The 81,084-nt window shown below is 70.9% G+C and carries 75 protein-coding genes and 1 riboswitch; of the genes, 34 read left to right on the top strand and 41 right to left on the bottom strand.

Features of this window, described 5'->3' with window-relative positions:
- Positions 1–439 precede the first annotated feature (439 nt).
- The 8 genes from murD to mraZ all read right to left on the bottom strand — a co-directional run bounded on the left by murD (position 440) and on the right by mraZ (position 10,109).
- Positions 440–1,870: a UDP-N-acetylmuramoyl-L-alanine--D-glutamate ligase gene (gene murD, locus VHU88_23055; protein ID HEX3614584.1), complete on the bottom strand. Its 1,431-nt coding sequence runs from the start codon at positions 1,868–1,870 to the stop codon at positions 440–442.
- Complete coding sequence (gene mraY, locus VHU88_23050) at positions 1,867–2,940, bottom strand: phospho-N-acetylmuramoyl-pentapeptide-transferase (GenBank protein ID HEX3614583.1); 1,074 nt, start codon at positions 2,938–2,940, stop codon at positions 1,867–1,869. Before mraY ends, murD begins: the two co-directional genes overlap by 4 nt.
- Positions 2,937–4,322 (bottom strand): UDP-N-acetylmuramoyl-tripeptide--D-alanyl-D-alanine ligase, encoded by a 1,386-nt coding sequence (gene murF / locus VHU88_23045; protein HEX3614582.1) that lies wholly within the window; start codon positions 4,320–4,322, stop codon positions 2,937–2,939. The genes mraY and murF overlap by 4 nt, the downstream gene beginning before the upstream one ends.
- Positions 4,319–5,860: a UDP-N-acetylmuramoyl-L-alanyl-D-glutamate--2,6-diaminopimelate ligase gene (locus VHU88_23040; GenBank protein ID HEX3614581.1), complete on the bottom strand. Its 1,542-nt coding sequence runs from the start codon at positions 5,858–5,860 to the stop codon at positions 4,319–4,321. Before VHU88_23040 ends, murF begins: the two co-directional genes overlap by 4 nt.
- A 49-nt stretch (positions 5,861–5,909) precedes the next feature.
- A complete protein-coding gene (locus tag VHU88_23035; GenBank protein HEX3614580.1) occupies positions 5,910–7,748 on the bottom strand; it encodes a penicillin-binding protein 2 in 1,839 nt (612 codons plus the stop codon).
- A 52-nt stretch (positions 7,749–7,800) separates the two neighbouring features.
- A complete protein-coding gene (locus tag VHU88_23030) occupies positions 7,801–8,544 on the bottom strand; it encodes a hypothetical protein (protein HEX3614579.1) in 744 nt (247 codons plus the stop codon).
- Positions 8,541–9,515, bottom strand: a complete 975-nt coding sequence (gene rsmH, locus VHU88_23025; GenBank protein HEX3614578.1) for a 16S rRNA (cytosine(1402)-N(4))-methyltransferase RsmH — start codon at positions 9,513–9,515, stop codon at positions 8,541–8,543. Before rsmH ends, VHU88_23030 begins: the two co-directional genes overlap by 4 nt.
- Before the next feature lie 162 nt (positions 9,516–9,677).
- Positions 9,678–10,109, bottom strand: a complete 432-nt coding sequence (mraZ, locus tag VHU88_23020; protein HEX3614577.1) for a division/cell wall cluster transcriptional repressor MraZ — start codon at positions 10,107–10,109, stop codon at positions 9,678–9,680.
- Between the two features lie 202 nt (positions 10,110–10,311).
- Between mraZ and VHU88_23015 the strand changes: the two genes are divergently transcribed.
- From VHU88_23015 to VHU88_23005, 3 genes are all read left to right on the top strand, one after another.
- Positions 10,312–11,331 (top strand): MoxR family ATPase, encoded by a 1,020-nt coding sequence (locus VHU88_23015; GenBank protein HEX3614576.1) that lies wholly within the window; start codon positions 10,312–10,314, stop codon positions 11,329–11,331.
- 233 nt (positions 11,332–11,564) lie between these two features.
- A complete protein-coding gene (locus VHU88_23010) occupies positions 11,565–12,872 on the top strand; it encodes a DUF58 domain-containing protein (GenBank protein HEX3614575.1) in 1,308 nt (435 codons plus the stop codon).
- Positions 12,869–15,259 carry a DUF3488 and transglutaminase-like domain-containing protein gene (locus VHU88_23005; GenBank protein HEX3614574.1) on the top strand — a complete coding sequence of 797 codons (2,391 nt, stop codon included), beginning with the start codon at positions 12,869–12,871 and terminating at the stop codon, positions 15,257–15,259. Before VHU88_23010 ends, VHU88_23005 begins: the two co-directional genes overlap by 4 nt.
- A gap of 265 nt (positions 15,260–15,524) precedes the next feature.
- On the opposite strand, the gene VHU88_23000 is transcribed toward VHU88_23005, so the two are convergent.
- Positions 15,525–15,917 carry a DUF3040 domain-containing protein gene (locus VHU88_23000; GenBank protein ID HEX3614573.1) on the bottom strand — a complete coding sequence of 131 codons (393 nt, stop codon included), beginning with the start codon at positions 15,915–15,917 and terminating at the stop codon, positions 15,525–15,527.
- 179 nt (positions 15,918–16,096) lie between these two features.
- Positions 16,097–16,861 carry a methyltransferase domain-containing protein gene (locus tag VHU88_22995; GenBank protein HEX3614572.1) on the bottom strand — a complete coding sequence of 255 codons (765 nt, stop codon included), beginning with the start codon at positions 16,859–16,861 and terminating at the stop codon, positions 16,097–16,099.
- A 101-nt stretch (positions 16,862–16,962) separates the two neighbouring features.
- Between VHU88_22995 and glpK the strand changes: the two genes are divergently transcribed.
- Entirely contained in the window at positions 16,963–18,447 is a 1,485-nt protein-coding gene (gene glpK / locus VHU88_22990) for a glycerol kinase GlpK (GenBank protein ID HEX3614571.1), read from the top strand.
- 87 nt (positions 18,448–18,534) lie between these two features.
- Here glpK and VHU88_22985 read toward each other — a convergent pair whose 3' ends face one another.
- Complete coding sequence (locus VHU88_22985) at positions 18,535–19,239, bottom strand: lysophospholipid acyltransferase family protein (protein ID HEX3614570.1); 705 nt, start codon at positions 19,237–19,239, stop codon at positions 18,535–18,537.
- 161 nt (positions 19,240–19,400) lie between these two features.
- On the opposite strand from VHU88_22985, the gene VHU88_22980 reads away from it, so the two are divergent.
- Both VHU88_22980 and VHU88_22975 read left to right on the top strand, forming a co-directional pair.
- Positions 19,401–20,165, top strand: coding sequence for an alpha/beta fold hydrolase (locus VHU88_22980; protein ID HEX3614569.1), 765 nt, complete (start codon positions 19,401–19,403; stop codon positions 20,163–20,165).
- A gap of 126 nt (positions 20,166–20,291) precedes the next feature.
- Complete coding sequence (locus VHU88_22975; GenBank protein ID HEX3614568.1) at positions 20,292–21,023, top strand: hypothetical protein; 732 nt, start codon at positions 20,292–20,294, stop codon at positions 21,021–21,023.
- A gap of 13 nt (positions 21,024–21,036) precedes the next feature.
- Here VHU88_22975 and VHU88_22970 read toward each other — a convergent pair whose 3' ends face one another.
- The 6 genes from VHU88_22970 to VHU88_22945 form a co-directional block, all read right to left on the bottom strand.
- Positions 21,037–21,618 (bottom strand): hypothetical protein, encoded by a 582-nt coding sequence (locus VHU88_22970; protein HEX3614567.1) that lies wholly within the window; start codon positions 21,616–21,618, stop codon positions 21,037–21,039.
- Positions 21,615–22,568 carry an ROK family protein gene (locus tag VHU88_22965; GenBank protein ID HEX3614566.1) on the bottom strand — a complete coding sequence of 318 codons (954 nt, stop codon included), beginning with the start codon at positions 22,566–22,568 and terminating at the stop codon, positions 21,615–21,617. The genes VHU88_22970 and VHU88_22965 overlap by 4 nt, the downstream gene beginning before the upstream one ends.
- A gap of 69 nt (positions 22,569–22,637) precedes the next feature.
- Complete coding sequence (locus VHU88_22960) at positions 22,638–22,991, bottom strand: hypothetical protein (protein HEX3614565.1); 354 nt, start codon at positions 22,989–22,991, stop codon at positions 22,638–22,640.
- Complete coding sequence (locus VHU88_22955; GenBank protein HEX3614564.1) at positions 22,988–24,184, bottom strand: ArsA family ATPase; 1,197 nt, start codon at positions 24,182–24,184, stop codon at positions 22,988–22,990. The genes VHU88_22960 and VHU88_22955 overlap by 4 nt, the downstream gene beginning before the upstream one ends.
- 5 nt (positions 24,185–24,189) lie before the next feature.
- Complete coding sequence (locus VHU88_22950; GenBank protein ID HEX3614563.1) at positions 24,190–24,627, bottom strand: SRPBCC family protein; 438 nt, start codon at positions 24,625–24,627, stop codon at positions 24,190–24,192.
- Positions 24,628–24,722: 95 nt separating this feature from the next.
- Entirely contained in the window at positions 24,723–25,514 is a 792-nt protein-coding gene (locus VHU88_22945; protein ID HEX3614562.1) for a metallophosphoesterase, read from the bottom strand.
- Positions 25,515–25,675: 161 nt separating this feature from the next.
- On the opposite strand from VHU88_22945, the gene VHU88_22940 reads away from it, so the two are divergent.
- The 3 genes from VHU88_22940 (at position 25,676) to VHU88_22930 (ending at position 31,018) form a co-directional block, all read left to right on the top strand.
- Positions 25,676–28,615, top strand: a complete 2,940-nt coding sequence (locus tag VHU88_22940) for a hypothetical protein (protein HEX3614561.1) — start codon at positions 25,676–25,678, stop codon at positions 28,613–28,615.
- Between the two features lie 61 nt (positions 28,616–28,676).
- On the top strand, positions 28,677–30,383 hold the full coding sequence (locus VHU88_22935) for a GAF domain-containing protein (protein HEX3614560.1): 1,707 nt from the start codon (positions 28,677–28,679) through the stop codon (positions 30,381–30,383).
- Positions 30,380–31,018 carry a response regulator transcription factor gene (locus VHU88_22930; GenBank protein ID HEX3614559.1) on the top strand — a complete coding sequence of 213 codons (639 nt, stop codon included), beginning with the start codon at positions 30,380–30,382 and terminating at the stop codon, positions 31,016–31,018. The genes VHU88_22935 and VHU88_22930 overlap by 4 nt, the downstream gene beginning before the upstream one ends.
- Positions 31,019–31,024: 6 nt before the next feature.
- Here the strand turns inward: VHU88_22930 and VHU88_22925 are convergent, their stop codons facing one another.
- From VHU88_22925 to VHU88_22905, 5 genes are all read right to left on the bottom strand, one after another.
- A complete protein-coding gene (locus VHU88_22925) occupies positions 31,025–32,152 on the bottom strand; it encodes a glycosyltransferase family 4 protein (GenBank protein HEX3614558.1) in 1,128 nt (375 codons plus the stop codon).
- A 2-nt stretch (positions 32,153–32,154) separates the two neighbouring features.
- Complete coding sequence (locus VHU88_22920) at positions 32,155–33,516, bottom strand: M48 family metalloprotease (protein ID HEX3614557.1); 1,362 nt, start codon at positions 33,514–33,516, stop codon at positions 32,155–32,157.
- Between the two features lie 40 nt (positions 33,517–33,556).
- Positions 33,557–34,885 (bottom strand): hypothetical protein, encoded by a 1,329-nt coding sequence (locus tag VHU88_22915; GenBank protein HEX3614556.1) that lies wholly within the window; start codon positions 34,883–34,885, stop codon positions 33,557–33,559.
- A 126-nt stretch (positions 34,886–35,011) separates the two neighbouring features.
- Positions 35,012–35,977, bottom strand: a complete 966-nt coding sequence (locus VHU88_22910; GenBank protein ID HEX3614555.1) for an NlpC/P60 family protein — start codon at positions 35,975–35,977, stop codon at positions 35,012–35,014.
- A gap of 61 nt (positions 35,978–36,038) precedes the next feature.
- A riboswitch (cyclic di-AMP (ydaO/yuaA leader) is annotated at positions 36,039–36,207 on the bottom strand.
- A 293-nt stretch (positions 36,208–36,500) separates the two neighbouring features.
- On the bottom strand, positions 36,501–36,707 hold the full coding sequence (locus VHU88_22905; protein ID HEX3614554.1) for a hypothetical protein: 207 nt from the start codon (positions 36,705–36,707) through the stop codon (positions 36,501–36,503).
- Between the two features lie 221 nt (positions 36,708–36,928).
- Between VHU88_22905 and VHU88_22900 the strand changes: the two genes are divergently transcribed.
- Genes VHU88_22900 through VHU88_22890 form a run of 3 tightly spaced genes read left to right on the top strand, consistent with a single transcriptional unit; the run spans position 36,929 to position 39,792 of the window.
- The gene (locus VHU88_22900; GenBank protein ID HEX3614553.1) at positions 36,929–38,695 is read left to right on the top strand and encodes a DEDD exonuclease domain-containing protein; all 1,767 of its coding nucleotides are present in this window, start codon (positions 36,929–36,931) and stop codon (positions 38,693–38,695) included.
- 39 nt (positions 38,696–38,734) lie between these two features.
- Positions 38,735–39,517, top strand: a complete 783-nt coding sequence (locus VHU88_22895) for a rhomboid family intramembrane serine protease (GenBank protein HEX3614552.1) — start codon at positions 38,735–38,737, stop codon at positions 39,515–39,517.
- The gene (locus VHU88_22890; GenBank protein ID HEX3614551.1) at positions 39,514–39,792 is read left to right on the top strand and encodes an Lrp/AsnC ligand binding domain-containing protein; all 279 of its coding nucleotides are present in this window, start codon (positions 39,514–39,516) and stop codon (positions 39,790–39,792) included. Before VHU88_22895 ends, VHU88_22890 begins: the two co-directional genes overlap by 4 nt.
- Before the next feature lie 3 nt (positions 39,793–39,795).
- On the opposite strand, the gene trpD is transcribed toward VHU88_22890, so the two are convergent.
- From trpD to VHU88_22875, 3 genes are read right to left on the bottom strand one after another with little or no spacing between them, the layout of a single operon-like run.
- Positions 39,796–40,836 carry an anthranilate phosphoribosyltransferase gene (gene trpD / locus VHU88_22885; protein ID HEX3614550.1) on the bottom strand — a complete coding sequence of 347 codons (1,041 nt, stop codon included), beginning with the start codon at positions 40,834–40,836 and terminating at the stop codon, positions 39,796–39,798.
- A 31-nt stretch (positions 40,837–40,867) separates the two neighbouring features.
- Positions 40,868–41,299: a hypothetical protein gene (locus tag VHU88_22880; GenBank protein ID HEX3614549.1), complete on the bottom strand. Its 432-nt coding sequence runs from the start codon at positions 41,297–41,299 to the stop codon at positions 40,868–40,870.
- A 50-nt stretch (positions 41,300–41,349) separates the two neighbouring features.
- Positions 41,350–42,306, bottom strand: a complete 957-nt coding sequence (locus VHU88_22875) for a cytochrome c oxidase assembly protein (protein ID HEX3614548.1) — start codon at positions 42,304–42,306, stop codon at positions 41,350–41,352.
- 221 nt (positions 42,307–42,527) lie between these two features.
- Between VHU88_22875 and VHU88_22870 the strand changes: the two genes are divergently transcribed.
- The 4 genes from VHU88_22870 (at position 42,528) to VHU88_22855 (ending at position 46,639) form a co-directional block, all read left to right on the top strand.
- Positions 42,528–43,076: a heme-copper oxidase subunit III gene (locus VHU88_22870; protein ID HEX3614547.1), complete on the top strand. Its 549-nt coding sequence runs from the start codon at positions 42,528–42,530 to the stop codon at positions 43,074–43,076.
- Positions 43,077–43,126: 50 nt separating this feature from the next.
- On the top strand, positions 43,127–43,921 hold the full coding sequence (locus tag VHU88_22865) for a cytochrome c (GenBank protein ID HEX3614546.1): 795 nt from the start codon (positions 43,127–43,129) through the stop codon (positions 43,919–43,921).
- A complete protein-coding gene (locus tag VHU88_22860; GenBank protein ID HEX3614545.1) occupies positions 43,918–44,940 on the top strand; it encodes a Rieske 2Fe-2S domain-containing protein in 1,023 nt (340 codons plus the stop codon). The genes VHU88_22865 and VHU88_22860 overlap by 4 nt, the downstream gene beginning before the upstream one ends.
- An 82-nt stretch (positions 44,941–45,022) precedes the next feature.
- Positions 45,023–46,639 carry a ubiquinol-cytochrome c reductase cytochrome b subunit gene (locus VHU88_22855; GenBank protein ID HEX3614544.1) on the top strand — a complete coding sequence of 539 codons (1,617 nt, stop codon included), beginning with the start codon at positions 45,023–45,025 and terminating at the stop codon, positions 46,637–46,639.
- 198 nt (positions 46,640–46,837) lie between these two features.
- On the opposite strand, the gene VHU88_22850 is transcribed toward VHU88_22855, so the two are convergent.
- The 4 genes from VHU88_22850 to coxB all read right to left on the bottom strand — a co-directional run bounded on the left by VHU88_22850 (position 46,838) and on the right by coxB (position 51,382).
- Positions 46,838–48,244 carry an Ig-like domain-containing protein gene (locus VHU88_22850; GenBank protein HEX3614543.1) on the bottom strand — a complete coding sequence of 469 codons (1,407 nt, stop codon included), beginning with the start codon at positions 48,242–48,244 and terminating at the stop codon, positions 46,838–46,840.
- Between the two features lie 198 nt (positions 48,245–48,442).
- Complete coding sequence (locus VHU88_22845) at positions 48,443–48,838, bottom strand: cytochrome c oxidase subunit 4 (protein ID HEX3614542.1); 396 nt, start codon at positions 48,836–48,838, stop codon at positions 48,443–48,445.
- A gap of 4 nt (positions 48,839–48,842) precedes the next feature.
- On the bottom strand, positions 48,843–50,582 hold the full coding sequence (ctaD, locus tag VHU88_22840; protein ID HEX3614541.1) for a cytochrome c oxidase subunit I: 1,740 nt from the start codon (positions 50,580–50,582) through the stop codon (positions 48,843–48,845).
- Positions 50,579–51,382: a cytochrome c oxidase subunit II gene (gene coxB / locus VHU88_22835; GenBank protein HEX3614540.1), complete on the bottom strand. Its 804-nt coding sequence runs from the start codon at positions 51,380–51,382 to the stop codon at positions 50,579–50,581. The genes ctaD and coxB overlap by 4 nt, the downstream gene beginning before the upstream one ends.
- A gap of 293 nt (positions 51,383–51,675) precedes the next feature.
- On the opposite strand from coxB, the gene VHU88_22830 reads away from it, so the two are divergent.
- From VHU88_22830 to VHU88_22820, 3 genes are read left to right on the top strand one after another with little or no spacing between them, the layout of a single operon-like run.
- The gene (locus VHU88_22830; protein ID HEX3614539.1) at positions 51,676–53,001 is read left to right on the top strand and encodes a serpin family protein; all 1,326 of its coding nucleotides are present in this window, start codon (positions 51,676–51,678) and stop codon (positions 52,999–53,001) included.
- Positions 53,002–53,005: 4 nt separating this feature from the next.
- Positions 53,006–54,151, top strand: a complete 1,146-nt coding sequence (locus tag VHU88_22825) for an aminotransferase class V-fold PLP-dependent enzyme (GenBank protein HEX3614538.1) — start codon at positions 53,006–53,008, stop codon at positions 54,149–54,151.
- A complete protein-coding gene (locus VHU88_22820; protein HEX3614537.1) occupies positions 54,148–54,381 on the top strand; it encodes a sulfurtransferase TusA family protein in 234 nt (77 codons plus the stop codon). The genes VHU88_22825 and VHU88_22820 overlap by 4 nt, the downstream gene beginning before the upstream one ends.
- Before the next feature lie 3 nt (positions 54,382–54,384).
- Here the strand turns inward: VHU88_22820 and VHU88_22815 are convergent, their stop codons facing one another.
- The 3 genes from VHU88_22815 to VHU88_22805 form a co-directional block, all read right to left on the bottom strand.
- Positions 54,385–55,896 (bottom strand): DUF2079 domain-containing protein, encoded by a 1,512-nt coding sequence (locus tag VHU88_22815; GenBank protein ID HEX3614536.1) that lies wholly within the window; start codon positions 55,894–55,896, stop codon positions 54,385–54,387.
- A gap of 102 nt (positions 55,897–55,998) precedes the next feature.
- Positions 55,999–56,679, bottom strand: coding sequence for a leucyl/phenylalanyl-tRNA--protein transferase (gene aat / locus VHU88_22810; protein HEX3614535.1), 681 nt, complete (start codon positions 56,677–56,679; stop codon positions 55,999–56,001).
- Between the two features lie 37 nt (positions 56,680–56,716).
- Positions 56,717–57,661, bottom strand: coding sequence for a carbohydrate kinase family protein (locus VHU88_22805; GenBank protein ID HEX3614534.1), 945 nt, complete (start codon positions 57,659–57,661; stop codon positions 56,717–56,719).
- 256 nt (positions 57,662–57,917) lie between these two features.
- Here VHU88_22805 and VHU88_22800 point away from each other — a divergent pair, with 256 nt between their 5' ends.
- Positions 57,918–58,097, top strand: coding sequence for a hypothetical protein (locus tag VHU88_22800; protein HEX3614533.1), 180 nt, complete (start codon positions 57,918–57,920; stop codon positions 58,095–58,097).
- Positions 58,098–58,191: 94 nt separating this feature from the next.
- Here the strand turns inward: VHU88_22800 and VHU88_22795 are convergent, their stop codons facing one another.
- Both VHU88_22795 and VHU88_22790 read right to left on the bottom strand, forming a co-directional pair.
- Complete coding sequence (locus VHU88_22795) at positions 58,192–58,539, bottom strand: iron-sulfur cluster assembly accessory protein (GenBank protein ID HEX3614532.1); 348 nt, start codon at positions 58,537–58,539, stop codon at positions 58,192–58,194.
- 111 nt (positions 58,540–58,650) lie between these two features.
- Complete coding sequence (locus VHU88_22790) at positions 58,651–59,784, bottom strand: glycerate kinase (GenBank protein HEX3614531.1); 1,134 nt, start codon at positions 59,782–59,784, stop codon at positions 58,651–58,653.
- A gap of 89 nt (positions 59,785–59,873) precedes the next feature.
- Between VHU88_22790 and nadA the strand changes: the two genes are divergently transcribed.
- Complete coding sequence (gene nadA / locus VHU88_22785) at positions 59,874–61,025, top strand: quinolinate synthase NadA (GenBank protein HEX3614530.1); 1,152 nt, start codon at positions 59,874–59,876, stop codon at positions 61,023–61,025.
- 69 nt (positions 61,026–61,094) lie between these two features.
- Here nadA and VHU88_22780 read toward each other — a convergent pair whose 3' ends face one another.
- Positions 61,095–62,129 (bottom strand): SIS domain-containing protein, encoded by a 1,035-nt coding sequence (locus VHU88_22780; protein HEX3614529.1) that lies wholly within the window; start codon positions 62,127–62,129, stop codon positions 61,095–61,097.
- 104 nt (positions 62,130–62,233) lie between these two features.
- On the opposite strand from VHU88_22780, the gene VHU88_22775 reads away from it, so the two are divergent.
- On the top strand, positions 62,234–62,800 hold the full coding sequence (locus VHU88_22775; GenBank protein ID HEX3614528.1) for a DUF3043 domain-containing protein: 567 nt from the start codon (positions 62,234–62,236) through the stop codon (positions 62,798–62,800).
- 6 nt (positions 62,801–62,806) lie between these two features.
- Here VHU88_22775 and VHU88_22770 read toward each other — a convergent pair whose 3' ends face one another.
- Positions 62,807–63,016 (bottom strand): hypothetical protein, encoded by a 210-nt coding sequence (locus VHU88_22770; protein HEX3614527.1) that lies wholly within the window; start codon positions 63,014–63,016, stop codon positions 62,807–62,809.
- A gap of 55 nt (positions 63,017–63,071) precedes the next feature.
- Between VHU88_22770 and VHU88_22765 the strand changes: the two genes are divergently transcribed.
- Together VHU88_22765 and VHU88_22760 are read left to right on the top strand one after the other, a co-directional pair.
- Positions 63,072–63,644 (top strand): bifunctional adenosylcobinamide kinase/adenosylcobinamide-phosphate guanylyltransferase, encoded by a 573-nt coding sequence (locus VHU88_22765; protein HEX3614526.1) that lies wholly within the window; start codon positions 63,072–63,074, stop codon positions 63,642–63,644.
- Complete coding sequence (locus VHU88_22760; GenBank protein ID HEX3614525.1) at positions 63,641–64,480, top strand: adenosylcobinamide-GDP ribazoletransferase; 840 nt, start codon at positions 63,641–63,643, stop codon at positions 64,478–64,480. The genes VHU88_22765 and VHU88_22760 overlap by 4 nt, the downstream gene beginning before the upstream one ends.
- 10 nt (positions 64,481–64,490) lie before the next feature.
- Here the strand turns inward: VHU88_22760 and gcvT are convergent, their stop codons facing one another.
- A complete protein-coding gene (gcvT, locus tag VHU88_22755) occupies positions 64,491–65,594 on the bottom strand; it encodes a glycine cleavage system aminomethyltransferase GcvT (GenBank protein HEX3614524.1) in 1,104 nt (367 codons plus the stop codon).
- A 152-nt stretch (positions 65,595–65,746) separates the two neighbouring features.
- On the opposite strand from gcvT, the gene VHU88_22750 reads away from it, so the two are divergent.
- Positions 65,747–67,258 (top strand): leucyl aminopeptidase, encoded by a 1,512-nt coding sequence (locus VHU88_22750; protein HEX3614523.1) that lies wholly within the window; start codon positions 65,747–65,749, stop codon positions 67,256–67,258.
- 21 nt (positions 67,259–67,279) lie between these two features.
- On the opposite strand, the gene VHU88_22745 is transcribed toward VHU88_22750, so the two are convergent.
- Positions 67,280–67,600, bottom strand: a complete 321-nt coding sequence (locus VHU88_22745) for a hypothetical protein (GenBank protein ID HEX3614522.1) — start codon at positions 67,598–67,600, stop codon at positions 67,280–67,282.
- A 190-nt stretch (positions 67,601–67,790) separates the two neighbouring features.
- On the opposite strand from VHU88_22745, the gene lpdA reads away from it, so the two are divergent.
- The 7 genes from lpdA (at position 67,791) to VHU88_22710 (ending at position 76,677) form a co-directional block, all read left to right on the top strand.
- Positions 67,791–69,173, top strand: a complete 1,383-nt coding sequence (lpdA, locus tag VHU88_22740; GenBank protein HEX3614521.1) for a dihydrolipoyl dehydrogenase — start codon at positions 67,791–67,793, stop codon at positions 69,171–69,173.
- A 70-nt stretch (positions 69,174–69,243) separates the two neighbouring features.
- Positions 69,244–71,031 (top strand): 2-oxoglutarate dehydrogenase, E2 component, dihydrolipoamide succinyltransferase, encoded by a 1,788-nt coding sequence (gene sucB, locus VHU88_22735; GenBank protein ID HEX3614520.1) that lies wholly within the window; start codon positions 69,244–69,246, stop codon positions 71,029–71,031.
- Between the two features lie 7 nt (positions 71,032–71,038).
- Positions 71,039–71,929 carry a TIGR01777 family oxidoreductase gene (locus VHU88_22730; GenBank protein HEX3614519.1) on the top strand — a complete coding sequence of 297 codons (891 nt, stop codon included), beginning with the start codon at positions 71,039–71,041 and terminating at the stop codon, positions 71,927–71,929.
- Positions 71,930–71,939: 10 nt separating this feature from the next.
- Positions 71,940–72,641, top strand: a complete 702-nt coding sequence (gene lipB, locus VHU88_22725) for a lipoyl(octanoyl) transferase LipB (protein ID HEX3614518.1) — start codon at positions 71,940–71,942, stop codon at positions 72,639–72,641.
- Positions 72,638–73,564, top strand: a complete 927-nt coding sequence (gene lipA / locus VHU88_22720; protein HEX3614517.1) for a lipoyl synthase — start codon at positions 72,638–72,640, stop codon at positions 73,562–73,564. The genes lipB and lipA overlap by 4 nt, the downstream gene beginning before the upstream one ends.
- A gap of 113 nt (positions 73,565–73,677) precedes the next feature.
- On the top strand, positions 73,678–74,376 hold the full coding sequence (locus VHU88_22715) for a DUF4191 domain-containing protein (GenBank protein ID HEX3614516.1): 699 nt from the start codon (positions 73,678–73,680) through the stop codon (positions 74,374–74,376).
- Positions 74,377–74,502: 126 nt separating this feature from the next.
- Positions 74,503–76,677, top strand: coding sequence for a glutamine synthetase III (locus tag VHU88_22710; protein ID HEX3614515.1), 2,175 nt, complete (start codon positions 74,503–74,505; stop codon positions 76,675–76,677).
- Positions 76,678–76,708: 31 nt separating this feature from the next.
- Here the strand turns inward: VHU88_22710 and VHU88_22705 are convergent, their stop codons facing one another.
- The gene (locus tag VHU88_22705; protein ID HEX3614514.1) at positions 76,709–77,173 is read right to left on the bottom strand and encodes an RDD family protein; all 465 of its coding nucleotides are present in this window, start codon (positions 77,171–77,173) and stop codon (positions 76,709–76,711) included.
- A 222-nt stretch (positions 77,174–77,395) separates the two neighbouring features.
- Between VHU88_22705 and glnA the strand changes: the two genes are divergently transcribed.
- Positions 77,396–78,820, top strand: coding sequence for a type I glutamate--ammonia ligase (glnA, locus tag VHU88_22700; protein ID HEX3614513.1), 1,425 nt, complete (start codon positions 77,396–77,398; stop codon positions 78,818–78,820).
- Between the two features lie 33 nt (positions 78,821–78,853).
- Here glnA and VHU88_22695 read toward each other — a convergent pair whose 3' ends face one another.
- A complete protein-coding gene (locus tag VHU88_22695) occupies positions 78,854–79,135 on the bottom strand; it encodes a tyrosine-type recombinase/integrase (GenBank protein ID HEX3614512.1) in 282 nt (93 codons plus the stop codon).
- 942 nt (positions 79,136–80,077) lie between these two features.
- Positions 80,078–80,422 carry a helix-turn-helix domain-containing protein gene (locus VHU88_22690; protein HEX3614511.1) on the bottom strand — a complete coding sequence of 115 codons (345 nt, stop codon included), beginning with the start codon at positions 80,420–80,422 and terminating at the stop codon, positions 80,078–80,080.
- A 108-nt stretch (positions 80,423–80,530) separates the two neighbouring features.
- On the opposite strand from VHU88_22690, the gene VHU88_22685 reads away from it, so the two are divergent.
- Positions 80,531–81,084: helix-turn-helix transcriptional regulator (locus tag VHU88_22685; GenBank protein ID HEX3614510.1), on the top strand; the 554-nt coding region annotated here is incomplete at its 3' end.

The raw sequence follows: 81,084 nt of genomic DNA, 5'->3' as shown, positions 1-81,084 counted from the left end.
GACCGACTCGATCTGGGCCCGAACCTGATGCCAGTCCCGCAACAGTTCGACGACCTGCCCACCACTGCAGGACCACAAATCATTCTCGAGGTATTTCCGCGCAACGGTCAGAGCTGTCTCGAATTCCGAGACCGACTCGAGTACCGCGTTATCCATGACCCAATATTAATCCAGGCCACCGACAAAAACCGGCGAACGAACAAATCCGCCGCAAAGAATCAGCAGCCCACCGACCGGCACAATCCCACCGACCCAAAAACCCCTGCCGACCTAACCGGCGCATTGACCTGCACAGAATTTCCTGCCGAAGCCGCGCCTCAACCCGGGCAGATCCGTTGCACCGCCACGCCGTCGCCGACCGCGCCGGCAGTGAGCGTCCCGGGACGATGCCCAACCGACCGCGCATCCTGCGCCGTCTCGAACGACCCGGGGAGTTTAATCAGCTCAGTTTCTTGACGGCGGCGGCGAATCGATCGCCGCGTTCGGCATAACTGGTGAACATGTCCATCGACGCGCAGGCCGGCGCAAGAAGAACGGTGTCTCCATCAGTAGCAAGCCGCGCCGCCTCAGCGACAATTATCTCCATCGCACCCGCGTCAGTCGCCTCGACAACAACAACCGGAAGCCCCGGCGCGTGCCGTTCCAGCGCTTTCGCAATCACGTCCCGGTCCGCACCGATCAGCACAACCGCCCGAATCCGCGGAGCACTGGCAGCCACGAGGTCGTCGAATACCGCCCCCTTGGCCAGCCCGCCGGCGATCCAGACCACCCGGTCATAAGCCCGCAGCGAGGCCGCCGCGGCGTGCGGATTCGTGGCCTTCGAGTCGTCGACATACCGAACCCCGTCCACAACCGCGACCTCGGCGATCCGGTGCGCGTCCGGCCGGAAGGCCCGTAGCCCGTCCCGCACGGCCTGCGCCGTAACCCCGAACGAGCGGGCCAGGGCGGCCGCAGCAAGCGCGTTCTCCACGTTGTGCGGGGCCAACGGAACCACGTCGGCGGTCGTCGCGAGCTCCACCGCGGTGCCGCGGTCGCTGCCGCCGAAGGCCCGGTCGACGAGCAGGTCCTCGACCACGCCGAGTTGGCCCGGGCCCGGGGCGCCAAGAGTGAACCCGACCGCCCGAGCACCTTCGGTGACCGAGGCGTCCCGGACCAGTTGCTCGGTGCGCGGGTCGGCGACGTTGTAGACGCAGGCCCCCGAGACCCCGCGGTAGATGTTCCCCTTCGCCGCGGCGTAGGCGTCCAGATCGCCGTGCCAGTCGACGTGATCCGGCGCGATGTTCAACACGGCGGCCGAGTGCATCGCCAGCGAGCTGGACCAGTGCAGTTGGAAGCTGGAGAGCTCGACGGCCAGCACGTCGTAGCGCGGCTCGGCCATCACGACCTCGAGCAGCGGGGTGCCGACGTTCCCGGCGGCCACGGCGCGCAGCCCGGCCGCGGTGAGGATCGAGGTCAGCATGCGGACCGTCGTGGTCTTGCCGTTGGTCCCGGTGACGGCCAGCCAGGCCGCGGCCCCGCGCGTCGGCCGCAACCGCCAGGCCAGCTCGACCTCGCCCCAGATCGGCACCCCGCCCGCGGCCGCCGCCACGAACAGCGGTGACTGCGGCCGCCAGCCCGGCGACGTGACCACCACGTCCGCGGCGCCCGGCAACGTGTCGCCGTCGCCGAGCCGGACCTGCGCCCCGAGCGCCTCCAGCACCGCGGCCCGTTCGGCCTCGACGACGCCGGACCTGCCGTCGATGACGGTGACCCGCGCACCCAGGCCCAGCAACGCATCGGCCGCCGCGAACCCGGACACCCCGATCCCGGCCACCACCGCGTGCACGCCGGACCAGTCGGAATCCCGACCCAGCTCGGGCAACTCGCTCACGTGCCGGACAGCCACTCGGCGTAGAAGACGCCGATGCCACCGGCGACGAACAGCCCGGCGATGATCCAGAAACGGATCACGATCGTGACCTCGTTCCACCCGGCGAGCTCGAAGTGGTGCTGCAACGGCGCCATCCGGAACACCCGGCGTTTGGTCATCTTGAAGAACCCGACCTGGACGATCACCGACAGCGTGATCAGCACGAACAGCCCGCCGAGCATCAGCAGCAGCAGTTCCGTGCGGGTGGTGATTGCCAACCCGGCCAGCGCGCCGCCCAGGGCCAGCGACCCGGTGTCGCCCATGAAGATCTTGGCCGGCGAGGCGTTCCACCACAGGAAACCGAAGCAGGCGCCCATCAACGCGGCCGCGATGATCCCCAGGTCCAGAGCGTTGGGCACCGAGTAGCACAGGCCGAGGCGCCGGGGCGCGGCCGTCGAGTCGCAGCTGTTGCCGGACTGCCAGATTCCGATGAACACGTATGCGCCGAACACCATCGCCGAGGCGCCGGTGGCCAGGCCGTCGAGGCCGTCGGTCAGGTTCACGCCGTTCGAGGTGGCCGCGATCATGATGTAGGCCCACACGATGAACCCCGCGACGCCGAGCCCGAAGCTGGTGTCGCGGATGAACGAGATGTCGGTGGAGGCCACCGACAGGCCCTTGACGTCCTTGTGGGCGATCGCCAGCCCGGCGAACGAGAGCGCGACCACCGACTGGCCGGCCAGCTTCGCCTTGGCCCGCAGGCCGAGGCTGCGCTGCTTGCTGACCTTGATGTAGTCGTCGAGGAAGCCGACGATGCCCAGCCCCGTCATCAGGTACAGAACCAGCACGCCGGACAACGTGGGTTCGTGGTTGCGCAGCACGAGGTGCGCCGCGGCGTAGCCGGCCAGCACGGCGATGATGATCACCGAGCCGCCCATCGTGGGCGTGCCGCGCTTGGTCTGGTGGGTCGTCGGGCCGTCGTCGCGGATCAACTGACCGTACCCGCGCCGGACCAGCATCCGGATAGCGATCGGCGTCCCCAGCAACGAGAACACCAACGCCACGGCGGACGCGACCAGGACCCCCCTCACGCCGACACCTCGAGCAGTGCTTCGGCGACGCGTTCCAGGCCGGCCGCGCGGGAGGCCTTGACCAGCACGACGTCGGCGGGCGCGAGTTCGGCCCGCAGCAGGTCCACGGCGCCGGCGACGTCGGCGACGAAGGCCGGCGGCGCCGACCACGACCGGCCGTCGAGCGCGCCGGCCAACGTCGGCCGCGCCCCCTCGCCCACGACGACGAGCCGGGAGATGTCCATGTCGGCGACCAGCCTGCCGAGCGCCTCGTGCTCCGCCTGTGACGACTCGCCGAGTTCCCGCATCTCGCCCAGCACCGCCCAGCGGCGCCGCTGCCCGGCGATCGCGACGGTCGCGGCCAGCGCGGCCCGCATGGAGTCGGGGTTGGCGTTGTAGGCGTCGTTGACGACGGTGACCCCGTCGGCCCGGGTGGTCACCTCCATCCGCCAGCGGCTGCGCGGCGCGGCCGCGGCCAGGGCGGCCGCGATCTGGGTCGGGCTGATCCCGAGCTCGTGCCCGACGGCGGCCGCCGCCAGCGCGTTGCCGACGTGGTGCGCACCGTGCAGCGGCAACCCGACCGACGCCGAACCTGCCGGGGTGGTCAGCGTGAAGACCGGCCGGCCGTCGTCCAGTCGGACGTCGGTGGCGCGGACGTCGGCGCTGCCCAGACCGAAGGTCAACACCCGGGCGGCGGTGCGCCCGGCCATCGCCGCCACCAACGGATCGTCGGCGTTCAGCACGGCCACGCCGTCGGCCGGCAACGCCTCGACGAGCTCGCCCTTGGCCGCCGCGATGGCCCCCCGACTGCCGAACTCGCCCACATGGGCCAGGCCGACGTTGAGCACGACCCCGACCCGCGGCGGCGTCAGCTCGCACAGGTAGCGGATGTGGCCCGCGCCGCGCGCGCCCATCTCGAGCACCAAGTGGCGGGTGGACTCCTCGGCCCGGCACGCCGTCAGCGGCAGGCCGATCTCGTTGTTGAATGAGCCGGGCGGCGCGATCGTGGCCCCGCGCGATTCCAGCACGGCCGCGATCAGGTCCTTGGTGCTGGTCTTGCCCTGCGAGCCGGTGATCCCGACGACGACCAGTCCGGACCGATCCGTCAGGTCCGTCACCACTCGACGGGCCAGCAACCCCAGCGCCGCCACGGTGTCCGCGACGAGGACCGCGGGCACGCCCACCGGACGGGTCGCCAGCACCCCGGCGGCTCCGGCGGTAGCGGCCGCCGCGGCGAAGTCGTGCCCGTCGACCCGTTCACCGGCCACCGCGACGAACAGCGCCCCAGGCACCACGGCCCGCGAGTCGACGACCGCAGGCCCGGTGACGATCGCCTCCGGGTCGGCGCGGTCGAGCCGCCCGCCGGTGGCCGCGGCCACCTCGGCCAGGCTCAGCGCGATCACGGGCCGGCTCCGGCGCCCAGCTTGGCCAGGGCGTCGGTGAGCACGGTGACGTCGTCGAACGGACGCACCACGCCGGCCACCTCCTGCCCCTGCTCGTGCCCCTTGCCGGCCACCACCACGGTGTCGCCCTCGCGCGCCATCCCCACCGCGAGCTCGATCGCGGCGGCTCGGTCGTGCTCGACGTACAACGTCGCCGCCGAAGCCATCGCCACCGACTCCGCCCCGGACCGTAGCGCGGCCATGATCGCCTGCGGGTCCTCGGAGCGGGGATTGTCGTCGGTGAGAACGAGTACGTCGCCGACCCGGGACGCGATCTCACCCATGAGGGGCCGCTTGGCCCGGTCGCGGTCGCCACCGGCGCCGAGCACCACGATCAGCCTGCCCTTGGTCACCGGACGCAAGGCCGCCAGCAGCGTCTCGACCGCGTCCGGGGTGTGGGCGTAGTCGACGACGGCCAGGAACGGCTGGCCGATGGCGACCCGCTGCATCCGCCCCGGCACCCCCGGGCAGGCCGCGACGCCGAGCAGGGCGTCGTCCAACGAGATCCCGGCGACCACCAACGAGACGATCGCGCCGAGAGCGTTGGCCACGTTGAACGAACCGGGCAACGAGACCACGGCAGCCCCGCTCGCCCCGCCCGGCCCGGTGACGGTGAACTGCGACCCGTCCGGACCGGCCACGACGTCGGTGGCGCGCCAGGCCGCCGCGGAGTCGCCCGCGGCGGAGTAGGTGTGCAGTGGCAGCTGGGTCATCCGGGCCAGCCGGGCCCCGTAGGGATCGTCAAGGTTGATCACGGCCGCGGCGGCGTGCTCGGGGGTGAACAGCCGGGCCTTCGCGGCGAAGTAGTCCTCCATCGCGAAGTGGTAGTCCAGATGGTCCTGGCTCAGGTTGGTGAACGCGGCCACGTCGAACCGGATGCCGTCGACCCGGCGCATGTCGATCGCGTGCGAGGAGACCTCCATCGCCACCGCCTGCACCCCGCGCTCACGCATGACCGCGAGCAGTGCGTGCAGTTCCGGGGCCTCCGGGGTGGTCCGGATGCTGGGCAGCGCCTCGTCGCCGATCCGGGTCGCCACAGTTCCGAGCAGCCCGGTGTGCAACCCGGCGGCCCGCAGACCGCTCTCCAGCAGGAACGCCGTGGTGGTCTTGCCGTTGGTCCCGGTCACCGCAAGCGTCTTCAGCGCGGCCGCCGGGTCTCCGTAGATCTCCGCGGCCAGTTCTCCGAGCACCGCCCGGGCGTCGGGGACGGTGAGCACCGGCAGGTTGGCGTAGCGGGAGCGGTAGCGGCCCAGTGGGTCGGTCAGGATCGCCACCGCGCCGGCCGCCGCGGCATCCTGGACGAACTGGGAACCGTGAGCCCGTTCGCCCTGCATCGCCGCGTACAGGTCACCCGGGCGGACCTGCCGCGAGTCGAGCGTCAGTCCGGTCACCTCGACGTCGCCCAGCGCCCCCGACGCCTCACCCAACCCGAGCAGTCGCGCGATCTGCTCGAGCGAGCGGGCGCCGCCGGCTTCGGGCCGCGGACTCGTCGGGGTCACGGGGAGACAGGCTAACGGCCGGCCGGCCGACGAAGATCTGCCCTGCCGGTCACCACTGGGTCGGGAGACGGACCGGGGCCACGCCGGTGGGGCGGATGCCCAGGGCCTGCAGCGCGAACGCCATGGTCTGGGCGAACACCGGGCCGCCCAGCGCGCCGCCGAAGTGGCCGTTCACCGGCTGCTGGAGCGTGACCGAGACCACGATCTGCGGGGCATCGGCCGGCGCGAACCCGGCGAACGAGGCCGTGTAGCCGTCGTAGCCGTGGCCCGTGGCGAACTGCGCGGTTCCTGTCTTACCGGCCAGCGCGTAGCCCGGGACCTTGATGTGCTTGCCCGTGCCGTCGTGGCCCATTACCTGCTCCATCATCTGGGTCACCGCACTCGCGGTCTCGGGGCTGACCACCCGCGCGGGGCGACCTGGGGTCGGGACGTGCTTACGCCCGGCGCCATCGGTCCACGACTTGATCAGTTGCGGGGTCAGCCGGACGCCGCCGTTCGCGATCGTCGTGTAGAGGTCGGCGATCTGGATGGAGTTGACGGCGAAGCCCTGGCCGAACGGGATCGTGTACTTCTGCGTGCCCGACCACTTGTTCGGCTTGGTCAGGATGCCGCGGCTCTCGCCCGGGAAGCCCAGCCCGGTGGGTTCGGCGATACCGAAAGCCCGCAGGTACCGGTAGAGCACGTCGTGCGAGAGCCGGTCGGAGGCCAGCACCGTCCCGACGTTGCTGGACTGGGCCAGCACGCCGGCCAGCGTCAGTTTCTCGATGCCGTGCGCGACGTCGTCGTGCAGCGTGTGGCCGGCTCGGTGCAGAGTGCCGGGGACCTCGAGCTGGGTGGCCGGCGTTGCCAGTCCCTGGTCGATCAGCGCGGACATCGTCATGATCTTCGCGATCGACCCGGGCTCGTAGACCTGCGAGAGGGCCCGGTTGCCGCGGTTGAGGTCGTCGCCCTTGCCGGGGTCGTTCGGGTCGAACGTGGGAGCGGTGGCCATCGCCAGGATCTCGCCGGTGCGGACGTCCTCGACCACCACGGTGCCACTGGTCGCCTGGGTCTCCTTGACCTTGGCAGCGATGGCCTGCTGGGCGACCCACTCGATGTCGCGGTCGATGGTCAGCGCCACGTCCTCACCGGCGATCGGGGCGATCTGCCGGTCGGCCGCGGTCGCGATCCGGTCACCGCGGCGGTCCCGTTCGTAGGTCAGCTTGCCGGGCGTGCCGGCCAGCAGGCGGTCGTACTGGCGCTCCACGCCGCCCATGCCCTGCCCAGCGCCGTCGAGGAAGCCGAGCACGTTCGCGGCCAGCTGGTCGGCCGGGTAGACGCGTTTGGTGGAGACCTCGGCGAACACACCCGAGATCGCCTTACCGGTGCCCGGGTCGACGGTGTTCTGCACCTGCCGCCAGACCATCGGGTCGATGTCGCGGGCCAGCACCACGTAGTGCCTCGGCCGGTCGGCCAGGCGCTGGGTCAGCGTCGGCTCGTCGACGCCGAGCAGCGGCGAGAGCAGGTGGGCGTACATCGCCGGGTCCGCGACCAGCGTCGGATCGGCGGTGACCGTCCGCGCCTCGACCGTGCGGGCCAACGTCTGTCCGTTGCGGTCGGTGATCATGCCCCGGTTGGCGGGGATGTCGACGGTGCGCAAGCGCTCGCTCTCGGCAACCATCGCATAGCTGTGGGCCTGGACGCCCTGCACCTGCACCAGCCGAACGGCCATCAACGCCAGGATCAGGCCGAGCACCGCCGCGCCCGCACCGAGCCGCTTGGCCGGTTCGCCCAGTCGGGCCCGCCGCAGCCGCACCACGGGACGCGGCTGCTGCGCCCGGCTGGGTCGACTCGGCCGGCTCGGCCGCACCTGCCGCCGCTGCTGCGGAACCATCGGACGCTTCCTCACCGTTTCTCCGTTCGCTCGTGCTCCTCGCTCGTTCCTCGCTCGTCGCAGTCGCTCAACGAGCCACCCTCTCCGGCGGCGGAGCCACCAGCATCGCGCCGCCGTCACCCTGGTTCTGCTGTGCCAACCGCTGCTGCCAGGCCTGTTGTTCGGCCGCGGCCCGAGCCGCCGCGGCCTGCGCCGCCGCCCGGGCGGCGGCCTCGCGGGCTGCCTGCTCCCGGGCTGCCCGTTCCGCATCGGCCTGTGCCTGCTCCGCCGCGGCCTTCTGTGCGGCCTTGGCGGCCTTCGCGTCGGCCTTTGCCTTCTCTGCCGCGGCTTTTTGCGCCTGTGCTGCCTGCTGCTCCGGTGTGGCCGGGATCGGTTCACCGTCGGCGAACTCGTTCTGGCCGGTGATCGAGGAGTCGGCCAACCGCACGTAGGCAACGCCCGGCGCGGGAACCATGCCCAGCTTCGTGGCGTCGGCGGCCAGCCGGTCCGGCGCGTTGGAGCGGGAGAGCGACTCCTGCAGCGACGCGCTCTGGTCGTTCAGTTCCGAGACTCGCTTCTGCAGCTTCGCCACCGTGAACGAGCTCTGCGCGAGCGCCGTGTTGACCCCCAGCAGCGCGGCCAGGCCGACGCTGAGGATCGCGACGATGACCAGGATGAAGGTGGCCCGCCCGGGACGGGAGGTCGCCGGGGCGGCCACCACCGGTTGCGTGGCCGGGGTCCGCCGGGTCCGCGGCGGCAGCGGTAGCGCGGTGGAGTGCCGGCCTCCGCTCGGTCGGCCGCGCTCGTCCAGCCGCAGGGACTCCGCGGTCATGCCGCCCGCAGCTTCTCGACGGCGCGCAGGCGCGCGGAGGCCGACCGGGGGTTCGCGGCGAGTTCGGCCTCGTCCGGGCCCGCACCGCGCGCCAGCAGCCGCAGGACGGGGGCATGCTCGGGCAGCTCCACCGGAAACCCGGGCGGGGCCGACGAGGTCGCTCCCGCCGCGAAGGCCCGCTTGACCACGCGATCCTCCAGTGAGTGGTACGACAGCACTGCGACGCGCCCGGCCACGGTGATCGCGTCGATCGCCGCCGGTAGGGCTCGTTCCAACGCGGCCAACTCGCCGTTCACGGCGATCCGCAGGGCCTGGAACGTGCGCTTGGCCGGGTTGCCCCCGGTGCGCCGGGCCGGGGCCGGGATCGCGGCGCGGATCAGCTCGACCAGCCGGGCTGAGTTCGTGAACGGCTCGCGCGCCCGTTCGGCGAGCACGGCCTTGGCGATCCGGGATGCGAATCGCTCCTCGCCCCACTCGCGCAGGATCCGGGTGAGCTCGCCGGCCGAGTACGTGTTGAGGATGTCCGCTGCGGTCAACTGCGCGGTCTGGTCCATCCGCATGTCCAGCGCGGTGTCGCGGGCGTAGGAGAAGCCGCGCTCGCCGCGGTCGAGTTGCATCGAGGAGACCCCGAGGTCGAACAAGGCGGCGTCGATCCCGGTCAGGCCGAGCCGGAGCAGCACCTCGGGCAACTCGTCGAACACGACGTGCTCCAGCCGGACGCGTTCACCGAATCGGGCCAACCGGCGGGCGGAGCGCTCCAGCGCCATCGGGTCGCGGTCCAGGCCGACGAGCCGCAACCCGTCGAAGCGGTCGAGCATCGCCTCGCTGTGGCCCCCGAGCCCGACCGTCGCATCGACCACTACCGCGTTCGGCCGCACCAACGCGGGGGCGAGCACCTCGAGGATCCGCTCGCAGAGCACCGGGACGTGCTCCGCAGCGGACTCCTCCTGACCTCGCTCGCGCTCGGTCAACGCCGTGCCTCCCACCGCTGGGTTCTGTTCGGGCAGTTCGAATCGGTGGGCGTCTGCGTGCCTCCAGGTCCCCGCCCGCTCGTCCGGCCGGCTCCGGGGAAGTGAGCCGGCACCACCGAGCGGGCCGAGACCTGACGGCACGTCAGTCCGCGCCTGTCGCGGTCACATGAGTCCGGGCAGCACCTCCTCGGACAGATCGGCGAACGCCTGCTCCTGCGCGGTCAGGTAGGTCTCCCACGCCGACGTGTCCCACAGCTCGACCCGGGAATTGGCTCCGATGACCACGCAGTCCCGGTCCAGCCCGGCGTAGGCGCGCAACGCCGGCGGGACCGTGAACCGGCCCTGCTTGTCCGGCACCTCGTCGGAGGCACCGGCGTAGAGCACCCGCATGAAGTCGCGCGGGCCTTTCTGGGTGACCGGGGCACTGCGCAACGACTCCGCGATCCGGGCGAACTCGGCGACCGGCCAGATGTAGAGGCAACGCTCCTGGCCTTTCGTGATCACGAGACCCTCCGCGAGCTCGTCCCGGAACTTGGCGGGCAGGATCAGCCGCCCTTTTTCGTCCAGGCGGGGGGTGTGGGTGCCGAGGAACATGGCCCCTCCCCCACCGCTTGGACCCAATCTACTCCATTACCCTCCACACTACTCCACTTCACTCCACTCATGATTCAAAGTGTCGCCACTTTCCCCCATTGGGGCACCGGTTCCCGCGCGCGGCGGGACCACTGACGCAGACACCATGCAGGACCGTTGCGACAATGGCTCCTCACACCGCCGGCACCGCCCTGGAGGACCGTTGTCCACCCCCTCGTACGACGGATCCGGCTTCGACTCCTCGTTCCCGCCCACGGCGAGCAGTTACGGGTTCCCGCCGGCCGCCGGGCTCACGGAGACCGCGGGTCGTATCGCGGCGGCGATCGAGCGGGTGGTGATCGGCAAGCGCGAGTCCGTGCGGCTGGCGTTGGTCGTGCTGCTGGCCGAGGGGCACCTGCTGATCGAGGACGTGCCCGGAGTCGGGAAAACCCTGCTGGCCAAGGCATTGGCCCGCTCCATCGACTGTTCGGCGCGCCGCATCCAGTTCACGCCGGACCTGCTGCCCTCGGACATCACCGGCGTCTCGATCTGGAACATGGAGCGACGCGAGTTCGAGTTCAAGCCCGGTGCGGTGTTCTCCAACGTGGTCATCGGCGACGAGATCAACCGGGCTTCGCCGAAGACCCAGTCGGCGCTGCTCGAGTGCATGGAGGAGAACCAGGTCACCGTCGACGGCATCACCTACGAGCTGGCCGCCCCGTTCATGGTGGTGGCCACGCAGAACCCGGTCGAGATGGAAGGCACTTACGCCCTGCCGGAGGCGCAGCGCGACCGGTTCATGGTGCGGGTGTCGATGGGTTACCCGGATCCGTCGGCGGAACTGCTGATGATCGACGGCCACGGCGCCGCGGATCCGCTGGAGTTCCTGGAGCCGGTGGCCGATGCCCGCGCGGTGGTGAAGCTGATCGAGACGGTGCGTGCGGTGCACGTCTCCCCGGCGGTCAAGAAGTACGCCGTCGACATCATCATCGCGACCCGGAACAGCAGCGAACTGCGCCTGGGCGCCTCCCCGCGAGCCACGCTGCACCTGATCCGCGCAGGGCGCGCCGCGGCGGCGCTCGACGGCCGCGACTACGTGCTGCCCGACGACGTCCAGTCACTCGCCGTCCCGGTGCTGGCGCACCGACTGCTCACCACGGCCGAGGCCCAGATCGCGCGCCGGTCGGCCTCGGCGGTGCTGGCCGACATCGTCCGCAAGGTCTCCCTGCCCGCGGGCCGATGAGCGAGCCTGCGAGCGAGTCAATGTCACAGTGGCAACCAGCCCCGACCTGGCACTGGCGGACGAAGGTCCGCCGATGAGCGAGCCTGCGAGCGAGTCAATGTCGCAGTGGCAACCAGCCCCGACCTGGCACGGGCGGACGAAGGTCCGCCGATGAGCGAGCCCTGGTGACGGCTCAGCAACACGGCGCGGCGCCGGGAAGCGGTCGGCCCGTGGGCCGACCGGGTTCGTTCGCCGTGCGTACCAAGTCTGTCCGTGGCCCGTTGACCCTGCGGGGCGTGACGTTCCTGCTCGTCGGGATCGCCGGAGCCGTGGTGCCGATCGTGCAGGCAGGCACCGGCGGGCTGGTCCGGGTGGCGATCCTCGCGCTGTCGCTGCCGCTGGTCTGCGCGGTGGTCGTGCACCTGACCGAGAACAACATCCGCTGCCGCCGCAGCATCGAGCCGACCCGCGTGCAGGTCGGCGAGGAGACCCGGGTGACTTTGCAGCTGGAAAACACTTCCGGGCTGCGCTCCGGGCGACTGCTGGCCCACGACGTGCTCCCCCGCCGCATCTCGGTTGCCCAGCCGCGCTTCGTGATCGAGCGCCTCGACGGCCACGCCACCCGGGAGATCCGGTACGTTCTGCGCCCGGCCGTCCGCGGGCGCTACCAAGTGGGCCCGTTGACCGTGCGCGTCGGCGACCCGTTCGGCATGTCCGAGATCGCCCGGGCGTTCCCGGCTGTCGAGACGCTGATCGTGATCCCGGTCGTCGAACACCTGCCTCAGGTGCTGCTCGGCGGCGAGTGGACCGGCGGCGACGACAGCAGCCCGAGCGCGATCCGGACCGCCGGCGAGGACGACATCGGCATCCGCGAGTACCACCGCGGCGACCCACTGCACCGCATCAACTGGCGCGCCACCGCGCGCCGCGGCGAACTGATGGTCCGTCAGGAGGAGCAACCCCGGCAGAGCCGGGCCACGCTGCTGCTCGACGCCCGCTGGTCGGCGCACCGCGGCGAGGGCGCGACGTCCTCGCTGGAGTGGGCGGTCTCCGCGGTCGCGTCGTTGGCGATCCACCTGCACCGGCGGGGTTTCTCGCTGCGGGTGCTGACCGAGACCGGCGACCCGTTGGTCGGGACGGCGGCGGACCTGCTGGCCCCGGTACCGGACGTCGAGGGCCTGCTGCTGGACGGGCTGGCCGAGTTGGAGTCCAGCCGGGTGCCGTCGTTGCGCGACGCCAGCCTGGCGCTGGGCCGCGCCGGGTCGGACAGCCTGATGATTGCGGTGCTGGGCACGATGAGCGAGCAGGACGCCTCCGACCTCGCCCGGCGCCGGCAGGGCACCAGCACCGCGGTCGCGATCGTCCAGCGGGCCTGGACCTGGGCCGGGCCGGGTTCGGAGCCGGCCGCCGAACGGGAGTACACCCGAAGCGTCGCTCTGCTGCGGGACGCCGGCTGGCGCGTCGTGCAGGTGCGGGCCGGCGATCGGCTGGCCGACTTGTGGCCGCTGGCCGCCCGGGGCGCCGCGGGCACCGGTATCCCGCTGGTCGAGGCCGGCGCATGACCACCACCGCGACACGGCCGCAGACACCGGTAGCCACCGCCGGCGGTCGCCCGGGGGTGGACTCGCCGCTGCGCCGAGGCATCCTCGGCTGGCTGGCGGCGGTGCTCGCGGTCAGCGTGCTGTTCTCCGAACTGCACGGCGGAGGCTGGTACGCCCGGTCGGTCGGTGTGATGACGCTGATCGCCGCGCTCGGCGTCGGCGGCCGGAGCCTCCGGCTCAACCATGACCTCATCGTCGTGTGCCAACTGGTCGCAGGCTTCGAGTTCGTGCTGCTGATGTTCACCCCGGGCGAGCTGGCCGGCGGGACGCTGCCGACCCGTGCCGCGTTCCGCCAGCTCGGTCACCTGACCCGCACGGCGTGGCACCAGCTCTTCGTGCTCACCCCGCCCTTGCACCCCGACGGCGCCTTGACGTTCGCCGTGGTGTGCATGGCGGCGTTGGTCGCCCTCGCGGTGGACCTCGTCGCGGGATCCGCGGGCAAGGTCGCGTTGGCCGGCGTCCCCCTGCTGGCGATGGAGATCTTCCCGGTCGCCTTCGGCCAGGAGTCCGGCGCACTGTTCCTCGCCCCGGCCGTCGCCTTCCTGATGCTGATCGCCGAGAAGCGCGACCGGCTGGCCCCTCGCATCGGCGTGGTCGTGCTGGCGCTGGCGATGGTCGTGCCCTCCGTGACCCCGAAGATCAACGGCCGCTACGAGGCCCACAAGGGATTCGGCCAGACGACAAAGGCGAAGACGATCACCACGCTGAACCCGTTGGTGACCATGCGTGGGGATCTGGTCCAGCCCATCGACACCGACCTGATGAACATCACGACGACCTCCGCCCACCCGGGCGACGTCTACCTGCGGACCGTGACCCTCGACAGCTTCGACGGCACCGAGTGGAAGGCCGGGAAGCGCAAGGTCGACTCGTTCGACCCCCAACTGGCCGACCCGGTCGGTCTGTCGCCTGCGATCGACGTCTCCCCGGTCGACACCACGATCAGCGCCGCCGCCGGGTTCGAGTCCGACTACCTGCCGATGCCGTACCCGACCATCAAGGTGACGGTCCCCGGGCAGTGGCGGCTGGACCCGCTGACCGAGAACATCGTCAGCCACAAAGGCCGAGATCAGATCTCCGGGCTGAACTACTCGGTCACCAGCGACGATCTGAACGCCAAGGCCTCGGACGTCGCGAGCAACATCGCGATCACCTCCTACCTGGAGCCATACCTCCAACTGCCGACGGACATCGCCGCGTCGGTGAAGCAGGCCGCGCAGCGGATCACCGCCGACGCCAAGGGCCCGCTGGAGATCGGGCAGGCGCTGCAGGCCTGGTTCACTGCCCCGGGCAACTTCGTCTACGACCTGAAGACCACCCCCGGGACCGGTGACCAGGCGATCGTCGACTTCCTGCGGTTCCGGCACGGATTCTGCGAGCAGTTCGCGGCGACGATGGCCGTAATGGCGCGGATGCTCGGGATTCCGGCCCGGGTCGACGTCGGGTTCACCTCGGGCCGGCTCGGCGACGCGGGCAACCGGATCATCAGCGCCCACGACGCCCACGCCTGGCCGGAGCTGTGGCTGCCGAACATCGGCTGGGAGCGGTTCGAGCCGACCCCCGGCAGCGCGAGCTCCGACCCGCACGCCCCGAACTGGCTGATCACCAAGCAGCAGCAGAACCAGACGCCGGACACCGGACAGAGCACCGAGTCGACCCCGTCGCCGCAGCCCGGCAGCAGCTCCGCGGGCTCCTCGGCGGGCGCCTCGTCCGCCGACAGCGGCCAGGCCGACTGCTCGGCCACCCCGGACGCACCGCAGTGCCAGAGCCCGAACACCCCGCCGACACCGAATCCGCCGGCGCAGCGCCCGCTGTGGAAGACGTTGCTCTACTTCTGGAGCTGGCTGCCGTTGCTCCTGCTGCTGTCCCCGGCCCTGGTCCGGGTGCTACGGCGCCGGCGACGCTGGGCGGTCATAGCGGCCGCCCGGGCACCGGGGGCCGCTGCCGCGGATGCCGCCGAAGCGGCCTGGAGCGAGCTGCGCGACGAGGCCCTCGACCTGGGTTACCCGTGGCCGGTGGCCCGCACCCCGCGGCAGACCAGCGCCCAGCTGACCGCCGACGGCGGGCTGTCCGCGGTCGGCGCCGGCGCCCTGACCCACGTCAGCGGGACGGTCGAACGCACCCGATACGCCCGTGCGGGCACCGCGGTCGCGGTGCCCGATCAGCTGCGAGCCGCGGCGATCCATGTCGAGGCCGAGCTGCGCCGCAACGCCGGGCCCTGGCGTCGGGTGCTGGCCGTCGCGTTGCCCAAGTCGCTGTGGGTCGGCGCCGTCGCCGTGGTCAACCGCGGGCGAGCAGACGGACGCCCCTGGGCGCGCGCCTTGCTCCCCCGCCGAGCCGGCGACTGAGCCGCGCCGGATCCTTGGGCGCAGCCACCGAAAATGGGGGTGCGGGTGTTCCCGGTTGAAGCGGGCTTCGCCCGGTCCAACCGGTCAACAGGCTTCACTTGGCTCGGGAGCCACGAGCAGGCTCGCAAGCTCGCTTGCTCGCGCTCCGCTCGCCTCAATCGCCTGTGGCGAAGCCCCCGCCGGCGGCGCGAAGCGACGCAATGAACAGCGAGAGGCCGACCCGGTTCGCGCTCTCCGCGAACATGGGTCGGCCCCTTCCGGCCTCTCAGCCCTGGTCTCGACGCTTGCGCCAGCGGTCCTCGAAGCGGTCGGTGACGCTGCGCTTGGCCGGACGCTGCTTGCCCGATTTCTGCGCGGGCCGGGCCGCGGCAGCGTCGCCGCCGGTCACCTTGCGCCAGCTGGAGACCGCGAACAACGCCGAGGCCAGCATCACCACGAAGCCGAGGACACCCACCGCAATCAGCGGGCCCTTGGCGATCACCCCGGTGAGCAGTGCGGCGATGCCCAGGACGAAGCCGGCGGCAGCCTGGGCAGCCCGCCGCCGGTAGTGACTACGAAGGTCGGTCCCGCGCAGCGACGACACGAACTTCGGGTCCTCCGCGTAGAGGGCCCGCTCCATCTGCTCGAGCAGACGCTGTTCGTGCTCAGACAGCGGCACGGATACCTCCTCCTCGGCCGCAATCGCGGTCGCCCGCTCCCGAGAGCTCTCCCCTGAGAAGTCTCACCTGCCAGAATAAGCAGGCAAGGGCGCGCTTGTAACCCGACCTGGACAACAGTTCACCCCCAGCTCCACACCGGAATACCCGGCGTGGACCGTTCGACCCCGATCCGGGTGTGTTACATCACCGCGCCGCGGGTCGCCAGCACGTGCAGCTGGGCGGCCACGACGAGGAACTCGGGCCGGACCGCCAGTTGGGTCTCCAGGTCGAGCAACTCGGCGGAGCGGGCGGGGTCGCCGTCCACCAACCCGGCCGGGACCAGGTCCGAACAGACGCGAATGCCGTGCACCGCGGTGATGCTCAGCCCCGCGGCGGCGAACATCGGCGGCAGGTCCTCAGGTGCGAAGCGACGCGGCAGCGGGTCGCGGTCGCCCCAGCGCCCGGCCGGGTCGACCAACGCCGCGCGGGCCTGGTCGAGATGCCCGGCCACCGCACGGGCCAGAACGGCGGCGTTGCGATTGGCGGCCAGCACGCTGATAGGTCCACCCGTCCGGAGCAGCGTGGCCGCCGCGGCCAGGACCGCGTTGGGCTCCTCGACGTGCTCGAGTACCCCGTGGCACAGCACGACGTCGAAGCTCTCGGGCGGGAACAGCTCGCCGAGCCGGCTCGCGTCGTCCTGGACCGAGCGGATGAGCGTCGCGACATCGGCGTCCGCCGCGCGCCGGTCCAACGCGGCCAGCGCGTCGGGGCTCGGCTCCAGCACCGTGACCCGGTGCCCGAGGGCGGCCACCGGAACGGCGAACCCGCCCGTCCCGCCGCCGACGTCGAGCACCTCGAGGTCGGCCCGGCCGACCTCCGCCGCCCGCCGCGCCAGCGCCTCCTCGAGCGCCTCGCGGATCACCGCGGTTCGGACCCGTTGCCGCAGGTTCGGCCCATCACTCACGGACGCCACGTTATCGGGATCACCGGCTGCGTAAGGTCGCCGGACATGAGCGAGCTTGCGAGTGAATCAATGTCACAGTGCCCGCCGGAAGCGAGCGCGCGGTGAGCATCCTGGCGATCGACGCGGGCACGACCGGGGTGACGGCTCTGGTGGTCACCGAGTCCGGATCCGTCGCGGCGCGTGGGTACCAGGACTTCCCCCAGCACTTCCCCGCCCCGGGGCAGGTCGAGCACGAGCCCGAGGAGATCTGGCAGGCCACGCTGAGTGCCTGTCGGGCGGCGACCGAGGCGGCACAGGCGTCCGGCGGCACGCCGGTCCGGTGCGTAGGCATCACCAATCAGCGCGAGACCGCGGTGCTGTGGGACCGCAAGACGCTGGCCGCGCCGCGGCCGGCGGTGGTGTGGCAGGACCGGCGAACCGCGGCGATCTGCGACCGGCTGCGTGCGGCCGGCCACGAGCCGCGGGTCGCCGAGCTCACCGGGCTGCGGCTGGACCCGTACTTCACCGGCACCAAGTTGACGTGGCTGGCCGAGAACGACCCGGCGTGGGCCGATGTGCGCCGCGGTGCGGTGGCGCTCGGCACGGTCGACTCGTACCTGATCGCTCGCCTGACGGGGGGTCAGATGCACGTGACCGACGCATCGAACGCTTCCCGGACCCTGTTGTACGACATCGGCGCCGGGGCGTGGTCGCCGGAACTGTGCGATCTGCTTGAGGTCCCGGTCGAGGCGCTGCCCACCGTGCTGCCGTCGTGGGGCGAGTTCGGCCGCACCGATCCGGACGCCTTCGGCGGACTGGACGTGCCGATCACCGGGGTGGCCGGCGACCAGCAGGCCGCGTTGTTCGGCCAGGCGTGCTTCCGCCCCGGGCAGTCCAAATGCACCTACGGGACCGGCTCGTTCGTGCTGGTGAACACGGGCGGCAAGGTGGTCCGCTCGGACGCCGGGCTGCTTACCACCGTGGCCTGGCAGGCCCCGGACGGCGCGCTGACCTACGCGCTGGAGGGAGCGGTGTTCGTCACCGGCGCGGCCGTCCAGTGGCTGCGCGACGGGCTCGGGGTGATCGAGACCGCCGCGGCGAGCGAGGAACTCGCGGCCTCAGTACCGGACAGCGGCGGAGTGGTGTTCGTGCCCGCGCTGACCGGGCTGGGCGCCCCGCACTGGGACCCGGCCGCCCGCGGCACGATCCTCGGCCTGACCCGCGGCAGCACTCGCGCCCATCTCGCGCGGGCCACGTTGGAGGCGATCGCGTTCGAGGTTCGCGACGTCGTCGAGGTGATGATGGCGGAGGCTGCGCTCGAGCTTCCCGCGCTCACGGTCGACGGCGGCGCCGCGGCCAACGGACTGCTCTGCCAGATCCAGGCCGACCAACTCGGCGTCCCGGTGCGCCGGCCCACGGTGCTGGAGACGACCGGTCAGGGCGCGGCGTTCCTGGCCGGGCTGGGCGCCGGGATCTGGGCCGACCCGGCCGAACTGGCCGACACCTGGGCCTTGGACCGGCGCTTCGATCCACAGCCCGTCGACGCGGCCGCCTACCGGCGCTGGCAACGGGCCGTCGAGCTCGCCCGAAGCTGGGCCGACGCCTGAACCATCCACTTCTGCTGCCTGTCGCACCTATCAGGGCGCCCTGATAGGTGCGACGGGCAGCAGAAGTGCAGTCCGGGGGACGGCGGGTCAGGCGGCGCGGTCGCGCGGGGTGGTCGAGCGGGGCGTGGACTTGGCGACGCTGGCGTAGATGTCGACGTACTCCTGGCCGGACAACTGCATGAGCTCGTACATCAGCTCGTCGGTGATCGAGCGCAGCACGAAGCGGTCGTCCTCCAGGCCCGCGTACCGGGAGAAGTCCAGGGGGGCGCCGATGCGCACCCCCACCCGGGCGATCTTCGGCACGACCTGGCCGGGCGGCTGCACCTTGTCGGTGTCGACCATCGCGACCGGCAGCACCGGGACCCCGGCCTGCAGCGCCAGCCGGGCCACCCCGGTCCGGCCGCGGTAGAGCCGGCCGTCCGGCGAGCGGGTGCCCTCGGGGTAGATCCCGAACAGGTCCCCGCGCCCCAGCACCGACATGCCCGCGGCGAGCGCACCGTCCGAGGCCGAGCCGCCGGACCGGTTGATCGGGATCTGCCCGACACCACGGAAGAAGCCTGCGCTGAAGCGACCCTTGACACCCGTGCCGGTGAAGTACTCCTCCTTGGCCACGAACGTGATCCGACGCGAGACGACCAGCGGCAGGAAGAACGAGTCGCAGAACGCGAGGTGGTTGCTGGCCAGGATCGCCGGGCCCTTCGCCGGGATGTTCTCCGCTCCCTGCACCCACGGTCGGAACGCGGCGCGCAGGGGCGGGCCCAGGAGGAAGTACTTCATGATCCAGTAGAGCACCGCACATCCCTCCAAACCCCGGCTGCGGGAGCAAGCCTAAGGCCCCGCTTGTTGTTCGCCTGTGCTCCTCGCTCGGCGCAGTCGCAGGCCGGTGGAGGCAGCGCGCGACGACCCCGCCGTGCGACTATTCGTCGAGAGATTCAGAGCTTCAGGGGGCCACGTTGCCAGTTTTGCGGGGCGCCGAGCCTTACCACCACAGCGGCGGCAGCGTCGGGGCTCTGCTGTGCCACGGGTTCACCGGGACCCCGCAGTCGATGCGGCCCTGGGCGCAGTACCTGGCGGCCGCGGGGCTGACCGTCGCACTGCCGCGGCTGCCCGGGCACGGCACCAGTTGGCAGGACGCCAACATGACCAACTGGTCCGACTGGTACTCCTGCGTCGAACGCGAATTCGTCGCGCTGCGCGAACGCTGCGAGCAGGTCTTCGTGATGGGCCTGTCGATGGGCGGGACGCTGGCGCTGCGGCTGGCCCAGTGCAACGGCTCGGCCGTGGCCGGGGTCGTGGTGGTCAACCCGTCCGTGCTCGGCCGCGACCCCCGGCTGCGGCTGCTGCCGGTGCTGCACCGCTTCATCGGCAGCTTCCCGGCGATCGGCGACGACATCCGCAAGCCCGGCGTCCACGAGCTGGCCTACGACCGCAACCCGCTGCGGGCACTGGAGTCGCTGCGCCGCACCTGGCCGACGGTGCAGGCCGACCTGCCCCGGGTCACCCAGCCGGTGCTGCTGATGCGCAGCTACACCGACCACATCGTGGAGTCGGAGAGCTCGGCGATGGTGCTGGCTCGGGTGTCCTCGCGCGACGTAACCGAGATCGTCCTGCACGACAGCTACCACGTGGCGACCCTCGACCACGACGCGCCGCGGATCTTCGACGCCAGCCTGGAGTTCGTCCGTCGGCTGGCGCCGGCCGCGGCGGAGCGCCCATGACCGAGGCCGGGCTCCCGGGCGAGGCCGCTCGCCGTCCAACGGGCTTGCCATGAGCGAGCTCGCGAGCGAATCAATGTCACCGTGCCAGCCACCTCCAGCGGGTTCCTTGCGAACGCGGGTGCGCCGGTGACCACTCCGGGCCGTAGCAACGGCCTGCCCGCGGCCCGGTACACCCCGTTGGTCGACTTGGAACCGCACTTCGCCGATGCCCTGCTGGAGGCGCTGCGCGCGGAGGGAGTCGCCGCCTACGCCGCCCCGGCGCCCGGCCACCGCGGGCCGTACCTGGACATCCAGTTGCCGGACCGGCCGACCGACCGGGTGTGGGTCGATGCCGAGGGCACCGGCCGGGCCCGCGAGGTGCTGCGCGAGCGGATGCCGGAGTTCTCCGAAACCGTGCTCGGCTCCGGCCGCGCGCCCGTGCTGACCCAGGCCGAGTCCGACGCGGCCTGGCAGGCGATCGTGGCCGGTTGGGACAAGACCACCAGCGAGCCGGTGCCGCCTTGGCCGGTCTCCGAGGACGCCTCCGCCGACGAGCCCGCCGGACCGAGCCTGCCTACGGTTTCGGCCTGGGCCGATCTCACACCGCGACCGGTCGCGCCGCCGCCGCCGGACCCGGAGGAGCACTTCGTCCCGCCGCCCCCGCCGCCGCTGCCCCGGCTGGATGCCAAGACCAAGCTGGCCTGGCTCGGCGTGGCGCTGCTCCCGATCGACCTGGTGCTGCGCGGCTGGCTGGGCTGGTACCTGTTCTACGGCGACGAGATGCTCGCGCTCGGCGCGTTCATCGGCGGCGCCGCGGCGTTGATCTACCGGATGCGCGACGCCGACGGTTCCGGGCCCGACGACGGGGCCGTCGTCTGAGCGCTGCCGGTCGTCAGTCGACCGTTCCGAGTAGCAGGTCGGCCACCACCGGACGCTCCCGCTCGGTGGCCGTGGTGGTCGGACCCTCGCCCAACCACCAGTCCAGCACCCGCACCCCGGGCGACACCTGGATCGCGCCGGCCGGGTTGGCCGTCGGCTCCGCGCACAGGATCTGGTGGCGGCCGCCGAACGCCTTGAGCCTGTCGACCAGTTCGCTCGCCCGCGTGGACCGCTCCGGGCTCGCCGTCCCCAGCCGGGTCGCGCACACCACCACCCGCACCCGGGACACCTCGGCCACGGCCAGCGCGACGTCCGACCCGTCAGGCCCGGCGATCGACTGCTGAGACCCGAAGACGTGCATCCGGAAGCTGGCCAGCACCAGATTGCCGCCGCCGGACCGGCCGCCACCGGCGGTCAGCATCTCGGCCTGCCGAGCCACCCCCGCCGAGCGGGAGCGCCAGCGCAACCGGGTCGGTGCCCCTTGCAGGCACGCGAAGTCGGGCCGGACCGCGCGGATCGCCGCGGCGATCTGCGCGGCATCGGCGCGCACCGCCCCGAGGTCCCAGGTCAGCACCCGGATCGGCACCGGATTCACGCTGTGTCCATTGGTTCGCTCGCAAGCTCGGTCCGGGCCAGGTCGGCGGCGCCGATCATCCCGGCGTCGTTGCCCATCCGGGCAGGCAGCACCTCGGCGACGCGGCGACCGGTCGACAACCGCCGAGCCAGGCTCTCCCGAGCCGGCCCGAGGAGATCCTCGCCGGCCTCGACGACCCCGCCGCCGATCACGAAGCACTCCGGGTCCAACAGGGTCGCCAGCGCTGCCAGGCCGACGCCCAGCCAATCGCCCAGGCCGGCCAGCAACGAGCGGGCGCCCGGGTCGCCGGCGGCGGCCAGGTCGGTGATCATCGGTCCGGTCAGGTCGTCGGCCCGGTCGCCGCAGGCCGCGCGCAGGCCGGGCGCCGTCGAGTCACCGGCGGCGATCAGATCGCGGCCGGCGCGGACCAGCGCGGTACCGCTGGCGTACTGCTCCAGGCATCCGCGCTGCCCGCACGGGCACGCCCGCCCGCCCGGGGCGACGACCAGGTGCCCGACCTCGCCGGCCGCTCCGAACCCGCCACGTTGCAACACTCCCCCGGTGACGATGCCGCCTCCGACGCCGGTCCCGACGGTCACCGCGACCACGCTCGCGCGCCCCGCCGCCGCCCCGAAGCGGACTTCGGCCCAGGCCGCGGCATTGGCGTCGTTGTCCACCCGGACCGGCACCCCGAGCCGGTCGGCCAACTCCCGCCCGATCGGCCGGTCGTGCCAGCCCAGGTTGGGCGCCGCGACCACCGTGCTGCCGTCCACGTCGACGAATCCCGCGACACCGACCCCCACCGGCGCCCCCGGGGCATCCAGTTCGGCGACGGCCTGGACCATCGCCGCCAGCGCCTCCTCGGGCTGGTGCGGGGTGGCCACGCGTAGGCGCCGCACCACGTGACCGGACTCGTCGACCAGACCGACGGCGGTCTTGGTGCCGCCCACGTCGAGACCGATCGCCGTCACGTCGACGACCTCCTGTGTCCGCACCAGTTCTGACGCGGCGTCAGTACCCCGACGCCTTCTGACTGCACGTCAGTTTATGACGATGGTCTGGAAACCTTTGTCCGGACCCGCCGGCGACCCGCGCTGCGTACCCATGGCGTCGGCCAACGCGTGCAGGGCCGCCGAGATCGAGCGCAGTGCCTCGTCGGCGTGGCCGGCGACCTCCGGACCGGCAGCCCGGGTCGCCGCGATCAGCCTGCACAACGGACAGATCCGGCACTCGGGCGCGCCGGTGGCGATGTGCTCGGAGCTCCAGCGCACCCAGGAGCCGCCGTTGTCCTCGGAATTCGCCCGCACGGCCAGCCACTCGCCGACCGCGTCCAACAGCCGAGCCGCTTCCTGCGCCGCGTTGCCCAACGACTCGGTAGGCGGACGCTCACTCACGTCGGTTCCCGGGCAAAGCTGATGTCCAGGCGGTCGCCGACCAGGTCGGCCCCGGTGATCTCGCGCCGGGCCAGCAACCCGGGCAGCGCCAACTGGCGGCGGTGGCCGGAGACCGTCAGCACCAGTTCGTCGCCCTTGCGGCGCAGGTCCATCTCGCGCTTGTCGGCCAACGGCAACGCCAACGACATCAGGTACCGGGTCCCCGTGGTGCGGATCGTCATCGGTTCGGACTGCGAAAGCAGGTCGCACGGGTCGGCGGCGGCGCCGTCGGGTCCGGTGGGCAGGTCGCGGTAGAGGTCCTGCGCGAAAGCCGCCAACTCCGTGATGCCGACCGGTTCGGTTGCCCGGTACGGCGAACGCAGCACCGGTAGCGGCGCGAACGAGGCGTCGACCTCGCGCAGCATCCCCGTCTGCGCGGACACCCAGCCGCTGCGCCAGTCGTCGGCCGCCGCGGCCGGGAAGATGCGGTTGGCCACCACCGCGTCGGTGCGGTAGCCGTAGAGCGACAGCGAGGTCAGCATCCGCCGGGCCTCGGCGACGACCACGCTCTCCGGGGTCAGTACGAGGCGCACCGAGGTGCCCGGGTCGGTCAGGACAGTGCGGACCGCGGCCAACTCGGCGTGCAGGCGCTCGACCGCGTCGAAGACTCGGTCGCGCGGCATCGGCACTCCGGCAACCTTGCCCAGCACCGGGCGCAGCGCCTTGACCACCCGACGCTCGACCGGGAACACCCGGTCCATATACCAGTTCAACGCCTCCGGCAGGGCCAGCAGGCGCAGGGTCTCCGCGGTCGGTGCGCAGTCGACGACCACCACGTCCCAACGCCCCGAGCGGGCCTGGTCGCGGACCTCCAGCAGCGCCAGCACTTCCTCGGCGCCGGGCAGCACGGTGAGTTCCTCGGCCTCGATCGGGTCGACCCCGACGGCGTCGAGCACGCTGAGCAGGTAGCTGCGGATCTCGACCCAGGTGCGCTCGAACGTGCGCTGCGCGTCCACCTGCTGGACGAACAGGTTCGGCCCGACCGCGGTCGGCTCCGGGCCGGCCGGGCAGGCGAACGCGTCGGACAGGGAGTGCGCGGCATCCGTCGAGAGCACCAGGGTCTTGTGCCCGCGGGCCGCCGCCAACGCGGCGGTACCGGCCGCCGACGTGGTCTTGCCGACACCGCCCTTGCCGGTGAACAGGAGGACGCGCAAGTCCGCTATCCCTCCACGCGCTTCTTGAGCTCCTTGAGCGCCGTGTCGATGATGACCTTCTCGGCCTTCCGCTTGATCATCCCGAGCAACGGGATCTTCACGTCCAGCGCGAGGTGGTAGGTGACCTCGGTGTGGCCCTGGTCACCCTCGACGAGCTTGTACGAGCCGACAAGTGTCTTGAGCATCTGGCCCTCGACCAGTTCCCACTGCAGCAGGCCGGGCACCGCCGACCAGTCGTAGCGCAGCGTGTACTCGTCCTTGATGGGCCCGGCGTCGAGTTGGTAGTGCACCAATTCGGCGCGCCCGTCGGGGAATCGACCCAGCACCTCGGCCCGCTTCACGGCGCCGGCCCACTGCGGATAGGCCTCGAAATCGGCGATCACGTCCAGCACGGCCTTGGCCTCGGCCCCGATCGTGATGCTCGCGGTCGTCGAATCAGGCATCGCCTGCGGCCTCTCCCGGTGGTGCTGGTGCGCGTCGTCGAGCAGGAAGTGGCCAGGCTATCGCGCCCCGCGAGCGCCTTCGGACCGCCGCCGGCTCACCAGGTCAGGACGTAGGGCTGTTCGACTCCGCGGAAATGCCCGACGTTCACGCACTCGGTACGGCCGACCCGCATCCGGGGCAGCAAGGGCTGATGCACATGGCCGAACAGCGCCAGCGGTGGCTGGTGCTCCCGGATCGCGCGCAGGGTCGCCTCGCTGCCCCGTTCGAATCGCCGGGCCACCACGTCGTAGGTCAGTTCCGGCAGCGCCGGCGGGATGTGCGTGCACAGCACGTCCAGCGGGGTACCGGCCGCGGCAGCCGCGGCGAAGACCGCATCGACCTTGGCCGCGTACTCCTGCTCGGGGACCTCGAACGGGGTGCGGTACGGCGTCGGCAGGCCGCCGCCGACGAAGCCGAACACCCGGCCGCCGATCGTGGCGATCTGCCCGTCGAGCACCGTGTGTCCGGGCCCGATGTACTGCGGCCAGAGCGCGGGCAGGTCGACGTTGCCGTAGGTCAGATAGGTCGGGTCGGGCATCGCCGCGAACAGTGCGGCGTACTGGCCGCGGACGGCCTCGGTGATGACCTCCCACGGGTCGCCGCCGGCCTGGCTCCACAGCTCCCGCAGCAGCGCGCGGGCCTCGTCCCAGCGCCGCTCGGTACGCAGCGCCACCCACTGCGCAGCGCGCTCCGGGCCGAAGACCGATCCGAAGATCCCGCCGGAGGGATCGGCGTAGTCGATGAACAGGACCAGGTCGCCCAGACACACCAGGACGTCGGCGCCGGCGCCGGCCCGGGCGAGCGCGTCGACAGAACCGTGCACGTCGCTGACAACGTGGACCCGCATCGTCGTCCGGCCCCCTCGGTGGCGCCCTGGTCCGGCAGCTTTGCACACCTTCATCACATGCCGAGCCGCCGAGGATTGGTTCGGTTGTGTGACGACGACACGGTCGATGGGGCCGAAGGTCACACCTCATGATCCCGGGGGCCGTATCGTCTGTTGACGGAATGGACTGTGGGGAGGACACGCTGCGCGACGTGCTCGTCATATCCGGCAACGCTGCGCTCAGCGCCGCGTTGGTGGCCCATGACCTGAACGTGATTCCCGTCGACCCGGTGGAGACTCCCGGGTGGGCGGATCGTGTCGCGGCCGCACACCTCTTGATCCTCGACCTCGGCGACGCCGACCGGGCGGTCGACGCCTTGGCGCGACTGCGCAGCCAGGCGGTCGACACCCCCGCGCTGGTGGTGGCCGAGTCGGTGACCGACAGCCCCCGACTGGTGTCGCTGCGACTGGCCGACCAGAACGTCAAGACGTTGTCCTGGCCCCTGACTCCGGAGCGTCTGGTGCGAGCGGTGGAACGTGCGATGTTGAGCAACTCCTCCGACGAACCGGCCTTCGACGAGCCGGCCGCGACCGCTGCACCGACCGACCCGGCCACGGTGACGACCGACCGGGCCGGCGTTCAGTGGCCCACGTTCGACCGGGATTCGTTCGAGCAGTCCGCCAACCTGGACTGGCGCACCGCGTTCACCGACGGACTCGACGCGCCGGCGGTCCAGCGCTATCCGACGCAGGGCGCACCGACACCGCCGGTGACCCCGCGGCCGGCGGCCCCGCCGCCCGCCGCGACCGACCGGCCGTACGCCCCGGCGGCTGCGCCGGAGCCGCAGCGGCCGATCCAGCCCGTGCCGCCGGCCGCCCCGTCGCCCACCGCGTACGTGCCGCCGCCTGCTTCACCAGTTGCCCCGGAGCAGCCGCAGAAGATCATCAGCATCGGCGAGAACTACGACCTGCCGCCGATTCCGGGCGACGAGAACCGCAAGCATCGCCTCGCGCCGTGGGCCCGTCCGCGGCCCGGCGCGACCGGACGCTACGAGCCGACCGGCCCGGTCCAGCCTGCCGCACCCGCCCCGCAGGCACCGCAGCCCGACGTGCCCCAGGCCGCTGCCCCGCCGGCCCCCGCGCGCCGGACTGCGCAGCCGCCGCCGCCGGCTGCCCACCCGGTGCAGCAGTCCTACCCACGGCCCGCCACGGCCCCGCCGTCGGGCCGTCAGGACCGCGCGGCGGCCCGCGCGGCGGAGAAGGCCCGGGCCGCCGCGGAGAAGATGCAGGCCAAGGCTTGGGCGCAGGCCGAGCGCGACGCAGCCAAGGCCCGCATGGCCGCCGAGAAGGCCGCCCAGCAGGTCTACGACGCCCCGCAGGTCTACGAGGCCCCGCAGGTCTACGCCGCCCCGCAGGTCTACGAGGCGCCGGAGAGCTACGAGGCGGTGCAGCCGCAGGTCTACGAATCGGTGCAGCCGATCTTCCCGGTCGAGGTTGCGCGCCCCGACGAGGTCGAGGGCGTCCGACTGCTGCCGCCTGCGGCGATGAGCAAGGCCGAGATCAAGGCCGCCGAACGTGCCGAGCGCGCCGCGCGCGCCGAGGCCGCGGCCGAGGCCAAGGCCGCCGCGGAAGCGCAGCGGGTGGCCCGCGCGCAGGCCGCGGCCGAGGCCAAGGCCGCCGCCGAAGCACAGCGGGTGGCCCGCGTGCAGGCCGCGGAGGAGGCAAAGGCCGCCGCGGACGCACAGCGGGCGGCCCGGGCGCAGGCCGCCGCGGAGGCCAAGGCCGCCGCCGACGCGCAGCGTGCCGTCAAGGCCCAGGCGGATCTCGACGCGAAGGCCGCCGCCGAGGCGCAGCGTGCCGAACGCGCCCGGGCGGCGGCGGAGGCCAAAGCCGTCGAGCGCGCCGCCGCCGAAGCGGCCCGGGCCCACAAGGAACGCCTCGAGGCCGAGGCGAATGCCGCCGCCGAAGCGGCCCGGTTTGCCCAGGCCGATCAGAAGAGCCGTGCCCGGATCGAGGCGGAGGCCGCGAAGGCCGCCGAGCGGGCCGCGGCGATCGCAGCGAAGGCCGCCGCCGAGAAGGCCGCCGCCGACGCCCGCGCCGCCACCGAGGCCGAGAAGGCGATCCAGAAGGCCCGCGTCGAGGCGGCCCGTATCGCCGAGACCCAGGCCCGCGCCCAGGAGAAGGCGTGGAAGCTGCAGTCCGAGGCCGACGCGCGCCTGGCGCAGGAGCAGGCCCGCGCCCAGGGGAAGGCCGCCACGGAGACGGCCCGCGAGGAGGCGCGCCTCCGGGCCATCGCCGAGCGGGAGGCCGCGGCGCAGGCGAAGGTCGACTCCAAGCTCGCCGAGGAGGCCGCGAAAACCGCCCGCGCCCTGGCCGAGGAGGAGGCCGAGGAGGCTGCGGCCCGTGCCAAGGAGCAGGCGGACCGCGCCCGCGAGCAAGCCCGGATCGCCGCCGAGGCCGCCCGTGTCGAGACGATCGCCAAGGTCGAGGTGGTCGCGCAGCACACCAAGATCCGCGCCGAGGCCGACCGGATCGTCGATGAGGCGGTGCGCAAGGCCGAGGAGGACTTCACGGCTCGCGCGATGGCCAATCGGCCGGTCTACTACGGACCCGAGCTCGAGCCGCCGGGCATCGGCTACGTGCACCAGATCATGCAGATGACCGAGAGCCTCGCCTCCCCGGCCCAGATCGCCGAGGAACTGGCGTTCGTGTCCATGGACCACATGGGCTGCGAGGCGGTCGCGGTGATGATCCCGGACGGCGACTGCTGGGTCACCGCCTCCGGCATCGGTGTGGTCCGCGGCGACCTGCGCTACCGCCTGTCCGAGGAGCACTGGTTCATCCGGCACGTCCTCGGCGAGGACGAGATTGTGCTGATCGAGGACACCGAGGCGCTCCGCGACGAGCTTTCCGGGGTCCCGCTCTCGGGTTGGCCTTACCTGGTCGGGCTGCCGCTGACCGACGCGAACTCGATCATCGTCGCCGCTCGCTCGGACGAGCCTTTCGACGGCGACGCGCTCGCCGAGTTCGCCGAGCGGCTGTCCGAGTACATCGCCGACCTCGCGGAGAGCCTGTCCACCCGCGACGTGGCCCGGCAGATCCACGAGCGCGGCAGCGGCTGACCGCTGGTAGGCGCGGGACTCGAATCCGACTCGCGAAGCTCGTGTGTGCGAAGGTGGCCTCGTGTCAGGGCGGATGGCGCGGTTGCTGGTGAGCAACCCAGGACTGCCTGCCGCCGCGCTGCGAGCGCTGCTGCTCGGCGGCTGCACCGTGCTGGCGCTGCTGGGCGACAACGCCTCCGGCGACTTCAGCTGGCTCGCGGCGATGGGTGTGGTCGGCGCGGCGGTGACCGTCCTGGAGAGCACGACGCTGGCCGGGGTGATCGGCCGGACCGGCGAGATCGCCGTCTGGGCCATCGCGGTGCACTCCACCGGGCACGAGGTCAGCCCGCTGCTCCCCTACCTGTTGGCGCCGGTGTTCGCCGGCGGTCTGCTCGCGCAGTCGACCGGCGCGCTGATCGCGGCCGGCACCGCGGCCACGGCGTTGTTGATCGGCATCGCGGTGCCCAACCAGAACGACCTGCACACCAAGGACTACACCGTCGCCGCGGCGCAGTGGACCGTGATCGCGCTGATGGGCGGCCTGGTCGCGGCCTGGGCGCGCCGACTGCAGGACGACGCCACGGAGTCGGCGACCAACTCCTACGCCGAGGCGCACGCGTTGCTGTCCCAGCTCTACACCGTCACGCGGCAGCTGCCGGCCTCGCTCGACCCCGTGACCACCGCCGACTCCCTGATCGAGGACATCAGCCGCATCGCCCGGTTCAGTGCCGTGGCGGTGATCATGCGCGGCGACGGCGAGCGGCTGAGCCCGCTGGCCCATCGCGGTGGGGACCGCCTGGAGTGGGAGCTGGACCTGGGCGGCCAGAGCCCGTTCGCAGACGCCTGGACCCTGCAGGCCTCGCAGGTCACCGACCACAAGTTCGCCCGCGACCGCGCCGTGCTGCCGGACCTGGCCTCCGGCAGCGCGCTGGTGGTGCCGATCCGGATCGGCGATCGGATCACCGGCCTGGTCGGCCTGGAGACCGAGGCGGCGGAGGCCTATCCCCCGACGCTGGTCGCCGAGATCGAGACCCTGTGCGAGGAGATCGCGCTGCGGCTGGAGACCGGTCTGCTGTTCGACCAGATCCGCGAGCTGGCCACCGCCGAGGAGCGGCGCCGGCTGGCCCGGGAGATCCACGACGGCATCGCTCAGGAGCTTGCCTCGCTCGGCTACATCGTCGACGAGATCTCCTCGGTGGCCGGCGACGCCGGGCAGCCGGACATCGTCGACGACCTGGCCGGGCTGCGGCAGGAGATGACCCGGATCGTGCGTGAGCTCCGGTTGTCGATCTTCGACCTGCGCTCCGACGTCGACCGGCACGGTGGGCTCGGTGCCGCGCTGTCGGAGTACCTGCGGATGATAGGGACGACGTCCAGTTTCACCGTCCACCTGACGCTGGACGAGTCCAGCCGTCGGTTGCCTGCCGAGACCGAGGCCGAGCTGCTGCGGATCGCCCAGGAGGCGGTCAACAACGCCCGCAAGCACGCGGCGGCGGACAATCTCTGGGTGACCTGCCGGGTCCACCCGCCGGATGCCGAACTGGTGATCGAGGACGACGGTCGGGGTTTGGGTAAGGGTCGGGAGGACAGCTATGGGCTCGAGGTGATGCGGGAACGCGCCGCCCGGACTCGTGCTGTCCTTGAGATACGCCCGCGCCAGCCCCGTGGTACTTACGTCGCGGTACGTGTCGGTCTTACCGGCGCGGCCCACACCGCTGATCAAGAGGAATACGAAAAGCTGATATCCGTCGGTAAGGGTCGCCGGCGCAACGAGGAGAAGGCGCGATGACGACGAGTGTGCTTCTGGTCGACGATCACGAGCTGATCCGGCACGGCCTACGACGGGCGTTCGAGCGCGACCCGGACTTCGAGGTGGTCGGCGAGGCCAGTTCGGTCGCGGAGGCCCTCGCGGTGATCCGGGCAACCGGTCCCGAGGTCGTGATCATGGACGTCCGGCTGCCCGACGGGAACGGCCTCGACGCGGTCAAGAAGCTCCGCGCGGCCGGCGAGACCATGGGCATCGTCATCCTCACCATGTACGCGGGCGACGACCAGTTGTTCGGCGCGCTGGAAGCCGGCGCGTCCAGCTTCGTGAACAAGGACGCCCCGGCCGAGGAGGTGCTCGCGGCCGCCCGGCACGCGGCCGCCTCGCCTGCGTCGTTCTCCGCCGCCGACCTCGCCGACGCGATGCGGCGCAAGATGACCCCGTCGGGTCCGGCCCTGAGCCCGCGCGAGAAGGAGGTCCTGAAGCTGCTCTACGACGGGCTGGCCGTCTCCGGGATCGCCAAGAAGCTGTTCATCAGCGAGTCGACGACCAAGACGCACATCTCGAAGGTCTACGAGAAGCTCGGCGCCGCGAACCGGGTGCAGGCAGTGCGTGCCGCGCTGGACATGGGCCTGATCAGCTCCGACACCCCGCGCTAGAGGCCCTCAAGCTCCGGCGAGCAGCTCCCCCAACCGAGCGGCCTGGGCCGCCCAGCCCCACTCGGCCAGGACCCAGTCCCGCCCGGCGCTGCCCTGTTCGGCCACCAGCGCAGGGTCGCTGAGCAGCCGCGTCACCGCCGCAGCCACCGCCGGCACCGAGCGACCGTCGACGACGGTGCCGGTGCGGCCCTCGATCACGGCCTCCGGCGCCCCGCCGGAGTCGCCGGCGACCACCGGGAGCCCGCAGGCCGAGGCCTCCAGGAAGACCATGCCGAGGCCCTCGACCTCCAAGCCCCGCCGCCGGGTCCGGCAGGGCATCGCGAACACGTCGCCGGCCCCGTAGTACCCGGGCAGATCGGCGTCCGAGACTCCCCCGGTGAAGCGCACATGCTCGGCCAAGCCGGTCCGGGCCGCCAGTTCGCGCAGGCGCCACTCGTGGGGGCCGCTGCCGACCACCAGCAGGCACGCGTCCGGCACCACCGAGCGCACCGTGGGCAGCGCCCGGATCAGCGTGTCCTGGCCCTTACGGGGCACCAGCCGGGACACGCAGACCACGACCGGGCGGCCGGCCAGGCCGAGCGCGGCACGCCGGGCAGCACCCGGGCCGGGTGCGAACCGCCGCGCGTCCACCCCGGGGTGCAGTCGGACCAGCTTTGCCCGGTCGGCCGGGCGCAGCGCGCGGGCGATCCGGGAGCCGGTGAACGGGCCTAGATAGGTCAGCACGTCCAGGTCGGCCGCGACCCGCCGCAGCACCCGGTTCGCGCCGGGCGCCTGGGCCCAGGCCGCCTCGTGGCCGTGGGTCAGCCCGACGGCCCGGCGCACCCCGGCCTCCCGCAGCCCCGGCGCCAGCAGTCCCAGCGGGACCGCTGCCCCGAACAGCACCGTGGACGCGCCGAACCGGCGGACCAGCTCGGCCGCGTGCCCGGCCACCGTCGGCACCGGCAGCATCAGCGCGCCGCGGTGGCGGACCACCGGGTAGGCCGCGGCGGCGTCGAACTGTGCGGCGCCCGGCCAGGCCGGTGCGTATACGACGATCGTGTCCGGGTCCTGCCGCGCCACCAGGGCGGCGACGAACGACTGGATGCCCCCGGTCCGGGGCGGGAAGTCGTTGGTGACGACCAACGTGCGGGCCATCCTCAGCTCGGGCCGGGCGTGGGGTCGGTCGAGGCGGTGCCGGCGGAACCCGCGCCCGCCGGGGCGGTGTCCGGCACACCGTGCGCCTTGGCCCAGGTCCGCGCGTTCGCGATGCGCTGCGGGCCGGTCGGGTGGTCCCCGTGGAACCAGACCTCGGGCCACGGCGGGTCGAGGTCCGCGTCGTTGTTCACCGAGATCAGCTGCTGAAGCGAGATCAGCGTCGCCGGGTCCCGGGTGAGCTCGAGCGCGTGGATGTCCGCGCGGGCCTCGATGCGTCGGGTCAGGTACAACTCGGCGGGGGTGCTGAGCGCGCCCAACGCGGCCAGCACCGCCAGCACCAACGCCAGCGACCGCGGGTCGCCCGCGTCGGTGATCCCAGCCCGGCGCCGCACCCGTCGGGAGCGCAGCAGCAGGAACAACGCGCACATCGCGGCGCCCGCGCCCAGCGCGGCCTCGGCGGTCCCCCACGCGACGTCGTTGCGCTTGGCGTGCCCGAGTTCATGGGCGACGATCGAGCGCACCTGCGCCGGGGTGAGCAGCCGCAGTGTCGTGTCGTAGACGACGATGCGGCGGCTGGAGCCGATCCCGGCCACGTAGGCGTTGATCGCCGTCGACTTCGTGGACTGGTCGGCGATCTCGACCCCGGACACCGCGACGTGGTCGGACTTCGCCAGCGCCAGCAGCGAGTCGCGCAACGCTCCGGTCGGCATCGGACGGAAGTGGTTGAACGCCGGGGCCACCACGATCGGGTAGGCGAACGAGATCACCGCCACCGCACCGGCCGCCAGAACCGCCCCGAGTGCCCACCACTGCCGGACCCGGCGGGCCAGTGCGTAGAACACGGCCAGGCCGATCAACGTCCCGACAAGTCCGAACGCGTACGAGGTGGCGAAGTCGGTGGCGTAGACCGACCAGCTCTCGATCACGATTCCCTGGCCGCGCATCAGATGCTCGCGCCACATGTCGAACGGCAGCAGCGCCAACTGCCCCGCGGCGGTGATCGCGACCGTGCCCAGCACCAGCTGAGCCCAGCGCCGCCCGCCGAACGGGCGGGCCACGAACTCGGCCACCCGGGCACCGGCGCGGGTGAACCCGAGCAGCAGGGTCACGACCAGGGTCGCGGCCGTGCCGCCCAGCACCGCAGACCAGAGCCACCGGTGATAGGCGACCTCGCGGGAGATCTCGGCCGGGGTGAAGTCGCGATGGATGTCGACCGGGACCGCGCCACCGGGCGCCCGCGGCACCGGGTGCCACGGGGTGATGACGGCCACCAGCACGCCCAGGGCGATCACGAGCACCACGAGCGCCACAGCAGCGGGCCGCCGCGGGACGGTCGTCGGGTCGGAGACGGGTCGGTCGGTCAACACTGGTGGATTGTCTCGATCAGCCGACCCGCGGGCGAACTCAGTCCAGTTCGTTGCGCACGTAGCCGCGCCACTGCGCGGTGAACTGCGCCTGGGTGACCCCGAGGACGTCGGTGAAGACCTTCGAGAGCTCGCTGAGCCCGCCGGAGGCGCCGACAGCCCGGTAGAACGCGACCAGAGAGTCCGGGCCGCCGTAGCGCTCCGCGATCATCCGGCAGGCCAGCCAGGACATCTCGTAGGCCTGGGCCAGCTCCGGGTCGGTGGCCGCGAACGTGCTGTCCTCGGGAAGGCCGTCGGGCAGGACGCCGCGCCGCACGTCGGCGGCCAACTCCTGGGCGATCACGTCGGTGGACAGCCCGCTGTCGCGGTAACCGACGAAGTCGGCCATGCCTTCCGCCAGCCAGCGCGGCGTCCAGCTCTGGGTGCTGGCCCGAGCGGCGACGTGGGTGATCTCGTGGCCCATGATCACCCGGCGGCCGACGTCGGAGAGTTCGCCGTAGGCCTTCGGGTTCACGATGATGCGGTCCGCTGCCGAGGCGCCCTCCTCGGTGCCCAGTTCGCCCCGGGTGACCGCGGCCAGCTGTCGATAGGCCGACGGCGCCCCGCCGAGCAGCGTGGCCATCTCGTCCTCGGTACGGGTGACCTCGATCAGCACCTGGTGCGACCACGGGTGCTTCCACACCGCGTCAACGAGCGGGACCTCGCGGTCGATCTCGGCGGCGTACATCCGCAGCGCGTCGGTGGACACCAGGCCGAGCACCATCCCGTGCGCGGCGGTGAGCACCTGCACCCGGCCGACGTCCCACAGCTCCCGGTGCGGGGTCTGGCCGGTCGGGTCGAACGTGCCGGCGATCAGCCAGCGCCCGTGCTCCGGGACGAAGACCAGGATCTTCTCGTAGCGCTGGGGCGCGTTGTCGTAGCCGGTGATCCGGTAGGAGACCTCGACCGACGACGTGAACGAGCCGGCCGCGAGCTTGTGTACGAGTGCCTTCGCGACCGCCGGGACGGCCCCGGCCGCCGAGTCGGTGAGGGAGAACGTCCAGCTGTCGAACGGGACGGCAGCCTGGTTGTCGAACCAGGCACTCTGCATCCCGCGGAACTGCGGGTCGGTGGCCTCGACGGTGTCGAGGAATCCGGCCCGGTTCTTGCCGACGAGCGCGTCGGCCCGCCGGGTGAGCATCTGCCCGACGGTGTCCTGGCGACCCTCTTCGCGGGTGACGGCGGCCTGGTCGAACGTCGCGTGCGAGCCGGAGGCCAGCGCCCGGCCGGCCGAGTGGCGCGCGACGGCCACGGTCGCGAGCAGGCACACCAGCGCCAGCACGACGCCCAGCGCGACCCGCCGACGCGAGGTCAGGCGCTGCTCAGCCAAGGCGGCCACCGATCCGGGTCACGCGTCGGCCGGACAGGGACAGCGTCCGACTCGTATGCGTTCGCGAGCACATTTCCGAAATCGTACGTTGCGGCGCTGCTGCCCCGGCCGTTTTGGCGCACCCGATCAGGGGCGGGTAGCGCCCGCGAACGGCAGGTAATCGATCGGCTTGACCTCGACCCGACGCCCCGGGTTCGGCGCATGGACCATCATCCCGTTGCCGATGTAGATCCCGACGTGGCTGACCGGACTGTAGAAGAACACCAGGTCGCCGGGCTGCAGGTCGGCCATGGCGACCCTGCGGGTCGAGGCGAACTGCTCGCCGGAGGAGTGCGGCAGAGAGACGCCGCCGGCGCGCCAGGCCATCATCGCCAGCCCGGAGCAGTCCCAGGCGTGCGGCCCGGTTGCCGCCCACACGTAGCGGTCGCCGAGGTGGGCCATCGCGAACGAGACCACCGCGGCGGCCTGGGCGCTGGTGGGCACCGGCAGCGCGCCGAGCAGGACCCGGGGGTCGTCGTCGCGCGAGGCGCGGTTCAGCTTCGCCCGGTCGCCGGCCTTGAGCTGCGAGAGCACACCCTGCGCCTGCTGGAGCTTCTGCTCGATGAGCGCCTTCTGGAGCGCGAGCGTGCGGCGCTGAGCGTCGACGATCGCCAACTGCTGCGCGGCCGCGGCCTGGCTGGCGGACAGCTCCTGGCGGGCCTGGACCACCTGGCGCAGCTCGTCGGCCTCACGGGAGGACAGCGCGTCGAGCGAGGCCATCCGGTCCAGGAACGTCGATGGGTCCTCGGAGAACACGAGCTGCAGAGTCTGGTCCAGGCCACCGTTGCGGTAGGCCGACGCGGCGAACGCGCCGACGGTGCGGCGGAGCTGACTCACGGTGCCCTGCGCCGCGCCGGCGCGGCTCTGGGCCTGGGCCAGGGCGCGCTCGGCGTCCTGCATCGCGTTGCGGGCGACGTCGTAACGCTCGGTGGCCTGCTCAGCCTGCTGGTAGAGGGCGTCGACCTCACGCTGAGCCTGCGTGACGTCGATGGTGTGCGCGGCCTGACTGGTGGAGGGTGCAGCCACCAGCCCCACGGCGAGTGCAACGCTCACCGCGACAGCGCACCGTGATCGGGCGCGTCGCGGAGCTTTGTGGTTAGCCACGGCGGGGCAACTCTCCGTTCCTTGGACCGCCTACCGGGTCAGCTGACGGGTTCGGACGGGAAGACCGCCCTACGGCACGACTCGTCGGACCCGCGGAATCGGGCCGGTTCGTAATCCTGCCGACTCACCCCAAGAGGGTGGGTTCCCGGCTCCGGCACCAGATTCTCCCGTTGATCTGGTGCCACAGCGCATCTGGTGCCACAGCGTTTTCCCGATTCGGGCTCCTGGCCGCACGTGGTGCTTGGTCGCGTGTGTGGCTCAGTTCGCCTGAACTTGGCGGTGACATCCGCGTCCACCCAAGTCGGGTGACGAAGCGCGGAGGCCGACTAAACCATAGCCGGCACTCCGGGGCGCCTCAATTCCAGGCCCCGGCATTTCCCGCGACCTTGACCTCTGCTTGGCCGGACAACGTTTCGCGTCCGCAATCACCCCGGCGTGTCCGATTCATTCCTGACTCACCGTGATGAACACCTCACGCTGAAGCACCAAGAGAACCAGTATCGGCCACGGCGAGTCGCAGCGGCGGAACCAGGCCGCAGCCCGCAAGCACTGCCAGCGCAGCCTTCTCCTCCTCGTCGAAACCGGGAATCGCCGCCCCCGGCGGCCCCAACAAAACTGTGACCACGCAATCCGCGCAGGCCACGTCGCGCATGGTGCAGCGATCGCAATCGATGATCATTCGCAAGCCTCCGTCCGATCCGTTCCGGACCGCGATTTCCGATCCCGCGCCGGACGTTACGACGTCACTCCGACAATTCCGCGAACACCACAAAAATCTCGCCGGCAACACTGGAATCAGTGGCACCAGAACCGGGACAGCCGCCGCGCGTCGCGCCGGTTCTGTCGGTCCCCCGCCCTACTTTCGACAGACATGAGGGATCACCGAGACGGGGCGGGCGAATGAGTCCGGTTGTGGCGCCTGCGCCTGGTGTCGGCATCCAGGGAACCTTCGACGAACTGGGCACGCCGTTGCGCGAGGTCACTTTCGTCGTGGTCGACCTGGAGACGACCGGCAGCAGCGCGCACGACGGCATCACCGAGATCGGCGCGGTCAAGGTGCGCGGCGGGGCCGTGCTCGGCGAGTTCCAGACCCTGGTCAACCCCGGAACCGCGATCCCGGCGTTCATCTCCGTGCTCACCGGCATCACCGACTCGATGGTCGTCGACGCGCCCGGAGTCGAGCCGGCGCTCGCGGCGTTCCTGGAGTTCGCCGCCGGCTCGGTACTGGTGGCCCACAACGCACCGTTCGATGTCGGCTTCCTGTCGCGGGCCTGCGCACGCACCGGGCGCGACTGGCCGGACTTCACCGTGATCGACACCGTCAAACTGGCCCGCCACGCGCTCAGCCGCGACGAGGTGCCCAACTGCAAGCTGCAGACGCTCGCCCGGCTGTTCCGCTCCGCCGCCACCCCGAACCACCGGGCGCTGGCCGACGCACAGGCCACCGTCGACGTACTGCACGGGCTGCTGGAACGGCTCGGCTGCCTCGGTGTCCAGTCGCTGACCGAACTGACCATGTTCTCCGCCCGCACCCGAGCCGCGATGCGTCGCAAGCGCCATCTGGCGGCGGGCCTGCCGTGTGCCCCGGGCGTGTACCGCTTCGAGGACGCCGGCGGCGAGGTGCTCTACGTGGGCACGTCGCGGAACATCCGCGACCGGGTCCGCTCGTATTTCACCGCCTCGGAGTCCCGCCGCCGGATGGGCGAGATGGTCGGCCTGGCCGAGCGGGTTGTGCCGATCGTGTGCGCGACCCGGCTGGAGGCCCAGGTCCGCGAGCTGCGCCTGATCGCCGAGCACAAGCCCAGGTACAACCGGCGGTCGCGCTTCCCGGAACGCGCAGTGTGGCTCAAGCTCACCGACGAACGCTTCCCGCGGCTCTCCGTGGTCCGGGCGGTCCGCGACGACAACGGCGCCTACCTCGGCCCGTTCGGTTCGACCCGGATCGCCGAGCAGGCCATGACCGCCGCACACGAGGCGTTCCGGCTGCGGCAGTGCCGCCAGCCGATGTCGGAGCGCAAGCACGTGCCCGCCTGCGCGCTGGCCGAGATGGGCCGGTGCAACGCGCCGTGCGAGGGCCGGGAGTCCGCGGCGCAGTACGCGACGCACGCCGACGAGGTGCGCGAGGCCATGCATTGCGACTCGCGCGAACTGATCGCCCGGTTGCGGGCCCGGATCGACGCGCTGGCCGCAGCCGGCCGCTACGAGGACGCCGCCCTGCACCGCGACCGGATGTCCGCATTCGCCCGCACAGCTGCCCGCATGCAGCGGCTTGCCGGTCTGACCGGTTGCCCGCAGATCGTCGCCGCGCGCCCGGCCGAGCAGGGCCGGTGGGACATCGCGGTGATCCGGCACGGTCGGCTGGCAGCAGTGGCCGTTGCCGCCGACGTCCGGTCGGTGCTCGGCGAGGTGGAGGCGGCCTGCGCCACCGCGGCGAGCGTGCGGCCGGCCGCGGGTCCGCTTCCCGCGGCCACTGCCGAGGAGACCGAGTGCATCCTGCGCTGGCTGGAGCAATCAGGCACCCGACTGATCCAGGTCGAGGGCGAATGGGCGTCCCCGGTCCACGGCGCCGGCCGGTGGCGCGCGTGGCTGGATGCGGCAGAAACCGGACGCGCCGCCCTGGTACCGGCAGGCGACCGCGCGGCATCCAGTGCCCCCTTCGGAGCATGATCGCCAGACAGATCGCGTGCCGGTCGGCAGGATCTAGCCATGGTCATCCCGATTCACGACCGCAATCCGGTGCGGCGCATACCGGTGGTGACCTATTTCCTCATCCTGCTGAACTTCGCCGTCTACTTCTTCGGGCCCAGCCTGTCCCACGACGGCGTGTCCGCGAACGCGCCGGCCCTTTGCAAGGAGGACGCCTACATCCAGCACTGGGCCGCGATCCCGAAGGAACTGACGACCAACCACTCGTTGCCGCTGAACCCGGTCCAGGTCGACGACGGCGACACGACCGTCACGTGCCAGGCCTACAAGTTCCACAAGAGTCCGCCGCTGTCGGCGTTGACCTCGATGTTCGTCCACGGCGGCCTGTTGCACCTGCTCGGCAACATGCTTTTCCTGTTCATCTTCGGCAACAACGTCGAGGACCGGTTCGGACGGGTCGGTTTCACCGCGTTCTACCTCTTGTGCGGGTACACGTCTGCCTACGCGTTCGCCTTCACCCAACCCCACTCGACCGACCCGCTGATCGGTGCCTCCGGGGCGATCGCGGGGGTGTTGGGTGCCTATTTGTGGCTGTACCCGAAGGCCAAGGTGATCGCGTTGGTGCCGTTCCTGCTGTTCCTGCCATTGCAACTGCCTGCCTGGTTGGTCCTCGGGAGCTGGTTCCTGCTCCAGGCCCTGTACGCGCACGGCAGCGTGGTCTCCAGCGGTGGGGTCGCCTACGTGTCGCACGTGGTGGGATTCGGGATCGGACTGCTGTTGACCATCCTGTACATCGGAAACCAGCGTGAGGTTCCGGAGAGACGAGGGGTGAGGCTGCGGTGATTACCGCGATCGTGCTGATCAAGGCCGACGTCGGCGCGGTGCCGGAGGTCGGCGAGGCCATCGCCCAGCTGCCCGCGGTCAGCGAGGTGTACTCGGTGACCGGGGAGCACGACCTGATCGCGATGGTGCGGGTGCATCAGCACGACGAGCTGGCCGACGTGATCCCCGGCCTGCTCAACCGCACCCCCGGGGTGGTCTCCACCGAGACCCACATCGCGTTCCGGACGTACTCCCGGCACGACCTCGAGGCCGCGTTCGCGATCGGGCTGGAGTAGCCGTCAGCGGCCGGCCCGGCTGCGGGTAGCGGCGATCCAACGCTCCAGCGCGGCCGCGGCCGCCCCGGAGTCGACCGACTCGGCCGCAACCCGCAGCCCGCTCGCCATCCGCTGCACCAGCGGCTCCGGGCCGCGATCCAGCATCGCCAACGCCGCCGCCGCGTTCAGCAGCACGGCGTCGCGCACCGGACCGACCTTCCCGGCCAGCAGGTCGCGGACCGCGGCGGCGTTGAACTTCACGTCGCCGCCGCGCAGCGCGCCGGGATCCGAACGGGGCACCCCGAGCACGGTCGGGTCCAACGATCCGGGCGTGACCGTCCCGGAGCGCACCTCCCAGTAGCTGGAGGTGGCCGCGGTGCTGAGTTCGTCCAGGCCGTCGTCGCCGCGGAACACCAGTGCCTCGACCCCACGCCCGGCCAGCACCCCGGCCATCACCGGGGCCATCCGCCGCTCGGCGACCCCGAGGGCCTGGAAACCGGGCCGAGCCGGGTTTCCCAGCGGCCCGAGGAAGTTGAACATCGTCGGCACGCCCAACTCCCGGCGCGGACCGGCGGCGTGCCGCAGCGCCGGGTGGAACACCGGAGCGAAGCAGAACGTCACCCCGGCCTCGATCGCCACGGCAGCCACCTCCGCGGGCGGCAGGTCCAGCGCAACCCCGAGCTCCTCGAGCACGTCGGCGGTGCCGCACGAGGACGACGCCGCACGGTTGCCGTGCTTGACCACCCGGGCCCCGGTGCCGGCGACCACGATCGTGGCCATCGTCGAGATGTTGACGGTGTGCGCCTGGTCCCCCCCGGTGCCGACGATGTCGACGATGTCCCCCGGGACCTCGATCAGCGTCGCCCGGCCCAGCATCGCCCGGGTCAGGCCTTCGAACTCCGCCACGGTCTCGCCCTTGGCACGCAGCGCAACGGCGAACCCGGCGATCTGCGCCGCGGTGGCGTCGCCGCCCATGATCTGGTCCATCGCCCAGGCGGTGTCCTCGGCCGCCAGGTCCTCGTGGCGCAGCAACGCCCCGAGCACGCTCGACCAGCTGCGGGTCACCGAACCCGCCGACTCACAGAGACACTTTCGCTTACGCTCCTCGAGCCGGGGCCGACAGCCGACGACGCATCAACGACGCCACCGCGTCCGCGACCGCGATCGGGTCCAACGGGTGCGAGGTGACCGCATCGGCCCGCGACCAGGTCGCCAGCCAGGCGTCCTGCGGCCGGCCGATCAGGACCAGCACCGGCGGGCAGCGGTAGATCTCGTCCTTGAGCTGACGGCACACGCCCATGCCGCCGGCGGGCACGGCCTCACCGTCGAGCACGGCCACGTCGATACCGCCGGCGTCCATCGCGGCTATCACGGCAGGCTCGGTCGCGCACTCCAGGATCTCCACCCGCGGCAGTTCCGGGGCCGGACGGCGGCCCAGCGCCATCCGCACGCCGGTCCGCGTGTTCACGTCGTCGCTGTAGACCAGGACCTTCATCGTGGTCTCGACCCGCTCCTGCGCACCCGACACTGCAACGCCCCTACTGTGCTGTTTGTCGACGCGGAATGACCGGCCAGATGCTACCGAGGCCCCTGCTCGGCCGCTTGCGCCAGCCGAGCATTCAGGGCCGCGCGCGCGGCGTCCTCGGCCTCCAGGCGGTCCAGCCGGCGGTCCTCCCGGCGGGCCTCGCGCTGGCTGGCGCGCAACCACTGGTTGAACAGCGCGGCGAACACGACAACGCCGACGAGGTCGCCGCTGCTCCACAGCAGACCGCCCGCGATGTGCTGGTCCGACAGCGGCGACGGCCCCCAGGTGCGGTGCTGCGAGAGGTACCAGTCCCCCGCGATCAGCGTGTTCATCGACATGATCGCAACGCCCATCCAGGCGTGGAACGGCAACGTGAGGAAGGCCGAGATCACCCGCAACGGATAGCTGGGGCGGCGCGGCAAGGGGTCGATGCCCAGCAGCGGGACGTACCAGAGGCAGCCGATCAGCACGAAGTGCAGGTGGCTCAGGTCGTGCAGCCAAGGGTGGCGCAGCGTCTGCTCGTAGAGGCCGCTGAAGTACAGCGCGAACGGGGTGGCGATGAACAACCCACCGGCGAGGACCGGGAATGTGAGAATCGCCACTACTCGGGAGTGCACCACGGTCAGCAGCCAGCGGCGCGGCCGCTTAGGGAGCGTCCGCAGCGCGAGCGTCACCGGGGCGCCCAGCGCGATGAACACGGGCGTGGTCATGGCCAGAATCATGTGCTGGACCATGTGGACGGAGAGCAGGACCTCGTCGTAGGTACCGATCGAGGAGCAGGTCGCGATCAGGGCCGAACCCAACGCCCCGACGACAAAAGCCAGGGTCCGGCCCACCGGCCAGGCGTTCCCGGCACGCTTCAGGCGATACACGCCCCACAGGTAGAGCGCGGCGGCGACCTCGATCGTGATCAGCGGCACGGGCTCGAACGACCAGGCCGTCAGCCACCTTGACCCAGTCAGCGGAGCGGTCGGCAGACCGCCGCCGGCATGAGCCTGGAGCAAAGCCACGAACACACCCAGAGGCTAGCTCTTCAACACGACCGCCCCGGTCACGGGAGAGGACCCGGTCGCACGGTCGCAATCCTTGCGCCGACACCGACACACATTGTCCCGGACACGGGCAACCCGGTCACGAATGACAACCGGCGGGGCGCAATAATGCGGCCGTGGCGACCGCAACCGCATCTCTCGAGACTCCGCCGGCACACGGCGCAGTCAACCGCCCGAACATGGTCAGTGTCGGGACGATCGTCTGGCTCTCCAGCGAACTGATGTTCTTCGCGGCTCTGTTCGCGATGTACTTCACGATCCGCTCCGTCACCGGGACAACGAACTGGCCGCCGGCTGACGTGCACCTGAACCTGCCGTTCGCCTCGGTCAACACATTCGTGCTGGTCTCCAGCTCCTTCACCTGCCAGGCCGGTGTGTTCGCGGCCGAGCGCGGCGACGTCGAGAAGCTGCGGATGTGGTTCGTGATCACGTTCCTGATGGGCGCGTTCTTCGTTGCCGGTCAGGCCACGGAGTACACCCAGCTGACCAACGAGGGCGTGACGATGACCTCGTCGGCCTACGGCTCGATCTTCTACCTGGCCACCGGTTTCCACGGCCTCCACGTGACGATGGGACTGTTCGCCTTCCTGGTCGTGCTCGGTCGAACGTTCGCAGCGCGCCGCTTCACCCACGAACAGGCCACCACGGCGATCGTGGTCTCGTACTACTGGCACTTCGTCGACGTCGTCTGGATCGCCTTGTTCGGCGCGATCTACCTCCTGCAGTAGGCAGTGTTGGTCAGCTGCCCGCCCCGCTCATTCGCCAGATCGGAACGAACTTGAAAGTCATCGGTCGGCTCTCCACCCGGCGCCGCCACCCGTTGGCCGCATTCGTCGTGGTGCTGCTCGCCCTGGGAATGGTCGGTGCGCTGTACGCCACCTTCGCGCCGTCCGGTTCGGCCGAAGCAGCGTCCGGTCCCAAGTCCTTGGCGATCCAAGAAGGCAAGGGCCTGTTCATCACCAGCTGCTCGACCTGCCACGGTCTCAACGCCGAGGGCAGCAGCGACGGCCCGCCGTTGATCGGTGTCGGCGCCGCTGCCGTCGACTTCCAGGTGGGCACGGGCCGGATGCCCGCGCAGTCGAAGGAAGCGCAGGAGCCGCGCAAGCAGGTGTTCTTCAACTCCGACGAGGCCTCGGCGCTGGCCGCCTACGTCGGGTCGCTGGCCCCGGGACCGGCGATCCCCACCTCCGACCAGTACGCCACCGACGGCGACCTGCAGGAGGGCGGGCAGATCTTCCGCACCAACTGCGCCTCCTGCCACAACTTCGCCGGTGACGGCGGGGCACTGACCTACGGCAAGTACGCCGTCGGCCTGCAGGCGACCACGCCGAAACACATGTACGAGGCCATGCTCACCGGCCCGCAGGCGATGCCGATCTTCAACGACGGCGCGCTGACCCCGGCTCAGAAGAAAGACGTCGTCACCTACCTGGCCCGGATGCAGAAGCAGCCGGACCCGGGCGGCAACGCGCTCGGTCGACTCGGTCCGGTGACCGAAGGTCTGCTGCTGTGGACCATCGTGCTCGGGGCGCTGATCGGCGTGGCGGTGTGGTTGGGAGCCAAGGCCAAATGAACGAGCACACCGACGACGGCCACGGCGCCGAGTTGGCACACCTGGTCGACGACCCGTTCGCCGACCCGGGCCTGCACCACGGCGAGCCGCGCCGCACCGATGTCGACGAGCGCGCCGCCAAGCGCGCGGAGCGACAGGTCGCCGCGCTCTTCGGACTGAGCACGGTGGCCACCGTCGCCTTCGTCGTCTGCTTCGTCGCGATCGACCCGCACACGGTGCTGCGCGTGCTGGGACTCGGCAAGGTCAGCGCGATGAACTTCGCGCTGGGCATCACGCTGGCGATCTCCATGCTGGGCATCGGTTTCGGGCAGATCCACTGGGCCCGCAAGCTGATGAACTCCGAGGAGATGGTCCAGGAGCGGCACCCGATGAAGTCCTCGGCGGCCGACACCGCCGAGGTGTTGGAAATGGCCAAGGCCGGTGCCGCGGACTCCGCACTGCCCCGCCGCAAGCTCATCTGGATGTCGTTGGCCGGCGCGATGGCCGCCTTCCCGGTGACCCTGATCATTCCGCTGCGCGACCTCGGTCCGCTGCCCAAGAAGACGCTGCTCTCCACGGTCTGGGCCGACCCGAAGCGGCGTCAGCTCGTCCAGGCCAACAGCGGTGCCCGCGTCCGGCCGGAGGACATGGAAGCCGGATCGTTGATGTCGATCCACCCCGGCGGCGGTGAGATCACCCAGGAGGAACTCGCCAAGGCCGCCGTGATGATCATCCGGATGCGGCCCGAGGAGGTCCTCAACCAGGCCGAGGCCAACAAGGGCTACCAGGGCATCATGGCCTTCTCCAAGATCTGTAGCCACGCCGGTTGCCCGCTGGGCCTCTACGAGCACAGCACGCACCACATGCTCTGCCCGTGCCACCAGTCCACCTTCGACCTCGCCAAGGGCGGGAAGGTGATCTTCGGGCCTGCCGCGCGCAACCTGCCGCAGTTGGCCATCACGGTCGACAAGGACGGCTACCTGGTCGCCGAGCGCGACTTCGACGAGCCCGTCGGCCCGAGCTTCTGGGAGCGGTCATGAGGGAGCGCAGCGAGCGAACCAATAAGCACAGCGTCCTCGTGCCTCATCGGTCGAGCGAGCGAGGAACGAGCGAGGTCGACCGATGAGTAGTCCGGCGGCGAAGATCGGTGGCGGGGTCGCCACCTACCTCGACGAGCGCATCGGGTCCAACGCCGGTGCCAAGAGGAACCTGCGCAAGGTGTTCCCCGAGCACTGGTCGTTCATGCTCGGCGAGATCGCGCTCTACAGCTTCATCATCTGCCTGCTGTCCGGCACGTACCTGACGCTGTTCTTCCAGCCCAGCATGAACGAGGTCGCCTACCACGGCTCCTACGTGCCGTTGCAGGGCATCTCGATGTCCCAGGCCTACGAGTCGACAATTCGCATCTCGTTCGACGTCCGCGGTGGCCTGCTGATGCGGCAGATCCACCACTGGGCCGCACTGATCTTCGTCGCGGCGATCGTGGTGCACCTGTTCCGGATCTTCTTCACCGGCGCGTTCCGCAAGCCGCGGGAACTCAACTGGTTGATCGGCAACGGCCTTCTTACCCTCGCCCTGCTGGAAGGATTCGCCGGCTACTCACTGCCCGACGACCTGCTCTCCGGCACGGGTCTGCGGATCTTCATGGCCGTGATCGCCTCGGTCCCCGTGGTCGGCACCTACCTGAGCTTCTTCATGCTCGGCGGCGAGTTCCCCGGGCAGGACGTCATTCCACGCCTGTTCGTCGCCCACGTCCTCCTCGTCCCCGGCATCATCCTGCTGCTGATCACGATGCACCTGATGCTGGTCGTCGTGCAGAAGCACACCCAGTTCCCCGGACCGGGCCGCACCAACGAGAACGTCGTCGGGTTCCCGCTCATGCCGGTCTACATGGCCAAGGCGGGCGGCTTCTTCTTCGTCGTGTTCGGCCTCTGCGCCCTGCTCGGCGGCATCGCCCAGATCAACCCGATCTGGTTGTACGGCCCCTACTATCCGGACCAGATATCCGCCGGCTCACAACCGGACTGGTACATCGGGTTCCTCGAGGGCTCGCTACGTGCGATGCCGAACCTGGAGACCCACCTCTGGGGCCACACGGTCATGTGGAACATCTTGGTCCCGGCAGTGATCCTGCCCGGGATCATGATGACCCTGTTGGCGGTCTATCCGTTCATCGAGGCGTTCGTCACCAGTGACAAGCGGGAGCATCACCTGCTCGACCGGCCCCGCGACAACCCGGTCCGCACGGCGCTGGGCGCGATGTCGATCGCGTTCTACGGCTTGCTGTGGATGAACGGCGGCAACGACCTCATCGCCTACGCCTTCCACACCGAGATCAGCTACGTCACCAGGTTCACGCAGGTCGCGTTGATCGTCGTGCCACCGATTGTGTTCAAGGTGACCAAACGCGCTTGCCTGGGCCTGCAGCGCAAGGATCTCGCCCGGGTCCTGCACGGCCGGGAGACGGGCATCATCAAGCGCCTGCCCAACGGCGAGTTCATCGAGATCCACGAGCCGATCAGCGCCGAGCAGCGGTTCAAGCTGATGGCCCGGCTCGACCACCCGGCGATCGATGCCGGCCCGGCCACCGACGCCGACGGCATCCCGGCCCCGGCCGCGGGCGTCAACAAGGTCCGCGCCCGGCTCTCGCGCTTCTGGTACGCCGACCGGCTGCCGAAGCCGAGCGCCGAGGAGTACGCGGAGCTCACCAGCGGCCACGGGGACCACGGCCACCACTGAGCCAGACCCGAAGAAGGGGCGGCGTCCACCTGGACGCCGCCCCTTCTCGCAAGTTGTGCTGGGTCCGGGGGCTTCGCCGGGCGCCTCCGGAGCCCCACCGTTTGACGTCGTCGACGTTTACAGCAGCGTGTCGGCCGTTATTTCGGCTGACAAGCTGCCGTAACGGTCGACGACGTTTCCGGGTGGAGGCCTCGTGCCTCAGCGGGACAGCGAGGTCTTGCGGGCCGGCTCGGGCGTGGCCGTCGGTGTCGGGGTGTCCGTGGCTGCCGGTTGCGGCGCCGACGAGGGCCCGCCGACGCTGCTCGGGGCAACCGGCGCGTCCGGCGACTGCGGGGACGTGAGACTGCCGGGATCGCCGCCGGTGGGGCTGTCCGGACCCGCAGCCTCGTGCGGCAGGGCGCTGCCGGAGAGCCAGTCGCTCCAGGACAGGTTCCAGTCGCCGTAGCCGTTGCGCAGCTCCATCTTGCGCGGCGAGCCGTTCACCTTGATGATGTCGCCGACCATCGAGTGCTCGTAGTACCACTTCGCGTCGGACGTGCTCATTCCCACGCAGCCGTGGCTGACGTTGGCGCGGCCGTGGTTGTTGCCCTGCCACGGCGCGGCGTGCAGGAACTCGCCGCTCCAGGTCATTCGCACGGCGTACTTCACCTTCAGGTCGAAGTAGTCCGGCGAGGTCTTCGGGATGCCGATCGAGGTGCCGACCATGTGCTTCTCGCGCTCCATGCCGAGCACGACCTTGATGCCGCCGCGGGTCAGGTAGTGCTTCTTGCCGGTGCTGACCTTGACCGTGCGGATCAGCTTGCCGTCGCGGATGACCTGCAGCTGGTGGGTCTTCACGTCGACCACGGTGATCTGGGAGCGGCCGACGGTGAAGGCGATCGTGCGGTTTGCGTCGCCGTAGCGGCCGCCGCCGACGGCGAGATCCTTCAGGTCGGTGTGCAGCACGACCTTGGTGTTGGCCGGCCAGTACTGCTCGGGTCGGTAGTGAATGACGTCGTCGCTGATCCAGTGCCAGGCGCCGACCACCGGTTTGGAGGTATCCACCCGCAGGTGGCTCTCGACCGCTGCCCGGTCGACGATCGGGTGGGAGAACTGGACGGCGATCGGCTGGCCGACGCCCACCGTCATCCCGGCCAGCGGACTGACCCAGGCCTGGACGACGTTGTTGTCCTTGATCGTGGCGAACGAGGACTTGTTGACGAACGGGTGGCCGCGGTCGTCGGCGCCGCTCACCTCGAACGTGTACTGCTTGCCGGCGGTCAGCGGCCCGGTGGCGTGCCAGGAGACGCCGTCGGCGGCGAGCGTGCCGGGCACCTCGCGACCGGTCAGGTCGTGCAGCGCGGCGCTGACGATCTTCCCGCGGGCCACGGACAGCGCTGGGGTGAAGTCGGTCGGCACGGTGGCGGTGCCGGCGGCCGGGGTGGTCGTCAGGACCGCGGAGACCGGCTTGGGGGACGCTTCACCGGCAATGACGCCGGAGGCCTGCGGGGCGGTCGAGGTCGTCGCCCCGCAGGCGCTCAGCGCGACAACCGCACAGCTTCCCAGGACAGCACCTCGCAGGACCCGCCGCGGGCGCTGATGACGCCCCCCGCCGCTCGCCTGCATATCTCACCCTGACCAGTCCGGGCGCTTTGAGGACGCCGATCGCACACGCCACGCATTCGGTGGCCCTTCGGTGCCGCACCGCAAATACGTGCGCAGCCGTTCGGGCCAAAGCTTACGTTCCGAATTCGGATCGGGGGGCGGGTCGGATTTGTTACCAACCCCACCGATTGCGCTGTCTCTGGCGTGTCTTGACCGAAATCAGTGAGCGTGCTCGCCGCGGTAGTACTCGAAGCAGAATCCGAAGGCGGACAGCGCGAAGGCGGGCACCGCCAGGATGAACATCCACCAGCCGATGACGATGCCCAGGAAGCCCATCGCACCGCTCGCGGCCAGCGCCAACGGCCACCAGCTGTACGGGCTGTAGAAGCCCTGCTCGCCGGCGCCGTCCTCGATCAGGGCGTTGCGGTCGTCCTCGGGGCGCGCGTCGATGCGGCGAGCGGTGAACAGGAGGTAGAAGGCGACCAGCGAGCACAGGCCGAAGGTCATGACCAGTGCTGCCGTGCCCGTCGGGTCCTGCGAGTAGTGCCAGTAGATCGGGATGACCGGAGCGACGAAGATGCCCATCCCGGCGAAGACGTTTCCTTCGACCTTCACTTTGTTAGTGCCTCTCGCCCTCGGGCCCGGAGACGTCCGGCTCGCCGTAGATCTCCTCCAGCAGCGTGGCGCCCTGGCCACTGTGGTGTGTGTGCGAGCCGACCAGCTCGGGGTGGTGCAGGTCGAACGCCGGGCTTTCGGAGCGGATGCGCGGCATCGACAGGAAGTTGTGCCGCGGCGCCGGGCAGCTCGTCGCCCACTCCAGGGAACGGCCCCAGCCCCACGGGTCGTCCACGGTGACCCGCGGAGCCCGCCTGGTGGTGATGACTACGTTGAGCAGGAACGGGATCGTGGACAGGCCGAGAACGAAGGCCCCGATCGACGAGATCGTGTTCAGCGTCGTGTAGCCGTCGCTGGCCAGGTAGTCCGCATACCGGCGGGCCATGCCCTCGGCGCCGAGCCAGTGCTGCACCAGGAACGTGGTGTGGAAGCCGAAGAACAGCATCCAGAAGTGGATCTTGCCCAAACGCTCGTCGAGCATCTTGCCGGTCATCTTCGGCCACCAGAAGTAGAACCCGGCGAACATCGCGAAAACGACCGTCCCGAACACCACGTAGTGGAAGTGCGCCACCACGAAGTACGAGTCGGACAGCGGGAAGTCCAGCGGCGGCGCGGCCAGGATGATCCCGGTCAGGCCGCCGAACAGGAACGTGACGAGGAAGCCGATGGCCCAAAGCATCGGGGTGTCGAACGTGAGCGCCCCGCGCCAGATCGTGCCGACCCAGTTGAAGAACTTCACCCCCGTGGGCACCGCGATCAGGAATGTCATGAACGCGAAGAAGGGCAGCAACACTCCGCCTGTCACGTACATGTGGTGCGCCCAGACGCTCACCGAAAGCGCCGCGATCGACAGCGTCGCGAAAACCAGACCCTTGTAGCCGAAGATCGGCTTGCGGCTGAACACCGGCAGGATCTCGGTGATGATGCCGAAGAACGGCAGGGCGATGATGTAGACCTCGGGATGCCCGAAGAACCAGAACAGGTGTTGCCAGAGCAAGGCGCCGCCGTTCGACGCATCGAAGACGTGGGTCCCGATCTTGCGATCGGCCTCGAGCACCAGCAGCGCACCGGCCAGGACCGGGAAGGCGATCAGCACCAGGATCGAGGTCACCAGCACGTTCCAGGTGAAGATCGGCATCCGGAACATGGTCATGCCCGGCGCCCGCATGCACACGATCGTGGTGACGAAGTTGACGCCACCGAGGATCGTCCCGAAGCCAGCCAATGCCAGGCCCATGATCCACAGATCCGCGCCGACGTTCGGCGAGTGCACCGCGTCGGTCAGCGGGGTGTAGGCGAACCACCCGAAGTCGGCCGGGCCGCCCGGGGTGATGAAGCCCAGCATCAGGATCGTCCCGCCGAACAGGAACAGCCAGTAGCTGAACATGTTCAGCCGCGGGAAAGCCACGTCCGGTGAGCCGATCTGCAGCGGCATGATCACGTTCGTGAAGCCGACGAACAGGGGCGTCGCGAACAGCAGCAGCATGATCGTGCCGTGCATCGTGAACAGCTGGTTGAACTGGTCCTCCGTCACGAACTGCAGGCCCGGCCGGGCCAGCTCCGCCCGCATGATCATGGCCATCAGGCCGGCGATCATGAAGAACACGAACGAGGTGACCAGGTACAGGTAACCGATCTTCTTGTGATCGGTGGTGGTCACCCACTCGATGATTGCCGCGCCCAACGTGCGCTTGCGCTCACGTGGGATAGCCGCAACCCGCAGGGTTTGGTCCGCGGTGGTCACTTGGTTCTCTCCTCCGGCGGCGGGGGGATCGACGGGTCCCCGAGGGTGTAGGCGCGCTCGCGGTCCGCGGCACTGTTGACCACGCCCTGCCACAGGTTGCCAGTCTGCCCGGCGGCTCGCAGTGCGGCCTCGTGCGCCTGGTAGTCAGCCTGCGAGACGACGTGGACCGAGAACAGCATCCGGGAGTGGTAGGTCCCGCACAGCTCGGCGCACTTGCCCTCGTAGACGCCGATCTTGTTCGGCGTCAGCTGGAAGGTGTTCTCCTTGCCCGGGAACACATCCATCTTGAACAGGAAGGCCGGGATCCAGAACGAATGGATCACGTCGGGCGAGGTGAGAACGAACCGAACCGTCTCGTTGACCGGCAGCCACAGTTGCGGCAGTTGGGCCGGAGTGCCGACGTCGTAGGCCTGGTCGGTGACGTAGTTGAAGGTCCAGCTCCACTGCCGACCGACGACGTTGACCGTCTCGTCCGGCTTCTTCTTCAGGTCCAGGATGTTCGACTCGTCGCGGGCGGTGAAGAAGAACAGGACCGCGACGATGATGAACGGGATGACGGTGTAGAGGACTTCGATCGGCAGGTTGTACCGGCTCTGGATCGGGATGTGGTCCTCGGACTTCTTCCGGTGGAACACGCAGGCCCACAGGATCAGACCCCAGACCACGCCGCCGACGATCAGCGCGGCGAGCCAGGAGCCCTCCCACATGAGCATGATCTGCGGCGACTCCTTGGTCGCGGGGTTGGGGAACGCCAGGTTCGGCAGATGGGTCGTGTCGCATCCGGTGCAGGTGAGCAGCACGAATGCCAACGCGGCGCCGATGCCAAAGGCCCGGCGGGGGCTGCGGGGCCGCCTGTGCGGCGGCGGACCGAAGGGACGCAACGCGGGCCTTTCCGATCAAGACCGAGCAAATCGGCGCAGCGGACCAAGGGCACCAAAAACCCCGGATCTTGCGCGCGCAGCCTACTCCGGGTGCGGTTGTGACCTGCGCGCAGGTCCGTTCATGTCGCGCGGGGTCGGGTGAACGAAACTAGGCACGGCTGCGTCCTTGAGGCACCTGCGCGACACCACGGCAAGCAGAACTGGAGTGGCCCATGAGACGGATCGGACGCTGGATCGCCGGCGGCCTGGCCGCGACGCTGCTCGGCGGGTGTGGTTCGGCGGCCGAGACCGCGAGCCCGGTCACCGCCGGCCCCGCTCCGACCGCCGAGGAACCGGGCGCCCTGGCGGTGGCGGCCCAACGGTTGCCGGCCGCCGGCGGGGCACCGGTTTCGGCGACGGTCGCCGGGCTGGACGCCTTCGCGGCCCGCTTCGCCGAGGCGGCGCAGGCGCCGGGGCAGAACCTGGTGTTCTCGCCGCTGAGCATTGCCGAGGCGTTCGCGATGCTCGACGTGGGCGCGGCCGGCAACACCGCGAAGCAGATCGAGACGACTCTCGGCCTGCCGACCGGTTTTGCGACCGCGTTCAACGCCCTGACCAGCCAGTTGGTCACCGGTGACATCGCCCCGCCGACGTCGACCCCGACTCCGACTCCGACTCCGACGGGCGACACCGAACCGCAACGGCCAGTGTTGACCGTGACGAACGGCCTGTTCGCCAAGTCCGGCTACGCCTATCAGCCGGCGTTCCTGCGGACGCTGGTCGAACAGTTCGGCAGCCACGTGCAGACCCTGGACTTCAGCAATCCGCAGGCCGCGGCCGCCGCCATCAACCAATGGGCCGCCCAGCACACCGCGGGACGGATCACGAAGGTGTTCGACCAGCTCGACCCGGCGACCCGACTGGTCCTGGCGAACGCGGTCTACCTGAAGGCGAGTTGGACCAAAGCATTCGACGACGCCGGCAGCCAGAACTTCCAAGTTGCCGGGAATCCGGTCCAGCTGCCGATGATCAGCAAGTCCTCGAACTTCGGGTACGCGACCGGATCGGGCTGGCAGGCCGTGACGCTGCCGTACTTCGGCGGGAGCCTGGCGATGCGGGTGATTCGGCCCACAGGCACCAACAACCCGGGCGACCTGCTGAAGCCCGCGGTTCTGGCCGCGGCCGGCGTGACGAAGCCCACTGCGGTGAACGTCACGATGCCGCAGTGGCAGTTCGACAGCGCCCCGGATCTGAAAGCCCTGATGGAGAAGTTGGGCGTGACCGACTGTTTCGACCCGGCCCGGGCCAACCTGAGCGGCGTCTCGACGGAAGGTCTCTACGTCGACCAGGCGATCCATCGGGCGACGATCTCCGTGGACCGCTACGGCACCGAAGCCGCGGCGGTGACCGCCCTCTCGGTCGTGCCTCTGTCGGGGGTCGTCTCGCCCACGCCCCCGGTGAACTTCACCGTCGACCGGCCGTTCTTGTTCGAGATCGTGGACACCAAGACCTCGGCGCCGCTGTTCCTGGGGACGGTCGCGGACCCGCGGGCACACTAGGGAGGTGACCTCGCCCGACGGCTACCTGGACGCGGCCTCGACCGAGCCGCTGCACCCGGCGGCCCGGGAGGCCTGGTTGGCCGCGGTCGAGGCGGGGTGGGCGGACCCGGCGCGGTTGTACCGCGACGGCCGCCGGGCCCGGATGCGGCTGGACGCGGCCCGGGAGATCGTCGCGGAGGTCATCGGCGCCACCCCCGGCGAGGTCAGCTTCACCGCCTCCGGCAGCGCCGCGCTCCAACTCGGCATGCTCGGCGTCCTGCGCGGCCGGGCCCGGGTCGGCAACCGACTGGTCGTCTCGCGGGTCGAGCACTCCGCGGTCCTGCACACCGCGGCCCGGCACGCGGCGGACGGCGGCGAGGTCGAACTGGTCGACGTCGAGGCGAGCGGACGGGTCGAGGCGGCGGCGTTCGTCCGCGCGCTGCACCCCAGCACAGCGCTGGCCTGCCTCCAGAGCGCGAACCATGAGGTCGGCACGGTCCAACCGGTGGACGCGGTGGCCACCGCCGCGATCGCCAACGAGGTGCCGCTGCTGGTCGACGCCGCGCAGACGCTGGGTCGGCTGCCGGTGCCGTTCGGCTGGGCGGTGCTCTGTGCCAGCGCGCACAAGTGGGGCGGGCCGCCCGGCGTCGGGGTGCTCGCGCTGCGCCGCTCGGCCCGCTGGCGGTCGCCGGCGCCGGAGACCGAGCGGGAGTCCGGGCGGGTGGCCGGTTTCGAGAACGTCCCGGGGATCTGCGCCGCCGCGGCGGCGTTGGCTGCGGTGGCGGGCGAGGCGGAGGCCGAGAACGCCCGCCTGCGTCGGTTGACCGACCGCATCCGGGCGGCCGCGGCCGCGCTCCCGGACGTGGTCGTGCACGGCGACCCGGACCACAGCCTGCCGAACCTGCTCACGTTCTCCTGCCTCTACGTCGACGGTGAGGCGTTGCTCACGGAACTGGATCGCGCCGGCTACGCGGTCAACTCGGGTTCCTCGTGCACCGCGCAGACGCTGCGCCCCAGCCACGTCCTGGAGGCGATGGGGGTGCTGTCCCACGGGAACGTGCGGGTCTCGCTGCCCCGCGGCGTCACCGAGGCGACCGTCGACGGTTTCCTCGCTGTGCTGCCCGGCGTGCTGGAGCGGCTGCGGGCGCTGGCCGGGGTCCACGGGCTGTGACCGTCGCGTTGACTCTCGACGTGCTGGGCCGCCGCTGCCCGGCACCGATCATCGAACTCGCGAAGCACATCGGCGATGTGTCGATCGGCGAACTCGTCTGCGTGCTGGCCGACGACCCGGCCGCGGCCCTGGACATCCCGGCCTGGTGCGGGATGCGCCGGCAGGACTGGGTGGGGCCGTGCGCCGGACCCGACGGCGCCCCGGGTTACCTGGTGCGCCGGGCACGCTGAGGCTCAGGAACTGGGCTGCGGAGGCGGCGGGAACTGCCGGGTGTCGTTCGTCGAACGGTGCAGCAGGACGTAGTTGCCCTGTTTGAACACCTGGACGTAGCCGAGGTGCAGCGCGACGTTCTCCATCCGCCGCTGGTCGTCGAGGGAGTCGAACGGCCAGTTCAACGGATCGGCGTCCTCGAGCGCGAGGTACTCCGGATTCGGTCGCGAGGGCGCCCAACCGAAGACCGTCACCTGATCGCGGGATGTCAGCTGCGGCACCAGGCGGTTGGAGGCGGCCACCCACACCCCGGGAGGCACCTGGGCGAGCATGGCGCGGGCGTCGGTGACCCGGGACTCGTGCCGCCACGTGTCCGGCTCGACCACCGACCAAAGTGGGTGTGCCGGCACGAGCGCCAGCGTGACACCCGCGGACAGGGCCAAGGCCTCCCGCGTCCGCGTCGCGGCCTGTGCCGGGGACCAACGCCGCATGGTGTCGATGAGGGCGCCGAACACGATCGGCATCAGCGCCGCGTTGTAGTGGAACTGGGTGCCCCAGTACGGCCAATTGCTCGAGCCGAATCGCCACAGCAGCGTCGGCACCACCAGCAGGGTCAGCCGCGACCGCAGCGCCAGCAACGCGGTCGGCGCCACGAGCATGAGCATCGTGACGACCTTGTCCTGGGGCTGGAACAGCCCGACCGTGTAGGCGCGCACGAACGGCCAGAGCAAGTGCGGCGAGGTCGCGTGGTGGGCGACCCGCCAGGCGGCGAAGGTGTGGCCCGGCACGAAGTGCGGGATGATCACCAGCATCTCGACGGCGCTGGCCGCGATCCCGACAGCGGCGGTGGCCAGCCCCAGGCGCCGTCGGCCGGCCCAGGCCACCAGCCCGCCAAGAACCGCGACAGTGACGCCGAGATCCTCCTTCACCAGCAGCATCGGCAGCGCCCAGGCGACTGCCGCGCCGTACCGCTGGTCGATCAGGGCCACCACGCTGCACGCCGTCAGCGGCACCGCGAACGCGACCTCGTGGAAGTCGAACCCGACGGTCTCGGCGATCCCCCACGACAGTCCGTAGCCGGCCGCGACCACGACCGCGGCACGCCTGCTGAGCAACCGCTGCGCGCAGCTCGCCAGCGGGACCACGGCCACCGCCAACAATGCGGCCTGGACCACCAGCAGCGTGATCGGCGTCGGGAACAGCCGGTAGAACGGGCCGATCAATGCCAGCACCGGGGAGAAATGGTCGCCGAGCTGATTCATCCCCGGGCCCTCGAGCTCGACGATCGGCCACCCGAGGTGCGCCCAGCCGCGTACCGCCTGCTCGTTGAGCCCGAGGTCGAAACCGCTGCTGAGGATCCGCTGGTGCAGCCGGATCGAGACCGTCGCGTAGAGCGCGAACAGGGCCACCGCGGTCGCCCAGATCCAGGCGATGTCGGAGCGGGCCGGAACGCTCACCGGGATGCGGAACCGACCGGTCGGGCGGGATGCGGGCAGGCCGTCGGGGCCACGCTTGGTACGCAGATCCGTCGCCACCGCCGACAACCTCCCTCCAGCGCATTCAACCGCATGCCTTCCCCCACCGGGGCTGCCGGACGCGCCGATTCGCGCGTGCCGCGCACGACGCGGCGGCGTGTCTCAGCGGTCGAAAGCCGCCGGCACGGCCAGCTCCAGCGCCACCGACAACCGGCGCAGGTAACTCTCCCGCGGTAGGTCCAGCGCTCCGAGCGAGATCAGGTGCGGGGTGGTCCACTGCACGTCCAGCAGGACCCCGGCACCATCGTCCGGTCCGGTGCGCAGCAGGTCGCAGAGCCCGAGCAGCGCCGCCTTCGAGGCATCGGTCTGCCGGTGGAACATCGACTCGCCCGCGAACAGGCCGCCGATCGAGATGCCGAACAGTCCCCCGGCCAGGGTGCCCCCCGGCGTCCAGGCCTCGATGCTGTGCGCCCAGCCCGTCCGGTGCAGTTCGGCGTAGGCCCGACGCATCTGCCCGTTGATCCAGCCGTGCGGCCGCGTCGGGTCGGCGCAGGCGCGCACCACCTCGTCGAAGACCGTGTTCACCCGGATCTCGAACCGCTTGCGGGTGCGGGTCATCGACCGGGACTGGTGCGCCCGGTCCAGCGGCAGCACCCCCCTCGGGTCGGGCGACCACCAGCCGATGCGGCCGCGCCGGGACAGCGGCATCGGGAACACCCCGCACCGGTAGGCGGCCAGCAGGGTGGCGGGCTCCAGGTCCGCGCCGACCGCCAGCAGGCCGGTGGGATCGGCGATCTCGAGCGGGGGGAACGCCCAGCGCGAGGGGCCGGGATCGAGCCGCACCGACCTCAGCTTCCCCAGCGGCTCGTGTGCCGAACCGTCACAGGACCCGGACGGCCAGGTGCGGTTCGACCTGCGCGGCGGCATCGGCGCCGTACGCGGCGCCCAGGCGGTCCAGGAACCGCTTGTCCGCCAGCTTGTACTCCTGGGGCCCCAGGGTCTCCACGACGTGCGCCGCGAGGGTGGCGCCGACCTGGGCGCTGCGCTCCAGGCCCAGGCCCCAGGAACGGCCGGACAGGAACCCGGCACGGAACGCGTCGCCGACCCCGGTCGGGTCGACGACGTGGTCGACCGGCGTGGCGGCCACGTGGATCGGCTCCTCGCCGCGTGCGGTGACCCGGACGCCGTCGGCGCCGAGCGTGGTGATGCGGACGTCCACGGACGACCCGATCTCGTCGACGGTCCAACCCGTCTTCTTCTCGATCATGGCCGCCTCGTAGGCGTTGGTGAACAAGTACGTGGCGCCCTCGACGAGGTCGCGGATCGCGTCGCCCTCCAGCCACGACAACTGCTGGCTCGGGTCGGCCGCGAACGGGATCCCCTGCTCCCGGCACTCGGCGGTGTGCCGCGCCATCGCGACCGGGTCGTTCGGCCCGATCAGAACCAGGTCCAACCCGCCCAGCCGCTCGGCGATCGGGCCCAGTTCGATCTCCCGCGCCTCACTCATGGCGCCGGCGTAGAACGAGGCGATCTGGGCCTGGTCGCGGTCGGTGGTGCAGACGAACCGGGCGGTGTGCTTCATCTGCGAGATCCGCACCGAGTCGGTGTCGACGCCGTGCCGATCGAGCCAGGCGCGGTACGGCTCGAAGTCCTCGCCGGCCGCGCCGACCAGGACCGGGCGCAACCCCAGGCAACCGAGGCCGAACGCAATGTTGGCGCCCACCCCGCCACGACGCACCTCGAGGTCGTCCACCAGGAACGAGACCGAGATGTTCGACAGCGCCTCGGGGACCAGCGAGTCGGCGAACCGGCCCTGGAAGGTCATCAGGTGGTCGGTGGCGATGGATCCGGAAACGGCAATGCGAGCGAGGCGAGGAGCCGATCGCCCGGATTCGGAACCTGCCGAAGTCTCGAGGCGATCGGCGACGACCGAGCGATTCGTGGGCACTGTCACGGCCAAAACACTACCGTCGCGTAGGTCTGTCGCCGGCGAGCACGACTCCCCTAGCGTGCCCAGAACGGCCACATTCGAGAAATTTGACTGTGCGATCCCGTGATCGCATTTGATTAGGAGTCATGTCATGGCCGACACCGGCACCGCGATCCCCGGTCTGGTCAGACTGGGCAAGGACGCCGAGCAAGTCGCCAATCTCTACCCCCGCCCGACGCAGCCCACCTCGCAGGTGTGGCACGCGTCCCCGGTCGAGATCCCAGCCGGGCTGCGCAAGCTGACCGACGGGCACTGCGGGTACGGCAACTAGCCCGCTCCTGGAAAGCCGAGCAGCTCCACGGCCCAGGGCACGCTTCAGCCCGGCAGCTCCACCTGTGGTGGTGCTGCCGGGCTGAAGTCGTAAATCAGTGGAACGAGTCGCCGCAGGCGCACGAGCCCGCGGCGTTGGGGTTGTCGATCGTGAAGCCTTGCTTCTCGATCGTGTCGACGAAGTCGATGCTGGCGCCGCCCAGGTAGGGAACGCTCATTCGGTCCACGACGACGTTCACGCCGGTGAAGTCCGCCACCACGTCGCCGTCGAGCGCGCGCTCGTCGAAGAACAGCTGGTAGCGCAGCCCGGAGCAACCTCCCGGCTGTACGGCGATTCGAAGCTTGAGGTCGTCGCGACCCTCCTGGTCGAGCAAGTGCCTGACCTTGGCCACCGCAGCGTCGGTGAGGATCACACCGGTCAGGGTGTCGCCGGAAACGGTCATCTGTCTGCTCCTGCGGGTCGATGCTGTCCAGTCCATGCTGACACATGCCTGGAGTGCCGGCGTTCGTCCGGAGCGAATGAGCCCCGTGTGTGCCGGGTCACACCTCTTGCGTCAGGCCTCACGTGGCGACCAATTGCCCGCGACACGAGCCGCAAGAGCCGCCAGATTGTCGAACGCCGGCTCCTGCGCGGCTTGTTCCGAGCCGAGGAACTCGACCAGCGAGTACGCGCCCGCGACGCCGAGCGCGGCCATCTCCCGCCGACCGACCTCGACGCGCCCGGCCAGGACCAGGCACGGGCGGGCATGCTCGCCCGCCGCGGCCGCGACCCCGGCGACGACCTTCCCGGACAGCGACTGCCAGTCGAAGGATCCCTCGCCGGTGACCACCAGGTCGACCGTATTGATCGCCGCGCTCAGCCCGGTCAGTTCGGCGACGGTGGCGATCCCGGCGACCCGTTTGGCGCCGAGCAGCAGCAGCCCAAACCCGAGTCCGCCGGCCGCACCTGCCCCGGGCAGCACGGCGGCCGAGCCTGGCATGTTCAGCCCGACGCCGGGCTGCGCGGCCCGGGCGAAGTGCTCCAGTGCCACGTCCAGCCGTTGCACCACGTCGCCGTCGGCGCCCTTCTGCGGCCCGAACACCGCGCTGGCACCGCGCAGGCCCAGCAGCAGGTTGTCGACGTCGGTGGCGATGCGCAGTTCGACCCCGGCGACCCGTTCCCGGGCCGCCCCCAGGTCCAGGTCGGCCGGGTCCAGGTCGCGCAGGGCTCCGCCGCCGGCCCGCAACAGGGCGCCGGGCTGCGCGCCCAGGGCCGCCAACGCTCCCGCGCCGCCGTCGTTGGTACCGCTGCCGCCGAGCCCGACGACGACCTGCCGGGCGCCGGCCTCGATCGCGGCGGCGAGCAGTTCCCCGACGCCGAACGTGGTGGTCCGTAGCGGGTCCCGGGCAACAGCGGGCACCAGATGCAGGCCGCAGGCCTGCGCCGACTCGACGTAGGCGGTGTCGTCGACCAGCAGAACCTCGGCCGGCACCGGCTCGCCCAGCGGTCCGGTGACCACGTACGTCAGCCGCCGACCGCCCAGCACGGAGGACAGCACGTCGACGAAGCCGGGTCCGCCGTCGGACAGCGGGGCGCACAGCAGTTCGTCATCCGGTGCCACCTGCCGCCACCCGGCCGCAATCGCCTCGGCCGCCTCGACGGCACTCAGAGTTCCGGTGAAGCCGTCGGGGGCGATCAGCACGCGCATCGGGCAATCCTGCACCCCGGGGAAGAGCCTGCCGGAGTTGTCGGTTGTACGTGACAGCATTGACCTTCGTTCTCGCCCCGGGGGTGTCCGTGACCGCGGTTCCACTGACCTTGTTGGTCGGCAGCGCGGCCGACCCGTTCTCCGAGCGCGGTGTCGAGTGCCCGGGTGATCTGCCACCGGCCGCCGACCCCGAGTTGACCGCGCGGGCCGCGGCCGCGAAAGCCGCCCTGGGCGATCGGGTGTTCGTGCTCGGTCACCACTACCAACGCGACGAGGTCATCGAGTTCGCCGACGTGACCGGCGACTCGTTCAAGCTGGCCCGCGAAGCCGCGGCGCAACCGGCGGCCGAGTTCATCGTGTTCTGCGGCGTGCACTTCATGGCCGAGTCCGCGGACATCCTCACGGCGGACTCGCAGCGGGTGATCCTGCCCGACCTGGCGGCCGGCTGCTCGATGGCCGACATGGCCTCGCCCGACCAGGTCGACGACGCCTGGGACGTGCTGAGCGACGCCGGCGTCGCAGCCACGACCGTCCCGGTCTCGTACATGAACTCCTCGGCGGCGATCAAGGCGTTCACCGGTCGCCACGGCGGTACCATCTGCACCTCGTCGAATGCCCGGCGGGCGCTGGAGTGGGCGTTCACCCAGGGCGCGAAGGTGCTGTTCCTGCCCGACCAGCACCTGGGCCGTAACACCGCGGTCCGCGACCTGGGGCTGAGCCTGGACGACTGTGTGGTCTACGACCCGCACCGGCCCGGCGGCGGCCTGATGGAAGGTCAGTTGCGCGACGCCCGGATAATTTTGTGGCGCGGCCACTGCTCGGTGCACGGCCGGTTCACCCTGAAGAACGTGGACGACGTCCGGGCCCGGATCCCCGGGGTGAACGTGCTGGTGCACCCGGAGTGCACCCACGAGGTGGTCAGCGCCGCCGATCAGGTCGGCTCGACCGAGCACATCATCCGGGTGCTGGACGCGGCCCCGGCCGGCTCGGCCTGGGCGGTCGGGACCGAGCTGAATCTGGTCCGCCGACTGGCCGCGGCTCACCCGGACAAGCAGGTCACGTTCCTGGACTCGACCGTCTGCTACTGCTCGACGATGAACCGGATCGACCTGCCGCACCTGGTCTGGACACTGGAGTCGCTGGTGGCCGGCGCGGTGCGCAACGTGATCACCGTCGACCCGGAGACCACCGCGGCGGCCCGCGCCGCACTGGACCAGATGCTCGCCCTGCCTGGGATCTGACGCCGAGGGCGAACTGAGCATGGGCGCGACGAAGGAGCACCCATGCCAGGAGACCGATCTGACTCAGCGTCAGACCTGGGAGGGGCGGGCCACACCCAGGCCGAGCCCGAGGTAGAGCGCCGCGTACTGGCCCGTGGAGTGCAGCGCCGCGTAACGGCTCACCGCCCCACCCTCGACGCACGAGACCGCCCGGTGGCGGACCCCGTTCGCCTCCGCCTCGGCCAGCAACCGGCCGCGACGGATCCGGATGGCCGGGTCGTCGGAGCCGTCGTCCAGGGTCAGCAGCACCGGTCGGGCCTGCGACTCGGTGTCGTACGGGTCGGCGAATGTGTCGTGCCGAGGTGCGGACCGGATCAACGGCATCAGGTGCTCGGCATCGGCAGCAAGCGCGGTACGACCGGTGGCCTTGCGCAGCGCCTCCGCGAACCGTCGTCCGGCCCGAGCGGCCAGCACCGAGCCGCCCCACACCAACGGGGTGGCGTCGGCCAGCAGCACCGCGATGTCCTTGGCCGGGTTGGCCGAGAGGTTGTTGCGCGGCCCGCAGCGCATCGCGGTGTCGACCAGCGCCGTGGCCACCTCCTCGGCGTCTACCTCGGGGCCGAGGCCCAGGCAGTGCAGGGCTTGCAGCGACACGACGGCCACCGCCAGCACGTCGGGGGTCTGGGTCGGCAGCAGCACCGTGGAGCGCCCGGCCGACGTCTCGGCCAGCGGCGAGGTGGCCGGCGCCGAGACCAGCAACCCACAGCCTCGGCGGACCGCCTCGGCTGCGGCGCCGGCCGCCTCGGGGCTGTGCGAACCGGGTGCGATCACCACGACCAGGTCGAGCGCGCCCGCCCATCCGGGCAGGCTCGGCCCGGGCCAGGCCACGAACGGCACGGGGCACCACGGCTCGAGCACGGCCCGCAGCAGTCGGGCGTCGGCGCCCGCGGCCACCACTGCGCGGGGGCGCGGCAGGTCGCCGAGGGCGGCCATCGCATCGGTGGCGGCGTTGACCTCGTGACGCACACGGGCACCGGCCTCGGCCAGGCCACGCAGGGCGCTGTCGACCACGGCGAGCGACTCGGGGTCGTCGAGGCGGGTGTCGTCGAACTCCTCGGCGGGCATGCGCAAACCCTAAGGGGCCGGGGCACGCCGATCATCGATGATCTGGCGGGGCACTCTCATACGCGGGCGGGCAGGGACGCCACGCGCGCGGATACGCTTGTCCCGTGTTCACCCGCCGCGACAAGACCACGACCGAGGTGGTCGAGGAACCCCTGGGTTCTGGCAAGGGCCACGCGACCCCGAAGCGCCGCGACGCCGAGCGCGAGCGCCGCGAGCGGGTGAAGGGGCCCAGCGACCCGAAGCTGGCCCGTAAAGTCGATCGGCAACGGGCCATGAGCGAACGGCGCGCCCGCAACGAGGGCATGATGCGCGGCGAGGAGCGCTACCTGACGACCCGCGACGTCGGCCCACGGCGGCGCTTCATCCGCGACTGGATCGACACCCGGTTCACCGCCGCGGAGCTGTTCCTGCCGTCCGCGGTGCTGATCCTGGTGGTCAGCATGCTGGGCAACGCCGGTCGCGCCCTGTCGGTGCTGATCTGGATCGCGCTGATACCGGTGATCGCCGTCGACTCACTGATCTGGACCCGCAAGTTGCGGCGCCAGGTCGGGGAGAAGTTCCCGAACGAGCCCCGCAAGGGCGACACACTGTACGCGTTCATGCGCGCGATGCTCGTCCGCCGGATGCGGACCCCGCGGGCGGCCGTGGCCCGGCGCAAGCTGCGGGGCTGACCCGGCCTATTCGGCCGGGTGCAGCGACATCGGCCCGTAGATGCGGCTGCCGTTCTCCAGCAACGTCACCGCGTCGACGCCCTGGTCGAGCAGCTCACGCCAGACCTCGCCGACCCAGCTCTCCGCGTCGGCCTGGGTCGGGAACTGCGGGACCGTGCCGGCCACCGGCAGCACCTCACTGCCATCCGACCGCTCGTAGCGCCAGCTCCAGGCCATCATCCGATCCCTTCCACGCCACGCCCGAACTCCCTGAGGCAGGCTAACGACTGTCATGGACAGTTCAGCGAACGCCGGCGCGCGGCGCGTGCTCTTCCTGGGCGGTGCCCGGTCCGGAAAGTCGGTGGCCGCCGAGACCCGGGCGGCAGTGGTGGCCGGTCCGGCCGGGGTCCGGTACGTGGCCACGGCCCCGCATCGCCCGGACGACGCCGAGTGGGCCCTCCGGGTCGCCGAGCACCGCTCCCGACGGCCGGCGCACTGGCACACCGTGGAGACCGGGGACGTGGCCGCGGAGCTGGGCCGGCCGGGCGTGGCGCTGGTCGACTGCCTGAGCCTGTGGCTGACCCGGGTGCTCGACGAGGCCGGCGCGTGGGACGACGCCCCCGGTGCCACCGCCGAGGTGGACCGCCGGTGCGCGGCGCTGGTGCAGGCCTGGCGCACCGCGCCCGGCTACGTGATCGCGGTCAGCAGCGAGGTCGGGCTGGGGGTCGTGCCCGCGACACCCGCCGGCCGGCTGTTCCGCGACCGCCTGGGCCGGTTGAACACCGCGGTCGCGTCGGCCTCCGACGAGGTCGCGCTGGTCGTCGCGGGCCGGTTGCTGACGTTGACCGACGCGGGACTCACGTGACCGGCGACGCCCAGCCCGAGCCGGTCGGCGGGCTGGTGAACCTGCGCGAGGGCCTGCGGCTGTCGCTCGGAACGTTCACGGTCCTGCCGGTCGGGCCGGTGCGGACGGATCGGCGGACGGCCGGGCCGGCGATGCTGTTCGCGCCGTTGGTGGGGGCCGGGCTCGGCGCGATCTGCGGCGGGGCCGGCTGGCTGGCCCTGCGGGTGCAGACCTCGGCCCTGGTCGCGGCCGCGATCGCGGTCGGGCTGCTCGCCCTGCTGACCCGCGGCATGCACCTGGACGGCCTGGCCGACACCGCCGACGGCCTGGGCACCGGACGCGACCCGGCCCGGGCGCTGGCGGCGATGAAGGACCCGCACGTCGGCGCCTTCGGCGTGGTGACGCTGGGCCTCACGCTGCTGGTCCAGTCCGCTGCGCTGGCCGACCAGATGGGCCGGGGCCGCAGCGGCCGGGTGGTGCTGATGCTCGCGCTGGCCGCCACAGTCGGCCGGGGCAACCTGCCGTGGGCCTGCCGGGCCGGCGTCAGGGCGGCACGTCCGGACGGGTTGGGCGCAACGGTGGCCGGGTCGGTGGACCCGCTGGTGGCGCTCGGAACGCTGATCGCCGTGGTCGCGGCCGTGACCGCCGCCGGTGGGTCGAGCTTCGGCTGGTTCCGCGCCGCCGCGGCTGCACTGCTGGCCTGGGCCGCGGTCGAGGGGCTGCTGCGCCGGTGCCTGGCCCGGTTCGGCGGGATCACCGGCGACGTGCTCGGCGCCGTGGTGGAGGTCGGAACCACGGTCGTGCTGATCGTGCTGTCGACCGCCCCGTACAGCTATTACGTGGGCGTCCTCGACTGACCGGGCCGACTCAGCGAACGTGCGAGGGCACGAACGGCGGCTTGACCACCCGGAACGCGCCCGGCCGGCCGCGGACGTCGACGCTGACCTCGGTGCCGTCGGCGATCCCGGCCGCCAGCAACGCCAGCCCGATGCCGACCTTCCGGGTCGGCGAGAACGTACCGGAGGTGACCTCGCCGACCGCGGCGCCGTCGCCGAGCACGGTCATGTGCGGGCGCGGGATGGACCGGTCCAGGGCCTCCACCCCGACGAGTCGCCGGGTGCGCCCGGCGGCCCGCTCCGCGGCGAGAACGTCGCGGCCCCAGAACTCCGGCTTGTCCCAGCCGACGGCCCAGCCCAGGCCCGCGGTCACCGGGCTCACGTCGAGCGAAATGTCCTGGCCGTGCAGCGGGTAGCCCATCTCGGTGCGCAGGGTGTCGCGGGCGCCGAGCCCGCACGGTGTCCCGCCGGCCGCCAGCAGCGCCTCCCACAGCGGTGCCGCGTCGCCCCAACGGGGCAGCACCTCGTAGCCCCGCTCGCCGGTGTAGCCGCTGCGGCACACCGTCACCGGTCGTCCGTTCCAGTTCCCGTCGACGAAGCTCATGTAGTCGTGGCCGACCGGCAGTCCGAGTTGCCCGAGCAGGCGATCGGCATCCGGGCCCTGCACGGCCAGCACTGCGAACTCGGTGTGCCGGTCGCGGACCTCCACGCCGGTCGGGGCGGCCGCGGCCAGCCGTCGGGCCACCTCGGCGGTGTTGGCCGCGTTCGGGACCAGCAGCAGATCGGTGTCGTCGCGCAGGTAGACGATCAAGTCGTCGACGATGCCGCCGCTCGCCTCGCAGCACAGCGTGTACTGCGCCTGGCCGGGCTTGATCCGGGCCAACGAGTTGGTCAGGCACGAGTCGACGAACTCCGCGGCACCCGGTCCGCGGACGGTGGCCTTGCCCAGGTGGCTGACGTCGAACACGCCGACGCCGGTACGGACCGCGGTGTGCTCGGCGACCACACCCAGTTTCATCGGCGCGGCCCCGTAATCGATGGGCATCTCCCACCCGCCGAAGTCCGCGAGTTTCGCCCCCAACGCCCGGTGGTGTTCGTACAGCGGGGAGCGGCGCAGCGGCGCAACGGCGGTCACGAGCGATGACGCTACAGGCGATTGAGGCGAGCGGAGCGGGAGCAGCGAGCCTGCGAGCCGCTCGTGGCTCCCGAGCCGATTGAAGCCTGTTGACCGACGGGAACACTAACATCGGGGGCTCATCCCGATTGCAACCCGAGCAGAGGACCGCAGTGGCGACGATCTCCCTGAGCAACAAGGCGGTCACCGAGGTCAAGGCGGACGCCGTGGTGGTCGGGGTGGCCGCCGGGCCGCGCGGCCCGGTCCTCACCGACGGCGCGAAGGCCGTCGAGGCCGCGTTGGGCACGAAACTGCCAGCGCTGCTGAGCGCGCTCGGGCACGACGGCAAGGCCGAGGTGGTCGCCAAGTTGCCCGGTGGCAGCAAGATCGCGGCTGCGGTGGTCGTGATCGTCGGCCTGGGCAAGGCACCGACCGGTCGGGCCGGGTGGGACAACGAGACCCTGCGCCGCGCCGCCGGTGCCGCGACCCGGTCGCTGGCCGGCACCCGGTCGGTGGCCGTCTCGCTGCCGGACGCCGACGCCGACGCGGTCGGCGCCGTGGCCGAGGGGGCGCTGCTCGGTGCCTACGCGTACCTGCGTTACCGCAGCGAGGGCAACGCCTCGGCCGAGAAGCCCCCGGTGGCCGCGATCACGGTGTGCACCGCGTCGGCCGGCGCGGCTGCCACGAAGGCCGCGGTGAGCCGGGCCGAGGTCCTCGCCGAGGCCGTGGCCCTGGTGCGCGACCTGGTCAACACCCCGCCGTCGGACCTGCGGCCCGCGGATCTTGCCGGCGAGGCCGCCAACGTGGGCGCGGTGACCGGCATCAAGGTCGAGGTGATGGACGACAAGGCCCTGAAGAAGGGCGGTTACGGCGGCATCATCGGCGTCGGGCAGGGCTCCAGCAGCCCGCCGCGGATGGTGAAACTGACGTGGCGTCACCCCAAGGCCAAGGCGCACCTGGCGTTGGTCGGCAAGGGCGTGACGTTCGACTCCGGAGGCCTGTCGCTCAAGCCGGCCGACGCGATGATCACGATGAAGTGCGACATGGGCGGCGCCGCCGCGGTAATGGCTGCGACCCGTGCCATCGCCCGGCTCAAGCTCCCGGTGAACGTCACCACCTGGGCACCGATGGTCGAGAACATGCCCTCGGGCACCGCGCAGCGCCCGTCCGACGTGCTGACGATGTACTCCGGCAAGACCGTCGAGGTCCTGAACACCGACGCCGAGGGCCGGTTGATCCTGGCCGACGCACTGGCCCGGGCCTGTGAGGACTCCCCCGACGTGCTGGTCGACGTGGCCACACTGACCGGCGCGGTCGTGATCGCGCTGGGCAGCCGGACGTCGGCGATCATGTCCAACGACGACGACCTGCGCGCCCGGGTCCAGGACGCCGCCGACCGCGCCGGCGAGCGGATGTGGCCGATGCCGCTGCCGGAGGAGCTGCGGGCCGGCCTGAAGTCGTCGGTCGCCGACCTCGCCAACATCGGTGAGCGATTCGGCGGCGCGCTGACCGCCGCGATCTTCCTCAAGGAGTTCGTCGCCGAGGGCACCAAGTGGGCCCACCTGGACATCGCCGGGACGGCGTTCAACGAGTCCGAGCCCTGGGGCTACACCCCGAAGGGCGGCACCGGCATCGCGGTGCGAACTCTGGTGCGGATCGCCGAGGACCTCGCCACCTCCAGCTGAACCCGGCGGGGTCGCCGGCGACTAGTTCGCGCGGCGCTCGGCGTTGCGCCGGGCGTCGTAGTCGCGCTTGCGCTGCGGGTACCCAGTGAGCGCGATGTCGTAACAGGGGATCCCGATGCGCTTGGCGAACCCGCGGGCAACCTCCGGGCTGGGCACTCGGCGCCGGGTCCACTCCCCCTCGGCGTCGATCAGCATCATCGTGGTCTCCGTCACCGTGGTCCGCGGCTCGAGAAAGGCCTCCACCCCCCGCCGGGCCTTGGCCCAGGCCTCGAGGTGGTCGCGGTCGGTGAGGTCGGCCCCGCGCACCGTGCCGGGCCGCTGCCTACGGCGGAACCATCGCATGCGCGCCAGTATGCCGTCCTGAGCTTGGGACTCCCCTTGTCCGCGCCGCCACGGGAGACGTTCGCCACTGTGACGCCACCGGGCTGCGCAGGGCCGATCGCAAAGTGGAAGGATTGGAGCGTTCACAAACGTTGTGCAGGGCAGTCGGAAACCATCTGACGCCTGAGCGCAAGCATCGAAGGAGATAGCCGTGACAGCCGGCTCCGAGTACGACCTGGTCATCCTCGGCGGCGGGAGCGGCGGCTACGCCTGCGCGTTGCGCGCGGCCCAGCTCGGGATGTCCGTCGTCCTCATCGAGAAGGACAAGCTCGGCGGGACCTGTCTGCACAAGGGCTGCATCCCGACCAAGGCCTTGCTGCACGCGGCCGAGGTCGCCGACCTGGCGAAGGAGAGCGAGCAGTTCGGCGTCCGCGCCACCTTCGACGGCATCGACATGCCCGGCGTGAACTCCTACCGCGACGGCGTGGTCAACAAGCTCTACAAGGGCCTGCAGGGGCTGATCAAGAGCCGCAAGATCGTCACGGTCCAGGCCGAGGGCAAGCTCACCGGCCCGAACACGGTCGAGGCGGGCGGTGTCCGCTACGTCGGCAAGCACGTCGTGCTGGCCACCGGCTCGGTCGCGCGCTCGATCCCCGGCCTGGAAATCGACGGTAACCGGATCCTCAGCTCCGACCACGCCCTCACGCTGGACTACGTGCCCAAGTCCGTGGTGGTCCTCGGCGGCGGCGTGATCGGCGTCGAGTTCGCCAGCGTGTGGCGGTCCTTCGGCGCCGAGGTGACGATCATCGAGGCGCTGCCGCACCTGGTCCCGGCCGAGGACGAGAACAACTCCAAGCTGCTGGAGCGGGCCTTCCGTAAGCGCGGCATCAACTTCGAGGTCGGCGCCCGGTTCACCGGTGTCGAGTACACCGAGACCGGGGTCCGCGTCAGCACGGACACCGGCAAACAGGTCGAGGCCGAACTGCTGCTGGTCGCGATCGGTCGTGGGCCGGTCTCCGAGGGCCTCGGCTACGCCGAGGTCGGGGTCGCGATGGACCGCGGCTACGTCAAGGTCGACTCCCTGTGCCAGACCAGCGTCCCGACGATCTCCGCGGTCGGCGACCTGATCCCGACCCTCCAGCTGGCCCACGTCGGGTTCGGCGAGGGCATCCTGGTCGCGGAGCGACTGGCCGGGCTGCCGGTCGTCCCGATCGACTACGACGGTGTCCCGCGGGTCACCTACTCCGAGCCCGAGGTTGCCTCGGTCGGCCTGACCGAGGCCGCGGCCAAGGAGCGCTACGGCGCGGACACGATCGAGACCGTCGTGTACGACCTGGCCGGGAACGGCAAGAGCCAGATCCTGCGCACCGCGGGCGCGGTGAAGCTGGTCCGCCGGGTCGACGGCCCCGTTGTCGGGTTGCACATCGTCGGCTCCCGGGCCGGCGAGCTCGTCTCCGAGGCCCAGCTGATCTACAACTGGGAAGCCCTGCCCAGCGAGGTCGCGTCCCTGATCCACATGCACCCGACACAGGGCGAGGCCATCGGCGAGGCCCACATGGCCCTGGCCGGCAAACCCCTGCACGCCCACGGTTGACGCCGCGTTCGGATCGGCACCGCAGTTCGAAGCAGTAGCCAGCGCGATCAACTCGTAAGGAGTCTCGTCCATGCCGGTCTCCGTCACCCTTCCGGCGCTCGGGGAGAGCGTCACCGAGGGCACCGTCACGCGCTGGTTGAAGAAGGAGGGCGACGCGGTCGTCGCCGACGAGCCGTTGTTGGAGATCTCCACCGACAAGGTCGACACCGAGATCCCCGCCCCGGCCTCCGGGGTGCTGCTCAAGATCAGCGTCGCCGAGGACGAGACGGTCGCCGTCGGAGCGGAACTCGCGGTGATCGGGGAGGCAGGCGAGTCGGCATCCGGCCCGGCGCGGCCGGCTGACGCAGTCCCCACCACCGCCACCGCCCCGCAGGCCCCGGCCCCGCAGGCCCCGGCCCCGCAGGCACCGGCACCGGTCGCGCCCGCTCCGGGCGCCGGCGGCGGCACCCCGGTGTTGCTGCCCGCGCTCGGCGAGAGCGTCACCGAGGGCACCGTCACGCGCTGGCTCAAGAACATCGGCGACACCGTCGCCGAGGACGAGCCGTTGTTGGAGATCTCCACCGACAAGGTCGACACGGAGCTCCCCGCCCCGGCTTCCGGCGTCCTGCTGAGCATCGACGTCGAGGCCGACCAGACCGTCGCGGTCGGCGTGCAGCTCGGCCTGATCGGAGCCGCGGGCTCCGTACCCGCCGCCGCGCCGGCCCCGGCCGCACCGGCCCCCGCCGCACCGGCCCCGGCCGCTCCCCCGCCGCCCGCTCCTGCCGCAGCCGCCCCGGTCCCGCAGGCCCCGCCGCCCGCCCCGGCCCCGGCCCCGCCGCCCGCCCCGGCCCCGGCGGCCAGCACCAACGGGCATTCCGACGTCGACGTGAGCAGCTACGTGACCCCGCTGGTCCGCAAGCTGGCCGCGGACAACAACATCGACCTCGCCGGCCTGTCCGGCACCGGCGTCGGCGGGCGCATCCGCAAGCAGGACGTCCTCGACGCGGCCCGCGCCGCGCAGGACGCCCAGCAGACACAGGCCGCCACCCCGGCGCCAACGCCTCCGGCGGCCCCGGCCCCGGCCCCGCAGGCGCCGGCCCCGGCTCCGGCCGCCCGGCCCTCGACCGCCCCCGCGGCGATGCAGGCCTCCACGCAGAACCTCAGCGGCACCCAGCCGATGTCGCGGCTGCGCAAGGTGATCGCGGCCCGAATGGTCGAGTCGCTCCAGGTGTCGGCGCAGCTGTCCTGCTGGGTCGAGGTCGACGTCACCCGCATCGCCCGGATCCGCGAGCACGCCAAGGGTGCGTTCGAGCAGCGGGAGGGCCAGAAGCTCAGCTTCCTGCCGTTCTTCGCCAAGGCCACCATCGAGGCGCTGAAGTCGCACCCGAAGCTGAACGCCTCGATCGACACCGAGAAGGGCGAGATCACCTACCACCCCCACGTCCACCTCGGATTGGCCGTCGACACCGAGCGCGGCCTGCTCGTCCCGGTCGTGCACAACGCCGACGAGTTGAACATCGCCGGGCTCACCCGGGCGATGAACGACATCGCGGCCCGCACCCGCAACAACAAGATCACCCCGGACGACCTGGGCGGCGGCACGTTCACGCTGACCAACACCGGCAGCCGGGGCGCGCTGACCGACACCCCGATCATCAACCAGCCGCAGGTCGGCATCCTCGGCACCGGCACCGTGGTCAAGCGCGCGATGGTGCTCGACGACCCGAACCTCGGCGAGACGATCGCGATCCGGTCGATGGTCTACCTGGCGCTGACCTACGACCACCGGTTGGTCGACGGCGCCGATGCGGCCCGCTTCCTGGCCACCGTGAAGCAGCGCCTCGAGGAAGCGGCCTTCGAGGCCGAGTTGGGGCTGTAGTACGCCGATGAAAATCGTCGCGGCGGGCTCGTCCGGACTGATCGGACGAGCCCTGGTCACCGCGCTGCGGGCCGGCGGGCACGAGGTGCTGCGTCTGGTCCGGCGGCAGTCGACGGCGCCCGACGAGATCTCGTGGGACCCCGAGAAGCCCCTGGACGTAAGCAAACTGACGGGGGTTCAGGCGGCGGTGAACCTGGCCGGTGCCGGAGTCGGCGACAAACGCTGGACGGACGAGTACAAACGGGTGCTCATCCACAGCCGCCTGCGCAGCACACACACCCTGGCCACCGCACTCGCGGCGCTGGACCCGAGGCCGAGCGTGCTCGTCAACGCCTCGGCAATCGGCTACTACGGCGAGGGCGGCGAGGCGGTCCTCGACGAGACCGCACCGGCCGGCAGCGACTTCCTGGCCCAGTTGTGCCTCCGGTGGGAGGCGGCGACCGCCCCGGCGGAGACTGCCGGCGTCCGGGTCGTGCACGCCCGGACCGGGTTGGTCGTCTCGGCCGACGGCGGCGCCTGGGCCCGCATGTTCCCGCTGTTCAAACTGGGCCTCGGCGGCAAGCTCGGCTCCGGCAAGCAGTGGTGGAGCCCGATCTCACTGCTCGACGAGGTGCGGGCCTGGCAGTTCCTGCTCACCGCCGCCGAGGTGGCCGGTCCGGTGAACCTGACCGGCCCGGAGCCGCTGACCAACGCCGGGGTGACCGAAGTCATGGGCCAGGTCCTGCACCGGCCGACGCTGTTGCCCGCCCCGGCGTTCGGGATGCGCCTGCTGCTCGGGGAGTTCGCGGACGAGCCACTGCGCAGCCAGCGGGTGGTCCCGGTGGTCCTGCAGCGCGCCGGGTTCGCGTTCACCCACCCCACCGTCGAGGCCGCCGTGCGCGCGGCCCTGGCCGCCTAACATCGAAGACATGCAGATATTGCGCTGCCTCTCCAGCCTGGACGCCGGGCCGGTGCCCTACGTCCCGACGTGGGAGTTGCAGAAGCACCTGCACGAGCAGCGGGCCGCCGACGAGATCGACGACACCCTGCTGCTGCTCGAGCACGAGTCCGTGTTCACCGCCGGACGACGCACCGAGCCGGCCGACCGGCCGTGGGACGGCACGCCGGTCGTCGAGGTCGACCGCGGCGGCAAGATCACCTGGCACGGGCCCGGTCAGTTGACCGGCTACCCCATCGTCAAGCTGCCCGACGGGGTCTACGTCGTCGACCACGTGCGCCGGATGGAGGCCGCGATGATCGCGGTCTGCGCCGACCTGGGGCTGACCACGCAACGCGTCGTCGGCCGCAGCGGCGTCTGGGTGCCCGGGACGCCGGACCGCAAGGTGGCCGCGATCGGCATCCGGGTCGCCCGCGGCGTGAGCATGCACGGCTTCGCGATCAACTGCGACAACGACCTGTCCTGGTTCAGCCGCATCGTCCCGTGCGGGATCTCCGACGCCGGCGTCACGACGCTGTCGGCCGAACTCGGCCGCCCGGTCACCGTCGCCGAGGTCCTCCCGCTGATGGAGCAGCACATGGCCCAGGCCTTGGGCGCCGGACGGATCGACCGCGGATCCCTGGCGGTATCAACTCGAGTACCTGGCCCGACCGCCCTGGCGGTGCCGTCATGACCGTCACTCCCGAGGGCCGCAAGATGCTGCGGCTCGAGGTCCGCAACGCCGAGAGCCCCATCGAGCGCAAGCCGCCGTGGATCCGGACCCGGATGCGCACCGGCCCGGAGTACACCGCGCTGCGAAACCTGGTCGCCGACGAAGGCCTGCACACCGTCTGCCAGGAAGCCGGCTGCCCCAACATCTTCGAGTGCTGGGAGGACCGGGAGGCCACGTTCCTCATCGGCGGCGATGTCTGCACCCGCCGGTGCGACTTCTGCCAGATCGACACCGGCAAGCCGGCCGAGTTCGACCGCGACGAACCGCGCAGGGTGGCCGAGTCGGTCGCGAAGATGGAGCTGCGCTACGCGACCGTGACCGGGGTGGCCCGCGACGACCTGCCGGACGGCGGCGCCTGGCTCTACGCCGAGACGGTGCGGGCGATCCACGAGGCGATCCCGGGTTGCGGCGTCGAACTGCTCGCCCCGGACTTCAACGCGGTCCCGGAGCTGCTGGCCGAGGTGTTCGCCGCCGGCCCGGAGGTGTTCGCACACAACATCGAGACCGTCCCCCGGGTGTTCCGCCGCATCCGGCCCGGGTTCCGGTTCGAACGCTCGCTCGAGGTGATCACCGCCGCCCAGGCCGCCGGGCTGGTCACCAAGTCCAACCTGATCCTCGGACTCGGCGAGACCCCGGACGAGGTCGACGAGACCATGGCCGCGTTGGTCGCGGCCGGGACCGACCTGCTGACGATCACCCAGTACCTGCGCCCGAGCGTCCGCCACCACCCGGTCGAGCGGTGGGTCCCGCCGGAGGAGTTCGACGCGCTGGCCGACCGCGCCCGCGAACTGGGTTTCCGCGGCGTGATGTCCGGCCCGCTGGTCCGGTCGTCCTACCGCGCCGGGCGGCTCTACCGCGAAGCGCTCGCCTCCCGCGAACCCTGACCCACATCTGCTGCCTGTCCCACCTGTCCGGGGCCCGCGATAGGTGGGACAGGCAGCAGAAGACGGGTTCGGGTAGGTCGGCTGCGGGCTGCGGGCTGCGTAAACTTCGCGCCATGGCAAAGAACAGCGGCCCCCCGGCTCCCGAGGGCGGCAAGATCCAGCAGCTGAAGACCGCGTACTCGATCACGCGTAAGACCGACCCCAAGCTGCCGCTGGTCCTGCTGGTCGCCTTCGGAATCGACTTCGTCGTGGTCCTCGGTCTCGGACTGCTGATCGGCCACGTGATCTTCGGCGCCATCTTCGCGGTGATGACCGGTTTCCTGTCGGTACTGGTTGCCTTCGGGAACCGGGTGCAGAAGTCGGCCTACGCGCAGATCGAGGGCCAACCCGGGGCGGCGGCCTCGGTGCTGCAGACCATGCGCCGCGGCGGGCTCACGATCACCCCCGGGGTGGCCGTCAGCAAGAGCCAGGACGTGGTGCATCGCGCAGTCGGTCGGCCCGGCATCATCCTGATCGGCGAGGGTTCCGCGCGCGGGCTCACAGCCCTGCTGGACTCCGAGCGCAAGCGGATGAACCGCTTCGTCGCCGACGCCCCGGTCGTGGAGATCGTGGTCGGAGACGGCGCCGGCGAGGTGCCGCTGCGCAAGCTCACCAAGCACGTGATGAAGCTGGACCGCAAGCTCAAGCCCCGTGAGGTCACCCAGGTCAACGACCGACTGCGGGCCGTCGGCGACCTGATGAGCAACATGCCGATCCCGAAGGGCCCGATGCCCCGGGGCGCCAAGATGCCCAAGGGCCCGCGCCCGCGCTGAGGCTCGCCTCGCCAACAGCCCGCGGCGGACACCGAAGCTTCCTCGAAACAATTGCGACATCTACGGCGCCGTAACCCCGGCTAGCGTCGCGGCGTCCTCGTCGTCCTGTCCGCGAAAGTGACGCCCATGAGTGGTAACCCGATCCGCCTGCAGGCCATCCGCGACGTCGAGGCCTACGTGCCGCCGGCCGTCAGCTTCCAACCGGAGGAGGCCCCGGGCGCGATCTTCGGCCGGAATGTCTTCAGCACCTCCGTGATGCAGAAGCGCCTGCCGAAGGCCATCTACAAGTCGGCTCTGGCAACGATCGAGCGCTCTGCCCCGCTCGACCCGTCGGTCGCCGACGCCGTCGCCTCGGCCATGAAGGACTGGGCGCTGGAGAAGGGCGCGACCCACTACGCGCACGTCTTCTACCCGCTGACCCACCTGACGGCCGAGAAGCACGACAGCTTCCTCGAGCCGGTCGGCGACGGGACCGCGCTCGCGGAGTTCGCCGGCAAGACCCTGACCCAGGGCGAGCCGGACGCATCCAGCTTCCCCAGCGGCGGCCTGCGCGCCACCTTCGAGGCCCGCGGCTACACCGGTTGGGACGTCACCAGCCCGGCGTACATCCTGGACAGCCCGAACGGCAAGACCCTGTGCATCCCGACGTTCTTCGTCTCGATGACCGGTGAGGCACTGGACTACAAGACGCCGCTGCTGCGTTCGCAGCAGGCCATGGCGATCCACGCCTCGCGCATCATCAAGCTGTTCGGGCACGACCCGGGCACCGTGGTTTCCTACTGCGGTGCCGAGCAGGAGTACTTCCTGATCGACCGGCACTTCTTCGTGGCCCGCCCCGACCTGCTGAACGCCGGGCGCACCCTGTTCGGCCACAAGCCGCCGAAGGGCCAGGAGTTCGACGACCACTACTTCGGCGCCATTCCCGATCGCGTGATCGGTTTCATGGCCGACGTCGAGCGGGAGCTCTTCAAGCTCGGCATCCCGGCCAAGACCCGGCACAACGAAGTCGCGCCGGGCCAGTTCGAGATCGCTCCGATGTTCGAGCGGGCCAACGTCGCGGCCGACCACCAGCAGCTGCTGATGAGCACGTTCAAGACCATGGCCAAGAAGCACGGCATGGAGTGCCTGTTCCACGAGAAGCCGTTCGCCGGCGTCAACGGTTCCGGCAAGCACTGCAACTTCTCGATGGGCTCCTCGACCGTCGGCAACCTGTTGCTGCCCGGCGACACCCCGCACGACAACGCGCAGTTCCTGGTGTTCTGCTCGGCGGTCATCCGCGCCGTGCACAAGTTCGGCGGCCTGCTGCGGGCGTCGGTCGCATCCGCGTCGAACGACCACCGACTGGGCGCGAACGAGGCACCGCCGGCGATCATCTCGATCTTCCTCGGCGACCAGCTCGCGGACGTCTTCGACCAGATCGCCAAGGGCGCGGCCACCTCGTCCAAGGGCCGCGGCACGCTGATGCCAGGCGTGGACACCCTGCCGACGCTGCCGACCGACCCGGGCGACCGTAACCGGACCTCGCCGTTCGCGTTCACCGGCAACCGGTTCGAGTTCCGCGCGCCGGGCTCCATGCAGTCCGTGGCCGGGCCGATGACCACGATCAACACGATCCTGGCCGAGGCCCTGGACTACATCGCCACCTACCTCGAGGCCGCGGTGGCCGAGGGCACCGAGTTCAACATCGCGGTGCAGGCGATCCTCACCGAGATGATCACCAACCACGGCGCCTCGGTGTTCAACGGCAACGGGTACTCCGAGGAGTGGCAGGTCGAGGCGGCCGCTCGCGGCCTGAAGAACCTGCGGCCGACTCTGGACTCGCTTCCGGAGCTGGTGAGCGAGGAGGCCATGGATCTCTTCGACAAGTACAAGGTCTTCACCCACCGCGAGATGCACAGCCGGTACGAGATCGGCCTGGAGCAGTACGTGCTCACGATCGGCGTGGAGGCCAAGCTGACCCTGGAGATGGGCAGCACCTCGGTGCTCCCGGCCGCGATCCGGTACCAGACCGAGCTGGCCGCGAACTTGGCCGCGCTCAAGGCGGCCGGGGTCGAGGCCGACACCGCCGACCTGCTCTCGATCAGCTCCTGGATCACCGCGCTGCGGGCGGCCCTGGCCGACCTCGGTGCGGCGTTGGCCGGGGACCACGGCCACGACCCGGCGGCCGAGGCGAGTTACGCGGGCACGGTGCTGCTACCGGCGATGGCGGCGGTGCGGTCAGCTGCCGACGGTCTCGAGGCCGTCGTCGCCGACGACCTGTGGCCGCTGCCGACCTATCAGGAGATGCTGTACATCCTTTGACGCACGGCTGCTCACGGCCGGGTTCGCCCGCTCAGCGCTGGACAACCACGCAGCGCGCGAACCGGTCGTGGACGCCGCGACCGTCGCGATCCCAGATCAGCGCCGGGACCGCTAGGCACATCAGGAACGTCCGCTGGATCACCGAGACCAGCGGCGGGTTCGAACCGTCGACGCGGGCGACCCGGATCCCGAGCAACCGTCCGCCGAACCCGGCACCAATCGTCGCCACCAGCGCGACGTTGAGCACCGCGAAGACCGCGGGCGTCAGGAACACCTGCTGCACGGCGCTCGGGTGCTGCGCCAGGCCCTTGGCGATCATGGAGGCGATGATCCAGTCGATCGTGGTGGCCGCGAGGCGTCGGCCGAACCCGGCGACCGAGTTGCGGCCCTCCAGCGGCAGTCCGAGGCGCTCCCCCGGATAGCCCAGGGAGGTGCCGGTGGCCTCGGCGAACGACCGCGGGCCGGACAGCCACGAGCCCAGCATCCGTCGGTCCATGCGCAAACCGTAACCGGCCCGAGCACCCCCCGGCCGAACCACCAGCCCCGGACACGTCCCCGACCCCATGGAGCAAATTCGTAACTTCGCCGAAACACTCCTGGCCACGCCCTCGTCCACGATCGGACCCGGGTGGCGAAGTGCTGGGCCCGCCCGAAAGAATGCGGCGAAGCACGGCCATGAATCCATCGAGGCAGTCCGGGCCCCGGACCTGGAGGACGAATGTTCAACAACGCCGATGAGGTCATGAAGTACATCAAGGACGAGGGCGTCAAGTTCGTCGATGTGCGCTTCTGCGACCTGCCGGGCGTCATGCAGCACTTCAACGTCCCGGCCGCGTCGGTCGGCGCGGACTTCTTCACCGACGGCCAGATGTTCGACGGGTCCTCGATCCGCGGCTTCCAGGCCATCCACGAGTCGGACATGAAGCTGATCCCGGACCTCGACACGGCCTACATCGACCCGTTCCGCGCGGCCCGGACGCTCAACATCAACATGAGCATCGTGGACCCGCTGACGGGCGAGCCGTACAGCCGCGACCCGCGTCAGATCGCGAAGAAGGCCGAGGCCTACCTCAAGAGCACCGGGATCGCGGACACCGCGTTCTTCGCGCCCGAGGCCGAGTTCTACATCTTCGACGACATCCGGTTCGAGACGAGGCAGAACGCCGGGTACTACTACATCGACTCCATCGAGGGCGCCTGGAACACCGGCCGCGTCGAGGAGGGTGGCAACCAGGGTCACAAGACCCCGTACAAGGGTGGCTACTTCCCGGTTCCGCCGGTCGACCACTTCTCCGACATGCGCGACGACATCTCGATGGCGCTGGACGCCCTTGGCCTGCAGGTCGAGCGCGCCCACCACGAGGTCGGCACCGCCGGTCAGCAGGAGATCAACTACCGCTTCGACTCCCTCGCCAAGTCCGCGGACAAGGTGATGCTGTTCAAGTACGTCGTCAAGAACGTCGTCGCCCAGGCCGGCAAGACGGTCACGTTCATGCCGAAGCCGCTGTTCGGCGACAACGGCTCGGGCATGCACTGCCACCAGTCGCTGTGGAAGGACGGCTCGCCGCTCTTCTACGACGAGCTCGGCTACGGCGGACTGTCGGACATGGCGCGCTGGTACATCGGCGGCCTGCTGCACCACGCCCCGTCGTTGCTGGCGTTCACCAACCCGACGATGAACAGCTACCACCGGCTGGTGCCCGGCTTCGAGGCCCCGGTGAACCTGGTCTACTCCGCCCGTAACCGCTCGGCCTGCATCCGCATCCCGATCACCGGTTCGAACCCGAAGGCCAAGCGCATCGAGTTCCGCGTGCCGGACCCGTCCTGCAACCCGTACCTGGCCTTCTCGGCGATGCTGCTGGCCGGCCTGGACGGCATCAAGAACAAGATCGAGCCGCCCGTGCCGGTCGACAAGGACCTCTACGAGCTGCCGCCGGACGAGCTGGCCGAGATCGCGCAGGTCCCGGACTCGCTGCCCAAGGTGCTCGACGCACTCGAGGCCGACCACGCCTACCTGTCCGACACCGGCGTCTTCACCCCGGACCTGATCGAGACGTGGGTCACCTGGAAGCGGGCCAACGAGGTCGACCCGATCCGCCTGCGCCCGCACCCGCACGAGTTCGAGCTCTACTACGACATCTAGCCCTGCATAGGCTCTGACCTGGGGCTTTACCCCTCAGCCAGGGGTCCAGGCCGTCGCCAGGCCGTCGGCCGCGAGCGTCCCACCGAGGAGCACGCGGTCGACGGCCTTTTTCGTGCGCTCCTCGCTGTTGGGCATCAGGTGGGTGTAGGTCCGCAAGGTGAACCCGGCGTCGGCGTGCCCGAGGTGCTCCGAGACGGCCTTGATGCTCTCCCCCGCGTCGAGCAGCGTGGAGGCGTAGAAGTGGCGCAGGGCGTGCATCCCGTTCGCGCGGGTCGGCTCGATCCCGGCCGCCTCCAGAGCCGGTTTCCAGATCAAAGAGTTGAATGTAGTTCCGGTTGAGCGCTTTGTGCTCGCGGGAGTACAGGAATGGCCGTGCCGTTACAGGCGCCCCGTTCGGGGTCTCCCAAGGGAGCTCGACGTCGATCGGAGGGAAGGCCCCGGTGTGGGCGGCCAGTTCCAACGCGACTGATTCCGGCAGCGGCACCGTCCGGACCTTGCGCCCCTTCGGCGGGCCGAAGATCAACCGGCTGCGAACGATCTTGACCTGCCGCCGCACGTGCACAGTTCCGCGGAGGAAGTCGACGTCGTCCACGGCCAGGCCGAAGATCTCGCCCTGCCGCAAACCGCATCCCGCGCCGAGTGTCACCGCGACCCGGTACCGATGGACGATCGCGGCCCGGACGTCCAGTACCTCGTCGACCGTCCAGGGCGTGATGCGGTGAGGCGTCAAGCGCGGGGCCCGAACCGTGCTCGCGCGGCACGGGTTGCGGGCGATCCGTTCGTCGTCGACGGCGGCAGAGAGGATCGCGGAGATGTTGGCGAACAGCACCCGCCGGTAGGTCGGGGCGAGGTTGCGTTCCTGAAGCGCCCGGTCCCATTCGCGGATGTGGTTGGGCCGCAACGACCCCAATTCCCGTGCGCCCAGGGTCGGGTGGACGTGGACCCGCAGCCGGGACTCCGTAGCCTCTCGGGTGGACTCGTCGTAGGTCTGGGAAGCGACGTAGGAGTCGGCGTAGGCCTTGAAGGTGATCCGACCGGCTCGCGGATCGATGTAGCTGCCCCGGAGCTTGTCCGACTCGACGGAGACGAGGAAGGCCTCGGCAGAGCGCTTCTCGCGGTCGGCGAAGGACTTGCTCCGCTCCAAGCCGTCGGGTGCGGTGTACCGGACGCGGTAGCGCCTTCCCTTGCCGCACAAGGGAGTGGCCTCGCGGACTCCGTCCACGACCCGGTACCACCGGTCTTCGACGTGGCCCATCTTCAGCCTGCCTCTCGGTGGGCATCCTCGAGCCAGGCAAGCACGGCCGTCGGGTCGTACCGGAGATGGCGACCGACGCGGTAGGCCGGCGGCCCGCTATGGCGATGCCGCCACTGGTACAGCGTCTGCACGGGGATGCCGAGGAACTCCGAGACGTCCTTGATGGTCCACAGCGGCGCGATGGTGGCGATGGTGGTTCTCCTCTCACCTAGGTGGTCGGCTTTCGCTGTTATGTGCGCGCCGAGGGCCCCAACATCGACGCCCGGCGTGGCGGCAGCAAGGTGCCTCCGGTTATCCAGCCGGGTGGATAACCAGGCGCGACGGTCGAGGCAGCGATGGCCACTCAAGAGCTGACACTTCCTGCAGCATGTCCACGGATAACGACTGGCAAATATGACGGTACATGTGCTGTTGCAAGTGTCAATATGGCTCGGGGACGATGTAGCTTGGGGAGCATGGCACCAAGGGGCAAGCGCGGCGAGGCGACTGACGCGAGCCCGGCGGATCTGAACGAGGTGATCGCCTACAACTTCCGCCGGGCGCGGGAGTTGCGCGGGCTGACCCAGGACGAGGCCGCGGTCAGGTTGGAGCCTTTTCTGGGGCAACGGTTGCCGCAGGCAAGCATCTCGGCAATCGAGACCTCCTGGGCGGCCGGCAAGCGCCGGGAGTTCGACGCCCAGGAGATCCTGGCCTACGCGTGCGCGTTCGACGTTCCGCTGCTGTGGTTCTTCCTGCCCCCACCCGGGGACACCCGCCGGCTGTCGGGAACCTCCGACCGCGTGAACGAGCTCTACACCCTGGCCCTGGGCCGCAACGACCAGCTCGAGGATCTCTACGCCCGGTTCCGGGAGCTGGGGATCAGCGAACCGACCTCGGATGACGAGGCGTTGGAACGGGTGATGGGTGCCCCCAGTCGGGTGACGTTGCGGGACTACCGGTACCGGCGTAAGCAGTTGCTGCTGGCGCTGCTGGACGAGCACGCCGATCGGGTCGATGCGACCGCCGATGA

Source organism: Sporichthyaceae bacterium (assembly GCA_036269075.1).
GTDB lineage: Bacteria > Actinomycetota > Actinomycetes > Sporichthyales > Sporichthyaceae > DASQPJ01.
Note: the sequence above shows the minus strand (reverse complement) of the source record. Positions and strands in the feature narration are given on the sequence as shown.

Excerpts from the sequence above, each read along its gene's own strand:
- VHU88_22940 (HEX3614561.1), top strand. The coding sequence starts at position 25,676 with ATGGACTGTGGGGAGGACACGCTGCGCGACGTGCTCGTCATATCCGGC.
- VHU88_22950 (HEX3614563.1), bottom strand. The coding sequence starts at position 24,627 with ATGCCTGATTCGACGACCGCGAGCATCACGATCGGGGCCGAGGCCAAG.
- VHU88_22830 (HEX3614539.1), top strand. The coding sequence starts at position 51,676 with ATGAGACGGATCGGACGCTGGATCGCCGGCGGCCTGGCCGCGACGCTG.
- VHU88_22895 (HEX3614552.1), top strand. The coding sequence starts at position 38,735 with ATGGTCATCCCGATTCACGACCGCAATCCGGTGCGGCGCATACCGGTG.
- lipB (HEX3614518.1), top strand. The coding sequence starts at position 71,940 with ATGCAGATATTGCGCTGCCTCTCCAGCCTGGACGCCGGGCCGGTGCCC.
- VHU88_22900 (HEX3614553.1), top strand. The coding sequence starts at position 36,929 with ATGAGTCCGGTTGTGGCGCCTGCGCCTGGTGTCGGCATCCAGGGAACC.
- VHU88_22855 (HEX3614544.1), top strand. The coding sequence starts at position 45,023 with ATGAGTAGTCCGGCGGCGAAGATCGGTGGCGGGGTCGCCACCTACCTC.
- VHU88_22780 (HEX3614529.1), bottom strand. The coding sequence starts at position 62,129 with ATGCCCGCCGAGGAGTTCGACGACACCCGCCTCGACGACCCCGAGTCG.
- VHU88_22870 (HEX3614547.1), top strand. The coding sequence starts at position 42,528 with ATGGTCAGTGTCGGGACGATCGTCTGGCTCTCCAGCGAACTGATGTTC.
- VHU88_22705 (HEX3614514.1), bottom strand. The coding sequence starts at position 77,173 with ATGGACCGACGGATGCTGGGCTCGTGGCTGTCCGGCCCGCGGTCGTTC.
- VHU88_22945 (HEX3614562.1), bottom strand. The coding sequence starts at position 25,514 with ATGCGGGTCCACGTTGTCAGCGACGTGCACGGTTCTGTCGACGCGCTC.
- VHU88_22730 (HEX3614519.1), top strand. The coding sequence starts at position 71,039 with ATGAAAATCGTCGCGGCGGGCTCGTCCGGACTGATCGGACGAGCCCTG.
- VHU88_22930 (HEX3614559.1), top strand. The coding sequence starts at position 30,380 with ATGACGACGAGTGTGCTTCTGGTCGACGATCACGAGCTGATCCGGCAC.
- VHU88_22745 (HEX3614522.1), bottom strand. The coding sequence starts at position 67,600 with ATGCGATGGTTCCGCCGTAGGCAGCGGCCCGGCACGGTGCGCGGGGCC.
- VHU88_22805 (HEX3614534.1), bottom strand. The coding sequence starts at position 57,661 with ATGACCTTCCAGGGCCGGTTCGCCGACTCGCTGGTCCCCGAGGCGCTG.
- VHU88_22800 (HEX3614533.1), top strand. The coding sequence starts at position 57,918 with ATGGCCGACACCGGCACCGCGATCCCCGGTCTGGTCAGACTGGGCAAG.
- VHU88_22790 (HEX3614531.1), bottom strand. The coding sequence starts at position 59,784 with ATGCGCGTGCTGATCGCCCCCGACGGCTTCACCGGAACTCTGAGTGCC.
- VHU88_22925 (HEX3614558.1), bottom strand. The coding sequence starts at position 32,152 with ATGGCCCGCACGTTGGTCGTCACCAACGACTTCCCGCCCCGGACCGGG.
- VHU88_22850 (HEX3614543.1), bottom strand. The coding sequence starts at position 48,244 with ATGCAGGCGAGCGGCGGGGGGCGTCATCAGCGCCCGCGGCGGGTCCTG.
- VHU88_23030 (HEX3614579.1), bottom strand. The coding sequence starts at position 8,544 with ATGACCGCGGAGTCCCTGCGGCTGGACGAGCGCGGCCGACCGAGCGGA.
- VHU88_22710 (HEX3614515.1), top strand. The coding sequence starts at position 74,503 with ATGAGTGGTAACCCGATCCGCCTGCAGGCCATCCGCGACGTCGAGGCC.
- mraZ (HEX3614577.1), bottom strand. The coding sequence starts at position 10,109 with ATGTTCCTCGGCACCCACACCCCCCGCCTGGACGAAAAAGGGCGGCTG.
- lipA (HEX3614517.1), top strand. The coding sequence starts at position 72,638 with ATGACCGTCACTCCCGAGGGCCGCAAGATGCTGCGGCTCGAGGTCCGC.
- VHU88_22715 (HEX3614516.1), top strand. The coding sequence starts at position 73,678 with ATGGCAAAGAACAGCGGCCCCCCGGCTCCCGAGGGCGGCAAGATCCAG.
- VHU88_22795 (HEX3614532.1), bottom strand. The coding sequence starts at position 58,539 with ATGACCGTTTCCGGCGACACCCTGACCGGTGTGATCCTCACCGACGCT.
- VHU88_22770 (HEX3614527.1), bottom strand. The coding sequence starts at position 63,016 with ATGGCCTGGAGCTGGCGCTACGAGCGGTCGGATGGCAGTGAGGTGCTG.
- VHU88_22905 (HEX3614554.1), bottom strand. The coding sequence starts at position 36,707 with ATGATCATCGATTGCGATCGCTGCACCATGCGCGACGTGGCCTGCGCG.
- VHU88_23005 (HEX3614574.1), top strand. The coding sequence starts at position 12,869 with ATGACCACCACCGCGACACGGCCGCAGACACCGGTAGCCACCGCCGGC.
- VHU88_22765 (HEX3614526.1), top strand. The coding sequence starts at position 63,072 with ATGGACAGTTCAGCGAACGCCGGCGCGCGGCGCGTGCTCTTCCTGGGC.
- glnA (HEX3614513.1), top strand. The coding sequence starts at position 77,396 with ATGTTCAACAACGCCGATGAGGTCATGAAGTACATCAAGGACGAGGGC.
- VHU88_22860 (HEX3614545.1), top strand. The coding sequence starts at position 43,918 with ATGAACGAGCACACCGACGACGGCCACGGCGCCGAGTTGGCACACCTG.
- sucB (HEX3614520.1), top strand. The coding sequence starts at position 69,244 with ATGCCGGTCTCCGTCACCCTTCCGGCGCTCGGGGAGAGCGTCACCGAG.